Below are 115,343 nucleotides of genomic sequence, written 5' to 3'. Positions count from 1 at the left end.
CCAAGGCACGCGGCGATGCCGACTGGCGCAACCTGCGTGCGCCACTGGTCAAATTGACCGACGAGGAAACGAATGCTGTCTGGGCCGAAATGGACCGGCTGAACGCCTGAGGGGGACACCATAATGAGCATGGACAGAGCCATCACTCTGCACCAACCCGCAAGGCTGGAGATCGGCGCCGGATCTGCCGCAACTGTCGGCCAGTGGGCGATAGGTGCCGAACGCACGCTTGTCCTGACCTCCGGCTCCGTCGCGGGTCATGTGGATCGGCTGGGCCTGCCCGGACAGGTGCGCGTCTTTGACACGGTCCCACCCGAACCGGATGACAAGGCACTTGCCACCGCTCTGACAGCCGCTGCGGAATTCAAGCCCGACACCATCATCGGGCTGGGCGGTGGGTCGGTCATGGATATTGCCAAGCTGGTGGCATGCCTCTGGGATGGCGCGCAGGCGCTGATAGACGTTGTCGGGCCAGACAAGATCATGCGGCGGCTGTCGCGGCTTGCGCAGGTGCCCACGACCGCGGGCACCGGGTCCGAGGCGGGGATACGTGCGCTTGTCACCAATTCGGCGACCTCTGCCAAGATGGCGATCGAAAGCCCGCATATGCGCGCCGATCTCGCAGTGCTGGACCCGGAGCTTACCTACTCTGTCCCGCCCGCCGTGACGGCCGCCACCGGCGTTGATGCAATGGCGCATTGCGTTGAGGCTTTTACCAGCCTGCGCGCCCATGACATGATCGACGGCTATGCCCGTATGGGGATCGGCCTCGTGGGCCGCTATTTGCGGCGCGCGGTCGAAAACGGACGCGACACCGAGGCGCGCAATGGCATGATGCTGGCCAGCTATTACGGTGGCATCTGTCTGGGTCCGGTCAATACTGCGGCAGGTCACGCGCTGGCCTATCCGTTGGGCACCCGGCTGCACCTGCCGCACGGTCTGGCAAACGCGATCATCTTTCCGCATGTATTGGCCTTCAACGCGCCTGCCCGTCCGGAAAAAACCGCTGAAGTCATGTCCGCCCTCGGGCTTGAGGTCACCCCGGACAGCGATCAGGTGGCAAAGCGGACATATGACTTCTGTGCCTCGCTCGGGATCGAAATGCAGTTGTCGCGGCATGGGGCGACCCACGACAGCCTGGCGGGATGGGCCAAAGAGGCACATGCAATCCGACGGCTTATGGACAACAACCCTCGTGATATGAGCGTGGATGACGTGCGCAACATTTTTGCTGCCGCCTTCTGATCATTCAGCGAACAATCGGTCTCTCGATCCGATCAGATGGGTAGCCATGAACTGACGGGCGTCCTCGGCCCGGTGATCCTGGATCGCCTCGAAGATCGCCTGATGTTCGGCATAAACATGATCCAGCCCGTCAGGCGTTTGCTTCAGCGATCGCCCGTGGAACTGCATACCAACCGCGATGTGATCCTTGAGCGCCTCCATCGCGGTCGAGAAATAACGGTTACCCGACGCTTTCGCGATTGCCAGATGGAACTGAAAATCCGCGTCCTCACGATGTCGGTTACGATTTGTAGCATCGCGCATCAACTCCAACGCGCTTTGGATCAGTGCCAGATCCGCTTGCGTATGACGTTCCGCGGCAGAGGCCGCTCCGGCGGGTTCCAGCGTCAGGCGAAATTCGTAACAGCGATGCAGATCCGAAAAGTTTTCGACCTGACCAAACCCCAGCGGTTCGCGCATACCCGCCTGCCGAACGAAACTACCCGCCCCCTGACGTGAATAGATCAGCCGTTGATCGCGCAGTTTGCGCAGCGCTTCGCGCACGATCGGACGCGACACTTCAAATTCGCTGGCCAGATCATGTTCTGTCGGAAGACGCTCGTCCGGCGCATACGCACCGGATTTTATCGCGCGGTACATCCGGTCAAAGACCATGTCCGAAAGGCTCTTGCGCTGACCCGGAAGGCTGCTTTCACGGGGGCGCGACGTTGCTGGCACCTTATCTGTCATACCAAGTCACTCCACATCGCGCGTCAGATCATTCAGGGCAGACGGCACACCAAATCCGCCGGATTTGGTGACAATACGCCATCCTTTTGCCGCCGACAAAGGCAAGCCGGGCACAATCTCTCCCTCCACTGTCAATATTTCAACATTCAACGCATCCAGGACCGTCTCTGCCGTGGCACCGCCGGTCAGGATCAAGGACCCGACCTGTCCTGCCAGCGGTACGAAAGAGCGCGCGAGCGCCTGCGCAATCCGACGCGGGTCGCTGTCAGGCCCGATCACCGCCTGCATCAGCGTGACCCTGTTCAGCGTCGCAGGCAGATCGGTCTCGCCGGACGGTGCCAGCAGATGCGTCGCATCCGTAAGCTCCGCCACCTGTTCCACGGTGATCGGATCGGTGGAGCCGACGGCAACACCGATCCGACCCGTCAGCGGATCAGGCCGACTCTGCATGATCCCGGCTGTGTCGGCCATCGCTTGCGCCAGACCGCGTGCCCCCACCAACACTGCGCAATCGTCAGCCGCGTTGAACGCCGCCCGCATCTCTGCCTGACTGACCGTATCGGGGATCTGTGCCTGCGCCCCGCGCGGACCCAACCTGTCGCGTACTTGAATTGGGGTTGGCACGCCGAAACCCCGCAACTCTTCTGCCTGTACGATCCTGCCAAACTCTGGAATTGCGGGCAGCACGAGCAACCTGCCGGACGGCAGCGCCGACAATTCTGCCGCAATCTGTCCCTTCAGGCGCGAATCAACTTTCTTGAGGATGCGGCTGCCGGGCGGGATCTGTCCAATAATTGACGCCACGCATCGGCTTGCTGCATCAGGATCAACATCTCGCGTCCGGGTAGACACCGCAGTAACATCAGCATTGCGCGCCAGGGCATCTGCAAATGCCTCTGGCCGCGTGGCGACTACGACCGATGAATCGGGGGCACAAAATGGCGCTGCCATGTCCAGCGCACCAGTCAGATCATCCGCGACAATAACAAGCTGTTCAATTTGTTCACTCACAGATCTAGCACCACATTTTATCTAAGAAAATTGATGCTTCATAGTTTACACCTGCTAAAATGAAACACAACGGCACAGCGGCATCCGGGGCACGGAAATGGACGGAAAACTCTTCGAGCTAAACCACCTTCGGTCTTTTGTTGCCGTCGCAAAAGAGCTGAACTTTCGCCGCGCGGCGGCCCGGCTGAACATGACCCAGCCGCCCTTGTCTCGTCATATCAGCCTGCTGGAACATGCCGTCGGCGTGCGGCTGCTGGATCGCAACAATCGGTCGGTCAGACTTACGGCTGCTGGGCGCCGGTTTCTGGGAGACGCCGTAGACATTCTGAAACGGGCTGAAAGCGCCGCTCTTTTTGCGCGGCAGTCAGCACGCGGCGAAAGCGGATCTTTGGTGTTGGGCTTCGTGCCCTCTGCCTGCATCGAGGTCATCCCCAGAATACTTGGGCGTGTGGAGAGAGATTTGCCCGGAGTTCAGTTGATACCCGGCGAGATGATGACATTCGAGATTATCGAAGCGTTGCATTCCGGGGGTGTCGAAATCGGTTTGTTTCGCCTGCCCCAACGGCAGACAGGGCTGGATATTCACAAAGTATGGAGCGAGGGGTTCGTGTTGGTCGTGCCACGCGACCACCCTTTCGCAACCAAACCGGACCTTTGCGCAGAAGACCTCAATGATGCGCCGTTTATCGGGTTCTCGACGGAACGTGGTGGGTTTCTTTTCGACGTGGTTCAGGGGTTTTTTTCGGCGCGCGGGATCAGCCCGGCGACCCGCTATTCGGTCTCCCAAAGTCATACGATCATGTCGCTGGTGAACGAGGGGCTGGGCGTTGCACTTGTGCCGGCGTCGATCACCAAGACAAAGATGGCTGACACTGTGGTCCGCAACATCGAACTGCCCCGCGATCTTTGTTCCGATCTTTACATGGGGCTTGGCCTGAAGGAACCGGACCGGCTGGTGCGAGAAGTCTCTGAATTGATCATAGATGAGCTGTCGCTGCCCGCACGTTGACAGGACAGCACCCCGCGCGCCGCCGTCCAGAAAGATATAGGTGCCGAGGATGAAAAGCGCACCCTGCCAAAGAAGCCGGCGATCCGGATCAAGCAAGCGCGCGATCGCAGATGTGGCCGTGGTCGCCTTGGACGCGGCAGCCATCATGTTTTGCAGGTGGGTTTGAGCGGGGATGAACGGCTTTGTACCGGTCATCGCGTCTTATATCGTTACCATAGCGCCAATCACCACCATAAGCAGAATAACCAGCATGCTCCCGAAGCTGCGCGTTGTGTCCGGTCCGACATAGCCTCGCCAGATCGCGAACAGGCTGCCCGTCAAATCGGCCAAAACCATTGTGTCACACTCTATTTGGTCGCGCGTCACTAAAACGAGTTGTGCTTTTCACTCTGCCGTGGGCGCACTAGGTTAGGCGGATGATGCCAAACGTAACCGATGTGACAGTTGCTGATGATTTGCCAGATCCGGCAAAGCTGATCGCCTGTCCACAATGCGATGCCTTGCACCTGGATGCCGATCTTCCCATCGGGTCCACCTCGCGCTGCGTCCGCTGCCACACGGTTCTGGAATCGCCACGCCAGTTGGCGCTGACACGGATCGTGATGCTGGCCGCCGCAGCGCTGATCCTGATGATCGCGGCAATTTTCTTTCCCTTCCTCGAACTGCACGCCGCAGGGCGGATACAGCGCAGCTCGCTATTGGACACCGTCATGGCATTCTCAACCGGCATGACCGCCCCACTGACGCTGGCAATGGCTGCATTGATCGTGATCTTGCCGGTCACGCGCTTCGTTTCGCTGATCTATGTACTGGCACCGATGGCCTTTGGCTGGACACCCGCACGCCACGCTTCGCGAGCTTTTCGGATTGCCGAAGCGCTGCGCCCCTGGGCGATGGCGGAGGTGTTCATCGTCGGAGTCGCCGTGGCGCTGGTCAAGGTTGCAGGGCTGGCGCATCTGTCCATCGGCCCGGCATTCTGGGCCTTCGTCGCACTGGTCATCGTGACCGTGTTGAAAGACAATTTCATGTGTAGGGTAACGGTTTGGAAAACACTCGAACAGCGCCGCCCGTCCTGACCGCGCGCGCTGCGGGTCTGATCGGATGCACGCAATGCGGTCGTGTTCAAACGCCGGGTGAGGCACGATGCATCCGGTGTGGCAGCGTCCTGCAAAGCCGCGACGAAGCCAGCCTGCAAAAGGTCTGGGCCTGGTTTTTTGCGGGCTTGGTCGTTTATGTGCCTGCAAACATATATCCGATGCTGCGAACGTCATCGCTTGGCAAGACGACCGACAGCACTATTCTTGGAGGCGTGATTGACCTTATCCACCATGGCTCTGTCGGAATTGCGCTGATCGTATTCTTCGCCAGTATCGTCATTCCCGTGGGCAAGTTCATTGCCATCGCCTATCTCGCGCTCAGTATCCGGCACAGGGTCAAGCTAAGCGATCACCGCAGGCATGTGCTGTATGAGGTGGTGGAGTTTGTCGGGCGCTGGTCGATGATCGACGTCTTTGTTGTCGCAATTCTTGCGGCACTTGTGCAACTGGATTTCGCGGCAAGCATCAATCCGGGCATTGCGGCTGTAAGTTTTGCACTTTCGGTTGCATTTACAATGATGTCCGCACAAAGCTTTGACCCGCGTCTGATCTGGGACGCCAACAAAGGTAATCCCGCATGAGCCACCCCCGCCCCGCGGAAATGGAGATGAGCCCGCCCAGAAAATCTTTTTGGCGGAACCTGTCCTTTGTCTGGCTGGTGCCGATTGCCGCTTTGGCGGTCACGCTGTTCATCGCCTGGCAAAGCTGGGCCGCCAGAGGCACTCTGATCGAGATCCGTTTTACCAACGCGGCGGGTGTCACCGCCGATGAAACCGTTGTGCGTTATCGCGATGTTTCGGTCGGGCTGGTCGAAAACGTGCGGTTTTCACCAGATATGGAAAGTGTGATCGTCGCGGCCCGTGTTGACCAGAACGTCGCCGACAACCTGCCCGTGGACGCGCAATTCTGGGTCGTGCGTCCGGAGGTTTCCGCGCGCGGGATCTCGGGCCTGTCGACGGTTCTGTCCGGTGTCTATATCGAAGCCTCCTTCACGCCTGAACCTGGTGTGGCCGCGTCTTCTTTCGAGGGGACCAACAAGGCACCGCTTGTGTTGCCAGGCAAGGAAGGCACACGCCTGACAATCCGCGCATCTGACGGCAGCCGGTTATCGGCCGGCTCACCCATCTTTTACCGAGGCATAGAGGTTGGCAGCATAGAAGCACCGCGCTTGTTGGACAGCGGCGATGGTGTGGTGGTTGAAGGCTTTGTCGAGGCCCCGCATGACCGGCGCATCAACAGCGCCACGCGGTTCTGGGACGTTTCAGGGTTTTCGGTTTCATTAGGGGCTGGCGGGCTGGATCTGTCTGTGGACTCTTTGGCGTCGCTGGTCACCGGCGGCATTTCCTTCGACACGGTATTTTCCGGCGGGACCACCATCGACGATGATCAGGTATTTGACCTGTTTGAAAGCGAAAAATCGGCCCGCGAAAGCGTGTTCAGCGACGTGATCGACAATGCGGTCAAGCTGACGGTGGAGTTTGACGAATCCGTCAGTGGCCTGTCCGCAGGGTCGCCCGTGCAATATCGCGGTTTGCGGGTTGGTGTGGTCAGTGCCATCGGCGCGTTCATCCAGGACACGCCCGGCGGCCAGACGGTCAAGCTTCGCGTGACAATTTCGATAGATCCGCAATCCATGGGCTTGCAAAAGGACGTGCGGCAAGCCGAAACGCTCGCATTTCTGGCCGGCGCGGTAAGGGACGGGTTGCGGGCGCAACTGGCGGCGAAAAGCATCTTCAGCAATACGCTGGTCGTCGATCTGGTCGATGCCCCCGATGCGCCTGAGGCCACGCTTGGGATATTCAATGGCGAGTTTCCGGTGCTGCCCTCAATCCAATCGGACTTGCCTGATGTGACCGCCACGGCCGAAGGTCTCTTGCAACGGGTCAATGATCTGCCTGTCGAAGAGGTGATGGAACAGGCCATCTCGCTTATGGCGTCGATCGAGGCTGTCGCGGCCGCAGAAGGCACGCGCACCGCACCGGACGCCATCCTTGCGCTGATCGAGGATGCGCGCGGGTTGATCGGCAGCGAGGCGACGCAAGCCATCCCGCAAGAGCTGCGCGATACGGTGGGCGAATTGCGCAGCACGATTGCCGGGCTGACGAAGGTGACAGAGGATCTTCAGACCGCCGATGCGGTGGGTCAGCTTGTCGCCGCCCTGAATGCTGCCGAGGTCGCCGCAGAGGATTTCTCAGGCCTCAGCGCCGAACTGTCAGAAGCGGGGTCCGACGTGCCCGCGCTGATCGACGACTTGCGCGCCCTGACCGCAAAGGCCAACTCGCTTGAGGTTGAACAATTGATGACCTCCGCCGCGTCCTTCCTTGATGGGGCGGACAAGTTGGTTGACAGCGAGGACATGCGCGCCCTGCCCGCGGCCCTGACCGGTGCGCTGCAAGAGGCACAGGCCGCGCTTTCGCAACTGCGCGAAGGCGGCATTGTCGAGAATGCCAATGCAACGCTCGCCTCTGCCAGCGATGCAGCCAAAGCCGTCGCAACGGCGGTGGAATCCCTGCCAGCGCTTTCCGACCGGCTGGCACGTCTGGTGCGCCAAGCCGAAGGCACGCTGGCCGGGTATAGCAATGAATCCAGCTTCAACCGCGAAACTGTCGCCGCCCTGCGCGAAGTGCGCCAAGCCGCTGCTGCCGTCTCGAAACTCGCCCGCGCGCTGGAGCGCAACCCGAATTCCTTGCTGTTTGGAAGGTAGTCCCATGTTCCGCATGCTCCCCCTCGTCGTCCTGCTTGTCTCCGCCTGCGCGGGGGCCGAGCCGCGCTATCTGATTGATCCGCCGGACGTGACGGGACAGACCAGACTTGCTGTCTCGACCATCGAGGTTCGGCAGGTGTCATTGCCAACATATGCGGAAGGCTCTGACATTCTTCTGGAAGATGCGGATGGTGCCCTGATGCCTGTCAAAAGCGCAGCCTGGGCGGACGATCCCGTGCGGGCCGTGACCCTTGCGCTTGCCGATCAAATGGGCCGCGCCAGCAACGCTACCGTCGCCGCAGAGCCCTGGCCGCTGGAAGACAGCCCCGACATTTCGGTCCATGTGCGCGTGACGGCAATGGTCGCCCGCGCCGACGGCACGTTTGACCTGACCGGGCAATATGCCGTCTCCTCTTTCAACAAGGTTGTCCGGGAACGGATCTCGCGGTTCGACATCTCGACCCCAATGCCCGAGACGACGCCAACCGGCATTGCGCGGGCCACCAGCCAGTCCGTCACGGCCCTGTCCGACCAGATCCTGACGGCACTGCGCCGCTGACATGCCTCTCGCGCCGACGCCCGATAGTCTGCGCCTGCCTGGCAACAGGGCGACCCCGCGCCGTGCCTGACACGGCGCCTTTTGGCTAGGCCTGCGAATCGTTCGCCTGCTTCATTGTCTCAGCCGACCGGCGCACCACCGCGGCGATGCCGCGCAACTCTGCCGCGAGCGGGCTGGTCTTTCGCCAGATCATGCCAATCGTGCGCGACGGCTCGGGCGACCTGAAACGGCTGACCGTAACCGTCGCGGCCCGCGTCTCGACCGGCACCGCCATCTCCGGGATCAGCGTCACCCCGATTCCGGCCCCGACCATCTGCACCAGCGTCGCAAGAGAGCTTCCATCCAGACCGTCACGCGGCAATGCAGCGTTCATCCGGCAAAAAGACAGCGCCTGATCCCGGAAACAGTGCCCCTCTTCCAGCAACAAGAGCCGCATATCCCGCAATGCTTCCGCGTCCGGTATCGGCTCAGGCACCTCGTGAGGTGGCCGGATCAATACGAAATTCTCTGAAAACAACGGGATTTCGGGCAAAGACGGCTCTGACACTGGTAGGGCGACAATCGCGGTGTCAATGCGCCCTTCCAGCAATTCCTGCACCAGCCGCGAGGTCATCGTCTCGCGAATATGAATATCCAGATCGCCATATTCCTGCGAAAGCTCCCGAAGCAGCGTTGGCAACAGATAGGGCGCGATTGTCGGGATCACCCCGATCCGCATCCGGCCCACCAGACGATCACGGGAGGCGCGCGCAAGCTCTCCCAATTCATCCACCGCGCGCAGAATATCCCGAACCTGCCTTGCGAACTCTATTCCAAAACTGGTCGGACGCACCTGACGCGGCCCCCGCTCGAAAAGCGCGGTGCCAAGATCCTCTTCGAGATCCTTGATCTGCACAGACAAGGCGGGCTGCGAGATGCCGCAAGCGTCGGCGGCACGGCCGAAATGCGCGTGCCGGAGCAAGGCCTCGAAATAGCGCAACTGTTTCAGCGTCAGGTTCTTCATAATCTTAAACTATCATAGCGATCCAAATTTTCAACTTATGTTAATGACATAGCATTGCTATACCTTCGCCAACTCATAATTCAGGGAGAAAATCATGGACGGAAATGATGTGACGCAGAGCGGCGGCTGTCCGGTTGTGCATGGCGGCGCGCTCAACACCAGCTTCGGCGTGCGATCAAACCGCGACTGGTGGCCAAACCAGCTGAACCTTAAGATCCTGCATCAGAATACACCGCTGTCGAGCCCGATGGGCGAGGGCTTTGACTACGCAAAGGCCTTCAAGACGCTGGATCTGGATGCGCTGAAGCAAGACCTGCACGCGTTGATGACGGATTCGCAGGATTGGTGGCCCGCCGATTACGGCCATTACGGCCCGTTCTTCATTCGTATGGCATGGCACAGCGCGGGCACCTACCGGACGGGTGACGGACGCGGCGGGTCCTCCTCCGGCTCACAGCGCTTTGCGCCGCTGAACTCCTGGCCTGACAATGGCAACCTCGACAAGGCGCGCCGTCTTCTGTGGCCGATCAAGCAGAAATACGGCGACAGCATTTCCTGGGCGGATCTGTTCGTTCTCACAGGCAACGTCGCGATTGAATCGATGGGCGGCAAAACCTTCGGTTTCGGAGGCGGTCGCGTTGATATCTGGGAACCCGAGGAAGACATCTACTGGGGCACCGAGGAAGAATGGCTGGCCACGTCTGACAAGCCCGGCAGCCGCTATTCCGGCGAACGGGAGTTGGAAAACCCGCTGGCCGCTGTGCAAATGGGTCTGATCTACGTCAATCCCGAAGGCCCGGACGGCAACCCCGATCCTTTGGCCTCCGCCAAGGACATCCGTGAAACCTTTGCCCGCATGGCGATGAACGATGAGGAAACCGTGGCGCTGACGGCTGGCGGCCACACTTTCGGCAAAACCCACGGCGCAGGCGATCCCGCACTGGTCGGCGTTGAACCCGAAGCCGGTTTGATGGAGGCGATGGGTCTTGGCTGGCTCAACGGGTTTGAGTCCGGCAAGGGCAAGCACACCACGACGTCTGGTCTGGAAGGGCCGTGGACGCCAACGCCGACCAAGTGGGACAACAGCTATTTCGATGTGCTTTTCGGCTACGAATGGGAACTGACTGAAAGCCCCGCCGGTGCCAAACAATGGCAGCCCAAGGACATCCGCCCCGAGGATATGGCCCCGCAGGTAGATGGTTCCGGCGAGACGGTCAACCTGATGATGACCACCGCCGACATGGCGATGAAAATGGACCCGGAATATGCGAAAATCTCGCGCCGCTTCCATGAAAACCCCGACCAGTTCGCCGATGCCTTTGCCCGCGCGTGGTTCAAGCTGACCCACCGCGACATGGGACCGAAAGTGCGCTATCTTGGCAAGGAAGTCCCCAGAGAAGAGCCGATCTGGATGGATCCCATCCCCGAGGCCGACCACGCTGTGATCGACGCCGCGGATATTGCTGATCTGAAGTCGAAGATCGCTGACTCCGGCCTCGGCATTCCCGAACTAGTGTCAACGGCCTGGGCGTCTGCCTCGACCTTCCGCGGATCGGACAAGCGGGGCGGTGCCAATGGTGCACGCATCCGTCTTGCCCCGCAAAAGGACTGGGACGCGAACCAGCCGGAGCAGCTGGCAAAGGTGCTGGGCATCTACGAGGGCATCCAGTCCGCGTTCAACGACGCGGCGCGCGGCGGCAAGGCCGTGTCTCTGGCGGATCTGATCGTGCTGGGTGGGTCTGTCGGGATCGAAAAGGCCGCCAAGGCCGGTGGTCACGACATCGAAGTGCCATTTGCGCCGGGACGGACAGATGCATCGCAGGAACAGACCGATGTTGACAGCTTTGATGTGCTGGAGCCCATTGTCGATGGCTTCCGCAACTACAAGCAGGTCGATTACAAAGTCCCGACCGAAAAGCTGCTGATCGACCGCGCGCAGTTGCTGACGCTCACCGCACCAGAGATGACGGTGCTGATTGGCGGCCTGAGGGTGCTGAATGCTAATCACGGTGGCAATCAGGCGGGTGTCTTCACAGATCGTCCCGAAGTGCTGAGCAACGATTTCTTCGTGAACCTGCTGGACATGGGGACCGAGTGGAAGCCGGTCGGCGACTCGGACCAGCTGTTCGAAGGTCATGACCGGGCGACCGGCGCACCGAAATGGACCGCCACCCGAGTCGATCTGGTCTTCGGGTCAAATTCGCAACTGCGCGCCCTGTCCGAGGTCTATGCCAGCGCCGATCGCAAAGAGGCATTCGTCAAAGACTTCGTCACCGCGTGGACAAAGGTGATGAATGCCGACCGCTTCGATCTGGCTTAAGGCCGAGGCACCACTGACCTGACAAGAGGCGGCGTTTCAGATGACTGAAGCGCCGCTTTTCATTTTCTCATCAGCCGGTTGGCTGAGCAAGACCGCGTTGAGCAAGGACGGCAGACCGTGGCACACTTCCCACGAACAGGCTGCACAAACACTGTTCGTCACACTCGCATGCCCGTCTGAAGGTGTTCGGCGTGGGACTCCGCTTTAGTACGTCAAACGCGCATCCCGGCAACGCAGGTGTCAGCTGCATCAAATCCGACAACTGTGGCTCTAATCCCCATGACACAGGGAAACGCACGGCACTTGGGGGATTCGCGATGTACTTCCCACACAATCGTCGTTAAAGACGCTGATCTCGCGCGGCATTGGCCGGGCAATCGGGCGGAATGCGCCCCTGACCTACGGAAACCCTGCATGATCCCTCCCCTCTCCGAAGCGCTCGCCGAGCGTGGCTATGACAAACTTACACCCGTTCAAGAAGCTGTCACCGACCCCGACCTGACCGGCTCTGACCTACTGGTCTCTGCACAGACCGGATCCGGCAAGACGGTGGGCTTTGGCCTTGCCATCGCGCCGACCATCCTTGAAGAGGCAGAGCGTTTCGGACCTGCGGCAGCCCCGCTGGCACTGGTCGTGGCCCCGACACGCGAATTGGCGTTTCAGGTGATGCGCGAACTCAGCTGGCTGTTTGCAAAGACCGGCGGGCGCGTCACCTCTTGCGTCGGCGGCATGGACATGCGCGACGAACGGCGGGCGCTGGATCGCGGCGCGCATATCGTCGTCGGAACGCCGGGGCGGCTGCGCGACCATATCCAGCGCGGTTCGCTGGATATGACCGGCTTGCGCGCAATCGTGCTGGACGAGGCGGACGAGATGCTGGATTTGGGCTTTCGCGAAGATCTGGAATTCATGCTGGGCGAAGCACCGGAAGACCGGCGCACGCTGATGTTCTCGGCGACGGTGCCGCCGATGATCGCCACGCTGGCAAAACAGTTTCAACGCGATGCCCGTCGTATCAGCACGCTTGGCGGAGCGAAGCAACATACCGATATTGAATATCAGGCGGTTCGCGTCGCCCAGTCGGACAGCGAGCATGCGATCTTCAACATGCTCCGGTTTCACGACACTGAAAGCGCCATCGTCTTCGCCAACACCCGCGCCGCCGTCAGCCACCTGACCGCACGGCTGGCCAATCGCGGTTTCGCCGTGGTCAGCCTGTCCGGAGAGCTAAGCCAGACCGAACGGACCCACGCGCTGCAAGCGATGCGGGACGGACGAGCGCGGATCTGCGTTGCCACGGATGTCGCGGCGCGGGGCATCGACCTGCCTAACCTCAACCTCGTCATCCATGCCGATCTGCCGACGAACACCGAAAGCCTGCTGCACCGTTCGGGCCGCACGGGCCGCGCCGGGCGCAAGGGCATTTCCGCGCTGATCGTGCCGGCTAAAGCCGCCAAGAAGGCCGAAAGGTTGCTTAAATGGGCAAAAATCAATGCGGAATGGGTCACCGCGCCTTCCGCTGACGACATTCTGAAGCGCGACGAAGAACGCCTGCTGAACGATCCAGCATGGGGCGAACCCGTCACCGAGGAGCAGGGTGCATTTGCTGCCAAGCTTCTGGCGCTTCACACGCCAGAGGCGATCGCCGCCGCCTATCTGCGGCTTTATCGTGACAAGCGGTCCGCGCCGGAAGAGCTTTTGCCGCCCGACACCAAAGCCCCCGCGCGCGAACACAAGGCATTTGGACCGAGCCAATGGTTTGCCTTGTCGGTCGGCAACAAGGACCGGGCCGAAGCACGTTGGCTACTGCCGCTGCTCTGCCGGGCCGGGAATATTGATAAATCCGCGATCGGCGCGATCCGGGTACAGGATTCCGAAACCTTCGTGGAACTGACAAAGGCCAGCACCGCCGGTTTTGTCTCGGCTCTGGGTCCGGACGGCTTGCTTGAAGAAGGTATCACAGCGCGTCAGTTGGACCGCGCCCCCGATATTGCACCGCAAAGAGGCGGACCGAATCGTGGAGCTCGGCCTGCCCCGAAAGGCGCACATGGCGGCAACCGCTCCGACGCAGCGCGCGGCGAGCGTAAACCACGGACCAATGCAGCGCCGCGCCCGGCATCAGCAGGTGCCGCGCCCGCGAATGCCGAGGCATCGGTTTCACCCAAGCCCACGGCGGCCCCCCGACCAGCCACAGACAGTGCAGCACCGGACGCCTCGCCGCGCCCAGATTACACGGCGGCGCACGGCCCTGCAAAGGCCAAGCATACGCCAGCCCGTGGCGGGAAACCTGACGCGCGCGGCGGCAAACCGGGTGGTGGCAAACCGTCCACCGGCAAGTCCTTTGGCGGTAAACCTTCTGGTGGCAAACCCTCGGGCGGTAAACCCTCTGGTGGCAAACCCTTCGGTGGGAAGCCCGGCGGTGGCAAACCAGGCGGCAAGCCAGTGCGCGCTGCCAGTGATGCGCGCGACAGCTCCAAGCGGTTCACGCCGCCGGGCAAAGCAACCGCAGGGCCGCGCAAATCCGGCCCCGGATCGCAATCGCGAAAGGGCGGAACCGAACCGCCCCGACGTACCAAACGCTAGGGAATGACGCACAAGACGCCCGGACGGCACAGGCCTCCGGGCGTTTTTTTTGCGCGTCGCGTTCTTGACGATGGACGCCGCTTGGCAACGCCATGAGCAGGACACCAAGCGTCTTCGTGACTGCGCGCGACCCAGCGGACCCGGTTTACCAATCTTTCTCTAACACTCTTTTGGATTTTTAGCTTACCCTAAGGAAAGCAAGGATCGCCAATCAAAAGAGGGTTCCCGATGACCACACTGCCGCGCCGCACAAAGTCGAGACGAACCCTCGCTGCAACGCTTGGCCTTGCGCTTACCGCCGGACAGGCCTTTGCTGCGGACACTTGTCCTGCGCTCCAAGCCAGCCCCCTACTGCCCAGCGATACTGATGCGTGTCACGCCTTGCTGCCAAAAATGCAGTCGCCGGGATCTGTGCCGCTGGCTGAATACGAGGCCACGCTCGACAAATTTCTTGGCAATTTCTGCCACCGGGACACGGCTGCCGGGTGGGTGCCTGACAAGGATGTGCGCGACACCGGCCCGTTTACCGTGTCATTGACGGACGGTTCAGGTGACGGGGAATATCACGGCACCCACGCGCCGGTGGTGATCTGGTACTCGCCAGAGGCCGCACAATGGATCCGTGAAAACCGGTCGTCCGAAGCACCAACCGAACCGGCCACCCCCATGCCCGCCGGGGCGATCCTTGTGAAAGAGATGTTCCCCGCGCCCGCAGCACTTTGCGCCGGGTCGGACCTGACGCATTTGTTGCCTACATCCGGCGCAGCGGTGATGGTCCGCGCGCCAGAGGCCAGCCGCGATGGCTGGTTCTGGGGCTGGTATGGCTGGGCCGGCTGGACGCCGGACTACCCTGCCGATCCAGCGACAAACCGCCTGCCCTATATGGGGTTCGGGCAATATTGCACAAACTGCCACGCCTCGGCGCTGGACAATTTCACCTTTGCGTCCCCCGTCAATATGGAAGGCGAGCCGGGCACACCGCTTGCGTTTCTCAGCCAACACCGGCTTGGTGCCAGCACGCCTGCGCAGCCTCATCACCTGAATGTTGTGCTCCCCGATGCCGACGGTTTGCGGCTGGGGGAACCGCACTATTCCGCCAGTGCGGCGTTCATCGAAGCTTATCTGGCCGGGCAGGACATGCCCGACCGGGCGGATGTGCCACCAATGCCTTCGCAGACATATGATACCGTCTGGGCGCCAGCTGATGCGCCTTCGGATCACGGCATGTTCCTGACCTCGGACCAGTGTCTTGGCTGCCATGATGCGGGCAGCACCGGGTTGCAATTCGACATGGCCATACCGGCGACGGGCGACCATGCGGGACTGCTGCAAAACAACTCGCCATACGGAACTTGGGCAACATCGCCAATGGGGCTTGCCGGGCGCGACCCGATCTTCTTTGCGCAACTCGCCAGCGAGACACAAAGCTTTCACGCCGAAAGTGCCGCGATGGTCGAGGATACCTGTCTGGGCTGCCACGGGATCATGGGCCAGCGGCAGTTCGGCATCGACAATGTGGCGGCGGGCGACAGCTGTGGCGCGTTTGGCCGGGACATGGTCAATGCAACGCCGGTCTCTGGCGGGATAGCGTCTTTCGGGGCGCTGGCGCGGGACGGCATCTCTTGTCTGGCCTGTCACCGGATGGAACTGGGTGCCGAGGCCGATGCCCTCAACGAGGCGGCGAGCCGCAATGCCTGTGTGGTCGAACGGCGTGACCTGCTCAACCCTGATGAGGACGGGTTTGCGCGCTCCTTCACCGGATCGTTCTTCGTGGCCGAGCCGAAAAAGGTTTTCGGGCCGTTCAAGGACGTGAAAACCGCCCCGATGGAGGCCGCATTGGGCGTCATCCCGCAGCATAGTGACACCATTGGCAGTTCCGAGATGTGCGGGACGTGTCACACGGTGCATCTGCCGGTGATGGAGGAAGGAAAGATCCTGACCCGCACCTACGAACAGCTGACATACCCCGAATGGGCCTTCAGCGGCTATCGCACTGGCTGGACTGTAGACGGTGATCTGCCGTTCGGACCGGGTGATAGGGAACAGTCCTGCCAGGACTGTCACATGCCCTCGACCGAAGCGGACGGCACGCCGACCGTCAGCAAGATTGCCTCGATTCAGGAGTTTTCCAATTTCTCCGCAGCAGAGTTTACCCGCGCACCGGACAAGATCGACCTGCCGGAACGCGAAGGGTTTGCGCGTCATGTGCTGGTTGGGTTGAACGTGTTTTTCATCAAGATGGCACAACAGTTTCCTGATCTTCTGGGCATTCGCACCCAAGATCCGATGTTGGTGGCAAAAGGCGTCGATTCATTGATTGCCACCGAACAGGCAATGCTGGATCAGGCTCAGGACCACACCGCGCAGGTGACTTTGACCACGCCCCAGCTAAGCAATGACACGCTGTCAACGACAGTTACGGTGACCAATCTTGCCGGGCACAAGCTGCCCTCGGGCGTTGGATTTCGCCGGGCGTTTCTGAGCTTCGAGGTGTTGGACACGCGCGGTCGCGTGCTTTGGGCCTCGGGCGCGACGGATCGTTTGGGGCGGATCGTGGATGGCGCTGGCGCGCCGATCGCGGGCGAGGAATGGTGGACCCCCGATTGCGCGACCCGGATCGCGCCGGAACAACGCGTGCACCAACCGCACTACCAGAAGGTCACAGCGCAATCGCAGGCGCAGATCTATCAGGAGCTTGTCTCAACCCCAGCACCGGGCGCGATCTGCGGGCATGATGCGGAACCGGCGGGACAGTTGACGACGTCGTTCCTGTCGATCTGCGCCGAGGTGAAGGACAACCGCCTGCCACCCTTTGGCTATCTGCCAGAGGCCAAGCGGGTCGAGATTTCTCATGCGCTTGGCGCGGGCACCGATATGGCGCAGGATGCGGGCTTTACCGCCGTAGGTAACGACCCGGATTATGCGATCCCCGAGGATGGCACCAGCGCGGGCAGCGACAGTGTAAGCTTTGCAGTGCCTTTGGCCGGACTGGCGTCACGCCCTGCAAGTGTGCGGGCCCGGCTATGGTATCAGGCGATCCCACCTTATTATTTGCAAGACCGCTTCTGTACGGCCAAAGGCGTTGATCGTGACCGGTTGGCGCTTATGGCGGGACATCTGAACCTTGATGGCACCGCCGCGGAATCGTGGAAACTTCAACTGGGTGAGACCGCCAACGCCCTATTGCCTGCCACACCGTAACAAGCGAACTATCGACAAACGCGTTTTGAGCGGCCCTGTTGCAAAATATTCACCGTTCCCTCGCTGGGCTCTTTCGACTACGGAATATAGCATTGAAAGATGCTGGTGGATTGCGCCCTGCATGAGTGAACAGATCCAACCCGACGCGGCTCATCGCGAGCGCATCATTCTTTATGCGATGCTGACGTCGCTGACTGCGATCAGCATCGACGCGGTACTTCCCGGCTTGCGTGCGATCGAGGCGGATCTTGGTCTGTCGCCGCCACTGTCAACGCACCACGTCATATCGCTGTTCATATTCGGAATGGTATTCGGCGAGCTGGTCCTCGGCCCGCTATCCGACTCGATTGGTCGCAAGAAAGCTCTCTTGCTCGGGCTGTCAGTCTATGTCGCAGGGACGATCATCGCCCTGCTCGCCGGGTCGATAGAGACGCTTGTCCTTGGCAGATTTCTTCAGGGCGCCGGGGTGGCAGGGCCAAAGATCGCGACGCGCGCGATGATCCGCGATCAATACGAAGGTGACGCGATGGCGCGGGTGATGTCCTTCATGTTCACCTTGCTCATCTTGGTCCCGATGGTGGCGCCCTTTCTGGGGCAAGCAATCCTTCTGGCGGGCGGATGGCGATCAATCTTCGGCGGCTATCTTGTCTTGGCATTTGTGCTGGCAGTGTGGCTGGTCGTCCGTCAGCCAGAGACGCTGTTGCCGCAACGGCGTGTGTCGATTACGGCAGGAAAACTGCTGCGGAACACCGGACGCATTCTGGCATGTCGCAGGGTCTCGCTAATCATCGTCGCCACGGGATTGGTTTTCGGGGCGCAGTTGCTGTTTCTAAGCACGTCCGTCGATCTGTTCCATGACGCATACGGCATTACCACGGGGTTTCCGATCTTCTTTGCAATCTTCGCCGCAGCAACCGGGCTGGCGGCGTTCTGCAATGGAACGCTCGTCCTGCGGTTCGGAATGGACCGGATGGCACGCGCAGGTTTTGTCGGCTTGACCGCAGCGGGCCTGTTGATGCTTGTCGCTTCGTGGCTGTCCGGGGGGCGACCGCCGCTTGCGGTCTTCATGGGGCTTGGTTTCGTGGGCTTCTTCGCAATCGGAGTGCTTTTCGGAAACCTGAACGCCATGGCAATGCGGTCATTGGGCCAGGTCGCCGGACTTGGGGCGTCACTGATTGCGTCGGGGTCCAGCCTTGTCGCAACCGCTTTCACGCTCTGTCTTGGGGCGTTCTATGACGGCACGATCTTATATCTTGCCACCGGGTTTGCACTCTCCGGCGCGGTATCGTTGACCTTGTCCGAGATTGCCACACGCGGCGATGTATCCCCGGTGACCGGTATTCATTAGATGCAGATCGCCCATAGTCCTGCCCATCTGATCTGTTGCGTCTAGCGGATGACGAGATAGGCCAAAATAGCTATGAAAGATCTCAGCGCACGGTTTTCTAAACCTTTGACGATGGAGTCGCTTCTTTTGCCTGCCTGGAACTCATCGCCATGACCACGATCAGGATTGAGCGGGACCAAAGCCTGCCAGACGATCTGCGGGTCGCGCGCGCGCAAAGCGCCCCGCATCTGGGGCCGCGCATCCTGTTTTTCAGCGGCGGAAGCGCGTTGAACGACATATCGCGCCAGCTTAAACGCTACACGTTCAACTCCATGCATCTCATCACACCGTTTGACAGCGGTGGAAGCTCGCAGATCCTGAGAAAGGCCTTTGACATGCCTGCCGTCGGAGATTTGCGCAGTCGGCTGATGGCGCTGGCGGACGAATCCGTTCTTGGTCAGCCCGATGTCTATGCCCTGTTCAGCCATCGTCTATCAAAAACCGCGCCCCAAGGTGAACTCAGGTCCGAAGTCGCGCAGATGATCGCCGGACAGCATCCGCTGATTTCGGCGATCGCCAAACCGATGCGCCAGTTGATCCAAACTTTTCTGGACAGTTTCGGCAAAGCGGTTCCCGAAGATTTCAATTATCGCAACGCCAGCGTCGGCAACCTGATCCTTGCGGGCGGCTATCTGAGCAATGGGCGTGCGCTGGAACCTGTGCTGTTTTTGATGTCCAAGATGGTTGACGTGCGCGGCACCGTGCGCGCGGTGGTGGATGAAAACCTGCAACTCGGTGTCGAACTGTCCGATGGACGCAAGATTATCAGCCAGCGGCTGATCAGCGGAAAAGAAGCACCACCGATCGACAGCCCGATTGCTCGCTGTTTTTTAAGTGACGGAACGTCTGAATTGACCGCCAGTGATGTGGAACTGCCAAAGCGCAATCGCACCCTGATCGAGCAGGCAGACGTGATCTGCTATCCACCCGGCAGCCTTTATTCCAGCGTTGTCACCAACCTTCTGCCCGGCGGCGTCGGAAACGCGATCGCACAGCGGCGCGCTCCGAAAATCTACCTGCCAAGCCTCGGCGCGGATCCCGAAGCTTTGGGTCACAGACTTAGCGATCAAGTGTTGGCCCTCATCACCCCCCTGCGAGCGGATGCCGGTGCAGATACTCGACCGACTCGTTTGATATCGCACGTTATCTGTGACCGCTCCGTACCCGAAGCAGACTGCAACGAGGTTACGCGCCAGACCGGCATCCAATGCCATCGGCTGCCACTTTGCACCGTAGAAGAGGCCAAATACGATCCGACGAAAATCGCGAAAATCCTCGTTTCTCTGGATTAACCGATCACCAGACGGAGACAGTTTAACGCGGGCCGCTTTCTACTTTGAACCGGCACCGATATTGCGCCCAGCAAGCACAACGCTAATCGCATATGCGGCTTTTGGTGTCATTCCCGCCATGACTTGTGCGGCGGCACCGGGTGCCATCCGCCCCAGGAAACCCGCCGCAAATTCCGGATCCATTTCTTCGAACAGGCCCGCTGCCTGCTTGGGCTTCATGTTGGCATAAACCTTGGTGAGTTGCGAAACGTCGTCCTCCGCCGCCGAGGACGCCGCCGCCATCGTCAGCCGCAATTTCTCTTCTTCAGCTTTCGCAGATGCAATCCTTGCCTCTGCTTCTGCCTGCTGAATTTCAAGCGTCTCAGATCGACGCGCGATCTCTTTTTCCCGGGCGTCCAGCTTTTCCTCTCTTCGTTTGAGAGCGGAAATCACCTCTTCAAGCTCGGCATTATCAGGACAAACCTGAGGTTCTTCGATGGGCGTCGATGCGACCTCTGGTGCCGACTGGAACGCAAATGCCGATGTCGCGTGCGTGCCAAGACGAATGATGCCCGAGGCGAGCAGCAACCCCGCGATGATCGACAGCGTGCCCCGCCCTTTGCGACGCCGTGGCGTTGTATTTTTTACCTTACTCATTTCGCTGTCCCGGAGTGATTGTGACGCACGAAGAACGGTTCGTTCGAAACAGCCTCACCATTGGTTTTGCCATGTCCGGACGGCAGATCGTGCATGGAGGCGACCAGCATTTCCAACCGGCGGGCCACATCATCCGCGCGCGAGGTCAGATCCTTCAGCGATCCTTCCGACGCGGTGGCAGCAGTTTGCGCGGTCTCAAGCGTCTTCTTCAGGTCGTCAACCTGCATCGAAAGCACCGCAACCGCACCACCGACACCACCTTCAAGGTCGTTGAACCGGCTCAGTCGCCGGGCAAGAATGAAACAATAGAACCCGGCACCCAGAGCACCGGACACAAGCAAGATATCCGCGATATATTCCATCTCAGGCTCCTTAATTGACCAAAAATTCCATGACGAGAATGTCGTTCACACGCTCATCACCAACAACAAGCTGAACGCGGCGCAGCATCTGACCGCGGAGCTTGGGCAGTGCTGCGGGCTGTTCAAAATCCTTCAAATCAAGCGCGCGCAGATAGCTGTTGAGCACGTTGATAATCCGAGGCAGCAGGAACTCCACTTCGGACTGATAGGCGGCGGGCACTTCCAGCTGGGCAGAGAACCGGACATGTGACCGCTCACTTCCTTCACCGATCGAGATGATCATCGGCTCCATCGCAAGAAAGGCGACGTCGGGAAGGCTGTCGGGCACATGCATGTCCTCGGGCACCGTTTCGGCCACCGGGCTATGACCAACACCGGGTATCAGTCCCATCTTTGCCGCAATAAAGCCGCCGCCGCCCCCAGCAAGAGCAAGGACAAGCCCAAGAATCAGCGGCATTTTTGAACCTTTCGGCGCGAGTTCATCCTCGGGCATCGCCGCATCAGTCATAGAAACCTCCTGTGTTTGTCTTGTCCGCTTATAGACGTGCAGGGACTAACCGATTGTTAAGGCTGTTGCGCCAAACATGCCGTTATCCGGGCAGAACGCCTGACGAACGGAGGATACTGTGCAGCAGCTCATAACCATGTGGAACGCGTTGGATCTGCGTAGGAAAATCTTCATCGCAGGGGCAACATTTGCGATTTTTGCAGCCATTCTTGGATTGTCTCGCATGGCAACGACACCGTCGATGGACCTTCTCTATGCCGGACTGGAGCCGGTTGCCGCAGGCGAGGTGATTACAGCCCTCGAACAGCGCAACGCCGCTTACGAAGTGCGCGGAAGCTCTATTTTTGTCGAAACGGGGCGGCGCGATGAACTGCGCATGACCTTGGCAAGCGAAGGCCTGCCCGCAAACGGCACACAAGGATATGAACTGTTGGACAGCCTGTCGGGATTCGGCACGACGTCACAGATGTTCGATGCCGCCTATTGGCGGGCGAAAGAAGGCGAGTTGGCACGCACCATCCTCGCCAGCCCCGCCGTCAGTTCCGCCCGCGTGCATATCGCCAATGCCGGATCCAACCCGTTCCAACGCGATCTCAAACCGTCTGCATCGCTGTCGATCACAAGCGGCGGTGCCGCATTGGGTGCGGCCCAAGCGCGGGCGTTTCGCTATCTGATCGCCTCTGCCGTGCCCGGCCTTCAGCCCGACGATGTCGCTGTGATTGACGGACAGGGAAAACTGGTGGCCGGAGATGATGAGCTGAATTCTTCAAAAACCGCTGAAGACAAGGGCGAAATGCTTCGTAGCCGGGTACAACGGCTGGTGGAGGCCCGCGTTGGTCAGGGCAATGCCGTGGTGGAAGTCAGCGTCGATACGGTGACGGAAAGTGAATTGATTACGGAACGCCATTTCGATCCCGAATCCCGAGTGGTCATCAGCACGGACAGCGAAGAAGTCTCTACGGAGGAAGAAGATCAGGGCGGTGGCAACGTAACCGTCGCTTCGAACCTGCCTGATGGTGAAGCCGGCGGCAACGATTCCTCCAAGAGCCGAAATTCGGAAACGCGCGAACGGGTGAACTACGAGGTGTCCGAAACCCGGCGCGAAATCACCCGTGTGCCCGGCGCGGTCAAGCGGCTGACGGTCGCGGTTCTGGTCAATGGCACGATTTCCACCGATGCCAACGGCAATCAAGTCTTCGCCCCGTTGCCCGAAGCGGAAATCGAGGCGTTGCGCGCCTTGGTCGCCTCGGCCGTGGGATACGAGGAAAGCCGCGGCGACGACATCACGATACGGTCCATGGCCTTCGAGCCGCGCAACGTCATCGGGACCGAAGCTTTGCCACAGCGCTGGATAAACTGGGATTTGCAGCCGATGCGGCTTGTGCAGATGGCGGTATTGGCGATTGTCGCTCTGATTTTGGGCCTTTTCGTCGTGCGCCCGGTCCTGTCGCGGCCAGTTCCGAACGCTCTGCCCGCGCCTGACGCGGCCACTGCCCAGGATGCATCAATGACTGCATTGACCGGGGAGATCGAAGATGGGAACGGCGACTTCGGCAGCATGAAACTGGTCGAAAGAAACCCCGCCGAGAGCATTGAAAGTCACGCAACCGGTGATGACCCAGTTGACCGTCTGCGCGGGCTGATCGCGGAACGGCGCGAAGAAACCGTCGAAGTCCTTCGGACATGGCTTGATGAAAAGGAACCTGCCACATGAAGGCACTTGCCGACTTGCTGGAAGATTTCGGAATCGGGGCAGGAAGCGCCGGGACATTGATCCAGATGAACGAAGACGAATGCGAGGCGATGCGGCTGGACTCTTTCGAACAGGGCTACAAGGCCGGCTGGGACGATGCGATCAAGACGCAATCCGAAGACCAATCCCGAATTTCAAGCGACTTGGCCCAGAACTTGCAGGATCTGTCCTTCACCTATCACGAGGCCTATTCGCAGGTCGTCGAAAGTATGGCGCCGCTGCTCAATGATATGGTCGAGTCCCTGCTGCCGAAACTGGCACGCGATGCACTTGGTCTGCATGTGGTGGAAATGCTGAAGGATCTGACGCTGACGCAATCGGCGCAATCAGTAGAGATCGTCGTTGCCCCCGGAAACCGTGCAGCGATTGCGCCTTTGCTGAGTGGCGACTTCAAAATGCCCGTGACGCTTACCGATGATTCCCAACTGGCTGAAGGACAGGCCGATATACGCTTTGGTCAGATCGAACGCCGCGTCGATTTGGCGGCCGTTCTGAACAACATCCAGGAAGCCCTGCAAGGCTTTATGCAAGATAACCGCAAGGAGGTGGTCAATGGTTGACAGTATTACCACGCAAACCCCGACACCAAGCGATCAGCAAAGCATGCTGACCCGCATTCCGATCGAAATCTCAATCAGCGTCGGCAAGGCGCGACCTTTGGTGCGCGATTTACTGGGACTGGAGGAACAATCCGTCCTGGTATTGGACAAACTGGTAAGCGACCCGGTGGAACTTTACGTTGGCGACAAGCTGATCGGCGTCGGATCTTTGGAGATGGTCGAAGGGGATGAAACAGGCCGCCTTGCCGTCCGCATCATCGAGATCGCCGACCTTCAGTCCAGTCTCACCTGATGGTCCGCAGCCTCCTTCCAGTCCTGACTGCGCTGTTGTGCATCGTTGCGCTGCCTGCAAGCGCGCAGCAATTGTCGCTGGACCTTGGCGGGGGTGAATCGCTGACCGCGACAAGCCTGCAATTGATCGCGATCGTCACGGTGCTGGGACTGGCACCTGGCATACTGATCATGGTGACCTGCTTTCCGTTCATCGTGACGGTGCTGGCGATCCTGCGCCAAGCTGTCGGGCTTCAGCAATCGCCACCAAACATGCTGATCGTCAGTCTGGCCCTTTTTCTGACCTATTTCGTGATGGAGCCGGTCTTCACCGAAGCCTGGACCGTGGCCATCGAACCCTTGTTGGCGGAACAGATAGAGCTGTCAGAGGCGCTCAGCCGTGGCTCTGAACCGTTCCGTGCGTTCATGTCAAACAGGATGGATGATCAAACATTTGCGGCCATGGCTGAACTGCGCGAAACCGAAGGCGCACGTTTCACGCCCACGAATGCACCGTTTTCCGTCCTTGTTCCCAGCTTTCTTCTTTCCGAGATCGCCCGCGCATTCCAGATCGGCTTTCTTGTATTTTTGCCCTTCCTGATCATTGATCTGGTCGTGGCCGCCGTGCTGATGTCGATGGGGATGATGATGGTGCCGCCTGCTATCGTCTCACTCCCGTTCAAACTTGCCTTCTTCGTGATCGCCAATGGCTGGTCACTGATCGCCGGGGGTCTGGTAAAAAGCTACTTCTGATGCTCAGTCGCACGCACTTCGTTGGCAATACGATGTCGCATCATCGGTTGGCAGAGTTGGCCAATGTCACAACAATTCACGGCGATCCAATACTGTGCTACTATTGATGCTAACCGGCTATTTCGCTGGCTTCGTGCGGATCAAATTGTTTTAGGAATTACGATGACAGTTTTCATGTCCAAGACTGCGCTTGCGCCGTCGGACGCCAGCGCGCAACGTGCTTGCACTCGCGCTGCCGGACTACGCTTCAGGCCGACAACCCATTATAATAACCGCTAAAAGCATTTTTGCCGAAGGAGTATTCAACAATGGTTAAATCGGAATATGCCGCCCTGATTTCCACACCGGCCAGCGATGACCGCGACCCTTTGCACATTGAACTGGTGTATGACGCACCCCTGTCGCAAGCTGAGGTTCAGACCCGCCTTTCAAACGCCTTGCCAGAGGTAAACGCACGGGCGGAAGCCGCGTTTGATGCAGACGGCGACCGTTTTTTCTTTATCACCTTCCCAGAGATTGACCCGCATGGACAGGAGCGCGAGGTTTTCGCCTTTGCCCGCGCCCTGCGATCCGAGATGCAGGCAGCCGAAGCCAATCCCGTTTTGCCGGATAGCCTGTATGGTGCGGTGCATGTCGGAACCGAGGGGTTGTTCGGTTTTTGCGAAACCCCGCGGGATAATTCGCGCCCTTTCGGCTGGCATCACGCCAGGATCCGTACACCGTTGGCTTGGGCACACACCCGCGGAAGCGGCGTCAAAGTGGCGGCAATCGACACCGGATATACCGGCCATAACGAGTTGTATGACGTGATCGAAACCCAAGGCCAGTGGAATTTCGTCGAATCAGATGGCGATGCCCGCGACCGATTTTCCGGTGGTTTTCTGAAGAACCCCGGACACGGAACGCTGGTCGCCTCGGTTATTGCCTCGCGCGGTGATGCCGACATGCAGGGCAACACGACCTCGCCGGGTGGTGTCACGGGAACCGCGCCAGCCGCCAAGGTGTTGCCGATCCGGACGGTGCGTTCGGTGATCGACTTTACCCAACGCCGCATTGCCGCCGCGGTCACCCATGCGGTGAATGAACGCGCAGATGTGATCATAATGGCGCTTGGCGGGCCGACCCGCGTCGCCTCGACAGAGCAGGCCATGCGCAATGCAGTGGCCGCCGGGACGGTCGTCGTTTGTGCAGCAGGAAATTGCTATCCGGCCGTAGTGTTTCCCGCGGCCTACGCACCGATGGGGATCTGCACCGCCGTGGCGGCCCTGCAACCTGACAATCGGCCATGGAGGAAATCCGGCCGTGGCCGAGAGGTCACCTTCGCCGCATATGGGGAACATGTCTGGGGCGCGGCAAAAAACAAGGCATCGGACCCTGATGCGGGTATCCGCTCCAGTCAGGGAACCACGCTTGCTTCCTCCATGACCGCTGGCCTCGCCGCGCTTTGGGTGGCGCGGCATGGTGGCAGGCTGGCTTTGCTGGACAAGGCGAACGCGGCTGGCACCACGGTTCAGGCGATGTGGGTGCATTGTGCGACCCACGGCATGACCAAGCCGCCCGAATGGAATGGAGCGCGCGATCTGGGCGCGGGGATCATCGACGCGAAACGGCTGTTGGATGCACCCCTGCCGACAGGCACCGAAAGCCCTGCCCCGCCAGACAGCGATGCCACGACCACGCTGAATGTGCTCGTCGAACATCTGGCCGGACAAAGCAGCGAAGCGGCGACCGAAGTGACGCCCGAGCTTGCCGAATATGCGCCAGAAATACTGTGGCTCAGCTATCGTCGCGGCGCCCGCGCCCGGATTGCCGAAAGTGACGGCGGCACCGAAGCCCTGTTGCCGCAGGATATGGCGACCGTGGGCTTGCAACAGGCGGTGACGGACAAACCGGCGCTGGCCGCGCTTATCGGCACCGGTTGACCGACGATGCTGACGGTGGGGAAAATGCGCAAGGCGCTGGCGCTGCACGAGGCAACCATTCGTCGCGCCCTGACCGCCCTCTTTCCCAGCCCGGATGCTCCGTTAAGCCTTGATGCGATTGCCCTCGGGGTCGAGGAAGAGGACGACGAGGACCTTGCCGATGTGCTGCTGGCGACCCTGCATCAGTTTGGCAAAGTGCCGCATTTCATCAGCTATCTGCGCGCCCGTGGTGCCGACCCGATGCCGCGCAAACGCAACCGGATCTTTGCGGAGAATATCGCGCGCTTCACCCGGATCGAGATTGGCGAACCACCGAACAGGGATTTCGATTTTGACGCTTTGGGCGCTTTCGCCCCACGGGCAGAGGCGTTTCGCTGCCGCATCGCACTCGATAACACGCCCGAAGGGTCAGGCGCATTCGTGGCACCGAACCTTGTTTTGACGGCCTCGCATGTGCTGGACCGTTTCTACGCCCAGCGCCCCGACAATACGCCACCGCCGCGACTGGGCATCATCGCATCCGACGGCATCCATTATCCGGCAAGCTGCGTGCAGAAATGGCCCTATTTCGAGGGCGAGATAGATGGAGACCTGCCTCCGAACGGCGTTGCGGACACGCATGTGGACGTCGCCCTTCTGCGGGTGTTCATGCCGCTGGGTCAGGTCTATGGGCGTATCGACACCGATTGCACACCGCCGGATTTCTTCGGACCAGAGCTGTTTACCCTGGTTCATTACCCAGACGGGCGCGAGTCCGGCTTTATATCTGGCAGCATACGCAGGGACGGGCCGGGGGTCAGCCGCCTGCCGCATGATATTGATACCGAGGGGGGGTCATCCGGCGGACCCGGATTTGACCGCAATTTCAATTTTCTGGGCATTCATCAGGGGCGCTGGAAAAATGTCCGCCGTCTCGTGCCTTTTGAAAGGTTCTGCCAAGAGCCGAAATTCCGGGAGTTGATCGCGCAGAACAGCAAGCTGCGCACCCTGTGGTCGCTGGACCGCAATATCGAAGGGCCGCTTATCATCGGTCGGAGACAATTCATAACGGCACTGGCGGCGATGGTTGACAAGCCAGAGTCACGCCTGCGCGGTGTCTGGATCCGGCGCGAAGATACCAGTTCTATCAGCGGGCTTGGGTTCAGCTTTGACATGCTTCAGGCATATCTGATCCAACACGGCAGCCCCGACGCTCATCCACCACATCGCTGCATACGGATAAGCCCGACACTGCGGACCACTGATCTGCTGTCCGATCTCGCAGTGCTGGCGCTGGGTGCGGAGCACGCAAGCACGGCGTCCGGCGGCACGTCGTCAGGCGAGGCGACCGGCGTGGCCGAGCAGGACAGCCGCGCCAGCACGTTGATCCGGGCTTTGCAGGAGCAGGCGATGAAGGACGGTCAAACCTGGTGGTTTTTCTTCGACAATCCGCCCAACGGGCTGTCGCCCGAGGCCCAGGTGCAATTCGAACATATCGCGCGCCACCTTCCGACCCAGACCAATCTGCGCCTGATCCTGGCCGGGTATGAGACTTACCGCCTTGCGCCCTTGCGATTTGGCAATGTGATGGAGGCAGAGACAGCCCGCCGCGCCGGATTGCTGCTGGAAGAGCTTGGACCATTCACGCGCGGCGATGTTGAGGCTACGATCAACGCGATGATAACCTCGCTCTCGCCAGAATCCGACCTGCTTCTGCCGCGTCTGAACGAGATGACCGACAGATCATTGCAAGGGCTCGTGGCGGATGCGACCGGGGAATTCAGCGGCAGCGATCTTGGGACGGTCACCACTCAGCTGCGCCAGCAGATCAAAGCCTTTCTGGGGATTGCGGCATGACCCAAGCACTTGACACATTGAAGGTTCAGGTCCTGCGCGCAGCCGCATTGCGCGGCCCGTTTGAACCACGCGCCTTGTTGAAAGACGTATTGAGCCCGGAAGACTACGGCGACAAGGTGCAGCGCGCCCGGCTGATCTCGTTGCTGCATGCGCATTGCACGGTAGAGACCACATCGCCGGGCAGCCCGGTGCAATGGTTGCTGCGCGCATCGACGCGGGAACGGGCGCTGGACGGCTATGAAAACACCGGCGCACAGCCCGAGACCGACATCGCCGCCGCTTTGAACGGCAGCGGACTCTATGATCCTGTCCTGTTGAAAGACATGATCACCACCTCACGCGATGAAAATGCCCTGTCCGAAATCGTCATCACGCTGGAACACGCCGGAAGCAAGGCTCCGGGCCACGAGCATTTGGTCGGCCTGCGCAGTCGATTGAACGCCGTGCGCCGAAGTCGCCAGACAGACGCCGTTCTGGGCGATGAGTTCATCGGCCGCACGGAAGAACTGAACGCGATTGAAGCATGGATCGCCGCGCCGCAATCAAAGCCTCCTCTGTGCAGCCTGCATATCATGGGCATTCCCGGCATCGGCAAATCCTTCCTGCTGGAGCGCATCGTCCAGATCGCCGGGGCGCAGCCCGATCTGATCCTAGTGCGGCTGGATTTCGACAGGTCCTCGCTTCAGATCGGGGCGGGCGGAACCGTGTATGACGAAATTTCACGCCAGATCGGGGAGGCACTACCACAAAAGGCCGCCTATTTTCGCAGCCTTAGAATGGCGCATTCCGAACGGGTCACGCGCACGGGCCATGACACCGCAGACCTCATCCCGCGTGAACTGTTGCATGCGATGATCGACGTCGTGGAACAGGCCGGGCGGCGCCTGATTATCCTTTTGGACACGCTGGAGGTGTTACAGGCGCAAGGCGCGACATATGTAGAAACGCTGATGGAAGAGCTGGACCGCTTTGCCGATACGGGCCGCATCGATATTGCCGTGATCTCGGCCGGGCGCGCGCCGATCTTTACCGAAAGCGACCCCCGCAACGGCGGGCATCTGCCGCTGACAAAGGTCGAGACGGTTTTGATCCGCGAGGTGCTGCACCAGAAAAGCATCCCCGAGGAGGTCTGGCCCGACATCATCAACGAAGCGAAAGGTAACCCTCTTCGCTTGCGGTTGTTGATCTCTGTCGTGAAATCGCAAAGTGCTGCCGATGCGGCGCAAGTGCTGGGGCAGGCGCATCTGAAGGGTCTGGATCGCGGATTTGTTCACAGGGTGATCCGCGCGCGCCTTCCCGAACACCTGCGCCGGATTGCCAATGAAGGGTTGGTGTTGCATGAACTCACGGTCGAGACGCTGGTCAATATTCTGGCCCCGGCACTGGGTCTGGGCGATCTTCGCAGCGCTGCGTCAGATCTGATTGCAGAGCTCGCCTTGCAGCCCTGGTTGGTGACGAACACCGGACGTGGTCGGTTGGTGCCAAAAGCAGATCTGCGGCAGGAGGTTCTGGAACATATCTATCGCGACAACCCCGAAGACACCGCCGCCGTGAACCGGGCGGCACGGGATTATTTTGCCGGGCGCGACCCGGTTCAACATCTGTACCATGCGGCCCAGTTGATGCGTATCGGCGAGGCACCGCCAGAGATTGAGCCGGGGCTCGCGGATCGCTTTCCGGACCGGCTGCTGAACGAACTGCCCATTGAGGCACAGGACCACATCCGCCACGCCCGCGGGCAGCGGTCGGCCACACAGGTCCTCGTGGCTGATGATCTGGACTCGCGCGGCTATGATGCCGCCGGTCTGGCTGCTCCTGATGCGGGATCCCAGCCCAAACTGGTGCGGATTGATCCGCGTTCAGCGACTGGCCGGGCGCGTGTCGTAAAGGGGCGCGGCTTTGCTGGACGCCCCGACCCGCGTGCTGTGATGGATCTGCGCGCCATCTTGGAACAGGGTGAACGGCGCGAGGCCACGCATATTCTGCGCGAAGGCCTGCCCGGCGAATATGCCCCCACCAGCGAAGTCGGCGTGTTGATTCTCTGCCATCAATGGCTGACCGGGCACTGGTCCAAGGCGCGCGAGCTGTTCGAGTTGCTGCCGGAAGCGGCCTTGCCAGAGCTTGCCAAGGGCAACCCACAGCTTGAAGGGCGGATCGCGCTGGAGATCCTTGCCGAATTCAAGTTCGGCAAACTGGTGGAATGGCTGCACGACGAGACCTTTCGCGATTGCGCCGTGAACGTCATGCGCAGTTCTAACCGTATCGGCTTGCAGGGTGCGGCGCTGGACTTCGCATTGCTCGCCGCAGGTGTAACGGTAGAGGGGCAGCAAGAGGCGCTTGGAACACTGGCCCCCTATCTGCGTAACGGCAGGATTGAGCTGTCGCAGGAACGTCTGCGCCTCGCCGACAGCATCCGCGGCGACTGTGGTCTGAAAATGGCCCCGGTTGACCTATCGGACAGAAAGGCCGCTGATGGTCGTTATGCCTTGGCGATTGCGCCGATCAACCCGTATTATGACCGGCTGTTCGCGCTTGCCTCCGAGATGCAGGTTGCAGGCAAGGGGCGCCTGCTGGATGATCTGCGGACGCTGGCCGGCGGGATCCGCGAAGCCGCTGATTTATTCGGGCCAGCGCTGGAAGGTCTGGACCATGCCATCTCGCAGGCAGGCGACCGTCCGCTGGATATTCTGGCCCTCATCCGCTCGCTTGGCATGACGGCCGATTGGGCTGAAGGGTACAGTTTCTTCCACCCGATTCCGGATCTGCCCACCCTCGCCCGCGCGCTCAGCCGCTGGCAACAGACCACGGCCGGCTATTGGGCGTATGACAGCGCACCGCCAAAAGACTGGGCACCCGGCCGAGACTGGGGCGCGGTGACAGAATTGCGCATCGCATCGCTGGCTGACCGCGCCGGCACCACGAGGGCCGGAAGAATGCTGTCCTTCTGGGCTGATCCGCTGGACAGTAACACCAGCGAAGGCACGGACACATTGACCCGCCGTTTAAGCGCACCGTTTTCAAAGGTTTCCGCCCTGAAAGATATTCCCGGACGCATGCGCTATCTGATCGGCAGTCGTGTTCCGGCCGTCTTCCGCCCCGCCATCGCAACCCTACCGGACAAAGACGCGCGCCTTGCGTATTTTCAATAAGGCCAGCGCCGCCCCGGTCGTATTTCAGCAGAAGGATTACCGCCATGACTGATAGTACTCGCCAGAGCCTGCACCGCCTCGAGTCGATGGGAAATGCCGGCATGATCGACGCATCGCGCGCGCTGATTGATGCCAATCCGGCAATCCTGCAAGAGCTGGGGCTGACCGCCGACCGCGCGTCGGAACTGATGAATACACAGATTGACAAGCTGGAAAGTGTCGGCGGCAAGCCACCGCTGCTGGAGGCGATAATCCGCGCTGTCGGCCGCCCCCCGCTGATCGTGCGTGGCGGCAAGGTCGAAGGGAAAACCTCGCTCAGCACCGATTTTGCGGCCGATATTGACCTAAAGATCAGCAAGGTCGAAGCTGCGGTCGCCTCTGTAGGGCGGATTGAGTTCATCAATCACGACTATAGCTGGGGCGGCACGGGCTGGGTGATCGACAAGACCGATACGCACCTGCTGATCGTGACCAACCGGCATGTCGCCAAGCTGGTCGCCCGCCGCAGCTTTCTGGGCGATGGCGTGTTCCTGTTCGCCCCCGGCGCTGCCAGATACGGCGCGCGAATTGATTTCCTTGAAGAGGTGGATGCCGACCCGGACCCCACGCGGCTGTTCGACATCGAAAAATTCACCTATATCGCCGAAGATGCCGCCGCTGACGTGGCGATTGCCCGGATCGCCCTGCCCGCCGATGGTGCCCCATTCAGCCCTGCGCCCATCGACCGCGCGGATACGGACGCGCAACACGGCGAAACCGTGGCTGTCATCGGCTATCCGGCGAAGGATTCCCTGCGCAACGATCCCACGCAAATGGCGAATTATTTCCGCAATCTCTACGATGTGAAACGGTTCTCGCCGGGTTTTCTGATCGAGGATGGCGGCATGACTATCCTGCGCCATGATTGCACGACGTTGGGGGGCAATTCCGGGTCTCCAGTGATCTCTCTGGACAGCGGCAAGGCGGTGGGGCTGCATTATGCAGGCACATTCGGGGTTGGCAATTCGGCGGTGCGGATCAGTACGATCAATGCCCTGCTGGACGGCGCGACGCCGAACTCGGTGCCCGGTTTCGATATTGCCCAGACAGAACGTCGCGACGGCAGCCATGATGCCGCGCATTTCGAAGGCCGCGAGGGCTATGACCCCGATTTTCTACAGGTCGCCGCCGTGCCGCTGCCCACAGTGCCGCAGGGCTTTGGCCTTTCCGCCCCTTCAGACGCCACGGCCTGCCGACCGCACGAACTGCGCTATCAGAATTTCGGCGTGCTGTATTCCGGTACGTTCAAGACGCCGATCCTTGCGGCACTGAACATCGACGGCGAACAAACCCGCCCGCAAAAGCGCGGCAGCGACAAATGGTATGCCGACCTGCGCATTCCGGCCGAGGTTCAGCTGGGCAAGGAGGATTACGATCATGTCGATATCGACCGGGGGCATCTGATCCGACGCGCCGCCACCAATTGGGGTGCGGATGACGCGCAGGCAAAACGCTCGAACGATGACAGTTTCCACTACCCCGTCGCCGCCCCGCAACACCGGGCGTTCAATCGCAGCAATGCGCAGTGGTTGGGACTGGAAAACTACATCATGTCCAGTGTCCGCACCCATGGTTTTCGGGCCTGCGTTTTTACCGGTCCGATCCTGTCCGGCGACGAACCCATGCTGAAAGACACCGGGGCGGTGGTGCCGTTGAAATTCTTCAAACTGGTGACGATGCTGGCCGAAGATGATGGCAGCGATGGAATCCTGCGACTTCACGCAACCGCCTATGTTCTCAGTCAGGTCGAAGTCATCCAGCAATTGCTTAGCGATCAGGGCCGGGTGGAGGCCGTCGGCGGTTTCGAATTCGGTGCCTACAAGACCTTTCAGGTGCGTATCAAGGATCTCGAATCCATGAGCCGTCTGGACTTTGGCCCGTTGCGGGACGTTGATCCTCTGGCGCGGCGTGTCAGCGAAAGCGAAGCTGTCGGAGCAAGTCCGCGTCCCGTCGTAGAAGTGGAGAGCTTTGCGAATATCGTGCTGTAGAGGCCGTTTGCGGGTCTTTGACAAGACGGTGGTCAGCAGATTTCGGAACGCGGGCAGTGCGCGCCCGATTACGGTGGTCGCTTCATCCCGGCGATCCGCTCCTTTGCGGATTTACGGCAACTCCATGCGCCGCGACATTACACCGGAAGGTGGTTCTGCGGCCCAAGATAAGCCTGGACCGCAGTGCGGATAACTCAATCGTACAGGACGGCCTGGATCTCGTCGTCGTCAATGTTCGACTGGTCGTAGTAGTAAAAGCCTGTGTCGATGATCGCGGGAAGTTCCTCGCCATTTATGGCAGCAATCGCGGCTTTCACGGTTTCATATCCGATCCCGACCGGGTTCTGCGTGATCGCGCCAGCCATCAGCCCGTCGCGGATCGCGTCGGTCTGGGCTTTGCCGGAATCGTAGCCGATGATCGTGATGCCTTCGCTGCCCATCTCGCGCACGGCGTTCACAACACCGATGGCAGAGCCTTCGTTGGTGCCGAACATGCCGTTCAGATCGGGGTTAGCCGTCAGGATCGCCTTGGCGACTTCTGTCGATTGAAGCTGATCGCCCGCGCCGTATTGCACGCTGACAACTTCGATATCCGGATAGGCCGCAGCAATCTGGTTCAGAAACCCGTCGCGACGATCAATGCCGGTGCGGCTGGTCTGGTCATGCGCAATCACGGCGACCTTGCCCGCCCCGCCAATCAGTTCCGCCATCTTGTCAGCGGCAAGCGATGCCGCCGCGACGTTGTCGGTGGTTGCTGTCGAGGCCGGGATGTCGCTGTCAACGCCACTGTCGAATGCGATGACCGGAATGCCTGCATCGGCGGCCTGTTTCAGCAGTGGAATGGCCGCCTGACTGTCAAGCGCGGCAAAACCGATGGCGGCGGGGTTGTTGGCCAGGGCGGCGGCCAGCATGTCGATCTGACGGTCCACCATCGTTTCGTTATCGGGGCCTTCGAATGTGATCCGGACGCCGAATTCCTCGGCAGCCTGATCGGCACCCTGTTTCACGGCCTGCCAGAACTGGTGCTGGAACCCTTTGGAGATCAGCGGAATGTAGGTTTCCCCGTCCTGCGCGAAGACCGTTGGGGCGGCCCCCAGGGCGAGTGTGGCGCTTAGTGCGCCGACGAGTGTGCGACGTGACAACATGTGGTTTCCTCCTCGGTTGTCGGTTGTTCCGGCCTGTTTTTTGGGTTGGTGGCCGGCTTTCTTGGTGATGCTGATGTCAGTTGGACTTCTTGCGGCGCATCATATCGGCATAAACCGCCAGAATGATGATCGCTCCGGTAACGACGGTTTGCCATTCCTGCGCGACGGACAGAACCCGCAGGCCGTTGGTCAACACCGCCATGATCAACGCGCCGATCAACGAACCAAGGATCGAGCCGCGCCCGCCGGACAGCGATGTGCCGCCGATCACGACCGCCGCAATCGCTTCCAGCTCGTATCCCAGACCCAAAGCAGGTTGTGCAGAGTTCAGACGCGACGCAATAAGCAGGCCGGCGATGCCGACAATGGCACCCGCCAACGCGTAAATGGCGATCTTCCAGCGATCAGTGTTCACGCCCGACAGGCGGACCGATTCCTCGTTGGACCCAAGCGCAAAGCAGTAGCGGCCCAGAACGGTGCGATTCAGGATATAGGCGGTTAACGCAGCAACGATGAACAGGATCAGCACGCCATTCGGGATTGGTAGCGCAGGGATCAGGTTGCCAATCAGCGATCCGCGAGAGATTTCGCTGAACCCCGGCGTGTCGTTGAAATAGATCGGGCGGGTGCCTGAAATCACAAGGCTCAGACCCTTGAGGATCAGCATCATGCCGAGCGTCGCAATAAACGGCGGAATTTTCATCTTCGCCACGAACGTCCCGGACAGTGAACCGGCAAGCGCACCCGTTGCGATGGCCGCAACGACACCCAGCAAGAGCGGCATTCCCGCATAGGTCAGAACCACGCCGGTTATGACGGCGCAGAACGTCATCATGGTGCCAACCGACAGGTCGATGCCGCCGGTGATGATGACCAAAGTGACTGCGACAGCCAGCACCCCATTGACGGAGGTTGCTTGCAGAATCGCGATCATGTTCGACGCCTGCATAAAGTTGGGCGACGCGATGGAGAACCCGATCAGCAACACGATCAGACTGGCAAAGGCGAGCACACGTTGGTGGGTGCCTGCCGCGATGATGCGCGCCAAGGTCGATCTGGGCGTGTTGACTGTGGTCGTGGTGCTGGTCATCGTGTCTCCTCCGCGCCGACCAACGCGCTCTCGCGCTGCGTGGCCAGTTCCATGATATCTTCCTGTGTGGTATTTGCGCCGCCCGGCAGAATGCCGGTCAACCGCCCTTCGCACATCACGGCAATGCGGTGAGAAAGGCGCATGACCTCGGGCAATTCCGACGAGATCACGATGATCGCGCGGCCCTGTGCCGCAAGATCCTCCAGCAATGCGTAGATTTCCGATTTTGCGCCCACATCAATGCCGCGCGTCGGTTCGTCAAAAATCAGAACGTCGCAGTCGCGCAGCAGCCATTTGGCGATCACGACTTTCTGCTGGTTGCCACCAGACAGAAGCCGCACGTCCTGCATGTCCGAGGGTGTGCGGATACCAAGGCGCTCGATATACTTCACCGCAATGCGTTTCATCGCAGCTTCATCCAAAACGCCTGCGCGGTTGGTGAATTGGTCCATATTGGCCATTGCGATATTGGCGCGGACGGTCATGTCGACGGCAAGACCGAAATGTTTGCGATCCTCGGACAGATACCCGATGCCCGCGTCGACGGCCGCATGAGGCGTGCGAATATTCACCGGTTGGCCGCCGACCAGGATCTCGCCCGCATCGCGCGGATCGGCCCCAAAGATGATCCGCGCCACTTCGGTGCGCCCCGCGCCCATCAGGCCCGCAAAGCCCAGAATTTCGCCTTTGCGGACATCAAAGCTGACATCGCGCACATCTTTGCCGCGCGACAGGTTGCGCACCTCAAGCGCGACAGGGCTTTGTGACGTGTCAGGAAAAACCGGCGCATTCTGCGTCACTTCCCGGCCAACCATAAGTTGGATGATTTTCGAAAGCGGTGTGTCGGCTGCATCCACCGTGTCGATATAGGCACCATCGCGCAGGATGGTCACGCGGTCGGCGATGCGTTTGATCTCGTCCATGCGGTGGCTGATATAAACGATGCCCACCCCATCGGCCTTGAGCCTTTCGATCACCTTGAACAATTCAGCGATTTCAGCGTCATTCAGCGCGGCTGTCGGTTCATCCATGATCAGCACGCGCGGATTATAGGACAGCGCCTTGGCAATCTCTATCAGTTGTTGACGGGCGATGGTCTGGGTGCTGACCTGCGTGCGCGGATCCATGGCCAGTTGAAGCGAGGCGAAGATCTCTGCCGTCTTCTTGTTCAGCGCCGCTTCGTCGAGCCTGCCGAAACTGCGGCGCGGCTCTCGCCCGATCAGCACATTTTGTGCGGCAGTGAGGTCATTCATCAAGCTCAGCTCTTGATGAATGATGCCTATTCCAAGGTCCTGGGCCGCGCGCGGGCTGTCGGGGGTGACAGGGTTGCCATCGACGAACATCTCGCCGCCGTCGCGGGCGTAAATGCCCGACATGATTTTCATCAAGGTCGATTTGCCAGCCCCGTTCTCGCCCATCAGGGCGTGAACTTCTCCCGGCTTCAAAGAGAATTGCACGGACTTGAGCGCGTGAACGCCGGGAAAGCGCTTCTCGATGCCCTTCATTTCGACCAGATAACTCACGTCTTGTAGCCCTCCCAAGCCAGTCGTTCGCGCTAGATCGTTGCCTCGTCTTGGTCCGGAAAAGGGTGCCGGGTGCCACAGCAATTTTTGCCGCGCGACGCATACATGTCGGTTGAGGTCCGAGAGTTTCCCGAAGCCAAACGCCCGATCATCCGAGACACAAAAAGGTCTGTTTTTGCGTGGCCCTGCATAAAACCAGCGTGCAGCGCAACATCCGTGCCCCGGTCCGTCTTGGCTGTCAGGAAAATGGCGTCGTTGAGCATCATTTCGATCTCATGGTCACATGACCGCCCCGATCTGCCAAGGGACAAACTCGACCCCGCCAAATCCCAGCTCTTCGCTTTTGGTCTGCTCGCCCGAAGCGATGCGGATAAACATCTCAAAAATGTCGCGGCCCTTGTCCTTCAGGCTGACGCCTTCACTGATAATATCGCCGCAGTTTACGTCCATGTCATCTTTCATGCGGCGATACATTTCCGAATTCGTGGCGATCTTGATGCACGGCGTCGGCATATATCCTGAGACGGATCCCCGCCCGGTCGTAAAGACAATCAGGTTTGCACCAGAGGCAATCTGACCAGTGACGGAGCAGGGATCAAATCCGGGGCTATCCATGAAGACAAAACCTTTTTTCTCGATCTTCTCGCCAAACAGATACACATCCGTCAGAGGCGCGCTGCCGCTTTTTGCAACGGCCCCAAGTGATTTTTCAAGGATCGTGGTCAGGCCACCGCGCTTGTTACCGGGACTGGGGTTGTTGTCCATCTCGCCGAGATTTCGGGCGGTGTAATCTTCCCACCACCGCACGCGGTCGATCAGCTTTTCGCCCACTTCGACCGACACCGCGCGACGGGTCAGCAAGTGTTCGGCACCGTAGATTTCAGAGGTTTCCGACAGGATCGTTGTACCGCCGTGGCGCACCAACAAGTCCGAGGCAACGCCCAGCGCGGGATTTGCGGTGATGCCGGAATAGCCGTCCGAGCCGCCGCATTGCATCCCGACCATCAGTTCGGATACCGGTGCCGGTTTCCGGGTGGCCTTGTTGGCCAGATCTGCGATGCCGTGCAGCTCTGCAAGACCCTTCTCGATCGTCTTGCGGGTGCCGCCTTCGTGCTGAATGGTCATATAGCGCAGCGCGCCGTCCGCGCGGATCGGTCGTCCCCCCACAAGGGCCGAAACCTGCATCACTTCGCATCCAAGTCCGATCAGCAGAATGCCGCCGAAATTGGGATGCTGCGCATAGCCCGAAAGGGTACGGAACAGCGTGTCATAGCCCTCGTTCTCGCCAGACATGCCGCAACCGGTACCATGCGTTATGGGAACGATGCCGTCGATATTCGGATAGGCATCAAGCAGGCCGGATTTTTCGGCGGCTTCCGCGATGAATTTGGCGACGGAGCCGGAACAATTCACCGATGTCAGAATACCAAGGTAGTTTCGCGTGCCCACGCGCCCGTCGGCGCGGTGATAGCCCTCGAACGTTCGGGTATCAGGCACTGCATCAAGCGTGGCCGCCTCGCTGGCATATGCGTAATCGCGGGAATGTTCCCCCATCCCAAGGTTTTGGACATGCACATGCTCGCCAACAGCAATATCGGCAGTCGCCTGACCGATGATCTGACCGTAACGAAGGACGTTTTGGCCCGCCGCAATCGCCGCAACCGCAACTTTGTGCCCCTGCTTGACCGGTTGCAAAAGCGCAGGCCCCGCGGTGCCGTCTGTCTGACCGGCGGACAGATCGTCCAATGCAATCGCAACATTGTCCTGCGGATGTAGGGTTAGCAAGCGTGACCGCTGGCTCATAGATGCGTTCCTCTGGCTGATTGCTTGGCCGCGTCGTTACCCTATGGCGTAGCTTGACTTGCACTACCTGTCAACTAACATGTCAGTTCAGGAATATGGAAATACCCGCACCCATGGTCACGCTAGATATCACCGAATTGGAAGGTCCGCTGGGTCAGCGTGTCTATGTTGCGCTGCGCAACCGCATTCTGGACATGACGCTAAAGCCCGGCGCGGTCTTGCGCAAAGGTGCCCTGTGCGAACAGCTTGGCGTGTCCCGATCTCCGGTGTCAGAAGCGTTGGGGCGGCTGTCTTCGGACGGTCTGGTGGACATCATTCCACAATCGGCAACCCGCGTATCGCAATTTTCGATGGCCGGGTTGCGCGAGGACAGCTTCCTGCGGGAGGCCGTCGAGGTGGCCGCCGTTGCGCGGGTTGCCGAAATACGCACTGCTGAACAGCTCAAACAACTTTCAAGAAACCTGCGATTGCAAACCTTGCTGGTCGAGGATGAGGATTTTCAGGGCTTCTTCGAGGCCGATCTGACATTCCATGAACTGATCCTCGGCTTTACCGGATTTCCCAAGGTTGCCCTTGCCGCAGGTCAGATGTCGCTTCAACTTCAACGCGCGCGTATGTTGATCTTGCCGGAACGCGGTCGCCCCTCCGAAACCGTGACAGAACATATGGCGATCCTCAAAGCGATCAAAGCGCAGGATGTGAACGCGGTACGATCCGCCATGACGGGTCATCTGAGACAACTGATAAGCCGGATAGAACCGCTTGAGCGTCTGCACCCTGAATTTTTTCGCCCCAACTGAAAAGATCTCTGATGAAATTGTCTCGAACCAACGTTCTCAACCACCGCACAAAATCCCCGCTCAATCTGACACAGCTTGGGTTCGGGGGGGCTCCCTTGGGAAACCTCTATCGCAGGATCGCGGATGAGACGGCCCAAGCCACGCTTGATGCGGCCTGGGACGCAGGCATCCGATATTTTGACACGGCACCGCAATACGGCCTGGGTCGGTCGGAAATGCGGTTTGCAGAAGCTTTGTCCCGCTTCGATGTCAGCGCGCTGACGCTGTCGACCAAGGTCGGCCGGGTTCTGCACGATTGTGCGCCCGAGGATGTCACCCCCGAGGCATTTGTCGATGTGCCGCAAAAGCGGATCGTCTTCGATTACACCTATGACGGCGTCATGCGCAGCTATGAAGACAGTGTCGCGCGGCTTGGCACCGACCGGATTGATATCCTGTTCCTGCACGACATCGACGCGGGCACGCATGGCGCTGAAGGCAGCGAGGACAAACTACGCGAACTTTTCAATCAAGGCGGTTACCGTGCCCTCGCCGAGTTGCGCGATGCGGACCAAATCGCGGCCATCGGGGCGGGTGTGAACACATGGCAGATTTGCGAACGCCTGCTGGGCGAGGCGGATTTTGACGGATTTCTGCTGGCCGGACGCTATACGCTGCTGGAGCAGGACCCGCTTGACAGTTTTCTGCCACTTTGCACCAAGCGGGATGTGGGGATCATTCTGGGCGGGCCGTACAATTCTGGGATCCTTGCGACCGGCGCGGTAGAAGGCGCAAGATATGACTACGCGCCCGCACCCGAGGACGTACTGCAGCGAGTCCGCAGACTAAGCGAGGTCTGCACCGCCCATGAGACACCGCTGATTGCCGCCGCTCTTCAATTTCCGTTGGCCCATGAAGCCGTAAAGACCGTGATACCCGGTGCGTCTACGCCCGACGAGGTGCGCCAGAACATCGAAATATTCGAAACGCCCATACCCTCCGCCCTGTGGGCCGATCTGAAATCGCAGGGGCTGATCCACCCGGAAGCCCCTTTGCCGGAGGACGCATAGATGCTTCGCAACATTCCGCCCATCCTGTCGCCTGACCTTCTTCACAGTCTCCGCGCCATGGGCCACGGCGATGAGATCGTCATCGCGGATGCGAACTTTCCGGCGACGGCCTTGGGCTGTCGCTGTCATCGTCTTGACGGGGTGACCGCCACCGACGTTCTAAAAGCGGTCCTGACCGTGCTGCCGCTGGACAGTTTCGTCCAAAACCCCGCGCATGTCATGCAAGTCGTCGATGATCCCGACGCCGTGCCACCTGTCGTCGCCGCGTTTCAGACGATCATCACCGATACCGCCGATATTCCCGCGACTTTGCACAGGCTGGAACGCTTTCGGTTTTATGACCGCGCCAAATCCGCCTTTGCAATCGTGCAGACCGGCGAGACACGGCTATATGGCAACATCCTTCTGAAGAAGGGCGTGATCAGCAACTGAGGCACACCCGGCCAGAAACTGACCCGACCGAGGCGTTGGCCTGCAATTTGCGGAATTGCCGCATCATTGGACGGCTGGGGTTGAATCGTCGCGGGCATCGGCCTTCGGTTTGACATGCCGACGTCTACTGGCTTCACTGTCGAGTCTGCTGCGAACCATATCGATCAAAGCCGATAGTCAGGACATTGTCGGTGCGGGCGATCTTCCCTATAAGCGGGATGACGCCTTGTTTTGGCTCACTTGGCGCACGCCCTGAAAATGATTTTACCGGTATGCTGGCGCCAAAGCACCCGGAACTGGGGTTGGCACAATGAATGCACCGCGCCTGACTGACATCACCCTGCTCAATGGACCCGCCGAAGGCCCCGGCTACTCACCGGAGGCGCATGGCGCGGGCATTGTGCATCTTGGGGTTGGCGCATTTCACCGCGCCCACCAAGCGGTGATGACCGATGACGCTTTGGCCCGGCAGGGCGGTGATTGGCGGATTATTGGCGTCAGTCTGCGTTCGACGGCGATTGCGAAGGAACTGAACCCTCAAAATGGCCTGTATACCCTGATCGAACGGGACGAAAACGGAACCAAAGCCCGTATCGTGGGCGCGGTCCAGAAAGTCATCGCGGCCAATCCCGCCGCCACGCTGGATGCGCTTTGCGATCCGTCTATTCGTGTCGTGACACTTACCGTGACCGAGAAAGGCTATGGCATCGACCGTCAAGCGCGGGGACCAGACGCTGCCCACCCGGCCGTCAAGGCGGATCTGGCGCAACCGGATGCCCCCGCCGGTGTTCTGGGATTGTTGACCGCCGCTATCAAGCAACGCCGACAGGCGGGGCATGTGCCATTCACAGTGCTGTCTTGTGATAACCTTCCTGAAAACGGCGCGTTGCTGCGCGATGGTGTGATCGGCTTTGCAAAGCTGTCCGGGGATGCGGAGCTGAGCGATTGGATCGCACAGAATATCGCGTTCCCGTCCTCGATGGTGGATCGGATCACCCCCGCTTCGACTGACGAAACCCGCGCCGAGGCCCTTCGTCAAACCGGCTGCGAGGATCAGGCGACGGTCGAAACCGAACCGTTTATCCAATGGGTGATCGAAGATCATTTCCCCTCCGGCAGACCGCAATGGGAAGAGGGCGGCGCGCTTTTCGTATCGGACGTGGCACCTTATGAGAAAATGAAACTGACAATGCTGAACGGCAGCCACTCAATGCTTGCCTATACGGGTTTTCTGGCCGGGCGGCGCTATGTGCGGGACGTGATGGCGGACCCGGCGATTGCCCAGCTTGTAAAAAGGCACCTGAAGGCCGCCGGTGATTTGTTGCAACCTTTGCCGGGCATTGATGTCGCGGACTATGCCGCAGCCTTGGCGCAGCGGTTTCGCAACCCGGCGATTGCACACGAAACCTATCAGATCGCGATGGATGGCTCGCAGAAATTGCCACAGCGCATCTTTCAGCCCGCGCTTGTCGCTCTGGATACCGGAAGCGACCTGCGTCCTTTTGCATTTGCTACGGCGATGTGGATGCGGTTCTGTCTTGGCCGCCTGGACGATGGCACCGCGCATGATTTGCGCGATCCGCGCGAGGTTGAAATCACCGCTGCCCTTAGCGATGTGCCGCGCAGCGCAAGCGCCATATCCGATGCCGTGCATATCCTGCCAAACCTCATCCCCCAACGTCTTGGCGAGGATTCGGATTGGCGGGCGCATATCGAACAGGTCCTGTCAGCCGCATTGGACCAAGGATGCCTTTCCGCAATCCAGCAAGAGGCGCGCCGGACGTAACGTGCGCGACCCTGCCGATTACAGAGTTTAGCCGGCGTCGAGTCGCTTCTTTGTCCAGGCAGTGCGATCAATATAGAGCAGGAGGATGGAAGTCAGGGAATACTGCCTCCATTCCCCCAAGATGCGAGACAAGCGATTTCCGGCTCAGCTAGCCCGTAAAGAAATCCCATGCTCGGATTCCGAGTTGTCCTGCCGCTCTGGCAAGGGTTCTCCCCTCTGGCTCCGAACCTAGTGCCCATGATTTTCTGCATGTGTCGGTGTTTGCCGTGCGCAGATTTCCCACTTGCCTTGCACCCCGCACCGTTCCGTCGCATCGTGCCTCGAACGCAATTGGAAGGCATTTCCCATGAGAGTCGTCATTTTGGGCGCGGGCGTCATCGGCGTCACCACCGCGTATTACCTTGCCAAACAGGGTGCGGAAGTGGTGGTCATCGACCGTCAGTCCGGACCGGGGCTGGAGACCAGCTATGCCAACGCGGGCCAGCTGAGCTATGGCATGACGTCGCCATGGGCCGCCCCCGGCATTCCGATGAAAGCCGTCAAATGGATGTTCATGAAACGCCGTCCGCTGTTCATCTGGCCGCTTATCAGCCCGACCATGTGGAAATGGTGCGTGCAGATGGTCCGGAACTGCAATGAGGAAAGCTATCGCATCAACAAGGGTCGCATGGTGCGCGTGTCCAGCTACTCACGTGATGTCATGCCTGATCTGATCGCCGAGACCGGGATCGACTATGACGGTCGCGCGCAAGGCACCTTGCAGTTGTTTCGGACCGCCAAGCAGATGAAGGCGTCCAAGGCCGATCAGGACATTCTGGCCGAATACGATTCCCCCTACGAGGTGCTTGGCCGCGACGCCTGCATCGAAGTCGAACCGGCACTGGCAGAGGTGCGCAACAAGTTTGTGGGCGGCCTGCGCCTGACCGCCGACCGCACCGGCGATTGCCGAATGTTCACCATCGCATTGACGGAAAAATGCGTCGAGATGGGGGTCGAGTTTCAATACGGTCAGTCGATCAAATCCATCGCGATCGAGGATGGCAAGGTCGCAGGCGTGGACACAGAAATCGCGGGGCGCATCACCGGGGATGCCTATGTCTGTGCCATGGGCAGCTACGCTGTGAACGTGCTGAACCCAATCGGCATCAAGCTGCCCGTCTATCCGGTCAAGGGCTACTCGGTCACGCTGCCCGTCACCGATGATGCGTTTGCGCCGCAATCCACGATCATGGACGAAACCCACAAGGTTGCGATCACCCGGCTGGGCGACCGCATCAGGGTGGCGGGCACGGCCGAGATCGCAGGTTACTCCGACCGTCTTGGCCCACACGCCACGGACACCGTGAAACATGTGATCGGCGATCTGTTCCCAAAGGGCGGCGACATTTCAAAGGCCGAAGGCTGGACCGGCCTGCGCCCGATGACGCCCGACGGCACGCCGGTTCTGGGGCCGACGCAATATAACAACCTTTTCCTGAACACGGGGCACGGCACCCTGGGCTGGACCATGGCTTGTGGCTCCAGCCGTGCCGTGGCTGACGTGGTGCTGGGCAAGACGCCCGAGATCTCCTTCGATGGGCTTACGATGGCACGGTATCAGAAATGATGCTGCGCTTTTCATCCGGACGGCGGCGGAGGTCGATTGAAATTTCTGACACTGATGGGGTCGCAGCATGAAGCGTTCACGCATAAACGAAATCCTGATGGCGGCGGATGACATGATCCGGCAATACGGGTTTGTCCTTCCGCCCTTCGCCTATTGGACACCCGAAGAATTCAAGGCCCGCAAGGACGCGGCCCGCAATGTCATCGACGCCCGCTGCGGTTGGGATATTACCGATTACGGAGCAGGCGATTTCGACAGGATGGGCCTGTTCCTGTTCACGCTGCGCAATGGGCGGCTTGCGGACCTGCAACGTGGCGGCGGCATGTGCTACGCTGAAAAACTGCTGATTTCGCGACAGGATCAGCTTAGCCCGATGCACACGCATGTCATCAAGGCCGAGGATATCATCAACCGCGGCGGCGCGACGCTTGTCATCGAACTGTTCGGGTCTGACGATCAAGGCGGGTTCGCGCAGGACAAGGGTGGCACTGTCTTCTGCGATGGTATCCGGCGCGATTACGCCCCCGGCGAAAAGCTGTCCCTTGCGCCGGGGGAAAGCGTCACCCTGATGCCCGGAGACTGGCATGCCTTCTGGGGGGAAGGCGGCGATGTGCTTGTCGGCGAAGTCTCGACCGTCAATGACGACGAGACGGACAATATTTTTCGCGAACCGATTGGCCGTTTCGCCAGGATCGACGAAGATGTGGACCCCAAGCACCTGCTGGTCAGCGACTATCGGACTTGGCTGGGCTGACGGAAATCTCTGGGACAGAAGTTTCCGGTCGCGGCTCGGGCCGACGGTGAAAGGCAGCGGTCCTGTCTTCAGTTGCTGACCACCGGAGGTGTTTTCACAAGGTTACTGATCCGCCCCGACAACGGCCTTTGCTTGAGTTTCGGCGTGACCCATGCCTATTAGTTTCTTGCGGATAACTGAGGGTAGCTGCGTCAGAAAGACGGACGTGGCGTGCTCTACCTAACCAGCCGGCCGGGCAAGATTAAGAGGATCATCAAGTTGAAATCCAAAATACTTGTTTGCGGCGGCGCGGGGTACATCGGCTCTCACATGGTGCGGCAGCTGGTTGAGCGAAGCTATGATGTTGTCGTTTTCGATAACCTGTCGCAGGGCAATGCCGCGTCCGTACCTTCGACGGTGCCGCTGATCGAAGGGGATCTTCTGAACACGGACGCACTGGCCCGACTGTTCGCTGAGCACAGGTTTGACGCGGTTTATCACTTTGCCGCGCTGATCGCCGTGGGCGAGTCGGTGGTGGCACCGGATATCTACTACCGCAATAACGTGGTCGGCACGCTGAACCTGCTGGACGCGATGCGCAAAGCCGATGTGGACCGTATCGTGTTCTCCTCCACCGCCGCGACCTTCGGAAACCCGCAAACCGCGTTGATCGCCGAAAGCCACCCCCAGAACTCGCTCAACCCATACGGACGCACCAAGCTGATGATGGAACAGGTGCTGGCGGATTACGGTCACGCCTTCGGTATCCGCTCTGTCTGCTTTCGGTACTTCAACGCCGCCGGTGCCGACCCATCCGGCGAGATCGGCGAAGCGCATGAACCCGAAACCCATCTGGTCCCCAATATCCTGCTGGCGGCCCTTGGTGAGCGGGACATGCTCGATATTAACGGCAACGATTACGACACGCGCGATGGCACCTGCACACGCGACTATATCCACGTCAACGATATTGCGTCGGCTCATCTGGCAGCTCTGGATTACATGGATGCAAATCCGGGTGCGCATGACTTCAATCTCGGCAATGGCAATGGTTTCACGATCATGGAAGTGCTGGAGGCGGCCGAAAAAGTCACGGGCCGGAAAATTCCCTATCGTATCAAGCCAAGACGTGAAGGAGACGCCGCGACGCTGGTGGCCGACAGCAGTCGTGCGAAAACCCTGTTGGGCTGGACGCCCGAGATGCCGGATATCGAAATGATCATAAAAACCGCATGGGACTGGCACCAGGCACCAAAATACGGGCCCTACGCTGGGTAGCGTCCCGCAATGGCTGGTCGATGGCCCCGCGATATGTGTGTCATATGACGTAACCTTATGTTTTTTCGCTGGTATTCTTTCTGTCGCATGATTAGCAGCCAGCCCAGATGGTTGCTTTGCATCGTGAAGTTACTGGACGGCATTATCGCGCCTTTTTACACTGGGAAGATGCAAAGACGGAAAACTGTGCCATGGATCAACAGGCGACTACCGAACTTCAAAACCACCGCGCGTTTTTGGAGGGACAGCACGACTTTCAGGCTGAAATAGAAACAATTCTCAGCAGTGAAACGATTGGCGTCATCCTGGAAACCGTCATGCTGGCGACCGGCACTCGGTTTGCTGCGGTTGCACGCGTGACTCAGGACCGCTGGGTTGCGTGTCGTACCGTGGACGAAATCAACTTCGGCCTGCAAGCTGGAGACGAGATCAACATACGCTCTACCTTTTGCAGAATGGTCCGCGACACATCGGAAAGGATCGTATTTGAGGATGTGAGCACTGACGAGGTCTATGCGGGACATCCCATTGCGCAAGAGTTCGGAATTGTAAGCTACGCCTCGATTCCGATCTTTCGCAGCGATGACTCTTTCTTTGGGACGCTTTGCGCGATTGATACCGAACCGCGGAAGCTTCGGCACCCCAGGGTTTTGGCCATGTTGAAGATGTTTGCCGACGTCATCGGCCGCAGTCTGGAAACCGAAGAGCGCCTGGAAGCGCAAGAGCAGTTGGTCGATCACGAAAAGGAAATGGGCAAGCTACAGGAAGAATTCCTTGCCGTTCTCGGCCACGACTTGCGCAATCCGATCGCCGCCCTCAGAGCAGGTCTGCGACAACTCGTTCGGCACCCGGAACCCGAAAAAGTTGCGGTTTTGTTGCCGTTGATGACTCAATCCGTCCACCGGATGCAGGAATTGACAGAGAACATGATGCTGCATGCCAAGGCCCGGCTGGGCGGTGGCATTCGTGCAGAGATCATTCCGAACGCACCGCTTGCGGAAGCGATCCGCCACGTCGTCGACGAGGTGCGGGCGGCGTCCCCGAACCACCGGGTCGAATTGACCATGAACTTCGACGAGACCATCAGTTCGGATGCGCAGCGCATCGGTCAGGCCGTGTCGAATATGCTGGCGAACGCGGTACAGCACGGCACGGAAGAGCATCCGATCCATGTTGTCGCCAAGGACGTGGAGTCGGGCGTTCAGATATCGGTGGCCAACAGGGGAGAACCGATCCCCGACGGACTTCGGAGCGCGCTGTTCAAGCCGTTCAACCGCGGTATCCACGCCAAGGGCGAGGGTCTTGGGTTGGGTCTGCATATCGCCGCATCCATTGCCAAGGCGCATAATGGCCAGCTGGATGTCAGTTGCGTGGACGGGGTCACGACGTTTTCGATGGTTATTCCGAAACTGACCTAGAAACGGCGACAAAGGAATTGTCCTCGCGTGGCGTCATTTGTCGTTGCCCGTAATTGCATCAAGCGTCGTTCGTGCGAAATCCAGAAACTTCTGTGGTGCCACAAAAAACTGCTGCACGACAACATTGCCGCCACGCGTGCCGACAGCCAGCTTGATCCCGTCATCCGTGCCGCGAACGTCGAGTGCGTTCAAGGTTTCGGTAAAGCTCTGATAGTCAGCCTGTGGCGCGCCGGTTGCAGTATCCCAGATGATCAGATGTTCATCATTGGATATCGTGGCTACGAATTCGCCCGTCGGCAAGGCGCGGGCACCGGTCAGCTTGGAACGGTGCTCTTGCAGCAGACGTATCGTATCCGTTTCGGGCCACCAGACGCTGCCTTGCCAATCAGCGGATCCCGCCACGACAAAACTGCCGTCGGATGAAAAATCCAGCGCCGTGATGTTTCCGACATGGTACTGGGCGAGCTTTGCCAGCGTGCCCGCGCCGGTTTCCACGTCCAGATCGTATAGACGGATATTGCAATCACTCCCTCCGACGGCCAACCGTGCGCCATCGGGCGACAGTGCGAGCGATGTCGGAAAGGCCGGTCTTCGGCACGCGTGCCCCTCGGACCGGCTGGTTTCCACCTCGGCCTGAAAGCGCACGAGAGCAATATGATCGGATTTGGCGCTTCCGCAAGCATCGGACCCCGTTTCGCAAACCAGAATCCACTCACCGTCAGATCCGCCCACATCCACCGCAAACCGTTGACCATCGTCGGACATTGCCAGTTTTCTGCCGCGCTTGCGAAAGTTCAGCGCGTCACCTGTCAGCCGCGTTTCCAGGTCCGTCCATTCGCCAGTGGCGGTTCGCCGGAACGTCCTGACGGCGGGCGCGTACATGCTGGCCATCATCACGTCGCTTGCCTGAGAGCTGGCCAGCATTTGCGGACTCGCATCGGCTTCCGAGGCAACGTAGATCGGTGTCGCCTTGTCGTTTTTTGCCTTGGACCAGATCGTCGTCCGGTCGGTATACCCCACCCATTTGCCTTCCGGCCCCATGGCAAGTGACTGCACTTGCGCGGAATTGCCCGATACCCGCCCGCTAAGCGAATAATCAGTCAGGCGTGACGCAAAAGGCGTCCAGATGCGGGCCGTGTTGTCCAGCGCAGCGGTCAGAACCTCGCTGTTTTCCGGCGCGAATTCCACCGTCCGGGGGGCCCTTTGGTGGCTGCGCAAAATCGTCAACGGACGCCACTCATCGGTGCGGTACAGAAAAGTCGTGCCGTCCCAGGATGTCGCCGCAAGCAGGCTGCCTTGGTTGTTGAAACTGAGGTCCCAAATGTCCGAATCCTGCCAGAGCCTGCCATCAGACAGAGAAACCGCGGGCAAGCCGCTTGTGTCGCCGGCTGGCCGCGACAATCTCCAAAGACGCACGGCGTCATCATTGCCCCCCGACGCGAGAATATTTCCGTCGGGTGCAAAGCTCAGGCCTTTGACCGCCTGCGAATGGCCTTCATTGGAACAGGTCGTCGCCAGCCCATCAGGTGTCATCAGACAGACGATACCGTCCTGACGGCCAAATGCAGCAACCACCCCGTCAGGTGAAAAAGCAACCGACCAAATTCTGGCCGACGGGGGGGCATATTCCGACCCATCGGCCAGGTCGAGTGTTTCGCCGTCTCCTCTCGCGACCAGATTGCGCGATGTGAATATCCTGTGGTGCCCCCAGCGCCCCGTCGCCAATCGTTGCCAGACGTGAATATGGCCGGTCAGGGATCCGCCAATCAAGAACCTTCCATCCGCCGAGAAATCCAGTTTCGAGATCGTGGCATAGCCCCATTCTGCGGGTCCGGCGTAAAGCTCTGTCACGGTGGGCGGCGCGCCCCCATTTGTCAGGCTTTCGACCAGAAGAACCGCGCCGCGCTGCGTACCGACAGCGATAGCGCCATCTGCCGCGACCGCCATTGACCTGCCCTGTAGGCCATCGCCACGGCTGAGCGATTGCGCAAGTGGAACGACACGAATGGGCTTAGAATTATCGTAGCGATCCCAGACGAACAATTCCAACCCTTCGGTCAGCGTGACGATCTGCGTACCACCGTCAAGGAATGACGCGGCATAAACCGCATTGACCGCACCAGGCCCGTGACCGAAGCGCCGAAGTTCGTGAATATAGGTCAGCGACTGGCGAAGCTGTCTTTGTCCAAAATCCAGTGATGCGGGGTCCAGATTGACTTCTATGGCATAATCCAGCGCCGATGCCGCACGAAATGCAACGTCAAACGGGTCTTGCGCATAAGACGTGGGTTGGACCGCCGACAAAGTTTGCCGTGCGGCTTCCTGTTTCGTGGCCCAGGCATCCGCTTCTTCCTGCTGCGCCTTTTGTTCAGCAAGTAACAGCTTTGCCTGCGCCAGTTCTTCGGATTTTTGCAGGCTTTCCAGCTCGGCCTGTGCCAGTGCCCGTCGGTCGCCTGCCCGTTCAACGACGATCACCGCCCCGACAAGCAACGCGAGCGCGGTCACACCGAACAACGTGGCCTTTTCATAGACCGCATAGCGTTCAGATTTCCGGACGAACCCGCGCACACGTTCAAACACATCCCTGGGGCTGAGCGTTCCGCTGTCATCCACCCAGTTCAGATGCGCCAGATGCCGTTCCGCCCAAGCCGCGTTCGGCCGTCTCGTCGCCCACCATTCCGAATGGCGTTTACGCGCATTCTTCCGCAGCAAACCGCTGCCGATCAGCCGGTCCCACAGGCCGCCGCGCGCTGTCGTCTCCCGGTCATAGGCAAGCCGCGCAAGGAAGCGGATATTCGACGCAGAGGCGCTTTCCTCGGGCAACCATGTGTCGCGCAGCGGCTGCCAGAGGCGCAGCACGCATTCATGGGTCACGTCCACGGTGTCGTCGGGGTCTATGCCGTCAAATTCTCCGGCGACGCGCAAATAGCTTTCGGTGCCGTCCTTGAAGGCCGAAATCACCGCGACCAATTCGTCAAAACTGCAATCGAGCGTCGCGGCCGCCTCTCCCAGTTTGATCGGACGACGAATATCCCGGCCCCGGCTGTTCAGTGTCGTCAACGCACAAAACAGCCCGCGCGTGATCTTCTGATCGTGGCTGGACAGTCTGTTGTAGATCTTGTCCAGCCGGTGCGACAGCGACATGCGCAACGCGTCATGCCCGCCGCTGCGCGACTGACCGGGGGTCTCGGGAATATCGAAGGCGCGGAAGAAGTCCGACAGGCCGATGGTGACATGGCCCTCGGGCTGCTTGCGTCGCGCATCAATATACAGCAACCGAAGCGCGTGCTGCATAAGCGGCAGCTTGTCCAACTGCTCTTCCAACCCGTTCAGCAACCAGACGGCCAGTTCTGGCTCTATCGTGCCGCCAAACAGCGAGATCGGGCCTTCGATCGCCTCTTGCATCTGGAACCTGTCCAGCGTTGGCGTCAGAAACTGGCTGTGGTTGATCGCGCTTGTCAGACCGGAATAGCGCGAGCATTTCTCCAACTCGTCAGTGCGGATGGTGATGACGACATAGACGTCCCGAAGCGCCGCCGTCGTCTTGAGCAACACATCGACAAAGCGCGATGCTTCGTGCGGGTCGTCCTGCGCATAGCGAAAGATCTCTTCGAACTGATCGACGAGGATGACAATGGGCCGACCTTCCAGCAAGGTGATCCCGTCCAGCGCCTCATTGAGATTGCTGGACCGCCTTTCGATGTGGTTCAGGAACAGGTTGCGCAACTCTTCGACAACCGGCACCTGTTCGTCGTTCGGATCAGGGGTGCCGCGACCGCTTTCCCCGGTGACGATCGCCTTTGCCAGTGCCGACGCGAGCCGGTCCAGCGGATCGGTTTCCGGATACAGATCGCAATAGATCCAGTCAGACCCACGATCCCCAAGAAATCCGGCCTCCAGCGCGTTGAACAGGCCTGTCCGCGCCAGCGACGATTTCCCGCATCCGGACGGGCCGGTAACACAAAGGAATTGGTTCTTGGCCAGTTTGTCGAGCATGTCGGACACATGGTCGTCGCGTCCGTAGAAAATATCGAACTCTGATCGCAGAAACGACCGCAATCCCGGATAGGGCGTCAAGCTTTCTGCGGGTTGATCCATCGCGTCACTCATTGTGCGGGTTGCACGCCAAGCGAAGACAGGAACGCGCCCATCGACACCTCGTCAATATCTGACGAAATCCGGATGACATGGATGCCCGGCCCGCTGGGGCAGGGGGTGGCATCTTCCGGTGCGGCATTGCCAAAGGCAATTTCGAACCTTTGTTGTTCCTCGTTCCACACGGCCTTTCGCCAGCGTCGGAAAAACCGAAAATGCGCGCGTGCCCGTTTCTGACCTTCGATCTGGTCGCCATAGACAAGCACGATAGCGTCGTTGTCGCGCACGGATTCTGACAGCGCTTCCATACTTGCGTTGTAATCGACGTAATCGACCAGAACGTGCTTGTCCAAGGCCGCGCCGATCTTGTCGCGCAGAACCGCATCGGATCGGGCCGCGTCAATCGACACAAGCGGAGGGAATTCCCCCGGAACAGACTGAAAGATTTCTTCGCGGCGAAGGTCGGATTGGATCACTTCTTCTTTTTTGCGGGCCAGCTTCACACTATAGGCCTCGAAATCTTCAAAACTGGATCTGTGGCTTACCACAGTACGCAGAAACTCGGCATAATCCTCGCCGCATTCGGCCAGATCAAAGCCTCGGGGCATCCAGACGGCGGCTTCTATCCCGACTTCTTTTGCGATGCCATGCTGTGCCACACTGCTGGGCAGGCCCTTGTAATCCGCAACGCGGCGGCCGGGGATCGCGCCAATCACCTGAACAAAGATATGCGCGGCGTTCAGATGGTCGCGGATGGCTGCGGCATTCAGATCCTCGGAAACGCGGTCCAGACGTGTGACACCAAAACCAGCATCCAGATAGACCCGTTCCAGCCGGTCGGTTTCAGTCTTGGTATCGCTGGTGGACGCGGCCAGAACGATTTTCACCAAGCTGTCGTCACTTGGCGCAATCTGGTTCGGCGCTGCGGTAGCCTGCCTGTCGGTAACGCTGTTTGACATGGTCTTGATGTCATCGACCAAGCGTTGCAACTGTTGTCGATACCCTTCTTGCGCCAGCCCGGTCGCCGTCTGCGGCAAGGGATGACCAAAGCGCACGGATTTGCCCGCTTGTTCCGCCCAGAACCGGATCGAAAGCAAGCCGCGCAACTCATCCCGAAGTGCGACCATCGGATGGTCGTCAGATGTGGTCCAATGATCGTCCAGTTCCACAAGGATCAGGCTTTTGCCAAGCTTGATGAAGGTGCGCAGTTCCTTTTCGCAACTGCTGGAGCGGCAATAATTCTCAGACAGGAACACCAGCCCGATATCGGATTTGGCGATTTCTTCGGCAATCTTGTCGTCGATCCAGTCACCGGTTCGAAGCGCACCTTCGGTGTCCTTGACCAGTTGGTAACGGCTGTCGGATCCGTCGGCACCAAGCTCATATCTTACATCGGCAAGCAACTCTCCCATGCGGCTGGAATTGAAGCGCGGCCGATGTCTGGCATCACGATGACAGTAGCTGACAAAGAGCGAGGTTGAGGAAATAGTATTTTCCACCATAACGGTATCCGATTTTCTTTTAAGTCAATGTACAGAAATCACTAAATAATATCTAGCTTACGCGAGAATCCTCAAAAAAACAACGTAGGCTTGTGTGGTATGCCCATTGTTTGATTTGAGGCTTTTGAACTCGGGTGGTTGGTCCCCACGCTGACATCAGTGATGAGCAGCAATCTTTCCTGTTCCACATAAGCGCAGGTGGAGCGGACACGCCCCATTTTCCAAAAAAGCCACGACGCGCCGTGGGCGATGAAAGGCACATTCTGGGTGGCCTATCTTCCTCAACCGCAATGGCTTGCGGCGGAGCGATGCGCCCAAGGCATTGGGACCAGCAAAGCCCCTCTAAAATCGACGAAAGCACCGAAGGTGAGGGGTGTGCCGCCGGGCCGAGGGCGTATGCAAGCGGGCATTGCCCACAAACTGGGGTTGTTTTGCGGTGAGCAAGATCCTTGACCGCATGAATTTGAAACTTGGTAGATTTGTGGGTCCAGACGTGCAAACGGGGCCACGAAGGCCCCGTTCGCGGTTCTTTTGATCTGTTGGAAGCGCTTAGTGGCCGCCGTCCGACTGCATCGCTGTTTGACGCAATTCATCTTCGGTGATCGCTTTTGCACCGTTGAAGACGATGTTCAAAAACACCGCGGAAATTGCTGCCAGCAGGATGCCAGAGTCGATCAACGGTTCGATCTCATGTGGCAGATGCATGGAGAATTCAGGCGCGATCAGTGGAATCATTCCCAGACCCAGCGAGATTGCCACGATCAGACCGTTATAGCGGTTCGTCTTGAAATCAACCGCACCCAGGATACGCACGCCAGTTGCGGCAACCATGCCGAACATCACCAGACCAGCACCGCCAAGAACGGAAACCGGAAGCGCCTCGACCAGGGCACCCATCTTGGGCACAAGGCCCAACACGATCATGATCGCGCCACCCATGACACAGACATAGCGAGAGCGGATGCCGGTGACACCGACAAGGCCCACGTTCTGGCTGAACGAGGTGTACGGGAAAGTGTTGAACAGACCGCCAATGACCGTGCCCAGTCCGTCGGTACGCAGACCGGCCGAAAGCGACGGGCGTTCGATCTTCTTGTTGCACATTTCACCGAGCGCAAGGAACATGCCGGTGGATTCGATCATCACGACGATCATCACCAGCGTCATGGTCAGGATCATGATCGGATCAAAGATCGGGACGCCCCAACGCAACGGTGTGATCAGAGCGAACCAATGAGCTTCACCGACACTGGAGAAATGCATGTAGCCCATCGACGCGGCCAGAATAGCCCCAACGACAATCCCGCACAGGACCGAGATATTGGCCAGGAAACCGGTGAAAAACTTCATGATCAGAATGATCGTCAACAGAACGATGCCCGAAATTGCCATGTTCGGCAGCGTCGCATAGTTGTCGTTTTCTTGGGTCGCGCCTAGTGTCAGCCCGTCCGGAATTTCGGTGACGCCAGCGGCGCGAAGCCCTTCAAGCCATGCAGTGTGCTCTGGCGCAACCAGTTGCGGTGCGGTCGGACCAACTGGCAGACCGAAGATCCAGTTGATGCCGACACGCATCAGGGTGACGCCGATCACAAGAATGATTGTTCCTGTCACGACCGGCGGAAAGAACCTTAACATGCGGCTGACCGTCGGGGCCAGCAGCATCGCGACTATGCCCGCCCCGATGATCGAACCAAAGATCATACGCGCGCCGTCAACGCCCGGATTGGCGATGCCGATGGACACCATCGGACCAACGCTGGCAAATGTAACGCCCATCATGACCGGCAGCTTGATACCGAACCATTTCGACGCCCCAAGCGATTGAATGATGGTCACGACGCCACAGACGAAGAGGTCGGCAGAGATCAGGAAAGCCACCTGTTCAGGGTTCAGCTTCAACACGCGGCCCACGATCAGCGGAACGGCAATTGCGCCCGCATACATGACAAGCACATGCTGTAACCCCAAGGTGAATAGCTTCGCCGGTGGGATCTTCTCGTTTACGGCATCAACCGACGACGGATTGATGGTTGCATCAGTCATTTGTTCGTTCCTCCTCCTTAATTCCAGACCTGCACTCTGGCGTGATTTTCAGTTTGACCCGACAGCTTGCCATCGACCCTGTTTTTTCAGCCTCAGCTGAGAAACTCGTTTCGAGCGATTTCGAATGGCTCGGCAGCCTGCGGATGCGCCGACAAATTCTCCACGACCAATCCTTGGGATTGATCTCAATTTCTGTACGCGCGACGGCCTCGCACCGCTGTATCGGACGCATCTTTCGCGCGGCATCCGGACTTCGGTGCATGCAAGCGTCGCCTGTCTTTCGTCCCTCTGTCTATCTTGGGCTTCGCCGCCGTCAGCCCGGCCTATTCGACCGAGACGCGAGCCTGCGTGCCATATCGATCATCCGCGCGGAAAAGCCCCATTCATTGTCGTACCAACCAAAGAGCCGCAGTTGACGTTCGCCCGTGGCCATCGTTTCAGGAAGGGCCAGTATCAGCGATTCCGGACGCGCGCGAAGGTCACGGGACACGCACGCATCGTCCGTCGCTCCGATCACGCGGCTTTCATTGGCGATCTTCTTCAGGGTCTCGGTTGCCGACGCGGCTGCCGGGGATGAAAGCTGAATGGTCGCGTCTATCGCCGATACGCTCAGACATGGAACCCGCACGGCCGCAATACTGGTGCGGGCACCGATACCGGGCAGGATCTGCGTCAGCTCCTTCGCGGCACTTGTGGTTGTGGGCACCATGGATTCAGCCCCTGCCCGGCTGCGCGCCAGACCGGCGCGTGGCGTGTCGACCATCGGCTGGCTGGCGGTGTAGCAATGGATCGTCGTGACATGCGCCTGTTCGATCCCCAGCTTCGCATCAATCGCGCGCAGCAACGGCGCGATGGCATTTGTCGTGCACGAAGAGTTCGAGATGATCATCGAACGTCCCAGCGTCTCGTCATTGGCGCCCAGGACAATCGTCGTATCCGAATGATCGGATGGGCCGGAAATCAGCACCGCTTTGGCACCTGCCCGCAGGCCACGTTCGGCCATGTCCCGTGATGTGATGCGGCCGGTGCATTCCAGAACCACGTCGACATCCGTCAAGTCGCACGCCCCAATATCGGCCGAGGTCGAAAACGCGATGCGGCTCTGCCCGATCGTCAATGCGCCGTCTTCCTCCTCGACGGTGTCGGGAAGCGGCCCGAACGTGCTGTCGTATTTCAACAGGTATGCACAGGTCTCAAGCGGCGCTATGTCGTTGATCAGCGCAACCTCGATATCTGCATGGCCGGGGTCGGTCATAATCTGGCGCAGGATCGTGCGCCCTATTCGTCCAAAGCCATTAATGACGATCCGCATGTTCTACTCCGCTGGTTTCACACGATTGGCGTACTGTTTGTCCACGACATGATTGAAAACCTGCGCCTTGGTCACTGCAAGGGCGTCACCCTTGCCGAACGGGTTTTCTTTTGCACCTGAGAAGATCATTGAAAGGCGCTTCGGCCAGATCTCACCCTCCTTCTCCGATGTCATGCAGCGTGGCGGCAACTGCACATTCCTGAATTGCGCGGCGTTTTTTCATCGGCGTTTGGTATTGTCACCCGGTTGCCGACTGCTGCATTTTTCAAACTGGCGAAAGCTATCACCTCCTGTATTCGCAACTTCAGTTGGTCGCCGTCAGCACATCCGGACCGAAGGCGACCGACCGGCATCAAAAATCAACCTCTATGGCGACACCGTTCTTCACGGCCAGTTCCACGACGCTGGCCGCGACGGCCAGATCCTGCAAACCGACGCCTGTGCCGTCGAACAGCGTGATCTCGTCATCCGATGTCCGGCCCTTATGCGTGCCGTTGATGACTTCGCCGATCTGAACGATGTTCTCCGGACGGATCATGTGGTTATAGATCGCGTGTTGCGCTTCGCCGATGGTGATGGATTGCGCGACCTCATCGGTAAAGACGGTGGCCTTGCCCAGCAGCGCGGCCTCGACTTCCTGCTTACCCTTGGTGTCGGTTCCCATGCAGGCGATGTGTGTACCCGGCGAAATGTGCTTGGCCATGACGGTCGGCTCGAACGTCGAGGTGATGGAGATCACCACGTCGGCCTCGACCATGCCATCCAGCTCGACCGCCTCGAAGGGAACACCCGCTTCGTTCGCGACCTTTTCGATGTTGGGCAGCATTTCAGGGTGATAGTTCCAACCGATGACCTTTTCGAAGGGGCGCTGCTCAAGTGCTGCGCGCAATTGGAATGTCGCCTGATGACCGGCACCGACCATGCCCATGACCTTGGCATCCTTGCGGGCAAGATGCTTGATCGAGACCGACGACGCAGCCGCCGTACGCAGGGCTGTCAGCAGGTTGCCACCCACCATCGCCTTGACCATGCCGGTGTCCGGATCGAACAGGAAAATCGTGGACTGGTGATTGATCACCCCATGCTTTTCAAGGTTGTTGGGCCAGTACCCTCCGGCCTTGAGGCCAAGCGTCATTCCCTGTTTGTCGAACCCGCCTTTGAAGCCATAAAGCGCGTCTTCGTGACCAATCGCTTCGCGAATGACTGGGAAGTTATAGGCGTTTTTTGACGCCATGGCAGCAAAGACACTTTCTACAGCATCAAATGCGGCAGAGCGGGTCATCAGATTGGCAATTTCGCGTTCGGGAACGATCAGCATCGTGTCACATCCTTCTGGGTTCATGCGTCCACGCGCACCGACAGGTGCCGCGCGCGCAGACGTTTTTTGTGGCATACGGCCGCAAGATGCGCGGCCGAGATGGTGCGATCAGTAGGCTTTGCCGCGTGCAGAGACGGGCCAGACGGTCTCGACCTTGCCGTTGCGAACGCCGACATACCAGTCGTGCACGTTGGCGGTCGGGTCGCAGTGGCCGGGGACGAGCTTCAGCTTGTCATTGACCTTCAGCACGCCCTTGGGATCGGCAACAACACCGTGTTCGTCCGAGCATTTGACGTATTCCACATCGTCACGGCCGTAGATGAACGGCAGGCCGCTATCCATCGACTGTGCCTTGAGACCGGCATCCACGATCGCCTTGTCTTCCTTGGCGTGGCTCATCACGCTTGTCAGGATGAAGAACGCATTTTTCCATTCGCCGTCATCAATGCGCTTGCCGTCCTTGTCCAGGATACGGCCGTAATCCGCGTCCATGAACGCGTATGACCCACACTGAAGCTCATTGTAGACGCCCGAATTGCTCTCGAAGTAGTAAGAGCCTGTGCCGCCGCCTGAAATGAGGTCACACTCGATACCCTCGGCCCTGAGGCCTTCGACGGCATCCTTGACCTGAGCAATAGCCGTGTCGAGCTTTTGCTGACGATCCTCGAAGCTGTCCATGTGCTGCATCGCGCCCTGATAGGCCTGAATGCCGCGGAATGTCAGGTTATGGGCATCGCGCACCGCCTTGCCGATTTCGACGACGGCTTCGGTTGTTGTCACGCCGCAGCGGCCCGCGCCGCAGTCGATTTCGATGAAAACACCAAGATCGGTGCCGTGCTTTTGCGCGGCTTCGGACAGATCCGAGATGTTGGCAAGATCATCGACGCATACGATGATTTCGCCGCCGCTGATCTTGGGCAACTGTGCCAGGCGGTCGATCTTGGCCGGGTCGCGAACCTGGTTGGAAACAAGGATTTCCTTGATGCCGGCGCGGGCGAACACTTCAGCTTCAGAGACTTTCTGGCAGCAGACACCAACGGCCCCGCCCAGTTCCATCTGCAACTTCAGCACATCGACGGATTTGTGCATCTTGCCATGCGCGCGGTGGCGCATGCCGTGTGCCTTGGCATAATCGCCCATCTTCTTGATGTTGTATTCCAGCGCGTCCAGATCGAGGATCAGACAGGGCGTCTGGATCTCTTTTTCATCCATGCCGGGGACGGCGGGGATGTCGAAACCGACTTCGTAATCGTCGAATTTGGCAGGTGCGTTCATTTTATGTGCTCCCTTAGCGTGTTCATTTAAGCCACGGCAGCTTGTCGAGATCGACATTGCCGCCTGTGATGATGATGCCGACGCGCTTTCCAGCGAACCGGTCCTTGTTCTTGAGGATCGTGGCCAACGGCACGGAAGAACTGGCCTCCATGACGATGCGCAGATGCTTCCATGTCAGCTTCATCGCGTCGATGATTTCCTCTTCCGACGCCGTCAGGATGTCCGTGACGTGATTTGACACAAAGTGCCAGGTCAGGTCTTTCAGCGGAACCAGCAATCCATCCGCGATGGTCTTTGGCGCATCATCAGCGATGATGTGCCCGGCCTTGAAGCTGCGATAGGCATCGTCTGCCTGCTCTGGCTCTGCGGCGATGATCTGCGTTTCGGGTGCCTGATGTGACAAGGTCAGACAGGTGCCCGAAATCATGCCGCCACCACCAATCGGCGCCACAACCATATCGAGGCCGCCGGTCTGTTCCATGAACTCACGCGCGCAGGTGCCCTGACCCGCGATCACCCGTGGGTCATTGTAGGGATGCACGAAATCACCGCCGGTTTCCGCCTGCACCTTGGCAAACGTCTCTTCACGCGAAGAGGTCGAGGGATCGCATTCCGTGATGTTTCCGCCATAACGTTTGACGGTGTCCTTCTTGGCCTGCGGCGCGGTGCGCGGCATGACGACATTGCAGGGAATGCCACGCTTCATCGCGGCGTAGCTGAGGCACGAGGCATGGTTGCCAGATGAATGGGTGGCGACACCCTTTTTCGCTTGCTCCTCGTCCAGTCCGAACACCGCATTGCTGGCACCGCGCACTTTGAAAGCGCCCGGTTCCTGAAAGTTCTCGCACTTGAAGAACAACTCTGCCCCGCTCAGCTCGTTCAGATAGGCCGAGGTCCGCACCGGTGTCTCGCGGATATAGGGCTTGATGCGCTCATGCGCATCAAGCATGTCCTGATAGGTAGGGATATACATCTCACCAGACATTATGCGGCCGCCTTGCTGCCGTTTTTCAGGTCGCGGCGGTAGTATTCCTGCGCTGCCGCAACACCCGAGCCAAGCTTCACATCCAGACCCAAATCAACCATCACCATTTCCGCGACGCCAAGGCCCGACAGCATCATCGCATCGGTCAGGCTGCCCAGATGGCCGATACGGAAAACCTTGCCGGCAACTTCGCCCAGACCAACGCCAAACGCCATCCCGTAGTCGTTTGCGGCGACGGTCACGATGTCAGTGGCATTGAACCCTTCCGGCGTGCGGATGGCAGATACAGTGTCGGAATACACGTCGGGCGAAGCTGCGCACAGTTCCAGCCCCCATGCACCGATGGCCTTGCGGACACCTTCGGCAATGCGGTGATGGCGCGCGAACACGTTTTCGATGCCTTCATCCAGCAGCATGTCGAGAGACAGTTTCAGACCGTTCATCAACCCGACAGGCGGGGTGTAGGGGAACGCGTTGTTGTCATAACCCTTCTGCATGTCGTTGATGTCGAAGAATGTGCGCGGCAATGTTGCAGATTTGGTTGCTTGCACGGCTTTGTCCGAGAAGCCGACAATCGCCAGGCCAGCGGGCAGCATGAAGCCCTTTTGGCTGCCGGTCACGGCAACATCGACGCCCCATTCGTCAAACCGAAAATCCATGGACGCGATGGAACTGACTCCATCGACAAACAGCATTGCAGGGTGGCCCGCAGCGTCGAGCGCCTTGCGCACGGCGGCAATATCGGACTTCACGCCTGTGGCGGTTTCGTTATGCGTGGCCAGAACCACCTTGATCTCATGAGACTTGTCAGCCTTCAGGATCTCTTCGTACTTGTCGGCGGGCAGACCTTCGCCCCATGGTGTCTCGACCACATGCACGTCCAGTCCGTGGCGCTGGCACATGTCGATCCAACGGTGGCTGAACATGCCGTTCCGCGCGGCCAGCACCTTGTCCCCCTTGTTAAGCGTGTTGCTGAGCGCCGTTTCCCAGCCGCCGGTTCCGGTCGACGGGAAGATGTAGATCTTGGCGCTGTCGGATTTCAGGACCTTCCGGACACCATCCAGACACGGATGCAGGATCTTGCCAAACGTTGGCGACCGGTGGTCAATCGTCGGCATATAGCACGCCTGGCGAACCGCTTCGGGCATGTTTGTAGGACCGGGAATGAATACTGGGTTCTGGAAGCTCATGATCGTCTCCTTCTGAGGCTGAGCTCAACATATCGTGCCCCCATGCAGGACGAAACTTTTTTGAAAAGTCATTTCATTTCTACAATAGTTAAAATAATTCTTCCTTGTCAGATGGTTACTTTTTTCATATCGTAAAATTATCTTTCATATTAAAAAGAACTCATCTTATGGAATTACAGAAGAATGACGCGCATCCATCCAGAAAGACCCGTGGACGCCCGCGTGATTGGAATGACAAGACGGCGCAAAACACCATCAAGTCGCTGGACAGGGCCATGGAAGTCTTCGAGTTTCTGAGCGAAGCACAAGGCAAGACCTTGTCAGCCCTGGCAGGCGATCTCGAGCAGTCTCCGGCGACGGTCTATCGCATTCTGGTAACGCTTGAGGTCCGGGGGCTGGTAGAGTTTGATCAGGCCGATCAGGTCTGGCACATCGGACCGCGCGCCTTTTTGATCGGTGCGCGCTTCTTGAAGCGGACCAGCCTTGTTGATCGGGCCAGACCCCTTCTGCGCCAACTGATGGAGGCGACTGGCGAAACGGCCAATCTGGGTATCGAACAAAACGGCAATGTGCTTTTTGTCAGTCAGGTAGAGACGAACGCAAGCATTCGCGCGTTTTTTCCGCCCGGCACGCTGTCGCGTCTGCACGCATCCGGCATCGGCAAAGCCCTGCTGTCCCAGATGGACGATCATCGGATCAACAGATTTCTGGACCGCGGCCCGCTTGAGAAATTTACCGAATATACACTGACAGAGCGTTCCGCCTTGATTGCGGACCTCGCAACCACACGGGCGCGCGGCTACGCCATTGACGGCGAGGAACGCAATCTTGGTATGCGCTGCATCGCGGCCCCGGTGTTCGACATCCATGACGAAGCAATCGCCGGCATTTCGGTCTCTGGCCCCACGACACGGGTCACGCCGGAAGAGATTGAACGGTTAAGTGTCGCAGTGCTGACCGCATCGCACAAACTGACGGCTGCCATAGGCGGTGCCACGCCAGACCACTGAAATCGCAAAGCATTGTTCGGCTTTGCAAAGTTTGTGTAAGCTCGCAGAAGAATCGTGCAACTTCTGTCCTGCCGAAAGATATACATGTTCCGCGAACCCCAGATCCCGCTTTCCGAACCTGTGGGTGACCGTATTGAACAGACGACCTGTTACATGTGCGCCTGCCGTTGCGGGATCAATGTGCATCTCAAGGACGGGCCGGACGGCAAACCGCAGGTGCGCTATATCGACGGCAACCGAGATCATCCCGTCAACAAGGGCGTGCTGTGTGGCAAGGGCAGCGCCGGCATCATGCAGCACTACTCGCCCGCGCGGTTGCGCGCGCCGATGAAGCGGGTCGGACCGCGCGGGTCCGGCCAGTTCGAAGAAATCAGTTGGGACGAAGCACTGGAGATCGCGACCGAGTGGCTGGGCACGGTGCGCAAGAGCGATCCCAAGCGGCTGGCCTTCTTCACCGGGCGCGATCAAAGCCAATCGCTGACCGGGTTCTGGGCGATGCAATACGGCACGCCCAATTTCGCGGCCCATGGCGGGTTCTGCTCGGTCAACATGGCGGCTGGGGGGCTTTATACCTTTGGCGGGGCGTTCTGGGAATTTGGCGATCCTGACTGGGATCTGACCAAATATTTCATGCTGTTCGGCGTGGCCGAGGATCATGCCAGTAACCCGATCAAGATCGGCATCGGCAAGCTGAAAGCGCGCGGCGCCAAGGTCGTGTCGGTGAACCCGGTACGCACCGGCTATAACGCCGTGGCTGATGAGTGGGTCGGGCTGCGTCCCGGCACGGACGGGCTGTTCGTGGGCGCGCTGATACACGAGTTGTTCCGCACCCAGCAGATCGACCTCGACTACCTTGTGCGCTACACCAACGCGCCCTGGCTGGTGATCGACGCGCCCGGCACCGATCGGGACGGGCTGTTTGCGCGGGACGCCGATGGCAACCCGTTGGTCTGGGACAAGGCGACGGAGGCCTATGGCAACGGCAAGGCCGCCGACATCCAGCCCGCGCTGACCGGCACCCGCACCCTGCCCGATGGTCGCATCGCCCGCCCGGTGTTCGAACTGATGGCGGAACGCTACCTGTCGGATGATTATGCGCCCGAAACGGTCGCAGCCCCCACCGGGCTGGACGCTGAGGAGATCCGCCGGATCGCCGCCGAACTCGCGCATGTGGCTTTCAAGGAAGAAATCGTGCTGGACCAGCCCTGGACGGATTGGGCCGGGCGCAGGCACGAGACCATGATCGGACGGCCAATCTCGATGCACGCGATGCGCGGGATTTCTGCCCATTCCAACGGGTTTCAGACCTGCCGGATGATCCATATCCTGCAAATCCTGCTGGGCAGCATCGATTGCCCCGGTGGGTTCCGCTACAAGCCGCCCTACCCCAAACAGACCCCGCCCAACCTGCTGCCGCATGGCGCGGCGGGCGATATCAAGCCCGAAATGCCTCTGGGCGGGCCGCATCTGGGTTTTCCGCACGGCCCGGAACATCTGCTGCTGGACGGCGAAGGCAACCCGTCACGGCTGGACAAGGGGTTTAGCTGGGACGCTCCGATGTCGGCGCATGGGTTGATGCATATGGTCATCAACAACGCGGCACAGAAAGACCCCTACGGCATCGACGTGCTGTTCATGTATATGGCGAATATGGCGTGGAATTCGTCCATGAACGTACCCGGCACGCTGGACGCGCTGACCGCCAAGGACGAAAACGACGACTATGTGATCCCCAGGATCATCTATTCAGACGCCTATTACTCCGAAACCGTGCCATACGCCGATCTGATCCTGCCAGACACCACCTATCTGGAACGCTGGGACTGCATCAGCCTGCTGGACCGGCCCATTTCGGAACCGGATATGGTGGCCGATGCGATCCGTCATCCCGTGGTGCCGCCAGATCGTGACGTGCGCGGGTTCCAAGAGGTGCTGATCGACCTTGCCCACCGGCTGAAGTTTCCCGCTTTTACAAACGAGGACGGCAGCGCGAAGTTTCCCGGCGGCTATGCCGACTATATCGTCAATCACCAGCGCAAACCCGGTGTCGGGCCGCTGGCGGGCTGGCGCGGCGAGGATGGGACAAGCTTCGGCACCGGCGCACCCAACCCCGATCAGCTGAAAGAATACGTCAGGAATGGCGCATTCCACGCCCATCACCTTGCGCCCGAGCATGCCTATTTCAAACATGCCAATCGCGGCTATCTGGATTGGGGGATCACCAAGGGCATCCGCATGTCCGCCGAGCCGACGATCTTTCAACTATATTCCGAACCGTTGCAAAAGTTCCGCCTTTCCGCGCTGGGTCATGGCGACCGCCAACCGCCAGAGCGGGCGCGCGACCGCATAACCCGCTTTTTTGATCCGCTGCCATTCTGGTACGAACCGCTTGAAGGCACGATGATCGACACGGGTGCCTATCCGCTGAACGCCATCACTCAACGCCCCATGCATATGTACCATTCCTGGGGGTCGCAGAATGCGTGGCTGCGTCAGATCACGGCCGCGAACCGGCTGTATGTCCACACCAGTGTCGGCACCTCTATCGGCGCGACAGACGATGACTGGGTTTGGCTGTCTTCGCATCTGGGCCGTGTGAAATGCCAGATCCGTCTGATGGAGGGCGTCAACCCGCACACCGTCTGGACCTGGAACGCCATCGGCAAGCGCGAGGGCGCTTGGGGGCTGGATGAGGACGCGCCTGAGAATACCGAAGGCTTCCTGCTCAACCACCTGATTTCGGAACTGCTTCCCAAGGGTGGCGGAGGCTACCGCTACTCCAACTCCGACCCGATCACAGGGCAGGCCGCATGGTTCGATCTGCGTGTGGCAATAGCAAAGGCAGAGAGTACCGGCGCGACGGAACCAATGTTTGAGCCTTTGGGCCATGACAGCCAACCGCCCTCGCCCGAAAAGCTTGCCTTCGGGGTACAATTTCGGAAGGAGACGACATGACCTGCCTTCCGGAGAAAACGGGTAAAAAACTCGGCCTCGTCATTGATCTGGATATCTGCGTGGGCTGCCACGCTTGCGTGACGTCCTGCAAGGAATGGAACACCAGCGGCTATTCCGCGCCTTTGTCGGATTTCGACCCTTACGGGGCCGAGCCGGACGGCGCTTGGCTGAACCGGGTGCACAGCTACGAGATCGACAACGACCACTGGAAAGGCACGGTGCATTTCCCGCGCTCCTGCCTGCATTGCGAAGATGCGGCCTGTGTGACCGTCTGCCCGACCGGGGCCAGTTTCAAACGCGCCGAGGATGGCATCGTTCTGGTCAACCCGGACACCTGCATCGGCTGCAAGCTATGTAGCTGGGCCTGCCCATACGGCGCGCGGGAATACGATCAGGATGACGGCGTGATGAAGAAATGCACGCTGTGTGTTGACCGGATCTATAACGAAACCCTGCCCGAAGAGGACCGTCAGCCCGCCTGTGTCCGCGCTTGCCCGACCGGCGCGCGCGCCTTCGGCGACCTGGGTGATCCGGCGAGCGCCGTGTCGCAAACGGTTGAGGATCGCGGCGGATTCAACCTGCTGGAAGAGTTCGGCTACAAGCCGGTCAACAAATACCTGCCGCCGCGCAAGGGGTCCGATCACGCGCCCGCGGTGCCAACGACGCCCACCAAGACCACCGGTGCGCCCATCGAAAAACTCTTTGCCTGGGCCGACCGGGCGCTCAGCCGCTGAGGGGCGCGACACATGCATCCTGCCTATTCCGTCATCCTTTTCACCACTTCCTCGGGCGCGGGCTACGGCCTGCTGTTCTGGGTCTCGATTGCTTTGATGGCCGGAGATATGTCGCATACGCACTGGTCATTCTTCTTCACCTTCGCGCTGGCGGTTGCACTGATCACCGTTGGGCTACTGGCTTCGACCTTTCACCTTGGCCACCCGGAACGGGCATGGCGCGCGCTGTCCCAATGGCGGTCCTCATGGCTGTCGCGCGAAGGCGTGGCAGCGCTGGCCACCTATCTGCCCGTCGGCTTGCTGGGCCTTCTGTCGCTCTTGAAGATAACAACCGGGGCAGAGCCGTTTCTGGCCTTGCTTTGCGCATTGGGCGCGGTCGCGACGGTTTGGTGTACCGGCATGATTTACGCATCCTTGCGCACCATCAAGGAGTGGAACCTGACGCTGGTCCCGGTCATCTATCTGGCTCTTGGTGCCGCTTCGGGCGGGTTGCTGATGGGGCTTATGACATCAATACTCGGCGGCCAAAACCACTGGCAGGGCGCGGCAACCCTGTTGGCGCTAGGCGTCGCGTTGGTGCTGAAACTCGTCTATTATCGGCATATCGACTCTGATGACGGGACGTACACCGCCGCGCAAGCGCTGGGGATGGGTACAAAGGGCATTCGCCAAATCGATCCGCCGCACACGCGGCCGAATTACGTCATGCGCGAGATGGGCTATGACGTCGCCCGACGTCATGCGCTGCGGTTGCGATGGCTTGGTTTACTCTGCCTGGTTGCAGTACCGCTGACGTTGATTTCGCTAGGGATTTTGGCCGATCTGCCAATGTTATTGCCGTATCTATTCGCGGTCATGGCCGCCGGAATCGGTTTGATGCTGGAGCGCTGGCTGTTCTTCGCGGAGGCCACGCATGTCGCAATGCTTTACTACGGCGCGCCCCGAGCCTGACGTGGAGACTTGTACAGTTTCGCGAATGACAAGGTCGGAATACGCTGATCCGGTCAGCGCACCGGCCTACGCCGCACAGTAAATGCGCCTATTACTCAATCGCGAAAAGTGAAACCTTTACAGCCGATTTTAGCCGCGCACCGGTGCCCACAAAAAGCGTACGGTTCACCCAGGCATAGTCCGGATGGCCAGTTTCCAGCCGTGCATGGGTGCGCATGTAATAGCTGTCCTGTGGCACCGGATCACCAGCCGCAAGTTTGCGGATCACATCCTCTGGCCCGTGACGGAAACCGAAATTGACAATCTCAATGAATGCACCGTCATCCGTTTCGAGCGCATATCTGGTATCAAGCTCTGCCAGCCCATCGCCAAAGATCGTCTGCCAATCGGCCCCCAGGTTCAGAATCCGGCCACAAAGTTCCGGCCCGGTGACACGTCCGCCCACGATCGGAATGATCCGACGCCGGCCGGCTCGGCCTGCGCCCATCTCCTTGATCGGGTCCAACCGCACCTCAAGATCGCAGACATGGCGCAGGTTCGGGGCTGGCAGCATCGCAATCTCTTGCCCTGTCGTTTCAAAATTCGTCGATGTGTCCGTCGCTACGTTTAAAAAAAGCCTGCGCTACCGCCGACCTTCTTCAAGCACTTCGGACGGCGGTGCCCCGGTTTCCGGGCCCGGCTGGGCCCCGACGCTTTCCGGCTCAACGATCTCTGCCTCTTCTGGTTCCGCTGGGGTTTCAATCACGTCTGCCTCCGGCGGCTCTTCGGTTTTGTCGTCCAAGGCACCGACGATCAACGGCAGCATACCAACGCCCGTTGGTGCAGCCATCTGAGACTCATGCGGTACGGTCCATGACAGGGTGTCAAAGCTTTGGCAATTCGCACAGACCGGTGCCCAATTGGTGTGAATGGAATGACAATTGTCACAAACCCATTGCGGCCCACGAGGTGCCGTGACGGCCTTGGCCAACCAGCCCTTGACGACGGTATCGCTGGCACCTTCGCCGCGCTCGATCGCGGCCATGATCGTCAGCACCCGCGCATCCGCGTCGATTTCGTGCAGATTGCCCAAGGCTCGACGCGCAGCGGGGAAATCCTCGGCGGCGATGTACAACTCCGCCATCAGCAGTTTGGTCTCGCGGTGGTCCGGTTGCAGCTTAACCAGTTGTTGAAACCGTTTCAGACGCTCCTGAGGTGTTTCGTCCGGCACGATGGCCGCGAACGCTCCGGCGACTTCGGGATGCGGGCGCACTTCCCAGGCTTTCTTGAGCACACGCACCGCATAACGCGGCTTGCCTTGTTCGATATAGCCCTGTGCCGCCAGAACTGCCGCAGGGATAAGGTCCGGCGACAGGCGGTTGGCCTCGATGGCGGCCACGCGTGCGTCAATTGTCTTGCCTTCTTCCAATACGTCCTTGGCCTCGGACAGCGCCAGAACCGCATCACGTCGTTTGTGGACATCGCGCGGCATCGTGCCAGATTTCAGCTTTGCATTCAGTGTTTTGCGCGCGCCTGACCAGTCTTCCTTCTGCGCCTGAAGCTGCAACAGAACGTCTTGCGTCTCTTCGTGCTGCGGCTTGATGGCGAACGCGCGTTCCGCCAGCTTCAACGCAACATCAGTTTCGCCCGCCGCCAGTTTCTGCTTCATAATTCCGCGCACGCCAACAAAGCGCGTGGCATCGTTTTGTATCAGCTTCTTGTAGACCTGCTCGGCCTTCGCACGATCCCCGCTCATTTCGGCGGCCTGCGCCGTGATAAGATCGGTCAGTTCGGGTTTTTGCAAATAGCGCTCCGCCTTGGAGGCCTTGGCCATTGCCAGCCGCCCCTCGCCCGAGGCCAGCGCCATCATGCCTTCGCTGAGCGCCTGAAACCCTTTACGTTCCCGGTTACGGTCAAAATAGCGCGAAATCGCGGTTTCATCGCCGTTGAGAAAGCGCAGCGTGGCGATCAGTAGCGAGAAAAGCTTTAGAAGCACCCAGACGGCCAGAATGACCAGCAGCGCGCCGATCACCGATTGCAGCGGGCCGAGTGTGTATTCCTCACCCCCGGCGGTGATCTGAATACCACCGTCGGTTTCCAGAAGATAACCCGCCCCGAGGGTCAGTGCCGCCACAATGGCGACGAAGATCAGTATCTTGATGAGCGACCAAAGCATTCCGGGTTCCTTACTGGGTGTTCAGTTCCTGCGAGGCAGCCGCAAGGGCGGCCAACGCATCACGACGCGCTTGCGCCCGCGCAGTCCATACGGACAACGCGTCGCGCGCGGGGTCTGGCAGGGCCTCTATTTCGGTGAGCGCTGCGTCAAGATCGCCGTCGCGCTGTGCGGCCTCGGCGCGTGACAGGATCGCGTCGGCATCGTTGCCTTCCTTCGGCACGACAGACCGCGCACCCAATTGTTCACGCAGGAAGCTGCTGAAACGGCCGCCGCCCTCATCGGCGGCACCCGCGTTGCGCGCCGCTGACAGGGCTGCACGAGAGGCTCCGGGGAATTGGTCGGCCAGTTCTGCCTGCGTTGCCACACCTTCGTCCGCGACCGAGGACAATGCCTCCGGAATGCTGCCGGTAGACTGCCGCAATTGCGCCGCCGCATCGGCGAAGGGCGTCCCGTCTGTCAAAGCGCTGGAAATTTGCGCCAAGGCCGCGCGCGCCTGTGTCAGCTGCGCGGTCTGATTGGCAGATTCTTCCATTTCAGTGGCATCCGCCAGCATGGATTCGATCTCTTCGCGCTGCGTCTGTATGGCGGCGCGCATCGCGTCAAGTTCGCGTTCATAGGCCTCAATCGCTTCAGGAGAGACGCTTTCCTCGACAGGACGTTTTTCCAGGGCGGTCAAACGTCCGTCCAGTGCCTCCACATTGCCGGTCAGCCCGTCAAGCCGCTGGCTGGCGTCATTCGCGGTCGCAGCGGCGTCGCTGGCCTGGGATGACAGGGCATCCACGTCAATTCCGCTTACGCTTTGCTCCACCGCAGCGGTTCGCGTATCCAGATCGGCAATCGCCGCGCCATGCGCTTCCAGCGTCGCCAGCGTATCGACGACAAACGGATCTTCAGCCGTTTGCACACCCGGAAAGGGCCAGCCGTCCGGCACCACATATCGCGCTGCGACAAAACCGATGATCGCGGCAGCGACACCACCCAACAGCAGCGGCAAGAAACCCGCTTTCTTCACGATGGTCTGCGTGACCTGAGGCACGGGCGCCGACGTGTCGGCGTAAGACGTATCGGTCGCAGGGCCAGCCTGGCTCGACGCGCCTGCAAACCCTTCGGCCTGCGGGGGTTCGGGGGCTTCGAAAGGCGTGGGATCGTAGGTGTCATCCGGCTCTTCCAGAGGGTCTTCGTCGAACGCGCCTTCGGACCGGTCAAAGTCATTATCGGTCAGTTCGACCTCGCCAAGGTCTTCATCCGCGTCGGGCACGGCTTCCACGGCAGCAACGCCATCGTCGCCCTCGACCACCTCGGCATCCGTCAGTTCGGCGGCGTCTGCGGCTTCGTCTCCGGGAACGGCTTCTACCGCCGAGGCCCCTTCAGCCAAATCCTCATCAACTGGTGGCTCTGACCCGGTGGAGGCGTCCTCCACCACGGCGGCATCCTTTATTTCGTCGACGTCCGAAGATTTATTGATCTTGTCCGACCCGCCCGATTTTTCATCGTCTGCCACGTGTTGCCACCTTTTCGATTCACGTTTCCCAAAAGGGAGTTGCACAGTTTAGCTTACTGTGCGTCTTCCCTCCCCTCAACCCACCTGTCTGCGTCCAACAGTCTCTGCACCGTGCGGCGCATGGAATCCGCGCTTGGATGCGCCGCAATATCAACCCTTTGGACTGCGATCTGTTCCAAGGATTCCGCGACTGCATCGCTCATTGCGACGACGGCCACGGGTGCCGCAATTACGGCCTGCGCTTGAAACAGCGTCGCGGATCGTGGCGAAAACAAAGGCGCAATCACCGGTCGGTTGCCACACAACACTGAGATCGCATCCTTGTTCAGAGACATCGCTTTCTGATCGTAAAGAACCACCGCTTGCGTGTCTATCCCGGCTGCAACAAGCGCGTCTGCGACACCCCCCCGTGCATGTCTGCCCCGCGCATGAACCAGCGGCACAGTCGGGGCCGCCCGTATTATCATGGGAATCATGTCTGCCGCCGTTCCCTGCGCGCAGATGGGATCAAAGCCAAGGGCCCGCGCCGCACGGCCGGTCGCCTCGCCGACCGCAAAACAAGGCTGATGAACCTGGCCGCCAAGCGCCTGCCATGCTCTCACACCGTTGATTGAGGTGAAGATCACCCCGCAATCCGAGGCAATGTGCGGCAGGTTTTCAGCGACCTGCACGTCGAATAGCGGCGAAATGACCACATCGAAGCAACCCCGAAGAGTGTCGGCGAAAGCGCGCGAGTCCGGCTCGGGTCTTGTCATCAAAAGAACAGGCTGGTGCCGGGACATGCAAACACCGGGATTGTGAGAAACAGACCAGAGTGTTACCTGCCATTTGGCGTGCAAGCAACGGCTAGGCATATGACAGACCGTCTGACCATCCTTGGAATTGAAAGCAGCTGCGATGATACGGCGGCCGCTGTTCTGCGGCATGAGCCGGGCAAGCCTGCGCGAATCCTGTCGTCTGTGGTCATGGGACAAGAGGCGCTGCATCGTGATTTCGGCGGTGTGGTGCCGGAAATCGCTGCGCGCGCCCATGCGGTCAAGCTGGATGGCTGCGTGACCGACGCGCTGAGCGAAGCGGACGTGTCCCTGACCGATATTGACGCCATCGCCGTGACCGCCGGGCCGGGGCTGATTGGCGGCGTCTTGTCGGGCGTAATGCTGGCCAAGGGTCTGTCGGCGGGCTTGGGCAGGCCGCTTGTCGGCGTGAACCATCTTGCAGGCCACGCGCTGACACCTCGGCTGACAGACGGGCTGGCCTATCCCTACCTGATGCTTTTGGTTTCCGGTGGGCACTGCCAGTTCCTGATCGTGCGCGGGCCAGATAGCTTTTCCCGTTTGGGCGGTACGATTGACGATGCGCCGGGCGAGGCATTCGACAAAACCGCCCGCTTGCTGGCGTTGCCGCAACCCGGTGGACCCTCGGTTGAGAAATCAGCGCGCGACGGCGACCCAAAGCGATTTGCCTTTCCCCGGCCCTTGCTGGACCGACCGGGCTGCGACATGTCTTTCTCGGGCCTGAAAACCGCATTGCTGCGCCAAAGGGATCAGCTTGTTGCTGCCGAAGGTGGGCTGAGGCAGGCAGATCGTGCCGACATTTGTGCCGGGTTTCAGGCAGCGATCTGTGATGTGATGACCGAAAAGGCGCGCCGCGCATTGGATCTGTATCTGACCGAAGCGCCAGCGGTGCCGGCCTTCGCCATTGCGGGCGGCGTTGCGGCAAATCAGGCGATACGCGCCGGATTAGAGACGCTTTGTGCGGAACGCGACGTGCAGTTTGTCGCGCCGCCGCTACGCTTGTGTACCGACAATGCCGCGATGATTGCCTATGCCGGGCTGGAGCTGTTCCTTGCGGGCCATGAGGACGACATGACGCTGGCCGCCCGTCCGCGTTGGCCGCTGGACAAGCTTGCCGCGCCGCTTGTGGGCAGCGGACGCAAAGGGGCCAAGGCATGAGCGTCGGTATCCTTGGCGCGGGCGCCTTCGGGACCGCGCTTGCAATCTCTATCGCGTCGGGGCGTACGACCGTGCAGCTTTGGGGTCGGTCTGCCGATGACATGGCCGAGCAGGCCAGGCAGCGACGAAACCCGCGCTATCTGCCCGATGCCGCCTATCCCGACACATTGCACCCGACCGCCGATCTGGCAGAGGCGCTGGGGTGCGAGGTTCTGCTTCTGGCCGTACCCATGCAGAGATTGCGCGACGTGCTGCGCGGGCTGGACCTGCCGCCCCATCTGCCCCTGGTCGCGTGTTGCAAGGGGATTGAACTTGCCACCGGGCTTGGCCCTGTGCGGCTGATCTCATCGCTGAAACCCAACCCGGCGGCAATTCTGACCGGCCCCAGTTTCGCGCAGGACATTGCGAAAGGGCTGCCCACAGCCCTGACCCTGGCCTGCGCCGACCCGTTGGTGGGAACGGCGCTGCAACACAAGCTATCGACCGCCAATATCAGGGTGTACTACATCTCGGATACGCTAGGGGCAGAGCTGGGCGGCGCATTGAAGAACGTCATGGCGATCGCATGTGGCGCCGCAATCGGAGCCGGGCTGGGCGACAGTGCCCGCGCCGCCTTGCTGACGCGCGGTTTTGCCGAAATGCAGCGAATGGCGCATCACATGGGCGCGCGCGCGGAAACGCTTGCAGGCCTGTCCGGACTCGGCGATCTTGCACTGACCTGCACGTCAGAGCTTTCGCGGAACTTCAGGCTGGGCCTGACTCTGGGACGCGGCGAAAGCTTCGACAAGGGCGTCACTGTGGAAGGAGCCGCGACGGCGCGTGCAACGCTGGACCAGGCAAAGACCCACGGCATAGACATGCCGATCACGCAAACCGTTGTTCGACTGCTGGACGGCACGGATTTACACAAGGCCATGGACGACCTGCTGTCCCGGCCGCTTAAAGAGGAATAGGACATGCTTGTTGCCCTGATCGCCCGCGACAAACCCGGTGCCCTGCAAACCCGCAAGGACAACCGCCAAAAGCATCTCGACTACATCGACGCGACGGGTGTCGTGACGCAGGCGGGCCCGCTGCTTGACGATGCGGGAGAGATGACCGGCTCGCTTGTCATTCTGGACGTGCCTGACATGGACGCGGCAAAATCCTGGGCCGCCGGCGATCCATATGCCGCCGCTGACCTGTTTGAATCCGTCGACCTGATCCAATGGAACCGGGTGATCGCATGAGATACTGGCTGTTCAAATCAGAGCCATCGACATGGGGCTGGGATGACCAACTGGCCAAGGGCGATACGGGCGAGGAATGGGACGGCGTGCGGAACTATCAGGCGCGCAACTTCATGCGCGAGATGGCGGTGGGGGATCGCGGGTTTTTCTACCACAGCCAGAAAGAGCGGGCGCTGGTCGGCATTGTCGAGGTGATCGCCGAAGCCCACCCTGACAGCACCACGGAGGATGACCGTTGGGAATGTGTGGACATCAAGGCGGTGAAATCACTGCCGCGCGCCGTAACCCTGGACGAGATCAAGCAAGATCCGCGTCTGGCCGATATGGTGCTGGTCAAGAATTCGCGCCTGTCCGTGCAGCCCGTTACGCCAATGGAATGGCAGATCCTCTGCGAGCTTGCAGGAGCCGAGTCGTGAACCGCCAGAAGAGCCAGACCGGACGCATACGAAGATCAAACCCGTTGCACAGTTTGTGCCGAACCGACCGCACCTGACGCTGGTAGCTCGGCGGGCCGTCATCCTTCAGATACTTCCTGATCGTGTTCCGCGAAAATCCCGTCGCCCGCGCAACAGACCGGATGCTGCGCCCCTCAACCAATAGCCACCGCCGGATCTTCGACACGCTTTTCATAAATAGCAGGTGGGTCAATTTTACGCGCTCATAATTCACCCAACTGGGTCAATCTTGCATGCCGATTCACACATGTCAGACACTTTGCGCAGGTGTCTTGCTTCTGGTTTCAAGTTGCCGGCATGTAAACGAAGCATGCAATCAACACGGGCGCATTTATGACTTTCCTTAACGATCTTACATTACAGCAAATCGTGACAAGAGGTCTGGCTTATATGCTGTTTTCCAGCGTCTATCTTTTTGTCCTCCGGGTCGTTAACCATATTGGTGGCAATAGATCGTATAATGGCGGCTCTTTGGCGGCTTGGGGCCTGCTAATGGCTATTTTGTTTCGCGCTGGTTGGGTTGTGGTGCCGTCACATGGCGCGGCAAACATATGGGCGCGTGTACGGCAGGCGTTGGCACCGCTGATCGCCAGCGCATGCCTTTTAGCCATCATCCCGTTGATCGATCTGTTGCGCCCCCTAGCCTATAGAGAATTAAACCCAAGCTTGGGCCAGTTTTTGAATATTCTGTTCAATCAAATACAGGATATTTCTGTTGGTTCAGCAATCCTGTGCTTGCTTCCCTGGCCAGGCTTGCCCGGAGCGCAGATCGTACTGGCCATGAAGCAAGCCTGGGTGCCCCGGTTCCGAACCCTGGAATGGCCTGCCACCCTCGTGTTGATCGCCATCATGTTAAGCGTGTTTGACCCCGCCTGGCTGCAAGGCCTTCTTTCGGGACTATCATTTACCCGATGACGGTTTTTCACCCTCCGGGCATGCCCGCAAAACCGAATTCATCCATAAGTGCCGCTATGGTTTCGTCCTGAATCAAGGCATCAATCGCTGAATCGATCTGATTGCGCAGGAAGCTGTCGCGCGATGAAACCAACCCACCGACACGCACTGTCGCCACCTGTATTGGATCAGGCGCGATAATTTTGACATCCCCCCCGCCGGGTTCCTCTGCCAACAGCTGCTGCAACATTGGCTGCCACAACAACATTCCTGAAAGTTGCCCGTCGCGCAGGCGCCTGAGCATCAACGATTTGTCGGCATAAGGAAGTCGCTTCCACCGCTGCCCCTCTGGGCGTTGGCCCATCGCGGTGATAAACGCCCATTCGCCGGACGATCCCAATGCAGTTCCGATAAAGTGCTCTTTTGGAATATCCGCAAGGGTTTCATATCTGGGGTCCAACACCGCCAAGACATAGGGCACCGTGGCATAAACACGGGTCGGGCTGACCCAATCGGGATAGAGGTTTCCAGTCTGCAGAGACATCCCCATAACGAGGTCGCAGTTCTTGTTCATCCGGATTTGGAGCTCTTCAAGAAACCCACCACCACTGATTGGAAATCCACCCGGAGATTGATCGAACACCACATCAAGAAACAGTGCCTTGCCGATTTCCTCGGCCACCGCCCGATCAAATGGTGCCCCAACGGCGGCATCATCCACACAAACCCGGATTTTGTCACCTTGGATCTTGCGCGTGTTATCAAGATACATCTGTGGCGCATCTTGTCCCCGCGCTGGCACGCAATTCAACGCAAATACCAAAGCCAAGAGAGAACGAAAAATCATCTCAATTTCTCCGGTTCAAACGTGAGAAAGGAGCCAGAACGGCACCTTTCTCTCTCGTAGGTCGTGTCGAGGTGATACCTTAGCCGTCCGACTTTGGCAGTTTGAACACGAAAATCGAGTTGCCTGCACCACTTGGTAGCGGCACTTCTGGAAACATCGACGCTGCGCTTGATGCAGCTGCGCTATATCCTGTTGGAACAACGAGATACTGTTCTCCGTCCACTTCGAATGTGGAAGGCGAACCGCCGATAGGCGCGTTCAGGCGCTGGCTCCAAAGAACCTCACCTGTGGTATCATCCCACGCTTTGATATAGCGCCCAGCGTCGCCACCGAACACTAGACCGCCCGCCGTCGCAATCACTGACGACGTTGGGATTGTCCGCTGACGGTGCTGCCAGGCATGGGTGCCTTGCTCTGGGTTAACCGAAATGGCATCCACAAGACCGGCCTGATCGATACCTTCGGGCAGAACTCGCGGACCGAATTTCAATGAACCGGTGGAGTTACCAGCGGTAAATTCGGTCTGAATGGGTGTCGTGGTGTTACATGCTTCGGTCAAAGGCACATAAAAGCTGCCAGTACGCGGCGAGTAAGCACCTGCCTGCCACAGCTTGCCACCGGAAACCGATACGCAGGCCAAGTGGGACTCACCGACCGCTGAGGACACGAGATCTTCGTTGATGTGAACTTTGCCGTCGTCGTCAATCTTGGTCACAACATTCTGGTAAACGGTTTCAAGCGACCACAGGTATTCTCCTGTGTCCCGATCCAACGCAAAAGCGATACCGTTTTTACCCGGAACGGACACAACCATCTTGTGCTTTTTGCCGTCGACTTCCTGATCAACCAGTACACGCTCAAACGGGCTGTCGAGATCCCAGTTGTCGCGTGGCAAGTGCTGGAAGTACCACTTCAATTCGCCGGAATCTGCATCCAGCGCCAAGGTCGAGTTGGTATAAAGAACGTCACCGTCGCCCGAACCACGAACCAGTTCGGCATATGGTGCCGGCATCCCCACGCCCCAGAAGGTCATATTCGTTTCAGGATCATAGGACCCAACCGCCCAAGGTGTGCCACCCCAGCGGTTTTCTGGCGGCACATCCCCCCAGCTTTCGCCCTGGGCGGGATTGTTCGGATCGTCCAGCGTGTTGAAACGCCACAGTTCTTCACCGGTTTCCGCGTCATGCGCAGCGATGAAACAACCACCCGCCGTACCCGCAATGGAGCAACCCGAAATCGCCGAGATTACTTTGCCGTTCACAACCAGCGGGCCAACAGTGTAGCTGTAACCTTTGGAGTTATCGAACGCTTGGGTTTCCCAAACAGTTTTGCCAGTGGTCGCTTCCAGCGCAACAATCTTGGCGTCTACGGTGGTCAGATAAACCTTGTCTTCATACAGCGCTATAGAGTTTTTCTGTCGACGTGACTGATAATTCAGGTAGCCCCAGCTTTTGGGAACTTCGGCCAGCGCGTGGCGGTATTCCCACAACAAATCGCCGCTTTTGGCATCTAGCGCCTGAACGATCGAATTGTTGGTGTTGATGAACATGATGCCATCGTGTTCCAGCGCGGTGGTCTGTTGCAAACCAACGTCGGCCATCGGCCAAGCCCAGGCAAGCTCAAGATCGGCAACAGTATCTTTGTTGATCGTGTCCAGATTGCTGTAACCGTGGTTATCAATCGTGCCGCGCCACATCAGCCAATCGCCGGCTGGCGGGTTCATAATCATTTCGTCGGTGACGGGCGAGTAAACGCGCTCATCGTCTTGCGCGAAAACGGGGCTGGCAAACGCCAGTCCGGCGCTCAGCGTAAGGATCGACGGCTTCAGATAGAATTGCATGGAATACCTTCCCAGAGTCGTTTGATTTGTTTCACATCACGTCAGGCAATGTCGGAAATTCTTACTGCTCAACGCTTGGCAGTTCATTGCCCCAGGTATACGCCTGTGGCACTCCATTCCCCGTCGCCTCCCCGTCCGAAGAACCTGCGAACATATCGCTGCCCGGCAGTGGCTTTCCCCAAGTGTACGCTTGCGGCACTGAAACGGCTGAATCCGCATTGGTGGCTTCAGAAACGTTGGTGGTTGCCGCAACAGATGTCACTGCGACAAGGTCGATGGAGTCCAAGACCTCATAGTCCACAACCAACGCATCTTCGCCCGGCTGCGCGCCGTTATGGGCAAGAATATAGGCCATAATTGCGAGGTATTGATCCTCGGGCAGTTCTCCGGGGGCTTGGGGCGGCATTGACACCGAGATCATATCATACAGCCCTCCTGCCGTGCTGAAGTTTTGCATGGTTTCCGCGCTCAGAGCTGGGGCTTCTTTACCTTCTAGGTCAGTGCCGTGGCATTGAGAGCATTGCGCCCCATAGAGTGCTTTGCCCCTGTCCGCCTGTTCCTGGGTGAAGCCTGCCGCATTGGCCACTATGGGGACGATTGCTGCAATCAAAGCGCAGATTACCAGCTTACAAGATCGTGTTGTATTCAATTGGTCCTCCATATCATCAACCAATGTCCTCGACAGAAGAACGCCAGAACGAGAGCGTTCTGGAAATGCCGACTTCCCGTTGCCGGAAGGTCGTTGGCCTATCATGAATCACGCTCCGCATGGTGACAATGCCGTGATGTGAATATGATACATTGGTTTTTCGGATAGTCGGCACTCAGTCAGCGGCGGGCAGACCATATTCTGATCTGAGGTCGTCCAGTCGTCCGTCCTCGTCCATATCGGAAAGGGCATGTGCGAAGGCGCGGCGCAACTCGACATCGCCCTTCCAGAACCCAAGCGCAAAGGACTGCCGCGTGACACCTTCAGCCTTGAACCACCCGGAGGTCAGGTCAGTGCGATCTTGGGCCAACCGATCTGCGATCCCCTTATCGGCCAATCCGATCCGCGCGCGCCCCGTTGTAAGTGCTGCTATCAAAGCTGCCTCGTCACGGACCAGCACGACATCAGCCTTTTCGGCTCGCAAAATCTGGCTTAGCGCCAAGCGATCCAACCCTGGAGCAGGCAGAACAGCAACGCTCTCTCTCGGCTCTGGCACTAGGGTATTAGGCCGGATAACGCCCCAGCCCATTTGGACATCTGTGGGAAGCGTCTGCAAAAACCCACGGGTTTCCTCTGAATCCACGATACCGCCTGCGATCACATCGCACTGACTTCGGCTCAGCCGCCAGTTGCGCGGATTGAAATCGGCCCCCATCGCCGAAACGACCCGCGTTTTCAATGTGATCCCCATGCTTTCGCTCAACTCCAGCATCAGCGCCACATCAAATCCGGGATATGTTGGATCGCCGGTGACCAAGGGGGGACGGCTTGGCGGAATACACACGCGCAACGTGCCGCGCCTTTGTATCTCTGACAAGGATGTATCCGCAGGAACGTAGGATAGCCCGAACATCAATAGCGACACCACCGCAACGTTTATCACCACAGGACGCCACCGGAACGGGCTGTGAAAACGCGGTGCCATCAGGTGCGGCGAAATTCGAATAATGCCACCTGAAAAAAGACCAACCCAAGCAAAAGGATAAGTGTTGGTCCGATGTGGGCAGGAAACTGATTGAATCCGATCAATATGCCACGCAGGAAATCCACCGCATAAGTAATCGGATTGATGCGCATCGCCGCAACCAACCATTCAGGATAAACTATGATTGATTGTGTTCGACTAAGACTTGGATCAAGCGGAAAAACAGAGCTTGAGGTAAAATACAGCGGCAGGATCAGAGTGTTGGAGAACACACCGAACCCCTCGAAATTACGCACCCGGTTGGCAAGGATCACGCCAAATGCGGTCAAAGTGAAACTAAGGCAGAACATTGCCAGCAGGGCCAACGCAATCTGCCCCGGCATCAGCGAAATATCCGCAAATCGCGCAAGAATCAAAACGATCGACCCATGCACGGTGGCAATTGTGCTGCCACCCAGAATCTTGGCCAACAGGATCAAAGGGGTCGGCAGGGGCGACACTAGAATTTCCCGCAAAAACCCAAATTGCCGGTCCCATATGACAGACACCGCGAACAGGATCGATGTGTACATAATGTTGAGGACAATCACCGCAGGAAACAGAAACTGCACATAGGTATACGGCAGAACGACCCGAACTTCACCATAGACTTCGCCGCGAAAATACGGGTTCAACCCGATCCCCAGCACCAACAACCAAATCAAGGGGCGCGACACCCCCCCGATGATCTGACCGCGGTCACGCAGCGCGCGCACAACTTCGCGCAACCAGATTCCATACATTCCGCGTAGCCAAATCAATGCTGTAACACCCCATTCTCTCTGCGTCCGAAGAAGTCGGAACTGGAATCGTTCAGAACAGTCTCACGCAGCTGGCCGCATATTTGATTGCGCAATGTGTGAAATTCTGAGTGCGCCTGAAGCTGTGTGATGGATTGATCAGCCGCAAAAGGCAACAAAGCATCTTCGTGAAACCGACCGGGGCGCGGTGACGTCAGAACCAAACGATCCCCAAGGATCAGCCCCTCATCAACACTGTGCTTGCCACACAGGACAGTTGGGCAGAGCGCTGTGGTGAGCCGTATTATTTCTTCCTGCATCAATTCGCACGATTGTACATCCAGGCTGATGAGAGGCTCATCCCTCCGGATGATCGGTGCCTCGACAGCCAAGGCCAACCGCTGCTTCATACCACCTGACAATTTACCGGGATACATGGCTTCAACCGTAGACAGCCCGACCAAGCCCGACTAGCGGCGCGCTCGATTTGAAGCAAGGCAGTCACGAGGCGCGCCCTTTCTCGTTTGCACGCTCAACACGATCCCGCAGCTCGCGACCCGTCAAAGACAAGAAAACACTGGCCAATGTTGCGCTTTCGACTTCCAAGCTGCTGACATCGCGGCCAAAGGCTGCCAGAAACTGATCAATCTCGCTGTTCTTTGAAATGGGAATAGACAGGGTGTTATCGGCGGTTTGTGCCTTTGGCCAGACGCCCGTGATCCTGCCCATTGCCTCTTTGTTGCGCGGTTTCACCAAAAGACGGGTCGTGCCATGCTTTGCCTTGAGATCAAAAGGGGCACCGTTCGCGATGATTTGACCGTGATCGATGATGGACACCTGATCGAAATGTTCGACCTCTTCGGTGTAATGGGTCGTGACCAGTACCGTAAGGCCTGTGTCGCGGCTTAGTCGATCCAAATAATGCCAAATCCGATCCCGTGTTTGAGTGTCCAGCCCGGTGGTCGGTTCATCCAAGAAAAGGATGCGCGGCCTATGCAGTAGGGCGCGGGCAATCTCAAGTCGCCGCTTCATTCCGCCTGACAAACTGCGCACGACCGTGTTGCGCCAATCTGACAGCTCGACAAGGTTGAGCATCACTTCGATCTGCGCCCTGCGCGCCTTGCGCGACATTCCATAGACAAGCCCATGAAATTCCAGATTTTCTGCCACACTCAGCCGAGTATCCAGACTGCTATCCTGAAAAACTACGCCAATTTGCGCGCGTGCCACCATAGTCTGGCGCACAACATCATGCCCCGCCACGATGGCTTTGCCAGAATCGGGCGATGTCAGCCCGCACAAGATATTGACAAGAGTAGTCTTGCCGGCACCGTTCGGCCCCAGCAAGGCGGCGCGCTGCCCCTGCCCAATGGTAAGGTTGATCCCTTTGAGAACATTTCGGGAGCCAAGTTGTTTCGTGAGGTTCTCAACCGAAATCGCCGCTATCGGCATAGTATCGCCACGATATTCCCTCCACTGAGAAAATCTCTCACAATCAACAATCACATCTCAGAGACCTGCGAAACCTAAACTTACATAAGAAAACACAATAGCAGGAATTGCATCTGCTTACTCAGCAGCGGGCACGATGGAAGGCCCAACAGCCGCTGCACAAGGACCAGTCATCGAGACACGCTTAAGGTCGGCCAGCTGCCTTTCGCCTTCAAACTCGCTTCTTACGTCTTCGCACAGCCGTTTTTGAAACGCGACAAATGCTGGGATGGATTGATAATGTTTGGGGGCAACAAAGCTAACGTTGAACCGGGCACCGTCAATTTCATACATGCGGACACGGCTGCGCAACTCTTGGGGAAGACGTATAGTCAACGACAAAGGCACATGGGCCGTGGCCAAACCCGCCGCAACAAGCCGCGCAGCACCCACATTTTCGGGGCAACGAAAAAACGGCATCGCAAGCGGCAGATGGCTGCGAAACCATCCCTGAGTGTGATCTCTCCACGGTGCCAATGTGCCCAAGTCCACGTAGCGTTTCAAGGCGACATAGTTCGGCTCTTCCGGGGCTTTACAGGTACTCATAACGGATTGAATCACCTCGTGCGGGATTGCCTCGGGCACCAACCAGACGGTGCGATCGCTGAAAACCCTCGTGACGTGAAGGTTGGAATTCCTACTTTTCAAGAAGGCGTCGTTCACAATACCGCAATTGATCTGATGCATGGAAAGCATGTCCAAAACATCGGAAGAGTTTCGGCTGCCGACAAATTCCAAGCCGCCTATTTTTGGGTCCGAAACCGCCAATTCTGCCACTTTGTTAAAGAACCAAAGACGAAGCGCGTAGGGCGAGCTGAAACGCAGTTGAATGCGGTCTTGTTTAAAATGCGTGTCATGAAAAATCTCGGCAGAAGCATGTCGCTCGAGAATATCGACGGCAAACTGATACCAATATTCCCCCGGGGCCGTCAGATGAAACACCGAGCTTCGCCCGCGCACGAACAATTGAGTGTCCAGAGATTTTTCCATCTTGGCAATCTGCTGTGACAGCGTCGGTTGAGAAAGCCCCACCAAGCGTGCAGCCTGGCTGATCGAACCTGTGGTTACGACCGCCTTTAGAATTTCAAGCTGCTTTAATGTTGGAGACATTTTGATCCACATTCTGGAACTAAGATACGGTCTATAAACAGAGCTCCATCGTTGCATGGCCTGAGCGTGGTTTGATAGTGATGCGGCCCGATCACCGTAAGATGTTGTAAATGCCACACAAGCTCAATGTGAACTGTCATTACATCGTCCCGAAGGAAAATTGGCCTTGATGATGTGACGGCATCAATCTGGCAAGGTGGGTCCGCAGGAATGCACAAAGAAGGACGGTCATGCGGGAGAATGTCACCGTTGGGCGCGGTCTGACGAAGAATGCGTTCCATGTGCACGGGTCCGGTGCCTCAGCTCAGGCAATACTGCGCAAGTGATGGAACGGGATCAGGCCCTAAGAGGCAAATCGTTAACAAATCCAGGGGCACGTCAGACCATAGAAAGGGGAAGGTCAGTCGGTCTCAAGCTCCGTTTCACGGACACTGCCCTTCTGCGAAATCTTGAAAGATTCCAATTGACGGACCGTTGTGCCCGAAGGGCGTCAGCTGCGCGCGTTTCCACTAATCAGAACGCCTGCATGTTTGCCTGGCGGGTGCCGTGAAGCGCGCCTTCGAAGAAATTCGCCACGGTCGCCCGCACGGTCGCCTCCACGTTGATCTCGAGTGGAATGTTGTAGACGTATTTCCGGATGGCGATGTAAAATACCGCCCCGTGCAAGCCCCAGAAGAGCTCGATCTCATCCGCAGGGGGGGTATCTGATGGGGGCAGGGCTTCAGGCCCGCCACGAGATTCGCGTAGCTCCAGTGCTGCGGGCTCGATGATCTTTGTCCGGATGATGCCGAGATAGCGTTCGGTTAACCCATAGGATTTCAGTCCCGAAGACACGAATATCCGGACCCAGTCATAATCGAAGACCCGGTCGGCATAGGCGACGTAGAACTGTGTCAACCGCTCCTGCAGCGGGCGATCACGGTCGAGAATCAGTTGCTCCCATTCCGGGTTCCAGCGCTTCAGATAGACGTGATCGTAGACCCGCTCGATCAGCGCATCCTTGCTGTCGAAGTGGCGATAGATCACCGCGTGCGAGATCCCCATCCGCTTGGCAAGCTCGCGCGTCTGGCCCTCGAAGCCGGATTCCGCGAAGAACCGGACAGCCTCCTCAACGATCAGTTTTTCGCGCTCTGCGGCGCGCATGTTTTTGCGGCGCGGACGCCCGGTATTGGACTTTGAGTCTGACATCTTGCGGCCCCCTTTTTGATGGAATGATAGCGGAATTCAAAAAAGTAACCAAGTGGTCATTTTCTCTTGACCTGCGTTCAGCGCGGTGCTTTAGATAAGTGACCAATCGGTCATTTATGTTCAGGGAGCTTTCGACCGGAGAGGGGGGGGGAAGTGAAACTACCAGCGTTCGAATACCTGCGTGCGCGCAGCCCGGAAGAGGCTTGGCAACTCCATTCAGAAGTCGAGGGTGATGCGGTCTACCTGTCGGGAGGGCACAGTGTGGTGCCGTCCATGGCGCTGCGCCTTCAGGCACCTTCCCGGCTAATCGACATCTCTGGGATTGCTGATCTTCACGGTGTCGTGGCGCAGGACAACGCGCTGCGCATCGGCGCAATGACCCGCCACGCCGAGGTGATGGACAACCCGCTTGTCGCGCGCCATGCGCCGCTACTCGCGCTGGCCGCGCCGCATGTGGCGCATCCCGCGATCCGCAACCGTGGCACCCTCGGCGGCAATCTGGCGCTGGCCGATCCGGCGTCGGAGTTTCCCGCGGCGGTGCTGGCCCTGCGCGCTGAGATCGAGATCATCGGCCCCGAAGGCAGCAGACATGTCCCGGCCGATGAGTTCTTCCTCGATCTCTACGAGACCGCTCTCGCCCCTGGCGAGATCCTGACCGCGGTACACGTCCCCCTGCCGCCCGCCAGCCGTGTCTTTGCCTTTGACGAGATTGCGCGGCGCCGGGGCGATTACGCCATGGTCGGTGCCGCGGCCCAGGCCGATTTGGAGAAAGGCATGATTGTCGATGCCTCGATCGCGTTTTTCTCGGTGGGGTTCACTCCGGTGCGGGCCAAGGCGGCGCAGGCGGCGCTGATCGGCGCGCCGCTGTCGCGCGAGAGCGTTGCACGCGCTCAGGCCAGCCTGGCCGAAGACCTCGATCCGCCGGATGATCCGGGCTTTCCCGCTCACCGTCGCCTGCAGCTTGCACGCGTCCTTCTGGGGCGGGTTCTGAACCAGATGGAGACCCGGCCATGAAGGTCCTCGTGAACACCAAAGTCAACGGCACTCCGGTGCAAGAGGCAGTGACGCCGCGCAGCAGCCTTGCGGATTTCCTGCGCGATGATCTGGGCCTCACAGGCACCCATCTGGGCTGCGAGATGGGTGCCTGTGGTGCCTGTCTGGTGCTGCTCGACGGCGCGCCGGTACATGCCTGCCTCGTGCTGGCGGTACAGGCCGAGGGCGGCACGGTCGAGACCGTCGAAGGGCTGACCGAAACCGGGGCGGTCGCCGACCTTCAGGAGAATTTCCACGACCGCAACGCGCTGCAATGCGGCTATTGCACCAGCGGCATGCTGATGAGCGCGCAGGCGCTGCTGGCGCGCAACGCGGCACCCTCGCGCGACGAGATCCGCGACGCGCTCTCGGGAAATTACTGCCGCTGCACCGGCTACGAGGCGATTGTCGATGCCATCGCCGCCACCGGCAGAGCGCGGGCCGCGGCGACAGAGTCGGCACAGGCCGCGTCGGCAAATACGGAGGCGGCGGAATGACCCTGCATATCGGCCAGCCCCAGCGCCGCGAAAACGCCCGCCGCCATCTTGCCGGGCGCGGGCGCTTTGTCAGTGATCTTGCGCTGCCGCGGATGCTGCACGCGGTCTTCGTGCGCAGCCCCATGGCCAAGGGCCGGATCCTCGATATCGACACCGAGGCGGCGTCGCTTTGCCCCGGCGTCCTGCGGATCTTTACCGCTGCGGATCTGAACCCCCGCTGCCAGCCTTGGGTCGGCACATTGGATCACTTCGCGGGAATGCAGAGCCCGCCGATGAACATTCTCGCCGAGGACGAGGTGCTCTGGGCCGGTCACCCGGTCGCGATGATCCTGGCGCACAGCCGAGCCGAGGCCGAGGATGCCGCCGATCAGGTTCTGGTGGATATCGAGGACGCGGAGCCGGTGACCGGCGGCGCCCCGGTGCTGCTGCCCGGTGCCCCGCGGGCCAATGAGGCCGCCGACAGCAACCTGTGCTACGAGACGCTGCTCGAAACGCCGGATGTGGACCGGGCCTTTGCAGAGGCGGCGCATGTGGTCGAGGCCGCGTTCACCTTCGGGCGACATACCGCGGTGACCCTCGAGCCGCGCGCGGTGGTGGCGGATTACGATCCCGCCAGCGGGGCGCTGACGGTGCATCACGGCACCCAGACCCCCTATCAGTTTCAGGATGTCTACGCTCGGCATTTCGGGCTGCCGGAAGGCAAGGTCCGGGTCATCGCGCCGGATGTGGGCGGCTCCTTCGGGATGAAGCTGCATGTCTACAACGAAGAGATGGGTGCCGTCGCCGCCAGCCTGATCCTCGGGCGGCCGGTGCGCTATGTGGCGGACCGGCTGGAAAGCTTTGTCTCGGACATCCACGCGCGCGACCATGACGTGCACGGCCGGATGGCGGTGGCGGCGGATGGCACAATCCTTGCGATGGAGGTCGACGACCTGACCCGGATCGGCGCGGTCTCGGCCTATCCGCGCACCAGTGCCGCCGAGGGCAATCAGGTGATCCGTCTGATGGGCGCGCCCTACCGGATGCCCGACTATCGCGGGAAGCTCTCGGTCGCCTTTCAGAACAAGGTGCAGACCAGCCAGTACCGCGCGGTGGGCCATCCGATCGCCTGTGCCGTCACCGAGGCGCTGGTCGAGCGCGCGGCAGAGGCCACCGGCTGCGACCCGTTCGAGATCCGCGCCCGCAACCTCATCGCCGACGACGCATATCCGCATGTCTCGGCAACCGGCTACCAGTTCGAGAAGCTGTCGCATCAGGCTTGTCTTGCCCGCCTACGCGAGATGATGGACCCCGACGCACTGCGCGTCGAACAGGCTGCCCTGCGCACCCGCGGCATCTATCGCGGCTTCGGCATCGCCTCTTTCGTCGAGATCACCAACCCCGGCGCGACCTTCTACGGCATCGGCGGGGCGCGGATCTCGGCGCAAGACGGGGCGGTGGTGCGGATGCTGCCCTCGGGTGACATCCATTGCGCGATCTCCGTGACCGAACAGGGGCAGGGCACTGAAACGATCATCGCGCAGGTCGTGGCCGACCAGCTTGGTGTTGCCCCCGAGCGGGTGAGTGTCACCACCGGCGATACCGCGACCACGCCAAGCGGCGGTGCCAACTGGGCCTGCCGCGGTGCCGGTATCGGCGGCGAAACCGCGCTGCGTGCGGGACGGCAACTGCGTGACCGCATCCTGACGCTGGCCGGTGCTCTGGTGCAGGCCGACCCGGCAACCTTGCGGTTGGCCGGGGGTGCCGTGGTCGATGCCGCCAGCGGCGCACCGCGCATCGCGCTGGAGGAAATCGGCCGGATCGCCACCTACCGTCCCGACACGCTGCCCCACGGGGTCGACCATTCCCTGACCGTGGCGCACCACTTCGCGCCCGTGGGGTATCCGTTCGATTTCACCAACGGCATTCAGGGAAGCCTCGTCGAGGTGGATACGGAAACCGGGCTCGTGAAGCTGTTGAAGCACTGGGTGGTCGAGGACTGCGGCCGCATCATCAACCCGCTGCTGGTCGACGAACAGATCCGCGGTGGCGTGGTGCAGGGGCTCGGCCCTGCCTTCTTCGAGGAATGCCAGTATGACGTGGACGGGCAGCTGACCAATGGCTCGCTGGCCGATTACCTCGTCCCGATGGCGGTGGAGATGCCGGATATCGAGATCGCCCATATAGAGACGCCGACGCAGGACACCATCCTGGGTGCCAAGGGCGTCGGAGAAGCCGGCACTGCCGCCGCCGGGGCCGCCGCGATGAACGCGGTGAACGACGCCCTGCGCCCCTTCGGTGCTTGTCTCACCCAGACCCCGATGACCCCGCTGCGCATACTTGATGCGCTTGATGCAGCTCTAAAGGAAAGGACCGCCCCATGAAGCTCGAAGGAGAGCAGTTTCTCGACGCCGACCCGATGACCGTCTGGGCCGCGCTCTTCGACCGGGAGGTGCTGGCCGCGGCCATTCCGGGCTGTGAAAGCCTCGATCAGACCAGTGATACCGAATTCGCCGCTGTGGTGAAGCTGAAGGTCGGCCCCGTCTCGGCCCGATTCAAGGGCGACGTGGTGCTCAGCGACATCGTGCCGGGGCACTCCTGTACGCTGTCCGGCAAGGGCTCGGGCGGGATTGCCGGATTTGCCAAGGGGGCGGCACAGGTCACGCTGACACCCGAAGGCGCGGGCGTGCGCCTGCGGTATGACGCGGATGTCGCGGTGGGCGGCAAGCTGGCCGCGCTCGGCAGTCGGCTTATCAAATCCACGGCGCAGAAGCTGACCGACGCCTTTTTCACCAACCTGTCCGAGATTCTGGCGGTACCGGAAACCGCCGGACCGGTATGAACCGCGCGCGCAGGGCGGTAGCAGCATGCGCTGCGGGACACTGCGCAGAACAAGACACATCCTTGGGAGGAGGACACCAATGACCACAACACGCAGAGCCTTTCTGGCCACCACATCGGCGGCGCTTGCCATGCCGTTCCTGAACACGCGCAGCATCGCGGCTGAAAATATCTCGATCCAGATCGGATCGAGCCACCCGACCAACAATATCTGGGTCTACGCCATGCAGAACGCCCTGCAACCGGCGCTGGACAAGCTGCTGGCGGATGCCGGTGGCGACTATACTGTGAGCTGGAACGAGAATTACGGCGGCACGCTCTACAAGTTCAAGGACACGCGCGCGGCGGTGCGTGACGGCATTGTCGATGTCGGCATGGTGGGCACGGTCTGGGAAGGCTCGGCCATGCCGCTCCAGAACGTGACCTATTTTACGCCCTTCGCCAATGCCGACCACAATGTCACCATCGACATTTTCGACAAGCTGACCGAAGAGCTGCCCGAGCTGCGCGCCGGCTGGACCGATCAGAACATGGTGCACCTGTCCTCGCTGGTGACCGACAGCTACGATGTTTATGCAACCTTCCCGATCACCTCGGTTGATGACATCGCCAACCGCCGCCTGAATGCGCCGGGCACCTCGGCCAACTGGCTGGCGGGCACCGGCTGTTCGCCGGTCGATGGCGCGCTGACCACCTATTACACCGATATTCAGACCGGTGTGTCCGAGGGAACGCTGTCGTTTGCCACCGGCATCCAGCCGACCCGGGTCTACGAGGTGGCGCCACATCTGTCGCGGGTGGGCTTCGGGTCGATGTATTTCGGCGGCATCGCCGTGAACAAACGCTTTTTCGACCGTGCGCCCGCGCCTGTACAGGCGGCCCTGAAAGAGGCCGGGCGGATCACCTCGCGCGCCCATGGGGAGTATATCACCAAGCGGGCGACCGAAGCGATGACCGAGATGAAAGCCGCCGGACTACAGGTGACCGAGATGGCCAGCGCCGAGCGCGCACGCTGGGCAGCCGCGCTGCCGAATGTCACCAAACCTTGGCTGGATGCCAATGGCGCTCCGGCGGCCACGGTGCTCGAGGCCTATTTTGCCGAACTCGAGACCCGCGGCATCACCCCGGCGCGGGATTGGTCCGCCGGGCTCTGAGCCCGCCGCCACAACCGAACGAGCGTCACGAGGGAGACCGCATGCAACGCGCCACATCATCCGTTCCCGGCCTGCCTGCGCTGCGGCGCGGGCTGGCCTTGACCCTGAACGCCATGGCGGCGGTCGGCACCCTGTGGATCTTCGGGATCATGATGCTGATCGTCGCCGACGTGATCAGCCGCAACCTCTTGGCCGCGCCGATCATCGGCGTGGCCGAAATTTCGGCCCGCTCGGTCGGAGCCATTGTCTTTCTGCTGCTGCCCCCAGCGGCGCTGAACGGCACGCTGATCCGGTCGGATTTCCTATTGCGCGGGATCGAGCGGCTGTCGCCGCGCGCCCTTCATCTGCTGGACACCCTGTTCGCGCTGGCCGGGGCGGGGATTTTCGCGCTGGTGGCAATCGCCGCCTTGCCCGACACCCATGACGCCTGGGTCAGTTCGGACTTCTTCGGAGTGCGCGGGGTCTGGACGCTGCCGACCGTGCCCTTTCACCTGCTGGTGGTGATCGGCGGGGCCGCCACGAGCCTTGCCTTCATCGTCGTTGCCGCGGACTGCGCCGCGAAAATCCGTATGCCCCGGAGGCCGCTGCCATGAGCAATATCACTATCGGATTGATCCTCATAGGCGTGCTCTTTGCCTTGGTCCTGCTCGGGATGAGGATCGCCATCGCGCTGATGGTCGTGGCCTTCGCCGGCGTCTGGATCATGCGCGACAACTTCGACCTGTCGATGCGGCTGATGTCGATCGCCACCTATAATGGCGTGGCCAGCTATCTCTTTGCCACCATTCCCCTGTTCGTGCTGATGGGCCATCTGGTCAGCATCTCGAATGTCGGCAAGGACACCTTCGATGTGGCCGAAGCCGGGCTGCGGCGTCTGCTGGGCGGGCTGGGCATCGCCACGGTGGCGGCAAATACCGTCTTTGCCGCCGTCACCGGTGTATCGATCGCCTCGGCAGCGGTGTTTACCAAGGTCGCGGTGCCGGAGATGACCCGCCACGGCTATGCCCCATCCTTTTCCGCCGGGACGGTTGCCGGCAGTTCGGTGCTGGGCATGTTGATCCCGCCGAGCCTGCTGCTGATCATCTATGGCGTACTGGCCGAGCAATCCATCGGGCGGATGTTCATTGCCGGCCTCGTGCCAGGCGCACTGCTGGCTGGCGGCTTCGTTCTGTGGATCCTGTTCGCGGCGAAATTCACGCCGGGGCTGGTCTTTGCCAAGCAGGACGCCCCGGGCCGGCAGGACCGAGAGAGCTATCCGCAGATGACGCTGCCTGAGATCCTGCGCAAGATCACCCCCATCATCGTGCTGGTCACCTTCGTGCTGGGCGGGCTCTACAGCGGCTTTTTCACCCCCACCGAGGCCGGCGGCGTCGGCGCCTTTGCCGCACTTGTGATTGCGGTGTTGCGCCGCAGCCTCGACCTGCGGCGCTGCTGGGCCGTTTTGAGCGAGACCGGCACGATCTCAGTAGGCATCCTGGCGCTGCTGGTTGCTGCGGGATTCTACAGCCAGATGCTGGCCGTGGCTGGAATTCCGTCGGCCATCGGAACCTTTGTCACCGACAGCGGCTTTGGCCCGGTGGGTTTCCTCGTAGTCTATGTAGTGTTGGTGCTGCTCTTGGGCATGATCCTCGACAGCAGCTCGATCCTCTTGATCGTGGTGCCCATCGCGGCCCCAATTGCGCAGAGCCTCGGCTACGATCTGATCCAGTTCGGCATCATCACTGTTATCGCCGTCGAGGTCGGTCTGCTTACGCCGCCATTCGGGATATCGATCTTTACAGTGCATTCAACACTCGGTGACAGCAACGTGCGCCTAGAGTCGATTTTCGCAGGTGCCCTGCCTTATGTCGCGGTGATGTTGACAGTGCTGGTACTGATCGCCGCCTTTCCGCAGCTTATCATCGGCTGAGAACGCCCTGCGTGCTGACCCTTCTGTATCTCGGCGTTGCAAGTCTGCACCCGTAGCAACCTCGCCAAGGTCGCTGACAGGGCGATGTATGGCGGCTGCGGCCCGTGCTTGAAGGCGCAGGTGTCGCGACATGCGGGCCTGACACCAGCACGATCCGGCCCGCATAGGCGCGCTGCGACACATCTTTCCGGCGAAACGGGATGGAACGCTGTAGCGATTGCTGGCGTAGCGTCGAACTCCGGTTCCGGCCTGGCTTTCAGGCCATCATCAAACACCCCGCGCGCGCTCAAGAAACTGGTCGCTTCACCGTTTGATCTGGTTCGGGTGGACTTCAAAACCCGTGCCAGCGCGATCAGGGTCTTCTCCTCGCTCGCAGCATCATGTCACTGTTGCGCGGACCACTGTTGCGCGGAAAATCCTCTAATCTTGGCTGTTCAGATTTCCGGAATCACCTCTTTCCGTGGCGTTGATGGGAATACATGCACGGCTCATAACTGCAAATTTTAGTGACGCCTTGGATGAAGCCATTGGTGAATCTGGTGTTCAATCCGCTTCATGGACGGGCATGTGTTCTAGCATCGGATGGCATCCCGACTGGCGCGGATTGGCAGTCGGGTTGCAAATTTACGCTGCTGTAGTAGGTTCTGGTAGAAGCAAAAAGCGTTGGACCAGACCATCTTCTTATCAGGCAAACAACAAGAGTTGGGGCCCCTGCGTCATGCAGAGGGAGACCTGATGATGGCACCCATAACGATGCTTTGCTGGCAAACTGCGACGTCCTTGCGGTCGCCAAACTGAATTAACAAACAGGAGTGTCCAATATGAAACGCTATATTCTTAGCGCTGCCCTTGCAGCCGTCATCGCCCCCGGAGCGGCCATGGCACAAGAGGATTGCGGTGAAATCACCATCGCCGAGATGAACTGGGCCTCGGCCGGTGTCGTGGTTGCGGTGTCCAATTTCCTGCTGGAGCAAGGCTATGGCTGCGATGTCACCGTCGTACCGTCCGACACCACGCCCGCCGTCACGTCGCTGTCGGAAAACAACGAACCCGATATCGTGCCGGAACTTTGGCCGAACTCGGCCGGTGACGCCTATAAGAAGATCAAGGCCGACGGCAAGATCGTCGAATTGACGTCTGTTCTTGAGCCCGGCGGTGTCGAAGGCTGGTGGATTCCGACATATCTGGCCGAGGCGCACCCCGAACTGAAAACCATCGAAGGTGTCATGGCGAACCCAGATTTGGTCGGCGGCATGTTCAACAACTGTCCTGATGGCTGGGGCTGCCGGATCGTCAACGACAACCTGATCCGCGCGATGGATCTGGAAGGTTCGGGCATCGAGGTGTTCAACCACGGATCGGGCGAAACGCTGGCCACGTCGATGGCAGCGGCAGTTCAAAGCGAAAAGCCGTGGTTCGGTTACTACTGGGGCCCAACCACGCCGCTGGGCAAGTTCGACATGACCAAGGTCAGCTTGGGTGAAGAGAACGAGGCGGCTCAGAAAGCCAATGCGAACGCGGATTCCCCGGATGCTGCCGTGACCGAATTTGCGACCGCTCCGATCCTGACCGTTGTGACCAAGGACTTTCAGGCCTCTCACCCCGAGATTTCCGAGATGATGTCCAACGTCCAGTTCAAGACCGACCAGATGAGCGGCCTTCTGGCATGGATGGACGAGAACAACGCCAGCAGTGAAGAGGCGGCCGTCTACTTCCTGAGCAATAACGCCGACATCTGGAAAGAGTGGATCAATGACGACGCGCGTGAGAAGCTTTCGGCACTGTTGAAGTGATCCGAAATCGGGCGGGACCATTGTGGTCCCGCCCAATTCTTATGACAAAAAGCAAGAAAAAGAGACCTAACATGAAAAAGACTGTTATTGCGTCCCTTATCAGCGCCGCCTTTCCCGCCGCCGCGCTTGCCGATTGCGGCGAGGTTTCGATCACCGAGATGACATTCGCCTCGGCGATCATCACCACCGAAATTTCGACCTTTCTGATGGAGCAGGGCTACGGCTGTACCGTGACCCGTGTGCCCTCGGATACCATCCCGGCGCTGACCTCGCTGGCGGAAAACGAAGAACCCGACATCGTCACCGAACTTTGGGTAAACTCGGCTGGAGAGGCTTATGATAAGCTGAAGGCCGAAGGCGTGATCGAAGACATGGCACAGGTTCTGGACCCCGGCGGCATCGAGGCATGGTGGATTCCGACATATCTGGCCGACGAACATCCCGAGTTGAAAACGATTCAAGGGATCTTGGATAACCCCGAACTGGTCGGCAACCGTTTCAACAACTGCCCCGATGGCGGCTGGGTGTGCAATATCATCAACCACAACATCGCGCGGGCCTATGGCGTCGAGGACGCGGGGATCGAGATTTTCGACCACGGTTCCGGCCAGACTCTCGCTGCATCGCTCGCCGCCGCCTATGAGGCCAAAGAGCCGTGGTTCGGTTACTACTGGGAGCCAACGGCAATCATGGGCCGTTTCGACATGACGATGGTCGATATCGGTGAGGCCAACGCCGAGCTTCACGAAAGCAATCTTGACCCGGATTTCGGCAATCCTCAGAAAACAGCCTATCCGCCCAGCCTTGTCTATACGGTCGCCACGACCAGCTTTACCGAACGTGAACCCGAAGTGGCCAAACTGATCTCCAACATCAGCTTTTCGACCGATGAGATGAGCGCGCTTCTGGCTTGGCAGGGCGAAAACAACGCGTCGACCGAAGAGGCGGCCGTGTATTTCCTACAGAACAACAAGGACGAGTGGGCTGACTGGCTGAACGATGATGCCCGTCAGCGCCTGTCCAAGCTTCTGGCCGAGTAGGGCACGATCACAAATTACGACGATCCGGTACATAACGCGCCGGCTCGTTGCATTCCAAATGCTGGATAACTGAACCATGAGGGGCCGCGAAATGCCCCCGGACGAGGGACGGATGGCAACTTACGATTTCATATTCGACAAGCTGGGCCTGCGGGACTGGTGCGATGGCGGTGACGGTGGCGAGAATGGCAGCAGCGGCCCGATGTCGATGGCTGACTTGCTCGGCAAAACCACTGGCGACGCGGTCGAGGTTTCGGCATGGGACACGCCATTCCCGTCGCTCGACAATCTGCATGACGCCTGCGACGCGATTCCGCAATCGCGCGACCTGACCACAGGTCTGGAAAGCGGGTTCCTGAACATCAAGGACAGTCTAAAGGTGGTTGTCGATCCATTGACCCAACCGCTTAGCTGGGCGCTGAACGAAATGCTGTGGGTGATGCAGGCTGTGCCGTGGTGGATCATGATCCCGCTGCTGATGCTGATCACCTATGCGGTTGGCCGGTCGCGGAAACTGGTCGGGCTTGTCGCGCTGTGTTTTGGATTTCTCGCATTCGTCGACTACTATGACTACACCATGCAGACGCTGGCGATCATTTTCGTCTGTGCCTTCATTTGCGTGCTGTTGGGGGTGCCGATAGGCATTGCAATGTCGCGAAGTGACCGCACGCAACGGATCATGATCCCGATCCTCGACATGCTGCAAACCCTACCACCCTTTGTCTATTTGATCCCGCTGATTTTCCTGTTTTCGGTGACGGAACCAAAGCTATACGGCATCGCGATCATTCTTTACGCCATCGTGCCCGTGGTGCGCCTGACCGACCTTGGTATTCGCCTTGTTGACCAGGACGTAATCGAGGCCGCGGACGCCTTTGGGATGACCAGCCGTCAAAAACTGTTCGGGGTCCAAATTCCGCTGGCCTTGCCCAATATCATGGCCGGGGTCAACCAGACCATCATGATGAGCCTTGCGATGGTTGTCATCGCATCGCTGGTATCCGCACCGGGCCTTGGCGTGCTTGTCCTGCGCGGTATCCGCAGTCTGGAACTGGGCGTCGGCCTGCTTTCGGGTCTGGGAATTGTTCTGCTTGCAATCATCCTTGACCGGGTGACCAAAGCAGCACTTGCCCGCATCAATTCCAGCCAGCCGAAATAAGGGAACGGACATGTCAGACGATATCAAAATCAAAATCCGGAACCTTTACAAAATCTTCGGAAATGACCCGGAGATGGCGCTTGAGCATGTGAAGAACGGGATGGGCAAGACCGACTTGCTGGCGGAACATAACCACGTTCTGGGCCTGAACGACATCAATGTCGATATGCCTGCGGGCAAGACAACAGTCATCATGGGGTTGTCGGGGTCGGGGAAATCGACCCTGATCCGGCACCTGAATCGTCTGATCGACCCGACCGCCGGCGAAGTGCTGGTGGACGGCGACGACATTCTTTCCTACAGCGACAAGCAGTTGCGCGACCTGCGGCAACACCGGATGTCGATGGTGTTCCAGAAATTCGCACTGTTTCCGCATCGCACAGTTCTGGAAAACACGGGCCTTGCCCCTTCAATCGAAGGCAAAAGCAAGAAGAAATACGAAGACGAAGCGCGCAAATGGCTGGCCCGTGTCGGGCTTGAGGGACAAGGCGAACAGTATCCCCATCAGCTTTCGGGCGGGATGCAACAGCGTGTGGGCATCGCCCGCGCATTGACCAGTAATTCCGACATCATGCTGATGGACGAGGCGTTCTCGGCACTTGACCCGCTGATCCGCACCGACATGCAAAACCTGCTGATCGAATTGCAGGCCGAGTTGCAAAAAACCGTGGTGTTCATCACCCACGATCTGGATGAATCCCTAAAGCTGGCCGACCATCTGGTGATCCTCAAAGACGGGTTCATCGTCCAGCAGGGGGAACCGCAACATATCCTTTTGAACCCGTGCGACCCCTACATCGAAGACTTTGTCAGCGACATCAACCGCGCCCGCGTTTTGCGTGTGCGTTCGGTCATGCGCAAAACGACCGAAGAGATGGGCGAAATCAGCGGCGAAGTCGATCACGATGATAACCTGGAATCGTTAATCGAAAGGTCGGGCGGCGATACGACCAACCGTTACCGTGTGATGAAGGACGGCAAACAGGTTGGAATACTGGAGATGACCGATCTGGTGCGCTCGTTGGTTCCCCAAGGCGGCTCATCCGATCCCGAAGCCGCACGACGGGCCGGTTGATCCCTCAATCGTTGCGTACCCGGCAGCGTCGAGAAACGCCGTTCGTTGAACGGTTCGCCGAACCGGATATTGGCGCAGTTGCAGCGAAGGCCTGTCAAGTCCGCGATCTGTAAACTCAAAAGCTGATCCTTGCTGCGGCCAGCATGAATGGTCGTTCCTTCCGCTGCACATCGGCACCAAACTCTCACTCACGCGGCATTTCTGACGCTGCGAATACGCACAAGGAACAGCTTCCATTGAAAAACACCGTGTTGCGAGCGCAAGAAGTCAGCCCGTAAATACGGCGCAAGCGCCTTTTTTGTCAGGCCTTTCGCGTTTGCTGCAGTGCAGGAAAAAATCTTGGCCAGATCAGCTCGGCTTTGATGGTTTTGAAGAACGTTTCGACCATTGCCCGGCAGGCGCATGCAAAGCATGCTGCCGAGACTGGCTGTAGGATACCGCGTTGACGTGCGCGCTCTGCATTTAATCATTGGAGAAAATCGCCAGCGCTGGCCCAATAGTTTGCGCACTGTTCGCCCATAGTCTTGCGCGATTTGCCTACAATATTGCGCGTCCTGCATGCCGCTTCGTGTCGGCGATCATCCTGTATTAGGATACGCAAAATCCGGACAGCAGTCCAGCGCTCCGAAACGCCGAGAGCCGCCAAGGCATCCCCTGGCGGCTTTCAGATAGTGCGCGACTGGATCGATCAGGTTGTCGGAAACGCAATCATCCGGGTAATGTCACCGGTTCGGATCAGATGCCCACGGGATGATGTCCCTACCGGCTGCGACCCGACAGAGGAGATCCCGCGATCTGCGAGTGATGCGAGCAGCTTTCGTGAGGTAGTCTTGCCTTCCTTCGCAAGGTCCGAGACCACCTGGAATTCACGGCGGAACCGGGAGAGGCCTTCCTGAGTGATCTGCCAGACGTTGAAAGAACCTCGCTTTCCTCTGGTCGCCTGAAGCAAGCCCTTCTCGCACCATCCGGTAACACATTCGGGCTTCCATCCCGAGAACTCGGCAACGTCTCCAGCGGTCCATAACCGTGCGCCGCCATGATCTTGAAGAACGCGGTCGATCTCTGCCGCGTCGAAGAGCGCGTCGCCGAGGCCGTCACCCTCAGGGAACGTCACCGCTCGAAGTTTCTGGTCGGCTATGAGACGGTAGATCTTCAGAATCCCGGTCCGATCAGTCGTCCTTCGCAGATTGACCTTGCGAAAGGCCACCAAACCATCTGCTCCGGCACTTTCGCCATGGGCCACCTGCCGGATTTCATCTACCGCAGCACAGATGTTCTCGAGGTCGTAATCGCCATCGACGCAAGGGTGAGCCGACATCCTGCACCCGGCACCGAAGAACCTCGCCTCCTCCATAAGCTGGAATTGTTTTCGCGAAACACCGAGGATGCTGCGGACCTTTTCCTTGGTCCCGGATCGTGCTCGTAGCTCGTGGACCTCTTCAATATCTTGCATTCTGACAATCGTATGGAGGTGACCGGTGCCTGACCTTCCCTGCGCCCCAATCATCGCTCCGTCTCGAACTGCCTCGACAACCCTCTCGCTCCGAATGCCCAGAATATCTCCAGCCTGAGCCGCGCTCACCCAAGTAGAGCCATCTTTATGACGATTGGTCTTGTATGCGTCACCGCACACTGTGCTGACAACGATGAGGCACCGGGACAGAAGTGCTTCAGCCAACGCGCCTTTCTGCCTAAGAAGACCGCGATACCAGGCACCCAACCGCATGGCGGCCGTCATACCTTCCGCACCCGGAGCGTTCCATCTTTGCACGACGTGATCGTCGAATGCCGTTGACCGCCAAGATTGTCGGCAAAGTGACCTTGGAATTGCGCCGTCTGACCTGATCGTCGTAAGACGCCATCTGCCAAAGCGTTTCAATCCCGCTCAAGATCAGGATGACCGCACCTTCGCATCACAAAGCCACGAGGCAGTAAATGGCGCTGCTGAAAAAATTCTTTCAATCGCTTCGAACGAGCAAGACGGTATAGAGGTCCTTAGGGTCGCGAATGATCCGTCAAAAGTCTCTGATGGTTTGCGCCGATCACATGTCGAGATTATTCAGCATCGAATGCTCAGTGAGTTCTCAGCCGAAAGAGTTGGCCGCCTCTTAGGTGTCGCGAGGCGACTCGGTATGAAGCAGGCATTTTCCGAGAACTTAATTGCGTTGTATGACGGGCCCATTAGGACTGCCAAGGCGCTCGAAAGCATGGCACTTGGAGATTTGGACGGTGATGACCGGGATGCTGTGCAAAGAAGAAGAGACCAATTGCAAAAAGCTTTGTTTAGGCAGTGTGAAGTTCACAGCGTTGAGTTGGGTGACGATCTGTTTAACATGACCGCGGCATCCGTTCAGAAAGCAGGTCTGTCGCACCTCATGCAGCAGTTTGATGTTCGGGACAGAGATGCAACACATCGGTTGCTGCGGGCGGCGGCTTTGGCCGACGATTGGGGGAATGCGCTTACTAATAATCGACGAAATCTCGAACAATTCTTTGTTGGGTCAAGAGCGCTCGTTTGCGGAACGTGCGTCGGTCTCGGCGATGGCAAGCTAAATATAAAGGGTCGAAGATTCGATTTAGTAGTTATTGACGAGGCGGCTCGAGCGACAGCTGGCGAATTGATGGTTGCCATGCAATCAGCTCATCGGGTGCTTCTCGTTGGAGACCAGAAGCAACTATTGCCACAAATTCCGCGGGAAGTCTTGGATCACGTGTCGAGAACCATTCAAATTGACGAAAACTTCATTTTGGAAAGCGACTTCGCTCGGGCGTTTCGATCTGAATATGGCCGTAAAGTGGCTCGGTCCCTAAAAACGCAATACCGCATGGCTCCAAAGATCGGAGATTTGGTTTCTAAGATTTTTTACTCAGATGTTGGGCTCGAAACAGGTAGATCAGCTCCTCCTGAGATATATCGGTCCTTGAAATGGCCCTTTGACGAGGAAGTTACCTGGGTCGATGTTGGCGGAGCATCAGCTCGTGAGATGCGGAAAGGAACAAGCTATACAAACGAAAGTGAAGCCGATGCCATAGTGCAGTGCCTTGAGGAGCTCTCGAGGGATTCCGTTTTTTTGGATGAGGTAGTTCGCACACTTCGCGAAGAAGAACCGCTGGTCGGGGTCATTTGCATGTACGGAGCTCAACGAGATCTGCTTGCAAATAGAATAGCATCTTCGGGTATCTCTGAAAGGCTAATGAGACGAGTTAAAATCGGAACTGTTGATAGTTATCAAGGAAAGGAGAACAGGATTATTTTGCTATCATTGGTTAGGAGCAATGAATTCGGTCAAAGCGGGTTCGTTGACAACGAGAATCGTATCAATGTGGCGCTGAGTAGAGCTATGGAGAGGTTGGTTATTTTCGGATCTTCGGATATGTTCAGGTCCGGAAAGTCGAAGCTAAGTGATACGTTTCGCTTAATAGAAATGGATGGTCGCGTACATGGGCTGCCTAATACATCACTCGCGGCGGAATAGGCAGCCTATGATGAGAGTGTGTCATGAAGATTGAGCCAAACGACATCGACATAGTAGGGGAAGTTTCTTTCCGGCTACCTGCGCGGGCGTTCCGATTAGATATCGCTCTTCGTGAACCAGACAGGGTTTCGCTGGCTCTTGAGTATGCCCTGAAGCTCTTGGATGTCCTAGACTTGGCCAAACCAAGTGAAATTGGGGACTTTCTTGGGTTTTCCCCCTCGGAAACGGATTCTCTCGTTATGGAGCTCATTGATTCTGAGCTGGCGGCAGCTACCCCAGGGGGAAGATCGAGATCACTGACTTTGGAAGGAAGATTATCGATGAAGAAGATCCTCAGCTAAAAACGGTCAGAGAGACTGCTACGGTCACCTTTGAACTTTGTGCTTTCACCAATGCTGCGCGCAGCCGCGTATTTCCGTGGCTTCCAGAAATAGAAATCCTAAATAAAGAACGTGCATCTCAATCCGAGAATAGCGCGAAAGACGCGTTTGTGGATCAATTTCCAATGTGGCGCGACGGGTTGGCTAAGCAGGACAGCGACCGGCGCAAGCAATTAGCGATGGTTCTAAACGCTGTTAGCCTGGGGCCTCGGATAGCACAATCTCCATCCCCATTGTGGCTGCTGCTGGGGGCCGAGCTTACTATCCGGATTTCCAAGACGTCGGCGCCGGAGTGAGTAAGGGCAGGAAGGAAGACCTTCAGAATGCCGTGCGAAATGGATTGCAGTCATTTAGTTTGCCAAATGATCAAGAACTGGCTGCAGATTGGTGCGAGGTCTGGGATAAGGGATTCTTGGCGACGCAGCTTGAGAACCTTGGTTCGTATCCCTCGCAGTGGATTACAACTATAGGTCAAGGCGGGATCATGATCCCTGAAGAAATACAGCCTGCAGTCCTAGTATCTCGTTCTTCCGCAATGTGCGCAAGGAGCGCAATTCAGTCGCTTATAGAGCAGATTCCATCCGCACAGATTCCGGAAGAACATCCGCCGATTTTTTGGTCTCCGCCTGACTTTACGGCGTGGCGGGCCGCGCCGTCACTTTACGACATGGTTGATAACATTCGAAGCCGCTTTTGTGGCGGCAAATCGGGCGTAGTGATGTTGCCTCGCGTAGAAGATAGTCAGCGTCGTGCTTTTCAGAATATGTATGACACGAAACGCGGTCAGAGTTCTGGCAATTTCCCCTTCGATGCTTGCGTGGCGCTCGCCGGGAACACGTTACCTCAATCTATCGAAATCATTTTCCAGCCGGGCCTTTGGGCAATTTGCATTATCCATGCAAGCGATATGCGCTGCAATTATCCCGTGCCGGTAGGTGTGGGAACAGCTAATCCAGATGCAGTTCATGCAATAGGTGAGGAGCTCCGATTTTATTTAAGCAAATGCCGATCTGCGGATGTTCTCACTTTTGACAGAGGGGTTGCAGGTGTCGGAGCTCAGGAGCCGGAACCGTCTGCAGCATTTCTTTCTTATATCCAAGATTCCTTTCGGGTTTAAGCGGTGTCCGTTGGGATGGATAGAATGGAATTCCCCAATTTTTGGAGAGTAATGCCGAGTGTACCGTGCGACCCTTGGGTGGCTGACGCTGGCGGTGGAATGCTTCTGTGGTCTCGATTCTGAGGCTTGTCGCTGTCATGCGCAAACTGATTGTTCTCGCAAACACGCTGGTCGCAGAAAGCCGAGAGTGGAACCCAAAATCCACTTGATCAGCAACACAGATGCTTCAGGAGAGCAGTCATTTGCTGCGACTTGGACAGAGAGCCGGTTTAAGTCCGTGGGTTGCCCGTTTGCCCCCTCATCCCTTCGGTAAGCTCTTGTAGCCCGTGCCAATCTGGGCATGATCTCTGATGATAACGAGGCGAAAGGCAAAGGCGGGGTGATGGCCGACAACTTCAATTACATATCGTTTGGTAACGTCGACCTGGTAGATGGAGTAGCACAAGTCGGCATGAGCCGCGGTCGCATGTTTGAGTACACGCCAACGGAACTCGCAAATGGGCTGGAGAGCCTTGGCGACGAGGCGCTCGCTTTCCTTATGACGTTACCGACTTTTTTGTGCAGCGAAGTATCAGGAGCAAAGGGCGGTGCAACGATGCACGTGCGCTTCGGTAGGCTTGTGAATGCGCGGGCCGATCGCAGAGAGATAGTGGCAGACTTCGAACCTATCGTCGAGTTCGGCGACGTCACTTTTTCTGATGTGAATGATGCAACTGAGGCATTTCAGGCCGATGGATTCCAACTCTACCGCACACACTGGGCGGTACGGGAAGGTGAAGCAAAACCGATTCTTGAGGCCCTTGCCAAACGTAAGCCGGAACTTGTCCAAGAAGTATCCGCATTATTGGCTGCCGAGCAAATTGCCCCAGCCGCGCCGCCACCGGAGCGCAAGAAGAACATTATTGCCACTATCGACAACGTGGAGGGTTTTCTCGCGGCCTTGCAGGGGTTGCCGCTGCTAAATAACACGGAAATCTTCTATCGTGGTCACGAGGATGCGAACTTCGAGTTAACTCCGTCTGTGTTGCGGAAGTGGCCTGATGGCAGTTGGCAGTACTTGCCGAGCGAGGATCGCCTCAACAAGGAACTGCTCATCGCTCATTATGAAGAATTTCAGAGTGATCAGTATTGCTTTGATAGCCTCGTCCGCATGCAGCATTTCGGGCTACCCACACGACTACTTGATATCTCGAGCAATCCTTTGATTGCCTTGTTTTTCGCTTGCTACGGAAAGCAGGAATCGATGGATATTCCAGGCGAAGTGATCATTTTCGGGGTTCCGGAGGTGAAGATTAAGTATTACGACGCCGACACTGTTAGTTGCCTCTCAAATCTATCAAACCTCAGCTATGAGCAAAAAGATGAAATTGACCTCGCTCTGGATGTCGACGCATTCAACGAAAGCGAAGTCGCAGGTAAGCTGCTTCATCACATCAAGTCTGAGAAAGGCTTCTTCGAGCCTCGGATCGATCCAGACCATTTGGGTTCGATTATTTGCGTGAAGGCTAAGCATACCAACAACCGCATAAAGCCACAGTCGGGCGCGTTCCTTTTGTACGGTCATGGTGCGATGCTGCCCGACACCGGCCAAGACGGCTTGGAGATATCACGAATTACGGTTACTGGTAAGCAGATCATCCTCGATCAGCTTGATGCTCTCAATATCAACGCGACAACCGTCTACCCCAGCATTGAACAGACCGCAGAGCATGTGAAGGCACGGTATCGACGGGCGCCTACCAACCATTAACCGGCACTGGAGCGCAAGATTACGACCGTCTTTTAGTAGATGGTTCGATATTCGCCTGAGCGTTGGCGATAAAAGGTACCAACCAGCCTCCAAGCTTTCATAGATCGTTCTCGAATGTCTGAAATGGAGCGAAGACGACGGTACCTACAATGGGCTCGAGTTTTCGCACGGGCTCGCTTGCTGATTTTTGGTTGGAATTAAATAACATCTGGCTAACCGAGTATAGTAGAAAGCCGTTCTGCTAACTGCTTACTAAATGCTTTCCTCCACTCTGAGTTATTCAGATAGGTCAGATATCTATGGGCCAGAAGATCCGACGGTATATCTTCCTTGTTTTGCGTAATCGGGATGACAGGGCGACCCCAGGCATGCGCAAGCCCCATTTCATAGAACACGTTTGGGTTTCTGCCTGTAAGGTCGCAAACCACGACAGCCGAATGATTCACCAATTCCAAAATATCCTTCATTAAAATGGAATGACCCCACATCTCATCTGCACGCTTTGCTTTGAGTGAGGTTGAGGCACAAGCCGTTTTAATGGCATCGTAAACCTCAGAAAAGCCTCCAAAAGGCATCATTACACCAATTACATCGTTCCTTGGTGGTTCATAGGTGTAACCTATTATCTGTTGCGTATTTGAAAAGGCGGCGACTTGCGACGTTGCAGTGGCTACATTGCTAAATTTTTGCATGACATACGTTTGAACTTTCTCCAGAGAACCGTCATTGCGATTTTTCATTACCACAAGCATATCCAAAACGTTTCCCGGATAATCAGGATCACTCCAACTCAGACTGCGCAGTAGTCTGTCATGGCCTTGGATATAACTGGTCCAGCCCGTGAGTAATCCAATTTCCATAAAGTGCTCCTTCTCGAAGCATTCCACTATAACTTCTTTTGCCACGAGAATTGGCGGCAAAGTTTGGGGTGGGTTCATTGCTGCATCTAACTCTGCGTCCATTTCCACAAGAAACGCCAAGCGTCGGACTGATGCCATAAAGCTAATATTCTTAGTCTCACGAAAAAAAGAAATGGCATCGCCTTTCGCATGGCAACCGAAACAATAGTAAAAACCTTTGCGATCATCCAAGTGAAAGCTTGCGCTTTTCTCTTTATGAAAGGGACAAGGCGCCCAAAGGTCGCCTTTGTCAAAGTTACTTTTCCGTGTATCCCATTTGACAGTTGGAGCGATTACGTCTGAAAGTGGAAGATTGGCCCGTAAGCGGTCAAGGAATCCTGGTGGAATGGTCACTGCCTGATCCTTCCTGGGAAGTTTTAACTTGTTCCATTTGTAAGCTGCAAGGCAGCTTACACAACGGCCTTTCCAATGAATCGTCATTTATTCTGGCTCTAACCCCGAATGTCGTGAGCTGGATTTGCATAGGTCAGCAGGCGCTACAGGCTCAAGTAAGTCTGCATTGCTACCATATACCGCTCTTTGCGGTCGCATCGAACGACTGGTCTGGAGAGGCCGCACCACAGCGGTTGGCCTTATGGTGAAGGCTTGGAATGGTGAAGGTTTTCTGATGCGGGTCGCTGCGATACGCTGCGCACTCGCGCGACCACGACCCGCGTTGGAAAACCTCCCAAGGAGGAAGCCGCGTGGGGTCTTGGTGCGATCTATGGGGGAAATGCGCCGATGGTTGGGGCGGTGGCTGTTTCAGGGGGTCGGCTGAAGGTGCGCATGAATGGCACTGCCGCAGGGCTCGCCGCCCTCCAGCACGGTACCGCAATCTTCGGTTGCTCTGCTACCTTTACCGATTAGAGTAGCCCCAAGTATTACTTGTGGTTTCAAATGAAAAATCCAAACTATACCATCTGACCGAGAGACCCTACCATGTCCATTGACGTCACTCACCTGAAGACCATCGAGCAGCGCCTTCTGTGGCTATCGCATTGGATGATCCATCACGCCAACCACGTGCGGCCCAAGGTCGACGGGATCAAGGTCGGTGGGCACCAGGCATCATCTGCCTCCGTGGTGTCGATCATGACGGCGCTCTACTTCTCGGCGCTGAGGCCCGAGGACCGGGTAGCGGTAAAGCCTCATGCCTCGCCGATCTTCCACGCGATGCAGTACCTCATGGGGAACCAGACCCGCGAGAAGATGGAGAACTTCCGCGGCTTCGGCGGGGTGCAGTCCTATCCCAGCCGGACCAAGGATATCGACGATGTGGACTTCTCCACCGGGTCCGTGGGGCTCGGTGCGGCATGTCGGTCATTTATCGTAAGTGCGGCGAACGACCGCTTTATCAACTATTTGCCTTTCTGATCTCTCCCGATAACCCTTTCGGAAGCCCTCTTGAGCTCTTCAAAAACGATCTCAGGCACAACAACTTCCCAATCAGCGCGTTTCAGCAAATGATGAAAACGCTCATCGGAATCCTCTTTGCGCCAATGTATGATGGCCGCGATTTCGCCTGTGACGAATTTCGTGCCGATCGGCGGAGCGAACGCTTTTGACATCCGCCCCAGGGCTCGCCCTCGGATGTCTTCGATCTGCCAGCGATCCCCGACACAGGAGAGCCTGACTGGCGCGCCGACCTGTGCTTCGGCGATCGCGTTATGAACGACGTGCCGATCACCTTGGCGCCCTGCGTATGACAGGTCGACCATTTTCATTTCGGGCGATTGAAAAAACCGGCGTGGGCCGGGAACCGTCGCTAAGTCTGCCTCCACATGCCGCGTGACCACGGAAGACGACACGGTGGGAAGGTATTCGTGATTGTCGTTGCTCATGACGATCAAATTGCGCCGCGCACGTGTCATGGCGACATAGAACAATCGCCTCGGTGCGTCCTGATCTTCGTTTCGCGAGGGCCGCTCCCAGCCGCCATCCATGATCACGACGTCGTCGAATTCGAGGCCCTTGGCGCGGTGCGCCGTCAACAATTTGAGGCCGCGCTGCTCGCCCCATGAATCCTTCGACCATTCAGCAAACCATTCGATCACGTCAGGGGTCGGGAGCGACTTGCCGTCAACTTCGCGCGCAAGCTGGCCAAGTCCCTCGCCGATCCGGTCAGTCCAACGGCTGGTGGGTATCGCGTTCAGGGTTTCGGTCAGATCGGCCAAGCTGACCAAGGCCCCGCGCCTCTCGCGCAGGCCGCCGATAAACACCTGCATCTCACGGGTGCGCCACAAACTGGGCAAGTTCTCGTTCGCCATTTCGACAGGAATTCCATGCGCCTCGGCAAAGTCGCGGACCGGCAAAAGCTTGCGCCAATCACGAGAAATGATGGCCGCGCCCTTCCAGCTCCAATCCGGGATCAGTTTGGACAGGCGGATCATCTCGCCCACCGCCGCAAGGGCCTGAGCGTCGACTCCGGCCGGGCAGCCCAGAATCTGGACCCGCCCCTGAGCAACCGGATCGAGGCTTTCCATTATCCCCCCGGCCGGGTCCCTTTGCCGCGATTGGTCGACGGTAATCCCGTGCCCTGTTTTCATACGTTCCCGAGATCCTTCGATCACCGCGTTCGCTGCACTGATGATGTGCTTCGACGAGCGGTAATTGTCGGTCAGAAAGATCGGCCTGGCTGAATAATCCTGTTCAAATTGCCGGATGTGGCGCACCGATGCACCGGCAAAAGCATAAATGTTCTGGTCGTCATCGCCAACCGCGAACAGGCTGATCCGTTGATCCGGATCGTCGATGCTGCGACCCGCCACCGCCGCGATCAAGGCGTATTCCTCGGGCCCCACGTCCTGATATTCGTCCACGAGAATCCAGCGGAACCCCTGGATCAAGGTCTCTCGCAAGGCTTCAGCCTCGGCCTTGTCCAGCCCGTCGCCACGCAAGAGACGTGCCGCATCGGTCAGAAGCGTCTTGAAGTCGGGCTCATCGGCCCCTGCCCGTCCAGCGAAACTCGCGCCAACCAGCCGCATGGCCAAGGCATGGATGGTCAAGACCGTCACGAAGCGAGCATCTTCACCAATCAGTAGACGCAAGCGTTCCCGGATCTCGGCGGCCGCGTGACGATTGTAGGCGAGCACCAATATACCGTTTGGATCTTCGCGCTTGATCCTCACCAGATACGCGAGACGATGGACCAGAACGCGTGTCTTGCCCGATCCCGGCCCCGCGAGCACAAGCACATTGGTCTGTTCGCGGTCGTCACGCACGATCTGCTCTTGTGTCGTATTCCCCAGATTGTCGACGATCTCGGCATAGGACCGGGGCGTCGCCTGCCGTCTGAACTCCGACATTTTGCCTGACATCCAGGCTTTCATGAAGTCGGACTGGTCCAATGCGAAATAGTCATACGCGAGCCGCTGCGCCTGATCGATATCGTCGATGCCTTTGGTCGCATAGGCAGCCATCACGTGGGTCTGGACGGTCTGTTCGCTGTAGTGATCTTCCAGCGGCGCAAAGTGCTGGGCGGTAAAGCTGCCCCCTTTTGGATTGATGTGCAACGTCATGGCCGAGCGGAATATGGACAGCCCCTTACCCAGAGTTACGACCTGCTGTTCATGCAGCCACAAAAGCGCGCGGTCCATCAGCTTCGACGGGTCATTCACTGACGCACGCAAGAGCGCGTCGCTGTTAATTGCAGCAAGAAGGTCGCCAAGCGTGGTCTCGACAGGAATGTCTTTCCCCTGCAGGCCGACCTGAACCTTGTCGATCAAGTATGAAACCAAACGTTCCGCCGCCTGCCGGCGCAGCTGAGCGGTCTGCTCGATTACCGCCCATGATCTTTGCAGTCGCACCATGAGACTGCCTTTAGAGGCCTTGCGCAGGCCGATATTGCCTTTGCCGCCATCCATGTCGCGGCCATCCTGCGAAATCCCGCGGAGCAACCCCTCGACAATATCAGGCCGCACGGAGGCGTGTCCCTGCTCTCGCAGGGCCTGCGCCACCGAGGCCAGATGACACGGCCAAGCCTCGCCGATCTCCGCGTCTGGCGCTTGCTCTCTCATGATCGCGATCAGGTCGGCTTCCAAGCGGGATGCCGCCTCGAACCGTTTCGGCGAGGCATTCTTGATACGCACATGCACGAAGATTGTGATGTTTGTATCATCCTTTGCGATCCCCAGGGCCTCGAGATCCGCCAAGGCCTTGCGCACGCCCGACACCGTGAGCCCACTGACCCCGCAAAGCTCGTCCGTGGTGATGCCCTCTTCTTGCGGCGCGTTGATGATGTGCTGCACGATAGCGGCCAGATCCTGGCGGCGCCGCTCGGTGATCTCGGCGGAGGCAAGGATCTCGCGGACCTCCTGCATGCTCCTTATCCGGAGCGAGGCGGGAAAGACCTGCACCCGGTTTTCCTCGCGGTTCAGAAGATGCGCCTCTTCCAGCCAGGCAACGGCCGTTTTTACCCGCGTATCGTCGGTATTGCTGTCTCGCTGGAAATCCCGGTCTTTTTCCTCGTGGACAATCTCCCCCGGCGTAGAAACGATCTCACCGCCTTTTCCGGTCCTTGCATCAAGGCGCCGAAGCGCTTTCAGAATCGCACCGATTTCGTGCCGCGCAAGCCGTGACCGCGCGCTGAGGCTGAACTGACGATCGACGTCTTCGGTGTTATAGAGAAGGACGCAATTTGCAGGCTCGCGGTCCCGCCCGGCGCGCCCTGCCTCCTGCAGGTAGTTTTCCAGCGACCCCGGCACGTCCCCGTGAACCACCAGACGGATGTCCGGCTTGTCGACCCCCATACCAAAAGCGTTGGTGGCCGCGATCACGCGCAGATTGCCGACACGGAAGTCCTCCTGGATCTCACGCTTGTCATCGGCGCTCAGGCCCGCATGATACCGTTCGGCAGCGATGCCCTGTTGTTTCAAGAACTCCGCCACGCGCTCGGTGGCGTTTCGGGTCGCACAATAGACGACCGCCCCCGCCACGCCCTCGCGCGGAAGCTGGGCCTCGATTGTGTCGAGGATATCGGTCATCTTGGTCGCGCGCTGCGTTGGCAGCACTTGGAAGCTCAGGTTCGACCGCGATGCGCCACCATCGATCAAGGCCAGCTCAGCCCCCAACCGCTCTTTGAAATGACTGCGGATGTCCTGCACGACGTCCGGTTTTGCCGTTGCCGTCAAGCAAAGCACCGGAGCAGGTTCGTCGTCTGAGCTTTCCTTTATGAACCGCGAAACATATCGATAGTCGGGTCGGAAATCTTGGCCCCATTTGGACACGCAATGCGCCTCGTCCAGCACCCACAACCCTATCTCTCGCTGTGCCAGAACGGACCGAACTGTTGTGCTGCGCAGTTGTTCGGGCGAGATCAACAGGATCGCTGCATCCCCAAGCCGAACCTTGTCGAGCGCATCCTGACGCTCGGGCAAAGACAATAGCCCGTTAACCGTAACCGCCGAGGAAATTCCGGCCCGCACCAAGCCCTGAACCTGGTCTGCCATCAGCGCCACGAGCGGCGATATGACGACGGTCAAGGCCCCGGTCTTGTAGAACCGAGACAGCGCGGGGATCTGATAGCAGATGGATTTGCCCGTGCCCGTCGGCAGAATGCCCAGCAGGTCGTCGCCGTCCATGGCCGTCGCCACGATCTTTTCCTGAAGCGGACGTCCGTCCTCGTCAACCGGTTCCGGGCGAAAACTCGGAAAGCCGAACCAGCGTTCGAGGGCACGGGTGGGATCGTTGTGCTCTGCGCAATAGTCACAGTGCGGATCACGACAATTCGTGTCTCTCAGGTCTTTGACGAGCCGTGCTGCGTCCCGGAACTGCGCCCGCACCCAGGGCGGCATGACAGAATCCCCGCCAGCCACCGAAATCCAGGCAAGAGCATATGCCATCGGCCAGCCCAGCCCAGTGTCCTGAAGCCGCTCGAGCACAGCCTCCACCCGCGCACCGCAGGCTGCCTCTTTAAGCAGCGCCCGAAGAGCCCCGTGCGCTTCAGCTTCGGTCGGGATGGACGCCCCACGCACATCGCTGAACAACCGATCGAACCCGTCGCTCCCTGGCCCTCGGCAACATAGCCAGTGATAGGCCAGCATCATCTCTGGCGACGACGTGTTCAGCGATAAAAAGGCGTCGATCTGGTTACGAAGGACTTCGAATACAAGACGCGCGTCAAACTCGGGACCGTTGACGTGACCACTTTGAAGCCGCCCATCATGGTAGTGTTTGACCAGACGGTGATAAGGATTGCGCGGAAAAGCCAAAGGGTTTAGCCACAGCGTGTCGATCGGTCCGTCCGCGAGCTTTGCGAAGCGCGGCGAAACCGCCATGAGATGCGGCAAGTCGTGGCGCAGAACATTGTGCCCAATGACATGCGCGAACCCCGCGCAGAACAAGTCGAGATTTTCAAGCGCAACCCTCGGGTCACCTTTCCGATGAACGATCCCCTTTCCTTCACCTTCCGGCACGGCGGCGAAGGCGAATATCCGGGCTTCTTTGGGATCGACCTCTAAATCAATCGACAGACAGCGCGACAAGATTTCGGATTGGTCCCGCGGCATTTGAATACCTTTATTGGTCGGTGGATCAGCCTTTGGTTTTTCAGGCTGCTGTGGTCGACCGCGGGCAAGGGCTTTCGATATGCCTCGGGAAATTACGTTTTTCATACTGGCAGGTTTATTCCCAAGGAGCGAGGTCTTCAGAAGCCATTTGACCAAAGATGTTCTCTCGATGCCATGCCAGATTTGCCGGGTGCGGGTGGCTCGGAGGAGAATGTTTCACTGCATCCTCCACGACTTGCCAGAATAGATCAATCACGGTTATCATGACTTATTCTTCCTTATTTTAATGGCAGGACTGGTTTCAGCTGCAGACTACGCACATTTTTTTATAGTGGTCCATTCCAACTTCTTTGATGAAGTTGATGCCTGCATCTGCTGCGCGGATAGCTTCCTCCAGAGTGAGGTCCGGCAGGGTTCCAAGCCCTTCTAATGTGCCGTGGGACTCTATTTGAACGAGGCGTTCGAGCGCCCGCACATCGAGCTTGTCTTTCACCGCTTCGTGGTGGTCCCCAAGTGCGCCTGCGAAGTTGGATTGTCCTGGGGAACAGAAGGTCGCGAACATCTCGAGGAGCTTGCGGGTCGCGTTCGGCAGCAAGAAAACATAGTCCGTCGTCTTCTTCTGTGCCGCGTCCTGAACCATGCTGAAAAAGTAGTGGTACTCACTGTCATACTTCACCAACAGCTCGTGCATCGGCGCAAGCGATGTAACGCGGTCGTCCCCATTACCGAAGCTTCGACAATCGAGCGACAGGAGCGAGGTTACTTTCTTGGTTTCGTTCCGTTTCTGGAGATTTTGAAACTCACGCTTCACCATGTTCATGAAGCTCGTGTTGTGAGTGATAACAATGACTTGGGCACATTTCTTGGTCATGCGGGTCATCAAGCTATAAGCATAGGTTCGTGCTGCCGTGTCAAGGCTCGAAATCGGGTCGTCGATTACCAGCACGAGGTCTTCGAGCTTGCGACCTTCAGCGGCCAATTGGGTCAGAAAATATCAAAATGAAACCGCTGTGTGCTCCCCTTCGCCCAGCTCTGTTGCCGGTTTCCCGCTTGGTCGCAGGATTTTGTATCCGCCATCCTCGGCAACAAGGCGAAGCTCTTTGTGCCCCAGGTAGGCCCAAATGAGTTCGTTCATCTTGTCCGCGCCAACGCCACCGTCATGCAGATCGTTGCGAAGTTCCAGTTGACGGTCGGCAATTCCCTTCTCTTCTGCTCGTGCTGTTACCTGCTCAGCCTCAGCGTCTCGCACATCCTTCTGAAGGCGGTCCCAATCGACTTGGTTCGTCGCCAAGACGTGTGCTTCGATTTTGGTGAAGGCGTCCTTTTGCATTGCAGCAAAGCTCGTGAAGGCATCATTGTGCTTCTTAATAGTCGCCGCTACGGCGGTCTCGATGTCAGCATACTCCTCAAGCCACTCTCCGAGGTCAAAGCCTGCCAGCTCACCGGTCATCGCCACTTCTTTGGTAGGGCTCGCATTGTCGAGACGCGGGTGCAAGAGGGAGCGCGAAAGGGTCGGCGGCATGGGTGATCACCTTATGACCGATATAGATTAACCGTGATATCGTTCGACCAGAATGGCTTTCCTACCGAAGAGATGATGTCGCGCTCATCCAACCATCTGACAAGTTCGCTGTTTTCATTCGTCCTCTTGAGCATGGGACGTGCATATCCGGTTTGAATTTCCGAATATGGGGACGGAAGCTGTCCCAAAAGCTCACGAACATCGTTTTTATCGAGCGTTTCGTGGAGGAGATTGAGTAGCTGGACCTGTGTGCCTGCTGGCTCAGTGTTCACGACAATTGCCTTGACGATATCAGGCGTGAGTGAAGGCAGCGCGCCATTTGTCCGCAACAGGATCGGTCCGACAAGGTTGGCACGCTCGGGGAGGCTCGGAAGAACGCTCAAGTCCATCAAACCGATGAGCGCCCGCTTCTCGTCGTCCGAGATATCGGTGGCAAGCAATCGCTCGCGGAAATCATCATCGATCGAGAAAGAGGGTGGGTCGCGAAGATACGGGCGACGCGGTTCTCAGGCGCAGCGCTTCCGCTATCCCGATGAGCTTATCGGAGATCCAGTGGCCGATTTTAGTAAGACTGTTATTCATAACGGGGTGTCTACCATGTTCCAGATTTTATCCCAGCCGCGTGTACAGTTTAGGCAACCACGGCGCGTTAAGGGCTGAAGTTCCGCTGTGGCGCCGAACGCTTACTTTTGGCAGCCAGCCCGCTTTTCAGCTTCGAAATAGCCATTTGCTACAACCGAATCAAACGCCCAATTACTACCCGGTACTGCCAGGATGGCGCTGGTCCCAAGCTTCTGAAGGCTCAACCAGAAAAATTTTTGAAAAATGCTTCGTCATTTCGCCCTTCGGCCAATGTCATTCGTGAAAGCCGACACCATCGAGAAGAACATTTGACGAAAGGAGCCAAGACAGACCCCGCCACCTCCTGATCTGCGCGCCTTCATCGTGCAGCGCGCAGATCGGCAGTTGGCGATGACATGACCCTCCGAAGCTCATGACCCGCCGGGACGAAACCCGGCACCACTTTCACCAAAGGGAGGCACCATGTTTCACAGAAAAATCACCCCGAATGCCAGTGTCCACTCCACCGATGTCGGCGAGATCGCGCTTCGTGCGTTTCTATCGACCCACCACGAGGCGCTCGGCCATACCGCTGTCTTGTTGGCAGATCGGCGCGGCGCCAGGCTCATCAATGCGATCCGCGACGGAATCAACCAGCCGGGGCCGCTGACGCGCCGCCTGCTTTTTGAGTTGCGCGGCCTTCTATTTCTCGAGCATGTCGATAGCGACGACTGGGATGATGCCGGATGCTTTGCGATGCCGGATCCCTGCGATCCGATCGTGCCCGAAATCTGCCTGCTTGCCGATGGGCTCGACGATGCACTGCGCGGTGCTGGACTGGTCCCCGCGTCAGATGACTGCGCGGCCTGATACACTCCCCACATCGCCGCGCACGCTATGCGGCGGTGTGGGCACTGCGGCCCGGCGAAATAACTCTTGGTCGACCGCAGATTTCTTCTTCGTGTGGGGGAAAAACGACCAATATCCTCGTTATCAAAACCCGACCAGCCAATGAAACCAGGCAAAGGAGCCAACCACACCCAGATCTCTCCCCCGCGATGCAGGAACCATTACGCCGATGAATCAAGCAGCACCAGCACCGTTCATGCATGCAAAAGGAAGACCATCATGCTCAACACCACCACCCTGGACACAGATCAGGCCCGTTACAACGCGGCTGCTTCGACAGAGGCATATCTAAGTCGGCACGGCGCGAGCCTCTGTGACCTGCTCGACGCATTCGACGACCCGAGCGGGTTCGAAGCGCTCTGCGGCCTGCATGTGGCCCTGTCAGCCGCCTTTCCGGAGGCCGATGCCGTGGAAGCCGCGCTGCGCGATATCCACGGCGCTCTGGAGGGCCAGGCGCCGTCAGCGCTCGATCGAATCAGCCGCGAGAGAAATATGTCTGCCTCCGATATGACACGTTGGCATGGCGCGCGCGCGAGCGAGCTTCTCGCGCGATTCCGCAATGCCAGGTGATCACCTCAACGGGCCGCGCCCCGACCGGGCGCGGCTGCCCTCACGCACATACATCGTATGCGCCGTCCCCGTCCCATTGATTTCTGCGGTTCCGTTGCACTGAGCCAACGGCGAGTTTCGTTCTGAGTATTCAGAAGGAGACGACGATGG

At 58.8% G+C, this 115,343-nt stretch carries 91 protein-coding genes and 6 pseudogenes (1 of these 97 running past the window's edge); 57 read left to right on the top strand and 40 right to left on the bottom strand.

Annotation, left to right across the window (positions count from 1 at the left end; all coding sequences use genetic code 11):
* Positions 1-110: the 3' portion of a dihydrodipicolinate synthase family protein gene (locus B8991_RS09890; RefSeq protein WP_084352832.1), read on the top strand. It extends 796 nt beyond the left edge of the window; 110 of the gene's 906 nt are visible here — the last part of the coding sequence; the start codon falls outside the window, past its left edge; it ends in the stop codon at positions 108-110.
* A 13-nt stretch (positions 111-123) separates the two neighbouring features.
* Positions 124-1,245, top strand: a complete 1,122-nt coding sequence (locus tag B8991_RS09885; protein ID WP_143514544.1) for an iron-containing alcohol dehydrogenase — start codon at positions 124-126, stop codon at positions 1,243-1,245.
* Here B8991_RS09885 and B8991_RS09880 read toward each other — a convergent pair whose 3' ends face one another.
* Together B8991_RS09880 and B8991_RS09875 are read right to left on the bottom strand one after the other, a co-directional pair.
* Positions 1,246-1,974, bottom strand: coding sequence for a FadR/GntR family transcriptional regulator (locus B8991_RS09880; protein WP_084352830.1), 729 nt, complete (start codon positions 1,972-1,974; stop codon positions 1,246-1,248).
* Positions 1,975-1,980: 6 nt separating this feature from the next.
* Positions 1,981-2,985, bottom strand: coding sequence for a four-carbon acid sugar kinase family protein (locus B8991_RS09875; protein ID WP_084352829.1), 1,005 nt, complete (start codon positions 2,983-2,985; stop codon positions 1,981-1,983).
* A 97-nt stretch (positions 2,986-3,082) separates the two neighbouring features.
* Between B8991_RS09875 and B8991_RS09870 the strand changes: the two genes are divergently transcribed.
* The 5 genes from B8991_RS09870 to B8991_RS09850 all read left to right on the top strand — a co-directional run bounded on the left by B8991_RS09870 (position 3,083) and on the right by B8991_RS09850 (position 8,354).
* Entirely contained in the window at positions 3,083-3,994 is a 912-nt protein-coding gene (locus tag B8991_RS09870; RefSeq protein WP_084352828.1) for a LysR family transcriptional regulator, read from the top strand.
* Positions 3,995-4,413: 419 nt separating this feature from the next.
* Positions 4,414-5,070 carry a paraquat-inducible protein A gene (locus B8991_RS09865; protein WP_143514543.1) on the top strand — a complete coding sequence of 219 codons (657 nt, stop codon included), beginning with the start codon at positions 4,414-4,416 and terminating at the stop codon, positions 5,068-5,070.
* Positions 5,037-5,672: a paraquat-inducible protein A gene (locus B8991_RS09860; RefSeq protein ID WP_084352826.1), complete on the top strand. Its 636-nt coding sequence runs from the start codon at positions 5,037-5,039 to the stop codon at positions 5,670-5,672. The genes B8991_RS09865 and B8991_RS09860 overlap by 34 nt, the downstream gene beginning before the upstream one ends.
* Positions 5,669-7,795: an MlaD family protein gene (locus B8991_RS09855; RefSeq protein WP_084352825.1), complete on the top strand. Its 2,127-nt coding sequence runs from the start codon at positions 5,669-5,671 to the stop codon at positions 7,793-7,795. Before B8991_RS09860 ends, B8991_RS09855 begins: the two co-directional genes overlap by 4 nt.
* Positions 7,796-7,799: 4 nt before the next feature.
* Positions 7,800-8,354, top strand: a complete 555-nt coding sequence (locus tag B8991_RS09850; protein WP_084352824.1) for a PqiC family protein — start codon at positions 7,800-7,802, stop codon at positions 8,352-8,354.
* A gap of 85 nt (positions 8,355-8,439) precedes the next feature.
* Here the strand turns inward: B8991_RS09850 and B8991_RS09845 are convergent, their stop codons facing one another.
* Positions 8,440-9,357 (bottom strand): hydrogen peroxide-inducible genes activator, encoded by a 918-nt coding sequence (locus B8991_RS09845; protein WP_084352823.1) that lies wholly within the window; start codon positions 9,355-9,357, stop codon positions 8,440-8,442.
* Between the two features lie 94 nt (positions 9,358-9,451).
* Between B8991_RS09845 and katG the strand changes: the two genes are divergently transcribed.
* The 5 genes from katG to B8991_RS09820 all read left to right on the top strand — a co-directional run bounded on the left by katG (position 9,452) and on the right by B8991_RS09820 (position 20,140).
* Positions 9,452-11,677, top strand: a complete 2,226-nt coding sequence (gene katG, locus B8991_RS09840; RefSeq protein ID WP_084352822.1) for a catalase/peroxidase HPI — start codon at positions 9,452-9,454, stop codon at positions 11,675-11,677.
* Between the two features lie 414 nt (positions 11,678-12,091).
* Positions 12,092-14,260 carry a DEAD/DEAH box helicase gene (locus B8991_RS09835; protein WP_084352821.1) on the top strand — a complete coding sequence of 723 codons (2,169 nt, stop codon included), beginning with the start codon at positions 12,092-12,094 and terminating at the stop codon, positions 14,258-14,260.
* Positions 14,261-14,488: 228 nt separating this feature from the next.
* A complete protein-coding gene (locus tag B8991_RS09830) occupies positions 14,489-17,461 on the top strand; it encodes a hypothetical protein (RefSeq protein ID WP_084352820.1) in 2,973 nt (990 codons plus the stop codon).
* Positions 17,462-17,582: 121 nt separating this feature from the next.
* Entirely contained in the window at positions 17,583-18,809 is a 1,227-nt protein-coding gene (locus tag B8991_RS09825; protein ID WP_084352819.1) for a multidrug effflux MFS transporter, read from the top strand.
* Positions 18,810-18,958: 149 nt separating this feature from the next.
* The gene (locus tag B8991_RS09820) at positions 18,959-20,140 is read left to right on the top strand and encodes a GAK system CofD-like protein (RefSeq protein ID WP_179141462.1); all 1,182 of its coding nucleotides are present in this window, start codon (positions 18,959-18,961) and stop codon (positions 20,138-20,140) included.
* A 39-nt stretch (positions 20,141-20,179) separates the two neighbouring features.
* Here B8991_RS09820 and B8991_RS09815 read toward each other — a convergent pair whose 3' ends face one another.
* Genes B8991_RS09815 through B8991_RS09805 form a run of 3 tightly spaced genes read right to left on the bottom strand, consistent with a single transcriptional unit; the run spans position 20,180 to position 21,646 of the window.
* Complete coding sequence (locus B8991_RS09815; RefSeq protein ID WP_084352817.1) at positions 20,180-20,776, bottom strand: MotE family protein; 597 nt, start codon at positions 20,774-20,776, stop codon at positions 20,180-20,182.
* On the bottom strand, positions 20,773-21,138 hold the full coding sequence (locus B8991_RS09810; protein WP_084352816.1) for a hypothetical protein: 366 nt from the start codon (positions 21,136-21,138) through the stop codon (positions 20,773-20,775). The genes B8991_RS09815 and B8991_RS09810 overlap by 4 nt, the downstream gene beginning before the upstream one ends.
* A 10-nt stretch (positions 21,139-21,148) precedes the next feature.
* Positions 21,149-21,646 carry a flagellar basal body-associated FliL family protein gene (locus tag B8991_RS09805; protein ID WP_084352815.1) on the bottom strand — a complete coding sequence of 166 codons (498 nt, stop codon included), beginning with the start codon at positions 21,644-21,646 and terminating at the stop codon, positions 21,149-21,151.
* Positions 21,647-21,764: 118 nt separating this feature from the next.
* Between B8991_RS09805 and fliF the strand changes: the two genes are divergently transcribed.
* The 8 genes from fliF (at position 21,765) to B8991_RS09765 (ending at position 33,916) form a co-directional block, all read left to right on the top strand.
* Positions 21,765-23,360 carry a flagellar basal-body MS-ring/collar protein FliF gene (fliF, locus tag B8991_RS09800; RefSeq protein WP_084352814.1) on the top strand — a complete coding sequence of 532 codons (1,596 nt, stop codon included), beginning with the start codon at positions 21,765-21,767 and terminating at the stop codon, positions 23,358-23,360.
* Complete coding sequence (locus B8991_RS09795) at positions 23,357-23,959, top strand: FliH/SctL family protein (protein ID WP_084352813.1); 603 nt, start codon at positions 23,357-23,359, stop codon at positions 23,957-23,959. The genes fliF and B8991_RS09795 overlap by 4 nt, the downstream gene beginning before the upstream one ends.
* Positions 23,960-24,002: 43 nt before the next feature.
* Positions 24,003-24,251, top strand: coding sequence for a FliM/FliN family flagellar motor switch protein (locus tag B8991_RS09790; protein ID WP_235866603.1), 249 nt, complete (start codon positions 24,003-24,005; stop codon positions 24,249-24,251).
* Positions 24,251-24,982: a flagellar type III secretion system pore protein FliP gene (gene fliP / locus B8991_RS09785; RefSeq protein WP_084352811.1), complete on the top strand. Its 732-nt coding sequence runs from the start codon at positions 24,251-24,253 to the stop codon at positions 24,980-24,982. The genes B8991_RS09790 and fliP overlap by 1 nt, the downstream gene beginning before the upstream one ends.
* A 308-nt stretch (positions 24,983-25,290) precedes the next feature.
* A complete protein-coding gene (locus tag B8991_RS09780; protein ID WP_084352810.1) occupies positions 25,291-26,904 on the top strand; it encodes a S8 family peptidase in 1,614 nt (537 codons plus the stop codon).
* A 24-nt stretch (positions 26,905-26,928) separates the two neighbouring features.
* Positions 26,929-28,740: a S1 family peptidase gene (locus B8991_RS09775; RefSeq protein WP_179141461.1), complete on the top strand. Its 1,812-nt coding sequence runs from the start codon at positions 26,929-26,931 to the stop codon at positions 28,738-28,740.
* Complete coding sequence (locus tag B8991_RS09770; protein WP_084352808.1) at positions 28,737-31,889, top strand: ATP-binding protein; 3,153 nt, start codon at positions 28,737-28,739, stop codon at positions 31,887-31,889. Before B8991_RS09775 ends, B8991_RS09770 begins: the two co-directional genes overlap by 4 nt.
* Before the next feature lie 44 nt (positions 31,890-31,933).
* Complete coding sequence (locus B8991_RS09765; RefSeq protein ID WP_143514541.1) at positions 31,934-33,916, top strand: DNA/RNA non-specific endonuclease; 1,983 nt, start codon at positions 31,934-31,936, stop codon at positions 33,914-33,916.
* A 194-nt stretch (positions 33,917-34,110) separates the two neighbouring features.
* On the opposite strand, the gene B8991_RS09760 is transcribed toward B8991_RS09765, so the two are convergent.
* The 5 genes from B8991_RS09760 to B8991_RS09740 all read right to left on the bottom strand — a co-directional run bounded on the left by B8991_RS09760 (position 34,111) and on the right by B8991_RS09740 (position 39,477).
* Entirely contained in the window at positions 34,111-35,061 is a 951-nt protein-coding gene (locus B8991_RS09760) for an ABC transporter substrate-binding protein (protein ID WP_084352807.1), read from the bottom strand.
* A 76-nt stretch (positions 35,062-35,137) separates the two neighbouring features.
* Positions 35,138-36,151 (bottom strand): ABC transporter permease, encoded by a 1,014-nt coding sequence (locus B8991_RS09755; RefSeq protein WP_084352806.1) that lies wholly within the window; start codon positions 36,149-36,151, stop codon positions 35,138-35,140.
* Complete coding sequence (locus B8991_RS09750) at positions 36,148-37,674, bottom strand: sugar ABC transporter ATP-binding protein (protein WP_218673206.1); 1,527 nt, start codon at positions 37,672-37,674, stop codon at positions 36,148-36,150. The genes B8991_RS09755 and B8991_RS09750 overlap by 4 nt, the downstream gene beginning before the upstream one ends.
* A 32-nt stretch (positions 37,675-37,706) precedes the next feature.
* Positions 37,707-37,940, bottom strand: a complete 234-nt coding sequence (locus B8991_RS09745; RefSeq protein ID WP_084352805.1) for a hypothetical protein — start codon at positions 37,938-37,940, stop codon at positions 37,707-37,709.
* A 13-nt stretch (positions 37,941-37,953) separates the two neighbouring features.
* Positions 37,954-39,477 (bottom strand): UxaA family hydrolase, encoded by a 1,524-nt coding sequence (locus B8991_RS09740; protein WP_084352804.1) that lies wholly within the window; start codon positions 39,475-39,477, stop codon positions 37,954-37,956.
* A 113-nt stretch (positions 39,478-39,590) separates the two neighbouring features.
* Here B8991_RS09740 and B8991_RS09735 point away from each other — a divergent pair, with 113 nt between their 5' ends.
* The 8 genes from B8991_RS09735 (at position 39,591) to B8991_RS09700 (ending at position 48,579) form a co-directional block, all read left to right on the top strand.
* Positions 39,591-40,277: a GntR family transcriptional regulator gene (locus B8991_RS09735; RefSeq protein ID WP_218673205.1), complete on the top strand. Its 687-nt coding sequence runs from the start codon at positions 39,591-39,593 to the stop codon at positions 40,275-40,277.
* An 11-nt stretch (positions 40,278-40,288) separates the two neighbouring features.
* Positions 40,289-41,326, top strand: coding sequence for an aldo/keto reductase (locus tag B8991_RS09730; protein WP_084352803.1), 1,038 nt, complete (start codon positions 40,289-40,291; stop codon positions 41,324-41,326).
* Positions 41,327-41,758 (top strand): RbsD/FucU family protein, encoded by a 432-nt coding sequence (locus B8991_RS09725; protein WP_084352802.1) that lies wholly within the window; start codon positions 41,327-41,329, stop codon positions 41,756-41,758.
* A 310-nt stretch (positions 41,759-42,068) separates the two neighbouring features.
* Positions 42,069-43,544 carry a mannitol dehydrogenase family protein gene (locus tag B8991_RS09720; RefSeq protein ID WP_084352801.1) on the top strand — a complete coding sequence of 492 codons (1,476 nt, stop codon included), beginning with the start codon at positions 42,069-42,071 and terminating at the stop codon, positions 43,542-43,544.
* A 283-nt stretch (positions 43,545-43,827) separates the two neighbouring features.
* Positions 43,828-45,150 (top strand): D-amino acid dehydrogenase, encoded by a 1,323-nt coding sequence (locus B8991_RS09715; RefSeq protein ID WP_328588496.1) that lies wholly within the window; start codon positions 43,828-43,830, stop codon positions 45,148-45,150.
* Between the two features lie 67 nt (positions 45,151-45,217).
* Positions 45,218-45,904, top strand: coding sequence for a D-lyxose/D-mannose family sugar isomerase (locus B8991_RS09710; protein ID WP_084352799.1), 687 nt, complete (start codon positions 45,218-45,220; stop codon positions 45,902-45,904).
* A 258-nt stretch (positions 45,905-46,162) separates the two neighbouring features.
* Positions 46,163-47,161 carry a UDP-glucose 4-epimerase GalE gene (galE, locus tag B8991_RS09705; RefSeq protein WP_218673204.1) on the top strand — a complete coding sequence of 333 codons (999 nt, stop codon included), beginning with the start codon at positions 46,163-46,165 and terminating at the stop codon, positions 47,159-47,161.
* A gap of 191 nt (positions 47,162-47,352) precedes the next feature.
* A complete protein-coding gene (locus tag B8991_RS09700; RefSeq protein ID WP_084352797.1) occupies positions 47,353-48,579 on the top strand; it encodes a GAF domain-containing sensor histidine kinase in 1,227 nt (408 codons plus the stop codon).
* 33 nt (positions 48,580-48,612) lie between these two features.
* Here the strand turns inward: B8991_RS09700 and B8991_RS09695 are convergent, their stop codons facing one another.
* Both B8991_RS09695 and B8991_RS09690 read right to left on the bottom strand, forming a co-directional pair.
* Positions 48,613-52,677, bottom strand: a complete 4,065-nt coding sequence (locus B8991_RS09695) for an nSTAND1 domain-containing NTPase (RefSeq protein WP_179141459.1) — start codon at positions 52,675-52,677, stop codon at positions 48,613-48,615.
* Between the two features lie 8 nt (positions 52,678-52,685).
* A complete protein-coding gene (locus tag B8991_RS09690) occupies positions 52,686-54,086 on the bottom strand; it encodes a TIR domain-containing protein (RefSeq protein ID WP_179141458.1) in 1,401 nt (466 codons plus the stop codon).
* Between the two features lie 288 nt (positions 54,087-54,374).
* Between B8991_RS09690 and B8991_RS22290 the strand changes: the two are divergent.
* Positions 54,375-54,519: pseudogene (locus tag B8991_RS22290) on the top strand (IS5/IS1182 family transposase); the annotation flags it as partial.
* 206 nt (positions 54,520-54,725) lie between these two features.
* Here the strand turns inward: B8991_RS22290 and B8991_RS09685 are convergent.
* The 7 genes from B8991_RS09685 to bhcA all read right to left on the bottom strand — a co-directional run bounded on the left by B8991_RS09685 (position 54,726) and on the right by bhcA (position 62,299).
* On the bottom strand, positions 54,726-56,219 hold the full coding sequence (locus tag B8991_RS09685) for a nucleobase:cation symporter-2 family protein (RefSeq protein WP_084352794.1): 1,494 nt from the start codon (positions 56,217-56,219) through the stop codon (positions 54,726-54,728).
* Between the two features lie 313 nt (positions 56,220-56,532).
* Positions 56,533-57,531: a type I glyceraldehyde-3-phosphate dehydrogenase gene (locus tag B8991_RS09680; RefSeq protein WP_084352793.1), complete on the bottom strand. Its 999-nt coding sequence runs from the start codon at positions 57,529-57,531 to the stop codon at positions 56,533-56,535.
* A 3-nt stretch (positions 57,532-57,534) separates the two neighbouring features.
* Positions 57,535-57,705, bottom strand: coding sequence for a hypothetical protein (locus tag B8991_RS21440; RefSeq protein WP_179141457.1), 171 nt, complete (start codon positions 57,703-57,705; stop codon positions 57,535-57,537).
* 178 nt (positions 57,706-57,883) lie between these two features.
* Positions 57,884-58,849, bottom strand: a complete 966-nt coding sequence (bhcD, locus tag B8991_RS09675; protein ID WP_084352903.1) for an iminosuccinate reductase BhcD — start codon at positions 58,847-58,849, stop codon at positions 57,884-57,886.
* Positions 58,850-58,957: 108 nt separating this feature from the next.
* On the bottom strand, positions 58,958-60,124 hold the full coding sequence (bhcC, locus tag B8991_RS09670) for a 3-hydroxy-D-aspartate aldolase BhcC (protein ID WP_084352792.1): 1,167 nt from the start codon (positions 60,122-60,124) through the stop codon (positions 58,958-58,960).
* Between the two features lie 22 nt (positions 60,125-60,146).
* Positions 60,147-61,097, bottom strand: a complete 951-nt coding sequence (gene bhcB, locus B8991_RS09665) for a beta-hydroxyaspartate dehydratase BhcB (protein ID WP_143514551.1) — start codon at positions 61,095-61,097, stop codon at positions 60,147-60,149.
* Between the two features lie 11 nt (positions 61,098-61,108).
* Positions 61,109-62,299: an L-aspartate--glyoxylate aminotransferase BhcA gene (gene bhcA / locus B8991_RS09660; protein WP_084352790.1), complete on the bottom strand. Its 1,191-nt coding sequence runs from the start codon at positions 62,297-62,299 to the stop codon at positions 61,109-61,111.
* Between the two features lie 167 nt (positions 62,300-62,466).
* Between bhcA and bhcR the strand changes: the two genes are divergently transcribed.
* The 4 genes from bhcR (at position 62,467) to B8991_RS09640 (ending at position 67,949) form a co-directional block, all read left to right on the top strand.
* The gene (bhcR, locus tag B8991_RS09655) at positions 62,467-63,309 is read left to right on the top strand and encodes an HTH-type transcriptional regulator BhcR (RefSeq protein WP_084352789.1); all 843 of its coding nucleotides are present in this window, start codon (positions 62,467-62,469) and stop codon (positions 63,307-63,309) included.
* Positions 63,310-63,393: 84 nt separating this feature from the next.
* Positions 63,394-66,264, top strand: coding sequence for a molybdopterin oxidoreductase family protein (locus tag B8991_RS09650; RefSeq protein WP_084352788.1), 2,871 nt, complete (start codon positions 63,394-63,396; stop codon positions 66,262-66,264).
* Positions 66,261-66,998, top strand: coding sequence for a 4Fe-4S dicluster domain-containing protein (locus B8991_RS09645; RefSeq protein ID WP_084352787.1), 738 nt, complete (start codon positions 66,261-66,263; stop codon positions 66,996-66,998). Before B8991_RS09650 ends, B8991_RS09645 begins: the two co-directional genes overlap by 4 nt.
* Before the next feature lie 12 nt (positions 66,999-67,010).
* Positions 67,011-67,949, top strand: coding sequence for a dimethyl sulfoxide reductase anchor subunit family protein (locus tag B8991_RS09640; protein ID WP_084352786.1), 939 nt, complete (start codon positions 67,011-67,013; stop codon positions 67,947-67,949).
* 91 nt (positions 67,950-68,040) lie between these two features.
* On the opposite strand, the gene B8991_RS09635 is transcribed toward B8991_RS09640, so the two are convergent.
* From B8991_RS09635 to B8991_RS09620, 4 genes are all read right to left on the bottom strand, one after another.
* Positions 68,041-68,502 (bottom strand): DUF3237 domain-containing protein, encoded by a 462-nt coding sequence (locus B8991_RS09635; RefSeq protein ID WP_084352785.1) that lies wholly within the window; start codon positions 68,500-68,502, stop codon positions 68,041-68,043.
* Between the two features lie 69 nt (positions 68,503-68,571).
* The gene (locus tag B8991_RS09630) at positions 68,572-70,104 is read right to left on the bottom strand and encodes a heme biosynthesis protein HemY (protein ID WP_084352784.1); all 1,533 of its coding nucleotides are present in this window, start codon (positions 70,102-70,104) and stop codon (positions 68,572-68,574) included.
* A gap of 10 nt (positions 70,105-70,114) precedes the next feature.
* Positions 70,115-71,605: a COG4223 family protein gene (locus B8991_RS09625; RefSeq protein WP_084352783.1), complete on the bottom strand. Its 1,491-nt coding sequence runs from the start codon at positions 71,603-71,605 to the stop codon at positions 70,115-70,117.
* 53 nt (positions 71,606-71,658) lie between these two features.
* Entirely contained in the window at positions 71,659-72,360 is a 702-nt protein-coding gene (locus B8991_RS09620; RefSeq protein ID WP_179141456.1) for a uroporphyrinogen-III synthase, read from the bottom strand.
* A 99-nt stretch (positions 72,361-72,459) separates the two neighbouring features.
* Between B8991_RS09620 and tsaD the strand changes: the two genes are divergently transcribed.
* The 5 genes from tsaD (at position 72,460) to B8991_RS09595 (ending at position 76,156) form a co-directional block, all read left to right on the top strand.
* Positions 72,460-73,557, top strand: coding sequence for a tRNA (adenosine(37)-N6)-threonylcarbamoyltransferase complex transferase subunit TsaD (gene tsaD / locus B8991_RS09615; RefSeq protein WP_084352782.1), 1,098 nt, complete (start codon positions 72,460-72,462; stop codon positions 73,555-73,557).
* Positions 73,554-74,510 (top strand): NAD(P)H-dependent glycerol-3-phosphate dehydrogenase, encoded by a 957-nt coding sequence (locus B8991_RS09610; RefSeq protein ID WP_084352781.1) that lies wholly within the window; start codon positions 73,554-73,556, stop codon positions 74,508-74,510. The genes tsaD and B8991_RS09610 overlap by 4 nt, the downstream gene beginning before the upstream one ends.
* A 3-nt stretch (positions 74,511-74,513) precedes the next feature.
* Entirely contained in the window at positions 74,514-74,786 is a 273-nt protein-coding gene (locus tag B8991_RS09605; RefSeq protein ID WP_084352780.1) for a YciI family protein, read from the top strand.
* Positions 74,783-75,202 carry an EVE domain-containing protein gene (locus tag B8991_RS09600; RefSeq protein ID WP_084352779.1) on the top strand — a complete coding sequence of 140 codons (420 nt, stop codon included), beginning with the start codon at positions 74,783-74,785 and terminating at the stop codon, positions 75,200-75,202. Before B8991_RS09605 ends, B8991_RS09600 begins: the two co-directional genes overlap by 4 nt.
* A 372-nt stretch (positions 75,203-75,574) precedes the next feature.
* Positions 75,575-76,156 (top strand): hypothetical protein, encoded by a 582-nt coding sequence (locus tag B8991_RS09595; RefSeq protein WP_084352778.1) that lies wholly within the window; start codon positions 75,575-75,577, stop codon positions 76,154-76,156.
* 7 nt (positions 76,157-76,163) lie between these two features.
* Here B8991_RS09595 and B8991_RS09590 read toward each other — a convergent pair whose 3' ends face one another.
* The 9 genes from B8991_RS09590 to B8991_RS09550 form a co-directional block, all read right to left on the bottom strand.
* A complete protein-coding gene (locus tag B8991_RS09590) occupies positions 76,164-76,982 on the bottom strand; it encodes a substrate-binding periplasmic protein (RefSeq protein ID WP_084352777.1) in 819 nt (272 codons plus the stop codon).
* A gap of 79 nt (positions 76,983-77,061) precedes the next feature.
* Positions 77,062-78,822 carry a pyrroloquinoline quinone-dependent dehydrogenase gene (locus tag B8991_RS09585; RefSeq protein ID WP_084352776.1) on the bottom strand — a complete coding sequence of 587 codons (1,761 nt, stop codon included), beginning with the start codon at positions 78,820-78,822 and terminating at the stop codon, positions 77,062-77,064.
* 61 nt (positions 78,823-78,883) lie between these two features.
* Entirely contained in the window at positions 78,884-79,576 is a 693-nt protein-coding gene (locus B8991_RS09580) for a c-type cytochrome (RefSeq protein WP_084352775.1), read from the bottom strand.
* A gap of 70 nt (positions 79,577-79,646) precedes the next feature.
* Positions 79,647-80,456: a substrate-binding periplasmic protein gene (locus tag B8991_RS09575; RefSeq protein ID WP_084352774.1), complete on the bottom strand. Its 810-nt coding sequence runs from the start codon at positions 80,454-80,456 to the stop codon at positions 79,647-79,649.
* On the bottom strand, positions 80,456-81,238 hold the full coding sequence (locus B8991_RS09570) for an ABC transporter permease (RefSeq protein WP_179141455.1): 783 nt from the start codon (positions 81,236-81,238) through the stop codon (positions 80,456-80,458). Before B8991_RS09570 ends, B8991_RS09575 begins: the two co-directional genes overlap by 1 nt.
* Before the next feature lie 14 nt (positions 81,239-81,252).
* Complete coding sequence (locus tag B8991_RS09565) at positions 81,253-81,645, bottom strand: ATP-binding cassette domain-containing protein (RefSeq protein ID WP_084352772.1); 393 nt, start codon at positions 81,643-81,645, stop codon at positions 81,253-81,255.
* A 91-nt stretch (positions 81,646-81,736) separates the two neighbouring features.
* Positions 81,737-82,687 (bottom strand): ABC transporter ATP-binding protein, encoded by a 951-nt coding sequence (locus B8991_RS09560; protein WP_084352771.1) that lies wholly within the window; start codon positions 82,685-82,687, stop codon positions 81,737-81,739.
* A 117-nt stretch (positions 82,688-82,804) separates the two neighbouring features.
* Positions 82,805-83,836 (bottom strand): LysR family transcriptional regulator, encoded by a 1,032-nt coding sequence (locus B8991_RS09555; RefSeq protein ID WP_179141454.1) that lies wholly within the window; start codon positions 83,834-83,836, stop codon positions 82,805-82,807.
* Positions 83,837-84,349: 513 nt separating this feature from the next.
* Positions 84,350-85,024, bottom strand: coding sequence for a TetR/AcrR family transcriptional regulator (locus B8991_RS09550; protein WP_218673203.1), 675 nt, complete (start codon positions 85,022-85,024; stop codon positions 84,350-84,352).
* 153 nt (positions 85,025-85,177) lie between these two features.
* On the opposite strand from B8991_RS09550, the gene B8991_RS09545 reads away from it, so the two are divergent.
* The 11 genes from B8991_RS09545 to B8991_RS09495 all read left to right on the top strand — a co-directional run bounded on the left by B8991_RS09545 (position 85,178) and on the right by B8991_RS09495 (position 97,503).
* The gene (locus B8991_RS09545) at positions 85,178-86,038 is read left to right on the top strand and encodes an FAD binding domain-containing protein (protein WP_084352769.1); all 861 of its coding nucleotides are present in this window, start codon (positions 85,178-85,180) and stop codon (positions 86,036-86,038) included.
* Complete coding sequence (locus B8991_RS09540; protein ID WP_084352768.1) at positions 86,035-86,553, top strand: (2Fe-2S)-binding protein; 519 nt, start codon at positions 86,035-86,037, stop codon at positions 86,551-86,553. The genes B8991_RS09545 and B8991_RS09540 overlap by 4 nt, the downstream gene beginning before the upstream one ends.
* Positions 86,550-88,916 (top strand): xanthine dehydrogenase family protein molybdopterin-binding subunit, encoded by a 2,367-nt coding sequence (locus B8991_RS09535; protein WP_084352767.1) that lies wholly within the window; start codon positions 86,550-86,552, stop codon positions 88,914-88,916. Before B8991_RS09540 ends, B8991_RS09535 begins: the two co-directional genes overlap by 4 nt.
* The gene (locus B8991_RS09530; protein ID WP_084352766.1) at positions 88,913-89,374 is read left to right on the top strand and encodes an SRPBCC family protein; all 462 of its coding nucleotides are present in this window, start codon (positions 88,913-88,915) and stop codon (positions 89,372-89,374) included. The genes B8991_RS09535 and B8991_RS09530 overlap by 4 nt, the downstream gene beginning before the upstream one ends.
* Before the next feature lie 79 nt (positions 89,375-89,453).
* A complete protein-coding gene (locus tag B8991_RS09525; RefSeq protein WP_084352765.1) occupies positions 89,454-90,527 on the top strand; it encodes a C4-dicarboxylate TRAP transporter substrate-binding protein in 1,074 nt (357 codons plus the stop codon).
* 41 nt (positions 90,528-90,568) lie between these two features.
* On the top strand, positions 90,569-91,120 hold the full coding sequence (locus tag B8991_RS09520; protein WP_084352764.1) for a TRAP transporter small permease: 552 nt from the start codon (positions 90,569-90,571) through the stop codon (positions 91,118-91,120).
* On the top strand, positions 91,117-92,436 hold the full coding sequence (locus B8991_RS09515; protein ID WP_084352763.1) for a TRAP transporter large permease: 1,320 nt from the start codon (positions 91,117-91,119) through the stop codon (positions 92,434-92,436). Before B8991_RS09520 ends, B8991_RS09515 begins: the two co-directional genes overlap by 4 nt.
* 821 nt (positions 92,437-93,257) lie before the next feature.
* The gene (locus B8991_RS09510; protein ID WP_084352762.1) at positions 93,258-94,229 is read left to right on the top strand and encodes an ABC transporter substrate-binding protein; all 972 of its coding nucleotides are present in this window, start codon (positions 93,258-93,260) and stop codon (positions 94,227-94,229) included.
* A gap of 71 nt (positions 94,230-94,300) precedes the next feature.
* Entirely contained in the window at positions 94,301-95,269 is a 969-nt protein-coding gene (locus B8991_RS09505; protein WP_084352761.1) for a glycine betaine ABC transporter substrate-binding protein, read from the top strand.
* A gap of 112 nt (positions 95,270-95,381) precedes the next feature.
* Positions 95,382-96,428 carry an ABC transporter permease gene (locus B8991_RS09500; protein ID WP_084352760.1) on the top strand — a complete coding sequence of 349 codons (1,047 nt, stop codon included), beginning with the start codon at positions 95,382-95,384 and terminating at the stop codon, positions 96,426-96,428.
* 10 nt (positions 96,429-96,438) lie between these two features.
* Positions 96,439-97,503, top strand: coding sequence for a quaternary amine ABC transporter ATP-binding protein (locus B8991_RS09495; RefSeq protein ID WP_084352759.1), 1,065 nt, complete (start codon positions 96,439-96,441; stop codon positions 97,501-97,503).
* A 188-nt stretch (positions 97,504-97,691) separates the two neighbouring features.
* Here B8991_RS09495 and B8991_RS21075 read toward each other — a convergent pair whose 3' ends face one another.
* Positions 97,692-97,907: a hypothetical protein gene (locus B8991_RS21075; RefSeq protein ID WP_143514539.1), complete on the bottom strand. Its 216-nt coding sequence runs from the start codon at positions 97,905-97,907 to the stop codon at positions 97,692-97,694.
* A 284-nt stretch (positions 97,908-98,191) separates the two neighbouring features.
* Positions 98,192-99,241 (bottom strand): hypothetical protein, encoded by a 1,050-nt coding sequence (locus B8991_RS09490; protein WP_084352758.1) that lies wholly within the window; start codon positions 99,239-99,241, stop codon positions 98,192-98,194.
* Positions 99,242-99,329: 88 nt separating this feature from the next.
* On the opposite strand from B8991_RS09490, the gene B8991_RS09485 reads away from it, so the two are divergent.
* From B8991_RS09485 to B8991_RS09475, 4 genes are all read left to right on the top strand, one after another.
* Positions 99,330-100,979 (top strand): DEAD/DEAH box helicase, encoded by a 1,650-nt coding sequence (locus B8991_RS09485; RefSeq protein WP_328588499.1) that lies wholly within the window; start codon positions 99,330-99,332, stop codon positions 100,977-100,979.
* Between the two features lie 23 nt (positions 100,980-101,002).
* Positions 101,003-101,320 carry a hypothetical protein gene (locus tag B8991_RS09480; protein ID WP_084352756.1) on the top strand — a complete coding sequence of 106 codons (318 nt, stop codon included), beginning with the start codon at positions 101,003-101,005 and terminating at the stop codon, positions 101,318-101,320.
* 331 nt (positions 101,321-101,651) lie between these two features.
* Positions 101,652-102,476: a hypothetical protein gene (locus B8991_RS21070; RefSeq protein ID WP_143514537.1), complete on the top strand. Its 825-nt coding sequence runs from the start codon at positions 101,652-101,654 to the stop codon at positions 102,474-102,476.
* A gap of 340 nt (positions 102,477-102,816) precedes the next feature.
* Positions 102,817-104,226, top strand: coding sequence for an FRG domain-containing protein (locus tag B8991_RS09475; RefSeq protein ID WP_218673202.1), 1,410 nt, complete (start codon positions 102,817-102,819; stop codon positions 104,224-104,226).
* A gap of 212 nt (positions 104,227-104,438) precedes the next feature.
* On the opposite strand, the pseudogene B8991_RS21895 reads toward B8991_RS09475, so the two are convergent.
* Together B8991_RS21895 and B8991_RS21890 are read right to left on the bottom strand one after the other, a co-directional pair.
* Positions 104,439-105,122, bottom strand: a pseudogene (locus B8991_RS21895) (hypothetical protein); the annotation flags it as partial.
* A gap of 78 nt (positions 105,123-105,200) precedes the next feature.
* Positions 105,201-105,479 (bottom strand): annotated as a pseudogene (locus B8991_RS21890) (CHC2 zinc finger domain-containing protein); the annotation flags it as partial.
* Positions 105,480-106,064: 585 nt separating this feature from the next.
* Between B8991_RS21890 and B8991_RS09465 the strand changes: the two are divergent.
* Positions 106,065-106,451 (top strand): annotated as a pseudogene (locus tag B8991_RS09465) (transketolase); the annotation flags it as partial.
* A gap of 32 nt (positions 106,452-106,483) precedes the next feature.
* Here B8991_RS09465 and B8991_RS09460 read toward each other — a convergent pair.
* Positions 106,484-111,400, bottom strand: a complete 4,917-nt coding sequence (locus B8991_RS09460) for a RecQ family ATP-dependent DNA helicase (RefSeq protein WP_235866595.1) — start codon at positions 111,398-111,400, stop codon at positions 106,484-106,486.
* Between the two features lie 3 nt (positions 111,401-111,403).
* Between B8991_RS09460 and B8991_RS21885 the strand changes: the two genes are divergently transcribed.
* Positions 111,404-111,583, top strand: a complete 180-nt coding sequence (locus B8991_RS21885; protein ID WP_235866594.1) for a hypothetical protein — start codon at positions 111,404-111,406, stop codon at positions 111,581-111,583.
* Positions 111,584-111,932: 349 nt separating this feature from the next.
* Here B8991_RS21885 and B8991_RS21880 read toward each other — a convergent pair.
* Together B8991_RS21880 and B8991_RS09450 are read right to left on the bottom strand one after the other, a co-directional pair.
* Positions 111,933-113,081: pseudogene (locus tag B8991_RS21880) on the bottom strand (AAA family ATPase).
* An 83-nt stretch (positions 113,082-113,164) separates the two neighbouring features.
* Positions 113,165-113,644: pseudogene (locus tag B8991_RS09450) on the bottom strand (P-loop NTPase fold protein); the annotation flags it as partial.
* Positions 113,645-114,197: 553 nt separating this feature from the next.
* Between B8991_RS09450 and B8991_RS09445 the strand changes: the two are divergent.
* Together B8991_RS09445 and B8991_RS09440 are read left to right on the top strand one after the other, a co-directional pair.
* Positions 114,198-114,584 (top strand): hypothetical protein, encoded by a 387-nt coding sequence (locus B8991_RS09445; RefSeq protein ID WP_084352752.1) that lies wholly within the window; start codon positions 114,198-114,200, stop codon positions 114,582-114,584.
* Between the two features lie 258 nt (positions 114,585-114,842).
* Complete coding sequence (locus tag B8991_RS09440) at positions 114,843-115,193, top strand: hypothetical protein (protein ID WP_084352751.1); 351 nt, start codon at positions 114,843-114,845, stop codon at positions 115,191-115,193.
* Positions 115,194-115,343 lie beyond the last annotated feature (150 nt).

It is taken from the genome of Primorskyibacter flagellatus (genome assembly GCF_900176485.1).
Taxonomy (GTDB): domain Bacteria; phylum Pseudomonadota; class Alphaproteobacteria; order Rhodobacterales; family Rhodobacteraceae; genus Primorskyibacter; species Primorskyibacter flagellatus.
This window is presented reverse-complemented; position numbering and strand designations above follow the sequence as displayed.

Excerpts from the sequence above, each read along its gene's own strand:
- B8991_RS09500 (WP_084352760.1), top strand. The coding sequence starts at position 95,382 with ATGGCAACTTACGATTTCATATTCGACAAGCTGGGCCTGCGGGACTGG.
- B8991_RS09845 (WP_084352823.1), bottom strand. The coding sequence starts at position 9,357 with ATGAAGAACCTGACGCTGAAACAGTTGCGCTATTTCGAGGCCTTGCTC.
- B8991_RS09690 (WP_179141458.1), bottom strand. The coding sequence starts at position 54,086 with ATGGGAGAGTTGCTTGCCGATGTAAGATATGAGCTTGGTGCCGACGGA.
- B8991_RS09710 (WP_084352799.1), top strand. The coding sequence starts at position 45,218 with ATGAAGCGTTCACGCATAAACGAAATCCTGATGGCGGCGGATGACATG.
- B8991_RS09815 (WP_084352817.1), bottom strand. The coding sequence starts at position 20,776 with ATGAGTAAGGTAAAAAATACAACGCCACGGCGTCGCAAAGGGCGGGGC.
- B8991_RS09645 (WP_084352787.1), top strand. The coding sequence starts at position 66,261 with ATGACCTGCCTTCCGGAGAAAACGGGTAAAAAACTCGGCCTCGTCATT.
- B8991_RS09445 (WP_084352752.1), top strand. The coding sequence starts at position 114,198 with ATGTTTCACAGAAAAATCACCCCGAATGCCAGTGTCCACTCCACCGAT.
- B8991_RS09735 (WP_218673205.1), top strand. The coding sequence starts at position 39,591 with ATGGTCACGCTAGATATCACCGAATTGGAAGGTCCGCTGGGTCAGCGT.
- B8991_RS09760 (WP_084352807.1), bottom strand. The coding sequence starts at position 35,061 with ATGTTGTCACGTCGCACACTCGTCGGCGCACTAAGCGCCACACTCGCC.
- B8991_RS09755 (WP_084352806.1), bottom strand. The coding sequence starts at position 36,151 with ATGACCAGCACCACGACCACAGTCAACACGCCCAGATCGACCTTGGCG.
- B8991_RS09550 (WP_218673203.1), bottom strand. The coding sequence starts at position 85,024 with ATGTCAGACTCAAAGTCCAATACCGGGCGTCCGCGCCGCAAAAACATG.
- B8991_RS09885 (WP_143514544.1), top strand. The coding sequence starts at position 124 with ATGAGCATGGACAGAGCCATCACTCTGCACCAACCCGCAAGGCTGGAG.
- B8991_RS09725 (WP_084352802.1), top strand. The coding sequence starts at position 41,327 with ATGCTTCGCAACATTCCGCCCATCCTGTCGCCTGACCTTCTTCACAGT.
- B8991_RS09505 (WP_084352761.1), top strand. The coding sequence starts at position 94,301 with ATGAAAAAGACTGTTATTGCGTCCCTTATCAGCGCCGCCTTTCCCGCC.
- B8991_RS09520 (WP_084352764.1), top strand. The coding sequence starts at position 90,569 with ATGCAACGCGCCACATCATCCGTTCCCGGCCTGCCTGCGCTGCGGCGC.
- B8991_RS09525 (WP_084352765.1), top strand. The coding sequence starts at position 89,454 with ATGACCACAACACGCAGAGCCTTTCTGGCCACCACATCGGCGGCGCTT.
- bhcR (WP_084352789.1), top strand. The coding sequence starts at position 62,467 with ATGGAATTACAGAAGAATGACGCGCATCCATCCAGAAAGACCCGTGGA.
- B8991_RS09495 (WP_084352759.1), top strand. The coding sequence starts at position 96,439 with ATGTCAGACGATATCAAAATCAAAATCCGGAACCTTTACAAAATCTTC.
- B8991_RS09460 (WP_235866595.1), bottom strand. The coding sequence starts at position 111,400 with ATGGCGGTTTCGCCGCGCTTCGCAAAGCTCGCGGACGGACCGATCGAC.
- B8991_RS09685 (WP_084352794.1), bottom strand. The coding sequence starts at position 56,219 with ATGACTGATGCAACCATCAATCCGTCGTCGGTTGATGCCGTAAACGAG.
- B8991_RS09440 (WP_084352751.1), top strand. The coding sequence starts at position 114,843 with ATGCTCAACACCACCACCCTGGACACAGATCAGGCCCGTTACAACGCG.
- B8991_RS09530 (WP_084352766.1), top strand. The coding sequence starts at position 88,913 with ATGAAGCTCGAAGGAGAGCAGTTTCTCGACGCCGACCCGATGACCGTC.
- B8991_RS09480 (WP_084352756.1), top strand. The coding sequence starts at position 101,003 with ATGAAGATTGAGCCAAACGACATCGACATAGTAGGGGAAGTTTCTTTC.
- B8991_RS21440 (WP_179141457.1), bottom strand. The coding sequence starts at position 57,705 with ATGACATCGGAGAAGGAGGGTGAGATCTGGCCGAAGCGCCTTTCAATG.
- B8991_RS09790 (WP_235866603.1), top strand. The coding sequence starts at position 24,003 with ATGCTGACCCGCATTCCGATCGAAATCTCAATCAGCGTCGGCAAGGCG.
- fliP (WP_084352811.1), top strand. The coding sequence starts at position 24,251 with ATGGTCCGCAGCCTCCTTCCAGTCCTGACTGCGCTGTTGTGCATCGTT.
- B8991_RS09680 (WP_084352793.1), bottom strand. The coding sequence starts at position 57,531 with ATGCGGATCGTCATTAATGGCTTTGGACGAATAGGGCGCACGATCCTG.
- katG (WP_084352822.1), top strand. The coding sequence starts at position 9,452 with ATGGACGGAAATGATGTGACGCAGAGCGGCGGCTGTCCGGTTGTGCAT.
- bhcB (WP_143514551.1), bottom strand. The coding sequence starts at position 61,097 with ATGTATATCCCTACCTATCAGGACATGCTTGATGCGCATGAGCGCATC.
- B8991_RS09650 (WP_084352788.1), top strand. The coding sequence starts at position 63,394 with ATGTTCCGCGAACCCCAGATCCCGCTTTCCGAACCTGTGGGTGACCGT.
- B8991_RS09585 (WP_084352776.1), bottom strand. The coding sequence starts at position 78,822 with ATGCAATTCTATCTGAAGCCGTCGATCCTTACGCTGAGCGCCGGACTG.
- B8991_RS09535 (WP_084352767.1), top strand. The coding sequence starts at position 86,550 with ATGACCCTGCATATCGGCCAGCCCCAGCGCCGCGAAAACGCCCGCCGC.
- B8991_RS09850 (WP_084352824.1), top strand. The coding sequence starts at position 7,800 with ATGTTCCGCATGCTCCCCCTCGTCGTCCTGCTTGTCTCCGCCTGCGCG.
- B8991_RS09835 (WP_084352821.1), top strand. The coding sequence starts at position 12,092 with ATGATCCCTCCCCTCTCCGAAGCGCTCGCCGAGCGTGGCTATGACAAA.
- B8991_RS09880 (WP_084352830.1), bottom strand. The coding sequence starts at position 1,974 with ATGACAGATAAGGTGCCAGCAACGTCGCGCCCCCGTGAAAGCAGCCTT.
- B8991_RS09555 (WP_179141454.1), bottom strand. The coding sequence starts at position 83,836 with ATGTCTCCAACATTAAAGCAGCTTGAAATTCTAAAGGCGGTCGTAACC.
- bhcD (WP_084352903.1), bottom strand. The coding sequence starts at position 58,849 with ATGCTGATCGTTCCCGAACGCGAAATTGCCAATCTGATGACCCGCTCT.
- tsaD (WP_084352782.1), top strand. The coding sequence starts at position 72,460 with ATGACAGACCGTCTGACCATCCTTGGAATTGAAAGCAGCTGCGATGAT.
- B8991_RS09810 (WP_084352816.1), bottom strand. The coding sequence starts at position 21,138 with ATGGAATATATCGCGGATATCTTGCTTGTGTCCGGTGCTCTGGGTGCC.
- B8991_RS21885 (WP_235866594.1), top strand. The coding sequence starts at position 111,404 with ATGCGGCAAGTCGTGGCGCAGAACATTGTGCCCAATGACATGCGCGAA.
- bhcA (WP_084352790.1), bottom strand. The coding sequence starts at position 62,299 with ATGAGCTTCCAGAACCCAGTATTCATTCCCGGTCCTACAAACATGCCC.
- B8991_RS09730 (WP_084352803.1), top strand. The coding sequence starts at position 40,289 with ATGAAATTGTCTCGAACCAACGTTCTCAACCACCGCACAAAATCCCCG.
- B8991_RS09565 (WP_084352772.1), bottom strand. The coding sequence starts at position 81,645 with ATGAAGCAGCGGTTGGCCTTGGCTGTCGAGGCACCGATCATCCGGAGG.
- B8991_RS09640 (WP_084352786.1), top strand. The coding sequence starts at position 67,011 with ATGCATCCTGCCTATTCCGTCATCCTTTTCACCACTTCCTCGGGCGCG.
- B8991_RS09600 (WP_084352779.1), top strand. The coding sequence starts at position 74,783 with ATGAGATACTGGCTGTTCAAATCAGAGCCATCGACATGGGGCTGGGAT.
- B8991_RS09795 (WP_084352813.1), top strand. The coding sequence starts at position 23,357 with ATGAAGGCACTTGCCGACTTGCTGGAAGATTTCGGAATCGGGGCAGGA.
- B8991_RS09635 (WP_084352785.1), bottom strand. The coding sequence starts at position 68,502 with ATGCTGCCAGCCCCGAACCTGCGCCATGTCTGCGATCTTGAGGTGCGG.
- B8991_RS09720 (WP_084352801.1), top strand. The coding sequence starts at position 42,069 with ATGAATGCACCGCGCCTGACTGACATCACCCTGCTCAATGGACCCGCC.
- B8991_RS09570 (WP_179141455.1), bottom strand. The coding sequence starts at position 81,238 with ATGTATGGAATCTGGTTGCGCGAAGTTGTGCGCGCGCTGCGTGACCGC.
- B8991_RS09610 (WP_084352781.1), top strand. The coding sequence starts at position 73,554 with ATGAGCGTCGGTATCCTTGGCGCGGGCGCCTTCGGGACCGCGCTTGCA.
- B8991_RS09515 (WP_084352763.1), top strand. The coding sequence starts at position 91,117 with ATGAGCAATATCACTATCGGATTGATCCTCATAGGCGTGCTCTTTGCC.
- B8991_RS09745 (WP_084352805.1), bottom strand. The coding sequence starts at position 37,940 with ATGATGCTCAACGACGCCATTTTCCTGACAGCCAAGACGGACCGGGGC.
- B8991_RS09765 (WP_143514541.1), top strand. The coding sequence starts at position 31,934 with ATGACTGATAGTACTCGCCAGAGCCTGCACCGCCTCGAGTCGATGGGA.
- B8991_RS09740 (WP_084352804.1), bottom strand. The coding sequence starts at position 39,477 with ATGAGCCAGCGGTCACGCTTGCTAACCCTACATCCGCAGGACAATGTT.
- B8991_RS09770 (WP_084352808.1), top strand. The coding sequence starts at position 28,737 with ATGACCCAAGCACTTGACACATTGAAGGTTCAGGTCCTGCGCGCAGCC.
- B8991_RS09605 (WP_084352780.1), top strand. The coding sequence starts at position 74,514 with ATGCTTGTTGCCCTGATCGCCCGCGACAAACCCGGTGCCCTGCAAACC.
- B8991_RS09575 (WP_084352774.1), bottom strand. The coding sequence starts at position 80,456 with ATGGCACCGCGTTTTCACAGCCCGTTCCGGTGGCGTCCTGTGGTGATA.
- B8991_RS09630 (WP_084352784.1), bottom strand. The coding sequence starts at position 70,104 with ATGCTTTGGTCGCTCATCAAGATACTGATCTTCGTCGCCATTGTGGCG.
- B8991_RS09830 (WP_084352820.1), top strand. The coding sequence starts at position 14,489 with ATGACCACACTGCCGCGCCGCACAAAGTCGAGACGAACCCTCGCTGCA.
- B8991_RS09775 (WP_179141461.1), top strand. The coding sequence starts at position 26,929 with ATGCGCAAGGCGCTGGCGCTGCACGAGGCAACCATTCGTCGCGCCCTG.
- B8991_RS09590 (WP_084352777.1), bottom strand. The coding sequence starts at position 76,982 with ATGATTTTTCGTTCTCTCTTGGCTTTGGTATTTGCGTTGAATTGCGTG.
- B8991_RS09580 (WP_084352775.1), bottom strand. The coding sequence starts at position 79,576 with ATGATAGGCCAACGACCTTCCGGCAACGGGAAGTCGGCATTTCCAGAA.
- B8991_RS09510 (WP_084352762.1), top strand. The coding sequence starts at position 93,258 with ATGAAACGCTATATTCTTAGCGCTGCCCTTGCAGCCGTCATCGCCCCC.
- B8991_RS09540 (WP_084352768.1), top strand. The coding sequence starts at position 86,035 with ATGAAGGTCCTCGTGAACACCAAAGTCAACGGCACTCCGGTGCAAGAG.
- B8991_RS09865 (WP_143514543.1), top strand. The coding sequence starts at position 4,414 with ATGCCAAACGTAACCGATGTGACAGTTGCTGATGATTTGCCAGATCCG.
- B8991_RS09870 (WP_084352828.1), top strand. The coding sequence starts at position 3,083 with ATGGACGGAAAACTCTTCGAGCTAAACCACCTTCGGTCTTTTGTTGCC.
- B8991_RS09475 (WP_218673202.1), top strand. The coding sequence starts at position 102,817 with ATGATCTCTGATGATAACGAGGCGAAAGGCAAAGGCGGGGTGATGGCC.
- B8991_RS09855 (WP_084352825.1), top strand. The coding sequence starts at position 5,669 with ATGAGCCACCCCCGCCCCGCGGAAATGGAGATGAGCCCGCCCAGAAAA.
- B8991_RS09695 (WP_179141459.1), bottom strand. The coding sequence starts at position 52,677 with ATGGATCAACCCGCAGAAAGCTTGACGCCCTATCCGGGATTGCGGTCG.
- bhcC (WP_084352792.1), bottom strand. The coding sequence starts at position 60,124 with ATGAACGCACCTGCCAAATTCGACGATTACGAAGTCGGTTTCGACATC.
- B8991_RS09620 (WP_179141456.1), bottom strand. The coding sequence starts at position 72,360 with ATGACAAGACCCGAGCCGGACTCGCGCGCTTTCGCCGACACTCTTCGG.
- B8991_RS09700 (WP_084352797.1), top strand. The coding sequence starts at position 47,353 with ATGGATCAACAGGCGACTACCGAACTTCAAAACCACCGCGCGTTTTTG.
- B8991_RS09805 (WP_084352815.1), bottom strand. The coding sequence starts at position 21,646 with ATGACTGATGCGGCGATGCCCGAGGATGAACTCGCGCCGAAAGGTTCA.
- B8991_RS09780 (WP_084352810.1), top strand. The coding sequence starts at position 25,291 with ATGGTTAAATCGGAATATGCCGCCCTGATTTCCACACCGGCCAGCGAT.
- B8991_RS09490 (WP_084352758.1), bottom strand. The coding sequence starts at position 99,241 with ATGACGGCCGCCATGCGGTTGGGTGCCTGGTATCGCGGTCTTCTTAGG.
- B8991_RS21075 (WP_143514539.1), bottom strand. The coding sequence starts at position 97,907 with ATGCGCCTGCCGGGCAATGGTCGAAACGTTCTTCAAAACCATCAAAGC.
- B8991_RS09825 (WP_084352819.1), top strand. The coding sequence starts at position 17,583 with ATGAGTGAACAGATCCAACCCGACGCGGCTCATCGCGAGCGCATCATT.
- B8991_RS09595 (WP_084352778.1), top strand. The coding sequence starts at position 75,575 with ATGACTTTCCTTAACGATCTTACATTACAGCAAATCGTGACAAGAGGT.
- B8991_RS09820 (WP_179141462.1), top strand. The coding sequence starts at position 18,959 with ATGACCACGATCAGGATTGAGCGGGACCAAAGCCTGCCAGACGATCTG.
- B8991_RS09560 (WP_084352771.1), bottom strand. The coding sequence starts at position 82,687 with ATGCCGATAGCGGCGATTTCGGTTGAGAACCTCACGAAACAACTTGGC.